The organism is Vibrio superstes (assembly GCF_003569005.1).
In the GTDB taxonomy this organism is placed as follows: domain Bacteria; phylum Pseudomonadota; class Gammaproteobacteria; order Enterobacterales; family Vibrionaceae; genus Vibrio; species Vibrio superstes.
The window spans coordinates 666767-782109 of the sequence record NZ_BCUR01000004.1; the positions used below are offsets into that span (position 1 = coordinate 666767).

The window sequence follows — 115343 nt, forward strand, 5'->3', positions numbered from 1 at the left end:
CATGGCTGGGTAACCTAATGTGGGTGATGTCTGTCGCCTTGCATATTGTGTTCTTGGTGAGCTTTGTTTTTCATCGAAGCCAAAACTTTGAGCTGCACCATATGGTTCCAAGCTGGTTCGTACCACCGGTAGGCATTGTTGTAGCCGCGCTGACTTATTCAGGCAGTTCATCATTGCATTGGATTGGTGAGTACACTTTGTACTTTGGTATGGCGACTTACGCGGTCATGCTTCCAGTAATGATTTACCGCTTTATATTCTCTGAACTGGTTCAAGATGCGGCAAAGCCAACCATCGCTATTTTAGCCGCTCCTGCAAGCCTTTCATTGGCAGGTTACCTCTCTTTTGTTGAGTCACCATCACCTGTTATTGTGGCTTTGCTGTTTGGTATTGCCATTCTAATGACATCGGTTATTTATATGGCTTTCTACCGCTTGTTAAGACTGCCATTTAGCCCAGCGTATGCAGCCTTCACCTTCCCTCTAGTCATCAGCGCAACGGCCTTGTTTAAAGTGGTCGCATGGATGAGCGAAATTGGTGTACCGGCTGAGTATGTTGAACAAGTACATGGCATAGCATTGGTTGAACTAGCAGTAGCGACCCTAGTAGTAGGTTATGTAGCGATACAATATTTAAATAACCTATTGATTCAACCAAGGTTAGAGGTGAGTCTTAAATAACTCACTTTGAGACATCAATTGCACTAGGGTGTGGTAATCTTATTGCAATTGATTCAACGGATTGTGAGCCAGCCTTGTTTACTGTTTATCATTCAAATCAAATCGATCTTCTCAAATCTCTACTGATTGCACTTATTCGTCAGCAACCCCTATCGTCTCCCTTTGAACAAGAACAAATCTTGGTGCAAAGCCCAGGTATGTCTCAGTGGTTAAAGATGGAATTGGCCAAGGATATGGGGATTGCTGCTAATCTCAATTTCCCTCTTCCAGCGACCTTTATTTGGCAGATGTTCATCGAAGTATTGCCTGATGTTCCTAAGCGTAGTGCCTTCAATAAAGAGGCGATGACTTGGAAGTTGATGCAGGTATTACCTAGTAAACTTGAACAGGACGAATTTTCCTCCCTTGCGTCTTACCTTGAGCGCGATGAGGACAACTCAAAGCTGTTTCAATTGGCGGGCAAGATTGCCGATATCTTCGATGGCTATTTAGTGTATCGCCCTGACTACATCACCGCTTGGGAAAACAATGAGCATCCAGCTGAGCTCGAAGAACAAGGCTTGTGGCAGGGTGAGTTATGGCGTGAGTTGTATCGCTTTACTGAGCAACTCGGTCAGTCTAAGTATCACCGTGCAAACCTGTATCAAGACTTCATTGATACACTGGCAAGCTTGTCAGAGATAAACAGTGACAATGTTCCCAAGCGCCTATTTGTGTTTGGCATTAGCTCTTTACCACCCAAATATCTGGAAGCGCTAAAAGCCTTAGGTGAGCATATTGATGTGCATCTGATGTTCCATAACCCATGTCGTTATTACTGGGGAGATATTAAAGACCAGCGCACTCTAGCGAAAATGGCAGCTAAAGTGAGGCCGCGCATTCGTTGGCATGGACAAGAGTTGAGTGAGGAGCAGGGAGTCCCAGTACTTAAAGGTGATATCGAACACAATGCCTTGCCAGAGTTTCACCATGATGCCATCAGCAATAACCTACTGGCCTCCATGGGTAAGCAAGGGCGTGATAACCTGCATCTATTATCTGAGCTTGATAGTAACGAGGTTGAAGCCTTTGTTGATCTTGATGCTACGACGCTGTTGCAGAACATTCAGCAAGATATTTTACAACTCAATCAACATCAAGATGATACTAAGCTAGAGCAAAGCCTGCATAAGCAGGGGGTATTGAAACACGACCGCTCTCTATCCATACATTGTTGCCATAGTGCTACTCGTGAAGTGGAAGTATTGCACGATCAGCTTCTACATTTATTCAATCAAGACTCATCACTAAAGCCGCGCGATATCATTGTGATGGTAGCGGATATCAATGCCTATTCTCCGGCGATCAATGCCATCTTTGGCAACGCGACCGGTGATAGAAGGATTCCGTACTCAATTTCCGACCGAAGTGTGGCGGAAGAGACGCCTATCTTAAATGCGTTTCTTCAGCTATTGGATCTGCCTAACAGTCGCTGCGGTCGCAGTGAGATGATGGAGATCTTGGAAACCCCAGCAATACTGCAACGCTTTGGGTTATCGGCCTCAGATTTTGAACTGATTAATTTGTGGGTAGAAGAAGCGGGTGTGCGCTGGGGGCTTGATGACTCGACCGCCACTGAATTTGAACTGCCTAGTCTAAATCAGAATACCTGGGTGTTTGGCTTACAACGTATTTTACTAGGCTACAGCATGTCGGCCATCTGTCAGCCGTTAGAGCTGAGTAGTGGCAGGTTAGCGCCTTATGAGCAAATAGAGGGAATGCAGGCTGAGCTTGCAGGAAAACTTGCGGCCTTCATTGATAAGGTATTGCATTACCGCAGTGCTCTCAATGAGCCTCAGCATAGCACGCAGTGGCAGACACAGCTGAATGCCTTGGCCAATGATTTCTTTGATCTAGATATTGAAAATGAGATAGCCCTAACCAGTATTCGTGATGCCCTGTCTTTGTTGACGCAGCAAACTACTGAGTCTGGTTTAGATGCGACTTTGAGTCATCAAGTGGTCTCTGAGTACCTGCAAGATAAATTGGATAGCTCCCGTGTCAGTCAGCGATTTTTAGCCGGACAAGTGAACTTTTGTACCCTAATGCCAATGCGCTCCATCCCGTTTGGCGTAGTGTGTCTACTGGGAATGAACGACGGTATTTATCCTCGCACGGTTGCCCAAGAAGGCTTTGATTTGATGACGGTAAAGAGTCGCATCGGTGATAGAAGCCGTCGTGATGATGACCGCTATCTATTCTTGGAGGCGCTACTTTCTGCTCAACAAGGTCTGTATATCAGTTACATAGGGCAGTCCATTCTCGATAATAGTGAATGCTTACCCTCGATCTTGGTGACCGAGCTACTCGAGTACTGTTCACAAAATTACTGTCTTGATGGCGACGAGTCTCTGTCTGTAGATGACTCAGGTAAGCACTTACTTCAACATCTTACCTCGCATCACAGCATGACCCCATTTAGTCGTGAGGCTTTTGAAAATAGTCAAAGCTTTGCTGCTGAGTGGTTGCCTGTGGTGAACGGGGTTTACTCTCAATCTGATAAGTTGAGTACGCCTTTATCCGATTACTTTATGGAGAGAGAGGCGTTATCTGAGATTGAACTAGATCAACTGCTATCGTTTTGGTCACTGCCTGTAAAGTACTTCTTCAATCAAAGGCTTCAGGTATGGTTTAACAGTGAAAAAGAGCTGATTGAAGATGAGGAGCCCTTTTCCTTAGGCGGACTTGAGCGCTATTTGCTACGCGATGAAATTGTCGCGGCCATGTTAAACGGTGGAGGTGCAGAAGTGGAGCAAGTGGCTCATTATTACCGTAGCTCAGGGCAATTACCCATTGGAAACTTTGGCGACTTAGAGGTCGCTGAGAACCAAGATGCCATGAAGGAGTTGGTCGCTGAGATTGAATTCTATACCAGTAATAAACAGCCTTCGTTACCTGTCTCCTTGAAGGTGCAATACCGTGATAAGTGGCTAACCATCACAAGTTGGATAGATAGTCATTATGCCTCTGGCCTTGTTCATTATCGCGTAGGCCGTGTTCGCTCCAAGGATATTTTGCAAGCGTGGATTAAACACCTGTGTGCTTGTGCTTCAGGTGTGGCTGTGACGAGTCATCTTATTGGTATATCAAGTAAAAAAGAGATTGAGTACTTTTCTTTGGCGGCTATTGAACAGCAAGATGCATTGGGTTTTCTGCAAGATCTTGTCACGCTATATTTTGAGGGTATGACTAACCCATTGCCTTATTTTCCTCGTTCGGCCCATGCTGCAACACAAGAGTTTGTTAAGAAATCGAAGAAGGGTGATACCGAAGTTGCCAGAGATGCTGCAATAGGAAAATTTAGCGCGACAGCCCTTGGTGATGATTATAACTCGGGTGAAGCGGATGATATGTACATTCAGCGTGCGTGGCCACAATGGAGCGAAGATTTGCAACAAGGTGGGTATCAATTAGCTGAAAGGGTCTTGTTGCCTGCGCAAGAACGACTGCAAGAAAAATCGAAATAACGGGAACCCGCTAGAAGAGAAAGGGTGGCCACCAGCATTTATTATTTGTAGGGTAATTGCTGGTGGCCAAAGGGTCAGAGAGACCTCTTATTTTTTAGTTTTTTATAGGCTTGGTGCTTAGCACTCATAATTTGAGGGCAAGCTTACGCATAACTGTTTGTTATATCAGTGAGTAGGATCGCAAACTTCACCGGATAATACTCAACAAACAGCAATGAAACTCAGCTTCATAACATTGATCACATATTTACACCTATTACAGTAAGTAAGTGATCAGAAATAGCGCAGGAAAAACGCTGGATAACAAGGCAGTTTTTTTGATAAGTAGTTATTCTACAATCAAAAATTCTAACGCCGTTATAGAGTGTTTTAACCCGCTAGGCTGAGCAATTATTTACTACGATAGGTATTTATAGGGTTCACTATGACAAATGATGCGCAAATCCTTCCTGCGCCGCTTGAGACCATGACATTTCCTTTGCATGGCGCACGCTTAATTGAGGCATCTGCAGGCACGGGAAAAACCTTTACCATTGCAGGACTCTATCTAAGGTTGTTATTGGGTCATGGTGATAACGGCTCAGCGCACCAAACACCGCTTACCGTAGAGCAGATTTTGGTAGTGACCTTTACTGAGGCGGCAACCGCAGAGCTCAAAGATCGAATTCGAGCGCGGATCCACCAAGCACGGGTGGCTTTTAGTCGAGGCAACAGCGATGATCCGGTGATCAAGCCACTATTAGAGCAAACCGATGATCGTGATCGCGCCTGTGAGTTGTTACTGGCAGCCGAGCGTCAGATGGATGAAGCCGCGGTTTATACCATCCACGGTTTTTGCCAACGCATGCTGACACAGAATGCTTTTGAATCAGGCAGTCGCTTTAAAAGCCAATTTATTAAAGATGAAACCCAGCTAAAAGAGCAAGTGGTGGCCGATTATTGGCGTCGTCATTTCTATGGTATGGGCGTTAGCATGGTGTCAGAGATTCGCAGTCACTGGAAAACACCGCAAGCCCTGTACGCGGATCTGAATAACTTTATCAGTGGTAATGAGGTCTATATTCATTCTGAGGTCGAAAAGGGAGATCTAGAAACCCTGTACGCTGAGCGTATTGCCGTTCTTGCCAAGCTCCAGAAGCAGTGGTTAGCAGACAGTGCCGACTTTGAAAAGTTGATTATGGAGTCTGGGATTACCAAGAATCCCTACAACAAGAAGAACGTACCGAACTGGATTGGACAGATTGATAGTTGGGCGGCAAAACCACTTTCCAGCATTGCGGTGCCGGAGTGCCTAGAGCGCTTTAGCATCAGCACGCTACAAGCAAAAACCAAACCCGACAAGCAAGCGCCAGAGCATGCGGTATTCGATCATATAGATGATTACTGCTCATTGCCTGATCTTGAGGTGAGGCAGGCTATCTTGGGCAATGCCATTCCCGAATGTCGAGCTGAGTTACAAAAAGCTAAGGGTCAGCAGCAAAAGCTGTCTTTTGACGACCTGCTGAGCCAGCTCGATTATGCCTTGCAAGCCGACGATGAAGGGCTGTTGTCCGAGCGTATTCGCGGGCTATATCCTGTTGCGATGATTGATGAGTTTCAAGATACCGATCCTCAGCAATACAATATTTTTAGGCATCTCTACCTGCAGCACCCTGAGTGTGGATTGTTCATGATAGGTGACCCTAAGCAGGCAATTTATGCCTTTCGTGGCGCCGATATCTTTACCTATATCCGCGCTCGCAAAGAGGTAACCTCGCACTTCAACCTCACCACCAACTGGCGCTCTACTAAAGATATGGTTGAGGCGAGTAACGCACTGTTTCAAGAGGCTGACTCTGCGTTTATTTATGATGATGACATCCCTTTTACTGCCGTCTCTGCAAGCCCTGGAGCGGATAAAAAGTCGTGGTCGCTCAATGGTGAAACTCAGTCAGCCATGACGGTTTGGCTGAAGGAAAACGAGGGAGAAGCGGTAGCAAAGGGTGATTATAATCAGAGCATGGCGCAGTCCACCGCTACGCAAATACAGCGCCTGTTAAGCGCGTCCGATACTGGCGATGCACTGCTGCATGGCTCTAGAGACAAGCCAATTCAAGCGGGCAATATAGCGGTACTGGTGCGAACAGGGCGTGAGGCAAATTTGGTTCGCCGAGCGCTGTCGGAGAAAGGCGTTGCTAGTGTTTATCTCTCTAATCGAGACAGCGTTTTTGCAAGCCCAGTGGCCAGTGATGTGCTGCTATTTTTACGTGCAGCATTGCACTTTGACAACGATAGAGCACTGCGCACAGCCGCCGCCAGTGCTTTGTTTGACCTTTCTTTATTTGACCTAGAGCGTTTGAATCAAGATGAACAATATTGGGAGTTGCTGAGCCAAGAGTTTAGTGACTATAGGCAGCTGTGGCTGAAGTCCGGGATCATGCCGATGATCCGTAGGCTCATCCAATATAGAGAGCTAGCCCAGAGACTACAAAATGAGCACCAGGGGGAGCGGATACTTACCGACCTCATGCATCTGGCTGAGTTATTGCAACAAGCCTCAGCAGAGCTAGAAAGTGATCATGCGCTACTGCGTTGGTTTGAAGAGTATATCTTTGAAGCGGGTAGTGGTGATGCTGGAGACGAACAAAAGCAACGCTTAGAGTCGGAAAAGAATTTGGTTCAGGTGGTAACCATCCACAAATCCAAAGGCTTGGAATACGACATTATTTTTGTTCCCTTTATCAGTGCTTATAGAAAGAGTGATAAGGCTCTGTACTACGATACTGAGCAGCATCGTACGCGATTTGATCTCGATAATAATAGTGATGGCATTGCGCTTTCGGATAAAGAGAGGCTTGCCGAGGATTTGCGTCTTATCTACGTTGCGGTCACACGTGCGGTCTATGGCTGTTATCTCGGTGTTGCACCGCTAAAAGAAGGTCGTAGTAAAAAAGCCAGCTCACACCTGAGTGCTATTGGCTATTTGCTACAGGGGCCAGAAGCAAAAGAAGCCTCAGCGCTCTCTAGTGCTCTGCATGTGTTAGAAAACAGATATCCATCAATACAGGTTTGTGAACCGCATGCCTGGGATGAGGTTCGTTATCAAGCCCCACACGTTGAGCAGTCCCTATTAGAAGCTAATAAGATGCAACAACAGATAGATTGGCGCTGGAGAATGACCAGTTACTCTGGGCTGGTGAAGCAAGGACATGGCTCAAGCCACAAAGACGAGAGCGTTTGGCTGAATACTAGCTTAGATATTGATGCCTCTGATGATCAAGCGCCGTTGCTTGATTTGAATAAAAAGACCATGTTCAATTTCCCGCGCGGCGCGAGACCCGGTACTTTTTTGCATACCCTGTTTGAAGAAGTCGAATATACAGAGTCAGCCTTTACTGAAGACAATGAACAAATCATCAGGCAGCTTCTGATCAAAGAGCAGCTAGATGAAGAATGGCTGCCGGTACTGCAAGAGATGATCGATAAGGTGCTCAATACCGACCTAGATGGTAATGGGATCAAGCTATCGGAGAAACAGCCGCAGCAAAGGCTGGTGGAGATGGAGTTTCTTCTTCCCATCGAAATCCTGTCCTCACAACGGTTTAATGCCATTACCCATAAGCATGACTCTCTGACCGCGCAAGCCGGAGACCTCGGCTTTGCCCCTGTAGAAGGGATGTTGAAGGGGTTCATTGATTTAGTGTTTGAGCATCAAGGCAAATACTATGTGCTGGATTGGAAGTCCAATCACCTTGGGGATAGTGCAGAGGATTATCATCAGAAGAGTCTTGATCAGGCGATGATCGGTCATCGCTATGATGCGCAGTATCAAGTCTATGCCTTGGCGCTACACCGCTTCTTAAACAGCCGGATACAAGACTACTCATACGAGACTCATTTTGGTGGGTGTTTTTATCTATTCTTGCGCGGCATGGATGGCAGCGGTGACTATGGCGTCTTCCATGCCAAGCCATCGCAACAAATGCTAGAGGAATTGGATGCACATATTCGCGGCGAGGAGGCTATCTAATGGTAATGACTAGCGAAAGCCTATCAGAAACACTCAATCTTACCGATATTGCACCTGAGCAACTCACTAATTATCGGAAGAAAAGTTGGCTAGAATGGTTAGAGGTTATGGCCAGTGTGGGAATGATCAGAGATATTGATTTTCAACTGGCTAAATTCTTTGCAGCGCAAGAGAAAGGCGCGTCAACGCAGCGTATTGCTGTTATGGCTTGCGCGGTGAGTTATGAGCTGAGCAAGGGCAACTCATGCCTACCGATTGCAGATAACTGGAATCCCTTAAAGGTGCTAGGGGTTAACCAGCTTGAGCCTTTATTTGCCCCAGAGCTATTGCAATGTGACTGGGTCCGCGAGCTCAACGCCTCTAGTTTAGTAGCGCAGGATTTCCAAGATGCAATGCGCCTGCCACTGGTGTTTGAGTTTGGAAGCTTGTATTTGCAAAAGTATTGGCATTTTGAGGGAGCGTTAGCGCAAAAAATATTGGAGTATGCAGAGCCCATTGCCATAGAGGCGAGTAAGCTCTCCACATTGAGGCTTCAACTAGATCAGCTGTTCGCTTGGCAGTTGAACTACCTATTCTCTGAAATCCAGACACTGAAGAAAAACAATGCCAGCACAGCGGTAGTTCAAAGAGCTATTTGTGAATCTTTGGATGTGCTTGATGTTGAAGGGATTGCCCTTGATAAAGTCGTGGTTATTGCCACACAGGCACGCAATGTTAGCGACCTTGAGGTACTTAAGGAGTATGTCCCCTTGAGTGCATGCTTGAACCATCAGAAAGTGGCGGCAGCGACAGCCTTAACGAGGCGATTCTGCGTCATCTCTGGGGGCCCAGGTACAGGGAAAACGACGACGGTTTCTAAGCTGCTAGCGGCCTTGGTGTCATCCAGTGACTCTGATATCACGATAAAGCTAGCGGCGCCTACGGGCAAGGCGGCAGCTCGTCTTACCGAGTCCATTGGCCAAGCTATAGACTCACTACCCGTTGCACCTGAAATAAAGGAAAGGATCCCAACCTCAGCCAGTACCTTGCATCGTTTACTTGGCGCTATTCCTAATCGAACTGAGTTCAAGCATAACTCTAACAACCCCTTACATTTAGACCTATTGATCCTCGATGAAGCATCTATGGTCGATTTGCCTATGATGTACAAATTGCTCAGTGCATTGCCTGCTCACGCTAGGTTGATTTTACTCGGTGACAGAGACCAACTGTCGTCGGTTGAGGCTGGCGCTGTATTAGGGGATATTTGCCAGCTTGGAGGCCAAGGTTATGGCTTGGTTCATCGAGAGCTAATCAATAAGCTGACGGGTTACCAGTTACCGTCTTCGAATCAAATAGGAACCGCGATTGGCGATAGCCTATGTGTTTTGCACAAAAGCTTTCGTTTCCATAGTCGTTCTGGTGTAGGCAAACTGGCAAGGGCAATTAATTCAGGTAGCAGCAAAGAGGCCGAACAGGTCTTCTTGGCAGGCTTTGAAGATATAGAGCACTTTGAGGTAACCGCTGATAGTTACCAACAGCTCATCAATACCCTAGTAGCGCGTTATCAGGAGTACCTATCTTTGCGATACGCAAATAATGGCGAAATGACAATGCCTTCATTTGCTCGGAGCGTTTTGCAAAGCTTTGCCAATACGCGACTGCTGTGCGCTGTGCGTGAGGGAGAATTTGGGGTAGAGGGTACCAATGCCAATATAGAGCGAGCACTGGTGCGTAAGGGCCTTATACCCGTAGAGCGGGACACATGGTACATCGGGCGTCCAGTCATGGTGACCAGCAACGATCATAGCCAGCAGTTGTATAATGGAGATATTGGTATTTGCTTGCTTGACGAGAGCTTAGAAGAGCCGCGTTTAAAGGTATATTTCGAGCTTCCCGATGGCAGTGTAAAGGGCGTACTACCTAGCAGGGTTCCGCCACACGAAACGGCCTACTCAATGACAATACATAAATCACAGGGGAGTGAGTTTAGCCACACCTTGCTATTGCTACCTAAGACGCCAACTCCGGTATTGACGCGAGAGCTGTATTATACTGGAGTGACTCGAGCGAAACATCAGCTGAGTGTGTATGCCGATAAAGCTATTATGCAACGGGCTATAAAACAGAAAACAGCGCGAAGCAGTCACCTGTCGCAGCGTTTGGCGACCGATGGCTAACGATTTAACGGCTATTAGGTGACATCCAGCGCTAGGATTTTTGACTTACGCTGGAAGTTATAAAGGTCCTGCTTTTTAATGGGCAGGGCCTCAAGATCGATTTCACTAAAGCCTTGCTCCCTAAACCAATGCAAACTGTGGGTGGTGAGAATAAACAGCTGCTTGATCCCTAGAGAATCAGCTTGGTTCTTCATATGCGCAAGCAGGTGAGCACCTCTATTTCCATCTCGGTACTCAGGGTGAATAGCCACACACGCCATTTCCGCCATTTGGTCTTCAATATAGGGATAGAGTGCAGCGCAGCCAATAATAAGTTGGTCTTTGACTATGATGGTAAAGCGCTCAATCTCTTGCTCTAGTTGCTCACGAGAGCGACGCACTAAGATGCCATTATTCTCCAGTGGCTCTATTAGATCCAAAATACCGCCGATATCATCAATACTCGCGATACGCACTTGCTCCGCACTCGCGGTGACGACTTGTGTACCAATCCCGTCTCTAGAGAAGAGCTCCTGGATTAAGGCTCCATCATCAACATAGCTGACTAAGTGGCTGCGTTGCACCCCTTTACGGCACGCTTTGACTGCTGCTTGCAAGAAACGGTGCGTGTTCGGCGCATTGTTATCCGCCTCTTGTTGCAGAATATGCTCCACCTCATGAGGGAATAACTCTGCTGCAACCTCTCCATTGGGTTTGATATAGCCTTGGTCTGAGCTAAATCCGATCAGCTTGTCAGCGCTTAACTTGATGGCCACCTGAGTGGCAAGTTCTTCTGAAACAAGGTTAAAGCACTCTCCGGTAACTGAACCAGCGACAGGGCCAATCAACACAATGGAGCCTTGCTCTAGCGTGCGACTGATTCCCTCCGCATCGATACGTCTTACTCGGCCACTGTGCTGATAATCGATGCCGTCTTCGATCCCCAGAGGCTGTGCGATAACGAAATTGCCACTGACCACGTTTAATTGAGTTCCCGCCATTGGCGTGTTGTTCAGACTCATAGACAAATGAGCAGTGATGGCGAGTTGCAACTGCCCTGAAGCCTGCATGACATGCGGAAGCATTGAGGATTCTGTTACGCGAATATCTTTATGGTAGGGCGAGCTTAATGATTGCTGACCCAAGCGCTGATCTATCTGCGGACGAGCCCCATGTACTAGAACGAGTTTCACCCCAAGACTATGTAGCAGAGCGATATCACTGACAATATTAGGAAAATTATCATGACTAAGTGCCTCGCCACACAGGTAAATCACCATAGTGCTATCACGGTGTGCGTTTACGTATGGGGTGGACTGACGAAATCCTTTTACCAGCTCAGTACTGCGATACATGGCTAAACTCTTTAAGTGAATTTTTATACAATAATAATGACTATTTATATAATTACAACTATTAACCGCATAATGAAGAATGGCGCACTCCTATGTTAATTGTGTGTGATTTTTCTTACAGGCATTGCGCAAAGCAGGGGAGTTTGTCATTCTGCTTTTCTAAGGTTTATTCAAGGACATAAAACCCAGTCAATGCACAAATTTATTCCCCTTCTTACCCTTGCTACTTTGATGGCAGGGTGTGCTCAGCAGGCTGAACGTGGTCAGCAAGATTTTGACCAAGAGTTTCAGCAACCCCTTACTCAAACAGATACCGTTGAGAGCAACGCCTTTAGGGATCTCAATTCATTTGATGCGCAGGCAAAACAGGTGTTGGATAACTCACCGTCAATGGCGAATAAGTATCAAGACCTTTATCAGCAACTGTCTGAGTGGGCTCAGCAAAGTGGAGACCCGACTGAGCTTGCCAGCTACGGTGTACAAAGTGCCCAGATGAAAGGGGGAGATAGTAAGGGCAATGTAATGTTTACCGGTTACTTCTCTCCTGTGATTGAGTTGCGTCATGAGCCTGATGCCACCTACAAGTACCCTGTTTACGGAAAACCTAGCTGTTCTCAGCAATGTCCAACTCGCGCGCAGATCTATGATGGTGCACTCGAGGGGAAAGGGCTTGAACTCGGTTATGCCGATAACATGATTGATCCTTTCTTAATGGAGGTTCAAGGCAGCGGCTTTGTACACTTTGGTGATGACAACAGCATGCAGTATTTTGCCTATGCGGGTAAAAACAACCGACCTTACGTCAGCATTGGCCGTATTCTGATTGAGCGTGACTTAGTTGATAAAGAAAAGATGTCACTTCAAGCCATCAAGCAATGGGTGACAGAAAATGATGAAGAGACGGTGAAAGAGCTGCTTGAACAAAACCCTTCTTATGTGTTCTTTGTGCCAAAAGATGATCTAGCGGTACGCGGAACCGCAGGTATCCCATTGCTACCAATGGCCTCGGTGGCAGGGGACAGAGAGCTTTTGCCTATGGGTACTCCAATTCTTGCTGAGGTGCCTTTATTAAATGCTGATGGTACTTGGTCTGGCGCTCATGCACTGCGTTTGCTACTAGTGCTAGATACGGGCGGAGCGGTAAAACAAAACCACCTCGACCTTTATCACGGCATGGGCGCTCGAGCAGGCGTGCAGTCAGGGCACTATAAGCACTTTGGCCGAGTGTGGAAACTAGGATTAGAAAACTCAGAAACCGCTAACCCTTGGCAGTTGCCGAGTCAATAAGTTTCAAGCTTCGAGTTGCAAGCCGCTAGTCACAAGCCATGAGCCATATTGCACCTTGTTGACAAGTCGTGCTCTAGGTTATGAGTCATTCCCGAGTGCTTTTATTGGGAATCTGCTTATAGGTGGCACAATTAAAAGGTCCCCCGACTGGTGCGCCAGCCCGGAAAACACCTCGAGGACGACGGTTTGTTGTTTAGCATATGTTTTTCAATATGTACTAATAACGGCTTACAGCTGATCGCTGACAGCGATTAACCCCCTAAGGTATAGACATTGATCACAAGAGTGCGTATAAAACGCACTCTTGTTGTTTTATGTTCAGAGAAAAATCGTCATGCGAGAATTAACGACCCCAGCATCCGAATCCTATGACCAACGCTTTGGTGGAACTCGTCGCCTGTATGGTAATAGTGAGGTAGAGATCTTACGCGCCGCTCATGTGTGCGTGATTGGTATTGGTGGCGTTGGTTCTTGGGCTGTAGAGGCTTTGGCGCGAAGCGGTGTCGGTGAGTTAACCCTGATTGATATGGATGATGTGTGTGTAACCAACATTAACCGTCAAATCCATGCCATGACAGGCACTGTAGGTAAAAGCAAGATTGAAGTGATGGCTGAGCGTGTCGCTTTAATTAACCCTGATTGTAAGGTTAACCTGATTGATGACTTTATCGATCAAGACAACCAAGCAGAGTATCTGAGCAAAGAGTTTGACTATGTGCTGGATGCGATTGATAGCGTTAAAGCAAAGGCATCTTTGCTGGCCTATTGCCGCAGTAACAAGATTAAGGTGATTACTATTGGTGGCGCTGGTGGTCAGGTTGACCCCACACAGATCTGTGTTGCGGACCTGAGCAAAACCGTGCAAGACCCATTGGCGAAGAAGATCAAAGATCAGCTGCGTCGCTTCCACAACTTTAGCAAGAATCCAAAGCGGAAGTTTGCTATCGACTGTGTCTTTTCTACTGAGCAACTGAAATACCCACAAGCGGACGGCAGTGTTTGCGCTGTTAAATCCACAGCGGAAGGGCCTAAGCGTATGGATTGTGCCACTGGCTTTGGCGCGGCGACCGTAGTGACAGCAACCTTTGGTTTCGTGGCGGTCTCGCGTATCATTGAGAAACTGATTCAAAAGCACAGCTCGAACTAAGGCCGAACAACAATGACTTATCCTGAGAACCCGACAGAGAACTCGACTGAGAACTCGATTGAGAACCCTTTTGGCACCTCGATCACAGAGGCGGATATTCTAGCGCAGATACAGCAGTGTCAGGGTTGGGAGCAGCGCTATCGTCAAGTGATACAGTGGGGCAAGAAACTGCCAACAATGCCAGAGTCGCTTAAGGCAGAGCAAGTGCTTGTCGCGGGATGTGAAAGTCAGGTATGGCTAGTTGGCCAGCAGGTCAATGGCGTTTGGCAATTTTGCGCGGATTCTGATGCACGTATTGTGCGTGGCTTGATTGCATTAGTGTTAGCGGTTTTCAATGGTAAAACCAGCGAGCAGATCCAGCAGTTTGATGTGGAAGGTTACTTTGAAAGCCTTGGCTTAATGCAGCATTTAAGCCCATCACGCGGTAATGGGCTTACAGCCATTGTTGAGCAGATACAAACTCTGGCGGTAGAGCAGCAGTAAGCTACAAGCTACAAGTGATCAGCGTTGAGTCTGTCTTTTGAACGCACCTAGTGCTTCATATCCGGCCCTTTTTTCTTGTAATCCCGTATATTGTTGTGAGCTTTTAGCTGATAGCTAACCACTGACAGCTCGCGGCTTCTTTTAAAGCATATCCACGGCTTTAGTGAGGGCGGCAATAAATGCATCCACCTCTTGCTCAGTGTTGTAAACCCCAAACGAGACTCTTACCGTCCCCTTTATTCCCAGTGCATCCATCAATGGGTGCGCGCAGTGATGACCGGCGCGTAGCGCAATACCTTGTTGATCAAGCAGGGTAGCAATGTCCTGATGATGTATGCCTGGCATTATAAAACTGATGACACTCGCCCCAGCTTGATAACCCACTAGCTCTATATCTTCGATATTGCAGATAGCCTGATAGGCTTTTTTCTGCAATGCCTGCACATGTTTTTCGGCGCTCTGATGATCTATGTCTTTGAGCCAATCTATGGCACTGGAAAGGGCGAGTGCTCCAGCCACATTTGGTGTGCCTGCTTCAAACTTTCCTGGAAGATCACTGAACGAGGTGCCCGAAAAGCTCACCTTTTGCACCATCTTACCGCCTCCGTGCCATGGAGGCATAGCTTCTAGAAGTGCTAGCTTCCCATAGAGCACGCCGATACCGGTTGGTGCGTAAAGCTTGTGGCCAGAGAACACGTAGAAGTCACAATCGAGGGCTTGTACATCTATAGGTTCATGCACAATGCCTTGCGCGCCATCGACCACAACTGTGGTGTTAAATTGTCTTGCAAGGGCAATCATTTTCTCGATGGGATGGCGAGTACCTGTGACATTTGATACCTGACCAATAGCCAAAATCTTGGTGTTATCATTAAGCAGTGAGTGATAGGCTTCTAGATCCAGTGTGCAGTTTGGCAACATAGGGATCTTAACGACGGTTGCCCCCGTTTGCTCAGCAACAATCTGCCATGGAACTATGTTTGCGTGGTGCTCCATTTCACTGATGAGTATCTCATCACCTGCTTTTAATGAGTTTCGAGCATAGGTCTGTGCAATAAGGTTGATCGCTTCGGTGGCCCCGCGAGTCCACACGATCTCCTTGTTTGAGGAGGCGTTGATAAAGGTGCGCACCTTATCTCTTGCCCCTTCAAAGGCGGTAGTAGCAGACGCAGTTAGGCTATGGCTTCCTCTGTGCACATTAGCGTTGTGCTGAGAGTAGTACTGACTAATGGTATCGATAACTGTTGCGGGTTTTTGCGTAGTTGCAGCACTATCAAGATAAACCAAAGGTTGATGATTTACTTGTTGTTGTAAGGCTGGAAATTGGGCTCGAATGGCGTGAATATCAAACACCTTTAGCTCCTAGTTCGTGATAGTGAAGGTTAGGTAGTGGCACCATTGGCTCAGCCACGCTCCAAGCGAAGGCTTTACCAGAAAGCAGAATAATAATCTCCATAGCAAACTCAAAGGCGGTCGCTGGACCTTGACTCGTCAGTAGCTTATGGAGTTGATCGTAGGTCACCCGTTTCTCACGCCAGTTTTGCTCTGGGATATGTGACTTGAAGTTTGGGTGACAAGTCATAAGAGCGTCGGGATATAAACCGTGGTGTTGCAGCATGAGTGCAGGGGTGGCACAAATGGCGGCATTTAGCCTGCCATCGTAGTGCTGCTGCTTAACCATTTCGACGAGTAGAATACTTTTTTGAAAAACCTCCGCCCCCCCCACACCGCCAGGCATAGCGATGACGTCAAATTCTTCGTCGGCTACATCTACAAGTTTCACTTCTGCAGTAAGGGGAATCCCTCTTGAACCTTTGAATGTCAGTGCGCCTTCAGGATCGACACTGGCGACGGTGACTTGATAGTTAGCGCGAATGAGTACATCAATAATGGTAATTGCTTCCATTTCTTCCGTGCCTGGTGCAATAGGAACTAAGGCTTTAATGGTCATTTTTGGCCTCTTTCTGTTTTATCTGCTCAAAGAGATTCTCGTTCATTGGCGTATCAATGTCATGCGCTCGTGCTCGTTCGAGTAAGTACCCAGTAATATAGTCGATCTCTGTTGGGCGATTGTTATGAATATCTTGATGCATGGATGAGAAGTTCTCGCTTGTGGCTTCTATCACCTGTTTTGTTCGAGCAAATAGCTCAGTATTGTCACAAGAGAAGCCTTCGGCATTTATCACTGCACTTATCTCAATACATAAAATCTCAATGATCTCTAGGGTATCTCTTGCCGCTAACTGACCATTTCGGCAACCTTTTAAAGCCGTGAGTGGATTAATACAGCAGTTGATCGCAAGTTTATTCCACAATGCTTGATAGATATTCCTATCAGCTTGGGCAGGGGGCAGTGCCAGATTAAAGGTTTGAACTAAATGATCGAGTCCCGCTTCAGCCTTGTTATTAAGAGGCCCAATAATGGTTTGTCCTTGACCGGTATGAAGAACCTGCTGTTTATTTTTTCGCAGTGCACCATGAGTGGTTGTGGCAAAAAAAGCAGGATGCTCAAAAATTTGTCCTAAGACAGCCTCAACAGCGCCCATGCCATTGTGACTAAATACAATAGAGCAATCGGGCTTTAGCAATGAAGTAATGGGTAGAAGCGCGCTTTGTACTTGCCACGCCTTAACGGTCACGATCAGTAAATCGGCACTTGCCAACTGAGTCTCTTGATTACAGGGAAATACAATAGCGGGTTGTTGATCTAGCGACAGTGAGAGTGATGACTCAGAACCGCGAGTCCATAACGAGACAGTGTGACCAGCGTTGTTGAGATAGCAGGCCCAAAGAGAGCCAATGGCACCGGCGCCAAGGATGCAAATATTCAAACCATACTCCAGAGTATTCATGCATGGCTAGGATACTCTCAATAGCATCATTTCGCGAATTAACGGGATCAAAAAAGGCGCTAAAAAGCGCCTTCTTTATAACTTAGAGTTCGACTTAGAACTTGTAAGTTACTGCAACGTAGTGACTTACGCCTGATGATTCGAATGCATCGCTATCTTTGATACCGTATACATCTTTGTATAGCTTAAGGCCGTAACCTACTGCGTAACGATCTGAGTGCCAGTAGATGCCGTTGAACATTGCGCCGCCGTTGCTAGCTGAAGAGTATTCTTCTTCCATGCCGAATTGGTAGTCAATGTAACCTTGGTAAGAAACGAATGAACCGTTCTCGAAGAAGTAGAAAGGTTTGAACCAGTTAGTAGATACTTGGAAACCGTTCCAATCTTTTACGTTTGAGTCATAAGTACCGTAAAGGTTAAGGCCGATTTTGCCTAACCAAGGAACCATCACGTCAGAACCAAGACCAATTTTTTGTTGGTTTACACCAAATGTGCCTTTAGCAGCGTTAGTTGTAACTCCATCCCAAGTGATTTCAGAAGCAATGTAAAGCTCTTGTACTGGACCAAAAGACAGGTCTTTCTTAGTCATCGCGTCGATAGACATACGAGGCGCAAACTTCATGAACATTTTTGCGTCAGCGTCAGCTTTATCAGAGCTAGGGTTGCTTAGTAGGTTGAATACATCAACGTAGCCGTATAGGTCGAAGATACCAGAGCGGCCGCCGAATTCCATTTCTAGGTAGTCGTGGCTAGAGTTGCCAGGCTTTTCATCGAAAGCACCCATTAGGTTGAATTGCAACCATTTGTAATCGTTCTTGTGGATGTCACCGTCTGTGTAGTCAGCAGCCATTACAGGTGCTGAAGTAGCCGCTAGTAGGCCAAGAGTTAAAAGTGATTTACGCATAATAATGGGTACTCTAAAAAATGTTTTTGCGAAAAAATGAACTTGCCATTCCATAGCAACCGTTTCCGTGAAGCGAATAATAGAGATCTGGCACGCAAATGGAAGTGGCAAAATGTAAAAGTTCAATTCAGATCGGTGATCTCAATCACACTTTTGTAAAGAGGGTGCTCAAAGGTCAGTCAAACGGACATTTTCAAGGGAACTTTTTGGGTAACAAAATGTGGCAGGATTTCTGATCTATCTATTTTCGTTTGCGTAACAGTTCTGGAGATTAGAAAAGAAGAGTGGCTTATGTCTGTAATCAAACTGTTTCCCTTAAGTTCGGTCGTTTTACCTGAAGGGAAAATGAACCTAAGAATCTTTGAACCTCGCTATAAGCGTATGATCAGCGACTGTTGTAAAGCGGGAGAGGGTTTTGGTGTTTGTTTAATAAGTGAACCAACTACTTCTTCTCCTAGAAATATCTCTCGTGTCGGCACACTCGCAGAAATCATCGATTTTGAGCAACTTTCAGACGGTTTCCTTGGTGTAACTATTGTGGGAACTCGTCGCTTCAGGGTGAAAAGGGTTTGGAGTGAGTTTGATGGCTTACGGTGCGGGGAGGTAGAGAATCTCTGCAACTGGGATAGCCGAGAACTCTCACGAGACAACCTTTACATCAGTGATAAATTGCAAAGGGTTTATCAGCGATTTCCGGAGATTAAGAATCTTTACTCACATTGCTTCTTTGATGATGCAACCTGGGTAAGCCAGAGATGGTTGGAACTGCTACCGATAGAGCAGCAGCAATTTGAGCACCTCATTTCCCAAGCGGATTGTGATGAAGCGTTGAGGTTCCTCTGCCAAGCCATTGAAGCTCAATGAATGATATCCGGAACCACAACCATGTCTGAGGCATGCTGAACCTGCTGCGCGTATTTTGCTCAGCAACACATCGTTAGCCTCTGCCGCTTCTTTTCAATGGATAAACGATGTCCTTTTTTATACTGTCGTTTAGGGATCACCAGTCTTTCCGGTTGTTCTTGGTTTGGTGGCGTCGATAAAGATGCAGTTCGAACTCATTGACAATGTACCAGACGACAATGGAGAGGTTTAGCCGCCCAGAGTTATACTCTGATGCGTTGCAATTAATAAGTCCCTCTCAACCTGCCCTGACTTGATGAAATGACAGAGAAGGTCAAGAAAAACCACTACATCATATCCGCTCACGCACACATTTCCCCAGCAATCGGTGGAGTAGAGTATCGAAGTATCTGGATAGGTCGACTTGGATATTCATGAAACTTTACGGCACCGCTTACCTAATGCATAAAGAGTCGAGGCATCTTAGGCGTGTTCGGTTATTGCCGTCTATTGGGAACCAAGAACACGTTTAAGAAAAACACTTCAAACACAGCAGGGACAACGATACTTTCTTATGTCCGGCAGGGCAAAACCTTGTTTATAAGACAGCGGCTAAAGGTGGATACAGAGAGTGTCACTCAGACGCCAAACAATGTGCGTTCGCCTAGTTAGACACGACTGTACGACAAGCCAAAATATGAAAAGTAGTAACGAGGCACCTCTACAGTGAAGCTGTTGAGCGATCCAATACGATGCGGCTCTCACCCTATGGTCTGAAAACTTATCTGCGTCGGAGTGAGACTATAGAACAACGTTTCGCAGATGCAGAACAACGCCATTGACATTGTTATGCTCGCTTCCGCAGTTTGGCGAAAGTACAAATGCAATGTTGGATGGCAACAACTGCTCTAAATATCAGGAAGATAGCTCTGGTGGTGAATCATCTACAAAGATTGAGGCTAAAAAGGGTTCAAATAAAGCATTTCCCAACGTTTAGGAACCAAACATCAGCCTTCAGAAGATAAAGTGCGTAATAAGTAAAAAATCGCGATCGTAACCCGAACGGTAGCTTATTAAAAGAGAACTCCGCCGAAAAATGGTGTTCGCCTGCAATCTGAAGCCGACAAATATGTGTCGGCTTTGTTTGATCTAGATGAAAGATTCAGCCGTATCTTAATTGCCTAACAAAGGAAATGGGACAAAATTATGAAACTATTAAAAGCTACCTTACTCGCTACACTGACTTTATTTTTCGTTACTGCTTGTGACGATGATGATGATGATACAAGTTCAACCCTTAGCGCGGCTACGATCGCCGATGCTGCGGTTGCCGATGGCAATTTTACAACCTTAGTAGCAGCCGCTCAGCAAGCCGACCTTGTAGACACTTTATCAGATCCAAATGCCGAGCTTACTGTGTTTGCTCCAACAGATGCTGCTTTCGAGAAGTTTTTGATGGAGAATAATCTAACTGCCGATGAGCTATTAGGCAGTCCAGATCTGGCTGATATTCTAACGTACCATGTAATTGCTGGAGAAGTTGATGCAGCAACTGCTATAGGACTTGCTGGTACTACAGTAGAAAAGGTTAACGGTGATAACTCTGCCTTGTCATTAAGCGGTGAAAACTTATTGGTCAATACCGCCACAGTGACAGCAACTGATATCCTCACCGGAAACGGCATTATTCATGTGATTGATGCAGTATTGGTGCCGCCTGCGGACGTGGGTGAGCCAACTTCGAATATTGTAGAAACTGCAATAAACGATGGTCGCTTTACAGTTTTAGTTCAAGCACTCATTACCGCCAATTTAGATGGCGCACTAGCTGATGAAAACGAAACATATACAGTGTTTGCGCCAACCGACGATGCTTTCACAGCATTACTCGCTGAACTAAACATTGACGCTGCCACTTTGTTAGCCAATCCAGACTTGGCAACTATTTTGCTCAACCACGTTGTTCAAGACGCTGCGGTAGATTCAGTCACAGCGATGAGTTTAAACGGAACTAGTGCAACTACGATGGCAATGAAAGAAATCGCTATCGCCATTGATGAAGAAACTGACACACTAACCGTAGGTGGTTCTACCGTTATCATTAGAGATGTATACACTACCAATGGTGTTATCCATGTTATTGATGCTGTGATTATCGATTAGAAGCCGATCACACCTCACCCTAGATAAGCCAATGCTCGATACATATCGAGCATTGGCTTATCTAGACACAACACAACCAATTACTTGCTTCGCACTAGTTAGTTGATATAGCTATGCCACCAGCACTATAGCGTGTATGCCATTAATGATTTAGCCAACATTTACGCGCTTGTTATCGAAGACAACCGCCGCCCATTGGCAACTAGCGCGACCCTGAGCGTCCTTCATGCCGCATCTTTACTCGCAGTCGCTACAGTTGACGTATACTTAACAGAGTCAATGGACTTAACAAATAGTGATCCAGCCCTACTTGGGTTGCGTATACATATATTGTACAGAACGTTTATGTTGCAGAAAGTACCTATGTAGTGACAGTGACTGGCGTAGGCAGTAAAGAACCTTTTCTTCAACTTGAAAGTGCGGCACTAGAAAACGGTAAGGTGTACAAGGCGATTGCAACCAATGGGTGCATACTCGCTGCAGACATCACCGAATAATCTATCAGGGAGGTTCGTCCCCCCTAGCTCTCAAAAGGTGAATCATGGAAACGTTAGCCAAAGCCTCAAACCCGACTCGGGCAGAGTGGAACGAGTGCATGGTCAAGGTACAGCAGGGGGATAAGGACGCCTTTGCTAAGGTGTTTAAACATTTCTCTCCTCGTTTAAAGCAGTTTGCTTATAAACATGTGGGAAATGAACAAGTAGCAATGGAGTTAGTGCAAGATGCTCTAGCGGCAGTTTGGCAAAAGTCTCATCTGTTTGACGGTAGTAAAAGTGCACTATCCACATGGATATACACTATTGCTCGAAACCTTTGCTTTGACCTTCTTCGCAAACAAAAAGGCCGAGAACTACATGTACACTCAGAAGATATTTGGCCAGACGACTACTGTCCACCAGACTTAGTTGACCAGTATTCACCTGAGAGAAACATGCTAAGAGAGCAGATTGTACGGTATCTAGATACGCTTCCAGTGAAGCAAAAAGAAGTGGTTAAAGCGATATATCTAGACGAGTTACCTCATCAAGAAGTAGCAGACAAATTTGATATTCCTCTCGGAACCGTTAAATCAAGATTGAGACTGGCGGTAGAGAAGTTGAAAGACACAATAAGGGCGGATCAAGTATGAAACATCATCCAAGTAACGAGTTGTTGAAAGCCTATGCGGATGGAACCATAGATGCTTGTAATGGACTGACGCTCGCAGCTCACGTAGAGACCTGTAGTCACTGTCGCAGCAAGATAGAAGAGTTTGAGGCTCAAGCTTCCCAATCTTTAATGGAACAAGACGCAGAGGTCGATTTCGACCAAAACATGATGGAGGCGATGTTTAATGACATCATCTCGCTAGACAAACAGACTGCTATCACAAAGCCAAAATCGGCGGTGAAAATTGAAGTGAATGGTAAACAGTTCTTCCTTCCTAAGTCGCTGCAAAACGTTAGTACACGGCTGAGTGACTGGAAAAGTTATGGCGGTAAAGTGTATACCGCGCACCTTGATATTGGAGAGCAAGAGCGTGTGAGCTTGCTGTACATAACAGGAGGAGTGCAAGTCCCCCAACACACCCACAAAGGTATTGAGACGACACTAGTATTACATGGTAGCTTTAGTGACGAAGAGGGGCAATACAGTGCCGGTGACTTTACCGTTGCCGATGCTTCTATAAAACATGCCCCGCGAACCGAAGAAGGGCAAGACTGTTTATGTCTAACCGTTCTGAGTGATCCAATGGTATTCACTCAAGGGGTTGCACGAATCTTTAATATGTTTGGTCGAGGAATGTACCCATAGAGTTTAACAGACCCAATCCGAGACATTGAAAATGCCACACTCAGTGTGGCATTTTTATTGAAGCTAGGCAGAATCTGATTCTTCTTTTAACGATTGGTTGTGCTGTTTTTCATCTTCCAAACCGCGTAGACGAGCCTTTTCTAGGACGTCGTTAAAATACCCTCGAAGAGAATAAAGCATGATCAAGCTAGGGATGACCATGGCGGCAGTAATAATAAAAAACAGTGACCAGTCATTTAGATAGTCAACTAATTCACCACTGAAGGAAGCGAGGGTCGTTCGACCGAAGTTGCCTAAAGAGGCAAGCAGCGCGTATTGCGTGGCAGAGAAGGCCTGTCCGGTTAAAACCGTTAAGAAGGAAACAAAGGCTACGGTGGAGAATGCCGTTGTAAAGTTATCGACAATAATGGTGGCTAAGAATAAGGTTTCACTTGGGCCCGCTTTCGCTATCCAAGCAAACATCAGGTTACTGGATGCCATAGCTACACCGCCAATCATTAGACCACGTACAATGCCAAATCTGACGTTGAACATACTGCCGACGATGGTGAAGAGTATGGTCGCTCCCCAGCCAAGTAGTTTAGAGTAATGTCCGATCTGTTCGTTGCTAAAGCCTATCTCTTTGTAAAATGGAATCGACATTCGACCAAGGAATGCTTCACCAATCTTAAACAAGAAAACAAACAGTAAAAGAGTGATGGCGACTCGTACGCCATTGCGCCTAAAGAAATCGGCAAAGGGTTCAATTAGGGTAACGCTTAACCAAGCAACGACTCGAGAGCCTACCACTTTGTTATGACGCTGCTCTGCCTCTGCTTGTAGTTTACTTCGAGCTGTATGCGGCTCTTTGGTAAGCAGTGTAAACAGCATGAGTATACCAATAATGGCTGTCATCCCCATGTAAACCCCGTTCCAGCCGATGCTATCAGCATTAACGAAGGCTAAATAACCCGGTAGTGAGTAACCCGTCCACCACCCAACAACGGCCATTGCTGACGCTTGAGGTAACTTAGACGCTTCACTTTTTGGGAAGCTATCAATTCGGTATGCATCGATAGCAACATCTTGAGTAGACGAAGCAATGGCGATGCCTAGCGCTAACATAGAGGTAAACATTAGGCTCTTGGCAGGGTCAACGCCGGAAATAGCCAGGGTACACATCAACATGATCCCTTGGCATAAAAAGATCCACGATCGACGTTGGCCTAATAGACGGTGCAAAAGAGGTAATTTAACGCGGTCAACTAACGGTGCCCACATGAAGTTGATGGCATACACGGCAAATACCGAGCCGAAATAGCCAATGGCTGCGCGAGTTAATCCAGCATCTTTTAGCCAACCAGACATATTTGAGCCAATTAACACCCAAGGGAAACCGCTAGAGCAACCCAACATAAACACCCAAAGTAGGCGCTTATCGAGGTAGCTTTTGAACGTCTCACTCCAAGACATTTTTTCCGTCATTCTATTTCCTTTTGCTCAATACAGTCGCAGGGCCCATGGACCCTGCGTTTACTATAGAGCCTGTTGACCTTTTGCGATTAAGTTTTGCTCTACCAGAAGCCATTTAATCGAGGCGAGGGACTTGCCGCCTAGTCATCTATGCAAAAGGCGCTCAACGAAGAGTATATGGTTTCTGGTAGAGCCCTTCGGGTAGCGTTTGTTGGGCATTTCTACAGCGTTAGTCCCTTTTTATGTGGAACCACCACAACTAAAAGCGACTGCCTTGTATAAATGCCCAACAATTCGCTACAAAAATAATCTCAAAAGGCCAACAGGCTCTAGTACTCTAGATGAGATCTATTTCTGAATTGTCACTTTTGTGACAACGATAGGCGTGGAAGGAACATCTTTCATAAAACCAGAGCTTTTGGTCGGAACACTGGCCATTTTTTGAACCACATCATAGCCTTCAACGACTTGGCCAAAAACCGCATAGCCAGGGTTTGAAGAAGAGTAGTTCAAGAACGCATTGTCTGAATAGTTGATGAAAAACTGACGAGTTGCTGAGTCAGGGTTGTTGGTGCGCGCCATAGCAACACTTGCAACCTTGTTCTTTAAGCCATTGCTTGCTTCATTTTTGATTGGGCCATAGGTTTGAATTTGGTTCATATCTTCATCAAAGCCACCACCTTGTGCCATAAAACCAGGGATAACACGATGAAAGATGGTGCCTGCATAGCTGCCATCTTCCACATAGCGTAAAAAGTTTGTGCTAGTGACAGGCGCTTTTTCTTCATCTAATTGAATAGTGAAGTTACCCAGTGTTGTTTCAAACACCACTTTGGTGCTAGCAAAAACAGATGCGCTAAACAGTGCGCACATTAATAGTAGTAATCGGCTCATTGAAATTTCTCCTCCATGTAATCGATAAGCTCTACGTCATTCGCAATCTCATTTAACACTAGTTTAGATACGTGATTGAGGATGAGTTCAATTTGTTCATTGGATGCACCCATAGAATTGGTGGCCTTGGCACTGCCGGTATAGGTTTTCACAAATTTACCGCTCGGCGTTTCGGCAGTTACCTTTAGAGTCACCTTGGCATCCATATCGTTGCTAAATGCTGATGAGTTAACGCGCACCAAGGCTTCTTGAACCTCTAGTTCAACGTTATTTTCACTGCTTAGCGAAATAACAAAACCTTGCGACTCTAGAAGAGATTTCATCGCGTTGTTAAACGAAATTCTAGCATTTTGTTTGGCGTGAATAGGTAGCGCTTTATCTTCGCCTTTCTTTACTAAAGCGAGGTACTGAGCAGTTCGTACATCAGTTGTGCTCAGCGCCAGAGATTTTTGTTCATTCAAGGTAATCTGGTTACTGTCAGCCGCTGGAGCAAAGTTTAGCTGTTGATCTGTCGGGTTAGCACAGCCGCTCAGGATAAGGACTGAAAAAGCAACAATCAGCAAGTGTTTCATCGATAGTTCCCTTAATGAGATAGTGAAAAATGAAAGAATAATTCTGAGACTATCACAAGCCTCAGAATAATAGCGCTATTTGATTGATTTTCTTGATGCTTTCTCAGCAGAAACAATCGTGAACTTTTTATTGTTTGCCACTACTTTTACCTTGTTTGGCCCAAACAGTCGGCCAAGTTTGGCGGGATAACCTAGATGGCTGTTGCCGATCACGAGTAGCTTACCTCCATCTTCCAGCACTTTATGTGCGTCAGTGAACATCTGCCAAGCAATATGGTCGGTCACGGTATTTTGTTGATGGAAGGGTGGGTTACATACAACCAGGTCGTGGCTACTGGCTTCAAAACCATCAAGGCAGTTGTTGGCGACAAAGGTGAATCTTTGTGGATTGCTGACATTGTCTTCGACATTAATGCGGGCTGACTCTACCGCCATAAAACTTTCATCAACACTGGTAATGGTGGACTCTGGGTTGTTTCTACCCAACTGAATTGACAACACGCCGTTACCGCAACCTAGGTCAATGATCTTCTTGTGTTGAGAGTGGCTAGGTAGATGATTGAGCACAAAGCGAGCGCCCAGGTCTAGGCTCTCTCCAGAATAGACATTGGCAAGATTGCACAGTTGCATGTCATGTTCAGGCACAGTCCAACAGGTTTGTGCTTCTACTTCCTTGATAGGCTGAGCATTACTTTTACTAAACACGAGTCTGTGCTTTTTCCAAGCTAGGGATGTCGATGTTTCGCCAAGGTGCTGTTCGAACAGTTTTAGTGTTGAAGTATGGATAGCATTCGCCTTATTGACCGCGACGACAGGCGTATTTTCACGCAGGGACTGTCTTATTTGATGTAACTGCCAGGTCAAGAATCGATTACTTTTTGGGATCTGTAGGATAACGGCATCAATATCGTTGGGGATAGTGTCGGTAGAACGCAGAAATTCAACCTTATTACACTGATTGCGTTGTAGGTTCTTCAGTGCACCTTTTTGACTAATAAGGGAGTCTGATTGCAGGCACACTTCATAGTCTCGAGAAAACCAGCAGCTAAGCGCCCCGAAGTTATCGTTCAGAATGAGAATCTTAGAACCAGCTACGAGAGGGTTCTCAGTAAAGTGATTGATAACGTACTCATCACCGGCATCCCAAGCTTGAAAGGTCTCGTTTGCCCTTTTAGGAAATCGATGTAACGTAAATTGTTGGTCGTGCAGTGCAAGCTCGGTCTTCATGATTATCAGTGTTAAAAAAGTGATACTAAACTATGTCTATTGTCGCAAATTAGCCCTATTTATGCGAATTAACTTATTGTTCTGATTTAGAATAAAGAAAACGATTAGGTCCAAATGCGCCTGCATTTCGTACTAAAATGTAGCGATTGGCGAAAAATTGAGCTTTTACATTATACTTAAGCGTATCAACTTAGAGAAACAGCATGCTACAGCAATTAATTGAGCAGAAATTGGATCATCACTTCTCTCCGCACCATCTACAAGTCATTAACGAGAGCTACAAACACAATGTACCTGAAGGCTCTGAAAGCCACTTTAAGGTTGTTGTGGTGAGTGACAGATTCGAGAATTTACGACTGATTGCCCGCCATAGATTGGTAAATCAAGTACTCAGTGATGAACTTGCTGGTGGTCTGCATGCACTTTCAATGCACACCCTGACAAAAGATGAATGGAAAGATCAGCAAATTCCAGAATCTCCGGATTGTATGGGTGGGGGACACTAACGAAAACTCGATAATGGTTTGTTTGTTACATTTTTACTGGTTGTTCACAATTTAACCTGGGTCTCATAAAAACGGTGTCCGCGCTGTGCTTTAGATCAAGTTTTATGGTGCTTGATGGCGTAAATTTGTAATTTATTGCTAATCCTTATCGCTCAACATGGAATGTATCGGGCTGATGATGTTAGAATTGCAGGCCCGGAAGGAATCCCTCTAGCGGATTCGTATGGTAATTAACAAGGATATGTTAGAAAAAACTGACCTATCTGTTATGAACAAGCACATTATGGATGTGCTTGTATTTTGAAAGTCTTTTTTCCTTAAAATAGTGCAAGTGCGTATGATTACAATTAAAAAGGGTTTGGACCTTCCTATTTCAGGCGCTCCTACCCAGGTGATTAATGACGGTAATACCGTCTCAAAAGTCGCCTTGCTTGGCGAAGAGTACGTGGGCATGCGTCCAACAATGCATGTTCGCGAAGGGGACGCAGTAAAGAAAGGACAGGTTCTATTTGCTGACAAAAAGAATCCTGGCGTAGTATTTACTGCACCTCAAAGTGGTACGGTGACACAAGTTAACCGTGGTGCGAAGCGTGTGCTGCAATCAGTTGTTATCGAGATAGCTGGTGATGAGCAAATCACTTTCGACAAATATGAGCAAAACGAACTGGCTAAGCTAGATGCGGGTGTGATTCGCAAGCAGCTTATTGATTCGGGCTCATGGACCGCTTTAAGAACTCGTCCGTTCAGCAAGGTACCAGCAGTCGACTCTACGACTAATGCCATTTTCGTTACAGCAATCGATACTAACCCATTGGCGGCAAATCCTGACGTTATTATTAACGATCAGTCTGAAGCATTTGTTGCAGGTTTGGACCTGCTATCAGTGCTGACTAATGGCAAGGTATTCGTGTGTAAAAATGGTGGCTCACTTCCTCGTTCAGAGCAAAGTAATGTTGAAGAGCACGTGTTCTCTGGTCCGCATCCAGCGGGTCTAGTGGGTACTCATATGCACTTCCTTTACCCTGTGAATGAAGAGCATGTGGCGTGGAACCTTAGCTACCAAGATGTTATCGCTTTCGGCAAGCTGTTCCTGACCGGTGAGATCTATTCTGACCGCGTTGTTGCGCTGGCAGGCCCAGTAGTCAACAACCCTCGCTTGGTTCGTACTACTGTTGGTGCTTATCTTCCAGAGTTAGCAGATAAAGAGATGATGCCAGGTGAAGTGCGCATTATTTCAGGTTCTGTACTTTGGGGTACTAACGCGGCAGGTCCTCATGCGTACCTTGGTCGCTACCACCAACAAGTTTCTGCGCTTCGTGAAGGCAGAGATAAAGAATTATTTGGTTGGGCAATGCCAGGTAAGAACAAGTTCTCAATTACTCGTTCATTCCTTGGCCACCTATTTAAAGGCCAATTATACAACCTAACTACATCGCTAAATGGCGGTGAGCGTGCAATGGTTCCAATCGGCAACTACGAGAAAGTAATGCCATTGGATATCGAGCCGACACTGCTTCTGCGCGATTTGTGTGCTGGTGATGTAGACAGTGCACAGCGCTTAGGTGTTCTAGAGCTATCTGAAGAAGATGTTGCTCTTTGTACTTATGTTTGTTCAGGCAAATATGAATACGGTGAGTTACTTCGAGAGTGTCTAGACACTATAGAGAAGGAAGGTTAAGTCATGTTGAAGAAATTTATTGAAGACATCGAACCGCATTTTGAAGCCGACGGTAAGTGGGAGAAGTGGTATCCGCTTTACGAAGCTGCAGCCACTCTATTTTACACTCCGGGTACGGTAACTAAGACCAAAGCACACGTGCGTGATAGCGTTGACCTCAAACGCATCATGATCATGGTGTGGTTTGCTGTCTTCCCTGCCATGTTCTGGGGTATGTACAACACGGGTAACCAAGCGATCAGCGCGCTAACCTTCCTACATTCAGGTTCTGAGTTAGCAAGTATTGTTGCAGGTAATTGGCACTACTGGTTTACAGAAATGCTAGGTGGCACCATAAGTGCTGAGGCCGGGTGGGGCAGTAAGATGCTGCTCGGTGCAACCTACTTCTTACCTATCTATGCCACGGTATTTATCGTAGGTGGTTTCTGGGAAGTTCTATTCTGTATCGTGCGTAAACACGAAGTGAATGAAGGCTTCTTCGTTACCTCTATCCTATTTGCATTGATTGTTCCGCCAACATTGCCTCTATGGCAGGCCGCACTAGGTATTACCTTTGGTGTAGTGGTAGCGAAAGAGATCTTTGGTGGCACAGGACGTAACTTCCTGAACCCTGCTCTTGCAGGCCGTGCATTCCTATTCTTTGCTTACCCAGCTCAAATCTCGGGTGACTTAGTATGGACGGCAGCGGATGGTTTCTCTGGCGCAACGGCTCTTAGCCAATGGGCTCAAGGTGGCGACGCTAACCTAGTTCATAATGTGACTGGCCAAACGATCTCTTGGATGGATGCTTTCATTGGTAACATCCCTGGCTCTATCGGTGAGGTATCGACCTTATTCCTGATGCTAGGTGCACTGATGATCGTGTACATGGGAATTGCATCTTGGCGCATCATCGCCGGCGTTATGATCGGTATGATCGCAACAGCAACGCTATTTAACTTAATTGGTTCTGATACCAATGCGATGTTTAGTATGCCTTGGCATTGGCACCTTGTTCTTGGTGGCTTTGCATTCGGTATGTTCTTCATGGCGACAGACCCTGTTTCAGCCTCTTTTACCAACAGCGGTAAATGGTGGTACGGTATCCTAATTGGTCTAATGTGTGTATTGATTCGTGTTGTTAACCCAGCCTACCCAGAGGGTATGATGCTGGCGATTCTATTCGCGAACCTATTCGCTCCATTATTCGACCACGTTGTTATCGAGAAGAACATTAAGCGGAGACTAGCACGCTATGGCAAATAAGAACGATAGCATTAAGAAAACGCTAGGTGTCGTTGTTGGTTTGAGTTTGGTCTGCTCTGTCGTGGTTTCTACCGCGGCAGTGGGCCTGCGCGATAAACAGCAAGCTAACGCGGTACTGGATAAGCAAACAAAAATCGTAGAAGTCGCACAGATCTCTGAACAAGGTACTATCCAAGAATTGTTTGGTGATTTCATTGAACCTCGTCTGGTTGACTTTGAAACGGGTGAGTTCGTTGAAGGCGACGCTGGCGCATACGACCAACGTAAAGCGGCAAAAGATCCTGCTGAATCAATCCGCTTAGCTGCTGATGATGACGCAGCTAAGATCATTCGTCGTGCTAACGTAGGTACGGTATACCTTGTTAAGGACGGAGATAGCTACTCTAAGGTTATCCTTCCTGTGCACGGCAACGGCCTTTGGTCGATGATGTACGCTTTTGTGGCGGTTGAGATGGACGGCAACACGGTTTCCGGCATTACTTATTACGAGCAAGGTGAGACTCCTGGATTAGGTGGCGAGATAGAAAATCCTAATTGGGTATCTCAGTTCGAAGGTAAGAAACTGTTTGACGACAACTTTAAGCCTGCGTTGAAGATTGTTAAAGGTGGCGCAACAGCCGGTGATATTCACGGTGTTGATGGACTATCTGGTGCAACTCTGACGGGTAACGGCGTACAACATACTTTTGATTTCTGGTTAGGCGACATGGGCTTTGGACCATTCCTTGCTAAGGTACGCGAAGGAGAGCTGAACTAATGGCTATATCTAAAGAAGCGAAGCAAAACCTTTGGGCTCCTGTTTTAGATAACAACCCGATTGCTTTGCAGGTTCTTGGTGTGTGTTCTGCGCTTGCGGTAACCACCAAGCTTGAAACAGCATTTGTTATGACATTAGCGGTAATCTTTGTAACTGCTTTGTCTAACTTCTTCGTGTCTGTTATTCGTAACCACATTCCAAACAGCGTGCGTATCATCGTTCAGATGGCAATTATCGCATCGCTTGTAATCGTGGTAGACCAAATCCTTAAAGCTTACCTATACGATATCTCTAAGCAGTTATCGGTTTTCGTTGGCTTGATCATTACTAACTGTATCGTAATGGGTCGTGCAGAAGCATACGCTATGAAATCTGCACCACTACCATCGCTACTGGATGGTATCGGTAATGGTCTAGGTTATGGTTTCGTACTGATTACCGTTGCATTTTTCCGTGAGCTTATCGGCTCTGGTAAATTGTTTGGTATGGAAGTACTGCCTCTAGTGTCTGACGGTGGTTGGTACCAGCCTAACGGTATGTTCCTACTTGCACCGTCTGCATTCTTCTTGATTGGCTTTATGATTTGGGCAATCCGTATCTTCAAGCCTGAACAAGTAGAAGCGAAGGAGTAATAGCACGATGGAACATTATATTAGCTTGCTGGTGAAATCGATTTTCATCGAAAACCTAGCATTATCCTTCTTCTTGGGCATGTGTACATTCCTTGCTGTATCTAAGAAGGTAAAAACCTCTTTCGGTCTTGGTGTAGCAGTTGTGGTGGTATTGACCATCGCAGTTCCTGTGAACAACCTGCTTTACAACCTAGTGTTGAAAGAAAACGCATTAGTCTCAGGTGTGGATTTAAGCTTCCTTAACTTCATTACCTTCATCGGTGTTATTGCAGCCCTAGTACAGATTTTGGAGATGGTGTTAGATCGCTTCTTCCCGCCTTTGTACAATGCGCTAGGTATCTTCCTACCGCTAATTACGGTGAACTGTGCAATCTTCGGTGGTGTATCTTTCATGGTACAGCGTGACTACAACTTCGTTGAATCAGTAGTATACGGCTTTGGCTCTGGCGTAGGCTGGATGCTAGCAATCGTTGCTCTTGCTGGTCTGCGTGAGAAGATGAAGTATTCAGATGTACCTCCAGGTCTGCGTGGCCTTGGTATCACCTTCATCACTGTAGGCTTGATGGCGTTAGGCTTTATGTCTTTCTCCGGTGTTCAACTGTAAGAGTAAATTATAAGGATTAGTCAATGAATACTATCGTTCTTGGCGTAGTGATGTTTACTCTGATTGTATTGGCTCTAGTGCTAGTGATCTTATTCGCTAAATCTAAGCTGGTACCAACGGGTGACGTCAACATTTTAGTAAATGGTGACCCTGAGAAAGGCTTTACTGTTTCTCCAGGTGACAAACTGCTTGGCGCTCTTGCTGGCAACGGTATTTTCGTATCGTCTGCTTGTGGTGGCGGTGGCTCTTGTGGCCAGTGTCGTGTAAAAGTGAAGTCTGGCGGTGGTGATATTCTACCGACCGAGCTTGACCACATTAGTAAAGGTGAAGCACGTGAAGGCGAGCGTCTAGCGTGTCAGGTAGCAGTGAAAACTGACATGGCTATCGAGCTTCCAGAAGAAATCTTTGGTGTTAAAAAGTGGGAATGTACTGTTCTTTCTAATGACAACGAAGCGACCTTCATCAAAGAGCTTGTACTTCAGATCCCTGATGGCGAGGAAGTGCCTTTTCGCGCAGGTGGTTACATTCAGATTGAAGCTGAACCCCATCATATCAAGTACGCGGATTTTGATATCCCAGAAGAGTATCGCGAAGATTGGGATAAGTTTAACTTATTCCGCTATGAGTCAGTGGTTAAAGAACCATCTATCCGCGCATACTCAATGGCTTCTTACCCTGAAGAAGAAGGTTTGATTAAGCTGAACGTGCGTGTTGCAACGCCGCCGCCTAACAACCCTGACGTACCACCAGGTATCATGTCTTCATACATCTGGTCACTTAAAGCGGGTGACAAGTGTACTATCTCTGGTCCATTTGGTGAGTTCTTCGCTAAAGATACAGACAACGAGATGGTGTTTGTTGGTGGTGGTGCCGGTATGGCGCCAATGCGCTCGCACATCTTCGATCAGCTACTTCGTCTGAAGTCTAAGCGTAAGATGACGTTCTGGTATGGTGCTCGCTCGAAGCGTGAGATGTTCTACATTGAGGACTTCGATAACCTAGCAGCAGAAAATGATAACTTCATTTGGCATTGTGCACTGTCTGATCCTCTTCCAGAGGACAATTGGGACGGTTACACAGGCTTTATCCATAACGTATTGTACGAAAACTATCTGAAAGACCATGAAGCGCCTGAAGATTGTGAATACTACATGTGTGGTCCACCTATGATGAACGCAGCTGTAATCGGCATGCTAAAAGACCTAGGTGTAGAGGATGAAAACATCCTACTCGATGACTTCGGTGGTTAAACCGTAATCGAATAAAACAATGGCTGGCTCTTTGAGTCAGCCATTTTGTTTTGTGTTAGAGAAGTTTGTTAAATACTCAACTATTTATGGAGATCAAGATGAAAGCTGTAAGTCATCTTATTCAAGGTTCGAAGTGGTTAATGACACTGCTGATTTCAGTAGTGGTATTAACGGGCTGTGAGCAAGCACCCAAGCAGGTTGCATTGAGCGGCAAGACGATGGGTACCACCTATCACATAAAGTATATTGCTGATGATAAGGCGCCAGAGCCTGAAGAAATGCAAAAGCGGATTGATGTCTTGCTAGAGCAAGTCAACGATCAGATGTCCACATATCGTCCTGAGTCTGAGCTAAGCCTTTTCAACCAGCATCAGACTTCAGCACCCTTTCCTGTATCAAAAGAGACCGAGATTGTGGTTGGTGAAGCCATTCGCTTAAACGAACTAACGGAAGGCGCTCTAGATGTAACGGTAGGCCCTTTGGTCAATCTATGGGGTTTTGGTCCAGAAGCTCGTCCTGACAAAGTGCCAACTGATGAAGAATTAGCATCACGACGTGAAATGGTAGGAATTCAACACCTGTCTGTTACAGAGCAAGGCTTATCAAAGGATATTCCGAATCTGTATGTTGATCTTTCAACCATAGCTAAGGGTTGGGGTGTTGATGTCATTGCCGATTACCTTGAGTCGCAGGGAGTGCACCGTTTCCTCGTTGAAGTCGGTGGTGAACTGAGATTGAAGGGCAATAACAGCGAAGGTATTCCTTGGCGTATCGCCATAGAAAAGCCGACGGTCGATGCTCGTGAAGTGGAATTGATCGTTCAGCCTGGTGATATGGCGATGGCGACATCGGGTGATTATCGCAATTATTTTGAGCGTGATGGTGTGCGTTATTCGCACATAATTAATCCAAAAACTGGCAAACCGATCGCACACAAGGTAGTCTCTGTGACAGCGATTCATCCATCATGTATGACGGCTGACGGTCTAGCGACGGGTCTGATGGTGATGGGAGAAGAAAGAGGCCTTCAGGTTGCGAACGATAATGATCTCGCGATCTTTATGATCGTAAAAACTGAAGATGGCTTTAAAGAGGTGTACTCAGAAGCCTTTGCCAAGTATTTGAATAAGTAGGATAGAGCAATGACAACGTTCTTAGTCACATTTGGAATTTTCCTCGGCTTCATTACTTTGATGTCTGTAGGCTATATTATCCAGAAGAAGGTCGTGAAGGGCAGTTGTGGCGGCCTAGACGCGATGGGCATTGATAAAGTGTGCAGTTGTCCTGAGCCTTGTGACGCTCGTAAACGCCGAGAAGCGAAAGCTGCGGCAAGAGCTGAGAAAGTCGCATCTTGGGAGAAAGACCGTATTGCTTAATCGTATTTGAGTAATAAAAAATGCCAAGCGTAAGCTTGGCATTTTTGTTTCTACTGACTGGGACTATTTCTGCTCAGGATTCTCTTCCATTTGAGCGCTATCCACTACATGTGACTCACCAAGGTCTCTTGGTAGTACAAGGTTCAGAAGAATCGCAACAATTCCGCAAAGGCTGATGCCTTGAAGACTGAACTCTCCCACACCAAATGCCATACCACCGATACCAAATACCAGCGTTACACCGACAATCACAAGGTTACGTGAGTTATGCAAGTCAACACGGTTTTGGATAAGGGTATTGAGACCCACTGTGGCAATAGAACCAAACAGCAACATCATAATACCGCCCATCACAGGGACAGGTATGGTTTGCAATACACCGCCCAATTTACCCACTAGTGCCAGCACGATAGCGGTTATAGCGGCGTAAGTCATGATTTTAGGGTTGTAGGATTTGGTTAGCATCACTGCGCCTGTCACTTCACTATAGGTCGTGTTAGGTGGTGCACCCATCATGCTTGCTGCCATTGTTGCAACGCCGTCACCGGCCATAGTGCGATGCAAGCCAGGTTTCTTCAGATAGTCTTTACCGGTTACGTTAGAGATCGCCAGCATATCGCCAACGTGCTCTACCGCTGGGGCAATAGCGACTGGAATCATAAACAAGATGGCATTGATGTTGAATTCAGGTGTCACAAAGTTAGGCAGTGCAAACCATGCGGCATTGGTCACTGGGCTAAAATCGACGATGCCAGCAAACAGACTCAAGGTGTAACCTACCGCGATACCGCCAAAGATAGGCAGTAGCTTTAAGAAGCCTTTGGCAAATACACTGATGATGATGGTGGTCAGTAGCGAGGCCAGAGAAATCCACAAAGCGATCTGCCCATCGACTAATTGAATAGCACCGTCTCCAGTTTTACCCAATGCCATATTTACCGCAACAGGGGCAAGACCGAGACCAATCACCATGATCACTGGACCCACTACCACCGGTGGTAGCAGTCTATGGATGATGGCAACACCACGGACACGAATCAAGCCGCCTAATGCTATATACACAACACCAGCAGCCATGAGTCCACCCATGGTGGCAGGAATACCCCAAGTTTGAACGCCATAGAGAATCGGTGCGATAAAGGCAAAAGAGGACGCTAAAAAGATAGGCACCGAGCGTTTAGTGATAAATTGGAACAGAAGGGTACCGACACCAGCACCAAACAGTGCCACGTTCGGATCTAGTCCCGTTAATAAAGGAACAAGAACAAGAGCACCAAACGCAACGAATAGCATCTGCATACCCTGTAAAATAGAAGTCATGATTTTCTTTCTCCATTTTTTGGAAAATCGACAAATACTAGCATCTACCTATTGGATGTGATGTTTATTAGATCAATTTTTAATTGATTGAATAGGTAAGGTAAGCAAATATTTTTTCAACAGGGCAAAGAGTAGGTTAAAATAACTGTATGCCTGAACAGTATTCTAATGACATGCCACAACGAAAGATCATCCATATTGATATGGATTGTTTTTTCGCAGCGGTAGAAATGCGCGACTTTCCCGAATATCGAAATCGTCCACTCGCAGTGGGCGGGAGTGAAACACAGCGGGGCGTGTTGAGTACCTGTAATTATGAGGCTCGCCGCTTTGGTATCCACTCAGCTATGCCTACCGCGCAGGCTAAAAAATTATGTCCTCACTTGTTGGTAGTACCTGGTCGTATGCAGGTGTACAAAGAGGTTTCGGCGCAAATTAGAGCTATCTTTGCTCGCTATACGCAGCTCATAGAGCCATTGTCGTTGGATGAAGCCTATCTTGATGTCACAGATAGCCTATCCTGCAATGGCTCTGCTACCTTGATTGCTCAGTCAATCCGGCGTGACATTGAAACCGAGCTTAATCTAACCGCGTCAGCAGGGATTGCTCCTATCAAGTTTTTGGCTAAGGTGGCATCAGATTTGAACAAGCCCAATGGGCAGTATGTGATACCGCCCAATCAAGTTCAGGCGTTCATTGACAGCATGCCTCTACAAAAGATACCGGGAGTAGGCAAGGTTGCATTGCAAAGACTGCATCGCACGGGCCTCTATCTTGGTGAGGATGTGCGTAAAGCCAACTATCGCGATCTGTTGGTCCGACATGGCCGATTGGGTGCCTCGCTTTGGAAGCGCTGCCATGGTGTCGACAATCGCAGTGTGCAGGTTTCTCGAGAGCGCAAGTCAGTGGGAGTAGAGCGAACCTTTACTAAAAACATCGAGACCCTTGAGCAGTGTTGGGAGGTGATAGAGCAACGACTTTATCCCGAGCTAGAGCGCCGCTTAGATAAGGTGGGAGGAGAGCACGTTCGTCCCATTACCAAGCAGGGTATTAAGGTTAAATTTGCTGACTTTCAACTGACAACCATTGAAACCGGTTCCAATAAGTTGAACTTAGCGGCCTTTTATCCTTTGCTAGAAGAAGTCTTGCTGCGCCAACAAGGTCGTGAGATTCGCTTGCTGGGTTTGAGTGTCATGTTGCAGCCAGAAGCTCAGGCGAAGCAGTTAAGCTTATTGGATAACGAATAATTTGGCTGTAGAGTAGCCAGGTATCATTTAACAAGGAATTCTCAATGATTAAGCGCATTACCTCTAGCATTTTAGTTGGGTCACTATTGATTGCTCCGGCACTTCAAGCGCAGTCGCTAGCGGACTACGAGTCTTGTAATGTCGATTTGAACAACGAGCTACACCTAGATGGAAAAGAGGTAGAGATCATTGACCGTGATGGTCACCGAGCGATATTTGAAGCTAAAGGCCTCGTTATTGATGGTGAGTCTATTCCTTTAAACAAAGAGCAACAGCAACTACTCGACCACTACAGAGTGCAATTGAACAGCGATATCCCTAAAGCTCGTGAAGTGGCACAATCTGGTGTGGATCTGGCGAATGAGGTGCTTGATGACGTATCGGCTAAGTTCAACGACACCGACGCGTTTGATAATGTGCGCCAAGCCATCGATGATTTTTACGCAAAACTAGAACAGCGCTATTATCAAGACGGAGAGTGGGTGTTAAAGCCTAATGCCTTCGGTAATATGTTCGATAATTGGCAGCAAGATTTTGCCGATGCCCGAGAGGTTTTCAATAGTGAGTTTTTTGCCAGTGCCTTTTCGGTGCTACAGGAAAAGCTCGCATCAGAAGACGGAATCAATTTTACAGAGCTTCAGAAACAGCTCAATGACCTCAAGGTTTCAGTAGAGAAAAAACTCCAACAACACTCTTCAGAAATCTCGGAAAAAGCACAAGATTACTGTGATTCAATGGGTAAATTAGCCGAAGAAGAGAAGTCTTTGATTGAAACTATCCCTGAATTGGAAAATTATCAACTGTTCAATATTTGAACTATATTTTAGTGGTTTCAGTGACTTGTAAGTTTTGTTACTTTTAACTAAGCAAATATCTGCAGATAAACTCAGAAAAACGTTTACAAAGCTTTAAACTGCTGTAGCATATGACTCGCTTCGTAAGACAAAGTTGTTAGACAAAATTAAGCAAAAGCAAGTTTCAAATTTTATTGTAAAAAGTAAAGTAGTGTTTTCTGTTTTTCCCTTAACTTAATGGCTAAAGTTTGCGAAGTCGTCACATTGGTGACATACGATTAATCTTAAATACTAAGGGACATAACATGTCAAAGACTACTGGTACAGTAAAATGGTTTAACGAAGAGAAAGGCTTCGGTTTCATTTCTCAAGACAACGGCGGCGCTGACGTATTCGTTCACTTCCGTGCTATCGTTTCTGAAGGCTTCAAAACTCTTTCTGAAGGCCAAAAAGTATCTTTCGAAGTTGAGCAAGGCCAAAAAGGTCCTCAAGCTTCAAACGTTACTACTATCTAATTTTAATTAGATTAAAAGTTTCTGAAAAGCCTGCTGTTTACAGCGGGCTTTTTTTTGTTTTAATTTTCATGTAATTCTCCGCGCTTCAAGCTCTCCCCCTGCTTCTCAATGCCCGCTAGAAACGTCAATAGATACTTGTACCACGTAGTAAATAACAGCTCATCCTAGCTTGTTAAAACACTCGCTAACGGCGTTAGAATTTTTGATTGTAGAATAACTACTTATCGAAAAATTCTGCCTTGCTATCCAGCGTTTTTCCTACGCTATTTCTGATCACTTAATTACTGTGATTGGTATTAAGGCTTTACTATAGATAAAATAAAGGTAGCCAATCTCAGCTACCTTTTTAATCATTTGATGGGGAAGGGTGCTTATCTAAATTGCTTCGCTTCAGGTAGCCACTCGAAGTCGCCCGTTGCTAATTTTTCTATGAGTTGCTGCTTACTGATATCAAAGGTTTTCACTAGCGCATCTAGGTCGCCATTGAAGTCGTCACGCAGCTTCATATTGATGATGCTCATTAGCATCACAACATCCATTGTTTGATAGTTGGCGAGATTCATGAGTTAGTCCTCGAAATCTGAGATCAACAGGTTTGCAGCGGCGAAAGCAGCGCGTTCACGGGTTTCTTTAGGCAGGCTAGTATCTGCAGCCACATCATTCAGTGTTTTTAGTGCACAAGTAATGGCTTGTGGGATGTAGCCTTGATCACCACTGCCAATTTGGGCATAGAGTTCGCGAACTAGGTCACAGCAATCGTAAATTTTCATTATGTTTCTCCAAAAATGAATAAGGCAGCCGAGGCTGCCTTTATTAAAATCTGTTTTTCCCCTTCCTAGAAAGGGGAATCAAAGCGTAAAGGCTTACTTAATCAGACCTTGTAGGTGCGCAACAATATTGTCCATCTCTACAGGGACTTTTTCGCCATCACGACGGCTCTTATACTCAAAGTGACCATTGTCCATGCTACGGTCACCAATAACCACGGTATGAGGAATACCAATAAGCTCGATATCTTTGAACATTACGCCTGGGCGTTCTTTACGGTCGTCAAACAGTACTTCGATGCCTTGAGCTGTTAGGTCTGCGTATAGCTTCTCTGCCGCTTCTTTAACGCGCTCAGATTTGTGCATGTTCATAGGGACGATAGCAACTTGGAAAGGTGCAATTGCGTCTGGCCAGATAATACCGTTGTCATCGTGATTTTGCTCAATCGCTGATGCAACAACACGTGTTACACCGATTCCGTAGCAACCCATTTCTAGAATTGAGTTTTTGCCATTAGAATCAAGCACGCCACAATTCATCTTATCAGTGTAAGTCGTACCTAACTGGAAGATATGGCCCACTTCAATACCACGCTTAAGTTGAAGCACGCCGTTGCCACATGGGCTTAGATCGCCTTCTACTACGTTACGAAGGTCTTCAACTTGACCTAGCTCTACGTCACGGCCCCAGTTGATACCAAAGAAGTGTTTGTCATCGATATTTGCACCTGCGCCAAAGTCACTTATTGCTGCAGCACTGCGGTCAACAATGAATGGAAGTTCTAGGTTCACAGGGCCAAGAGAGCCAGGGCCAGCGCCAATGATTGCGCGGATTTCTTCTTCTGTCGCCATTTCTAGTGGGGAAGCAACTTGAGGAAGGTTCTCTGCCTTTACTTCGTTTAGCTCGTGATCGCCACGGATGATAAGGCCAATAAGTTCTGCATCAACTTCTTCAGAAGCCTTAACAAATAAAGTCTTAACCGTCTTTTCAATTGGCAGCTCAAATTGCTCAACTAGCTCTGCGATAGTTTTCGCGTTTGGCGTGTCAACTTCTGTCATCTCTTGAGTTGGTGCAGCTAGTTCACCCGCTGGTGCCAGTGCCTCAGCTTTCTCGATGTTTGCAGCGTAGTCAGACTCACTAGAGAAGGCGATAAGGTCTTCACCACTTTCAGCAAGTACGTGGAATTCGTGAGAACCACTACCACCAATTGCACCTGTATCAGCAAGCACTGGACGATAATCAAGTCCCATGCGGTCAAATGCTTTACAGTAGGCTTCGTGCATCGCTTGGTAAGACTTCTCAAGACCTGCTTTGTCGACATCAAAGCTGTAAGCATCCATCATGCTGAATTCACGTGAACGCATAACGCCAAAACGAGGGCGTCGTTCATCACGGAATTTAGTTTGGATTTGATATAGATTCAGAGGAAGCTGTTTGTATGAGCTAATTTCGTTACGAACGATGCTAGTAATCACTTCTTCAGCTGTTGGGCTCAGCACAAATGGACGCATATGGCGATCGCTGAAACGTAACAGCTCTGCACCCATTTTCTCACTGCGGCCTGTTTCTTCCCAAAGTTCGAACGGTTGAACAACGGGCATTAAAGTCTCAACAGCACCTGCATTGTCGATTTCTTCACGAACAATGTTTTCCACTTTACGCAATACACGTAAACCTGTGGGTAGCCAAGTGTATAGGCCTGAGGCAAGTTTACGAATCATACCTGCACGAAGCATTAGCTGGTGGCTAATTACTTCTGCGTCGTTTGGCGTTTCTTTTAATGTAGAAACTAGGTATTTACTGGTACGCATTGATGCTTTCCGTTGTATATGTATATAGAGGGAAGGGTTAAGAACCCTAAAAAATAGCTCCCTATAATACCAGTCTATTGCTTTATGCTAAAGGGGCAATATCGACCACTTGAATGCCGTCTTCATTGGCTGAAAAACTGACATTCCATTCAAACAAATGCACAGCATAGACCTTCGAGTCTGGCTTGCCTTTCTTGTACGCAGGTCTTGGATCTTGGGACAAGATTTCCGTTAATGCTTGTAGACGGTATTCACTATCTGAGTGTTGCATGAGTACGCTTTGCGCTGGCTTGCTAAACTGAACGGTTACCGGGACGGGGGGAGCTTCAGCATAACCGCCTTTGGCGTCAGGTATGCTATCGGAATAGGGGATATACGGTTTTATGTCGATGATGGGTGTGCCATCGACTAAATCGACATTACCAAGCTTAACAACGACCTGTCCGTTTTTTACCTCAACATCCAATAGTTCCACCGCCGACATACCTATTGCGTTGGGTCTAAAGGTTGAGCGACTGGCAAATACACCCACTCTTTCATTTCCTCCAAGGCGAGGAGGGCGCACGGTAGGTTTCCAACCGGCTTCTATATTCTGATCAAACAGAAACAGCAGCCATAGATGTGAAAACTGTTGCAGTTCACGAACGGCCGCTTCGGTGTTCGCTTCGCCTTCTAGATGTAATTCCGTCGTGACACTAGGCGCCAAATTTGGCTGCCTAGGGATAGCAAACTTCTCTTTGTAAGGAGTGTGAATAGTGCCTATTGGTGAAATTGTGTGCATTCTTTTGGTGTTCCTAAATGATTTACCCAAGTTAAATGTACGCAGAATGTATGCTCTGCGTCACTTTTTTACAAACAGTGGCAATTGAACAGACTGGAGTTTGTAAGAGAATGTTAATAATCCTTATCCTTTATTCCACATAAGTTTTTCGCTCAATATCTGCTAACTATTGACCTTTTTTAACCTTTTTTTGACACATTTGTTGGGTTTCTAAAGGCATAACTGCCTTTTCAATTGTGTCGTACTAGGGTATGTTTCCGGCTCCTTTTTGCTGCGTTAGGGAAATAACGTGCCACAACCTGCGGGTTGAGGAGCAAAAAGAGAGATAAAAATAATTAAAGGAGAACTCAGATGAGCACATCTGCTTCACAAACACAACAACCGCCTAAAAAGCCGTTATTCACTCGTTTTCTGGATGGCGTCGAATACTTAGGCAACCTATTACCACACCCAATCACTTTATTTGCTATTTTCTGTGTGGCAATTTTAGTCCTGTCTGGCATTGCTGGATATTTTGATGTTTCTGTTATGGATCCTCGTCCAGAGGGTGCAGCAGGTCGTAGCGCCGATGGCGTTATCAAAGTCGTTAGTCTTCTAAATGGTGAAGGTCTGCGTCTTATCGTTACTAATCTTGTAACTAACTTTACCGGTTTTGCACCTCTAGGTACGGTTCTAGTAGCAATGCTTGGTGTTGCTATTGCTGAGCACTCAGGCATGCTTTCTGCAGCAATGCGTGGCCTAGTAATGAACGCTTCTCAGCGTATGGTTACAGTAACGGTCGTATTTGCAGGTATCATCTCTAACACAGCTTCTGAGCTGGGTTACGTGGTTCTGATCCCTCTTGCAGCTATGCTTTTCCACTCATTAGGTCGTCACCCTCTAGCCGGTCTAGCCGCCGCTTTTGCTGGTGTATCGGGTGGTTACTCTGCAAACCTTCTAATCGGTACGGTTGATCCACTGCTTTCAGGCATCACTGAAACAGCAGCACAAATGATCGACCCAACGTACTCTGTTGGTCCTGAATCAAACTGGTACTTCATGTTTGTTTCTACCTTCTTCATTGCAATCACAGGTGCATTTGTAACTGAAAAGATTGTTGAGCCTAAACTTGGCAAATATAACGATGAAGAAGCGGCTGAAGACTTATCTAATGACAGCATGGGTTCTTTGAAGCCTGAAGAAAAACGCGGTCTTAAGATGGCGGGTCTTGCTGTTGTTGCAGTAAGTGCACTGATTGCATTGACAGTTGTTCCTGAGTGGGGCGCACTACGTCACCCTGAGACGGGTCTAGTTTCTGGCTCTCCATTCTTGAAGAGTATCGTAGCCTTTATCTTTGTATTCTTTGCTATCCCTGGTTTTGTTTATGGTCGCGTTGTCGGCACAATGAAAACGGACCGTGATGTTATTGATGCAATGGCTAAGTCAATGTCTTCAATGGGTCTATACATTGTTCTGGTATTCTTTGCCGCTCAGTTCGTTGCTTTCTTCAAGTGGACAAACTTCGGTCAAGTATTCGCGGTAGCAGGTGCAGACTTCCTACAGACTATTGGTCTAACAGGTCCAATGCTGTTCTTCGCATTCATTCTAATGTGTGGCTTCATCAACCTGATGATCGGTTCAGCATCAGCTCAGTGGGCTGTAACAGCGCCAATCTTCGTTCCAATGCTGATGCTTGTTGGCTACGCACCAGAGACGATTCAGGCGGCTTACCGTATTGGTGATTCGACCACTAACATCATTACTCCAATGATGAGTTACTTCGGTCTTATCCTAGCGGTAGCGACTCGCTACATGAAGAATCTAGGTATAGGTACGCTGGTAGCAACCATGCTTCCGTACTCGATCTGCTTCCTATTTGGTTGGTCTATCCTGTTCTACCTATGGGTATTTGTATTTGGTCTACCAGTAGGTCCAGGTGCAGCAACGTTCTACGCGCCTTAGTAGAGACGTTAAAACTTGATGAAAAATATGGTCAGCATATGCTGACCATTTTTTTATCTGGAGTTTCGCAACGAGCAACTACCAACTTTCCGTATTGATTCCCTGTCGCCTCATTGCCAAGCCAGATTAACCTACCTATCGCGCTAGATGCACACTGCAAGATTAGATTGAATAATGGTTATTGTAATGAGTTCATATGGATTTAGTTGTTAGCCACCAGTTGCAAGCTATCAGCCTCAAGCTATCAGCTATCAGCTATTAGTTATTAAGTTGATATGACCCCGTAAAAGTAGACACGGGGTTTTAGTTTATTAGCTCGAAAGCATTGGGACTAACTCCATCGAGTGCCCCATGCTTTCTTACTGAATTATAATAATTTACGATATAAAGTCGACTTTGGGTTGTCATTTGCTGACGTGATATTTCACCAAGATTACTCATCCACTCTTTTTTGTACTGTGCAAAGAAGCTCTCTGCACACGCATTATCCCAACAATTTCCTTTCCTAGACATACTCACGGTAATGTTCCGTTTGTGATGCCAAAGCAATGTATTTTCAGCTGTATATTGGGTTCCCTGATCTGAATGAAATAGTAATTTGTTACCGTCCGGCTTTCTTATCTTCCATGCTCGATTAAGTGTCTTTATGACTAAATCAGCATTGTTTATTTTGCTCGTACCCCAACCAACGACTTTTCTTGAGTATAAATCAAGAACTACACACAAATACTGCCAACCATCCAGACACCTAACCTGAGTAATATCGGATACCCAAACACGATTAGGGTCGTCGACGTTAAACTCTCGATTCAGCAGATTAAAAGCGCTAATAGCATTTGATTTGCTTGCTGCACGACCAAAGCTACGTTTACAAGCTCGAGAGCGATAGCCCATAGCTTGCAGTAAGCGTTGGACCTTCGCTTTACTGCACACAAAGCTGTTTTCTATCGCGAGCTTCCAAAGCTTCCGATAACCAGGAATGCAGTGTTGCTCGTCGCTGGTAGCCTTGAGAAAATCAGATAATGAACGATTCTCTGCAGACCGCTCACTAGGTTCGCTGTTCAGCCATTTATAATACCCTGAACGAGAGACTTCAAAGAGATGGCAAAGCCATTTAATCGGTCGCTTGGCACTATGGTGCTTAGCTATAAACTCAAATTTTATTCTTTTCGACTGTCGAAGTAGGCCTTCGCCTTTTTTAACATATCATTCTCCATTTCAGCCCTTTCAAGCTGCTTTTTAAGACGAGCCATTTCTCGCTCTAGTTCAGCCAAAGAAGATTCCGGGCCCTCGTTCTTAATCGGGTTTGAAGTTTGCTTAGCCGATGTCAATTCGCATCTCCATTTACTCAAAACAGCAGGATGTATTCCTAAAGACTTTGCGATTGAGTTTACTGTATCCGGAGACTCTAGTGACGTTTGAACAGCGTTTCTTTTAAACTCGTTGGAAAATGTTCGTCTTTGTTTTAATTGCATGACACCTAATCCTTAAATTAGGTGTCTACTTTATTGAGGTCATATCAAGTCGGGTTGTGCGGTACTGGGAGCGACGGGTATCAATGGCACGAATAATGAAGTAACCAGCGAATACGCTAAATCATCTGTTATGAAATACTTAAAGTACAAAACGGTGTCATTCTTGAGAATACGGAGTCTTCATCCTGAATCTTTGAGTGCACATAATCTCTCCTGGCGCTACCTAAGGCCCTAGATAACAGCAAAGCTGTTTCAAATTTTATCTGCAGCTACCATACTTTCAATGCCTAGAGGTCAGTTCCCGGCTCTAAAGGCCTTGAAAGCAGAATTTAGTGAAGGTGTAGGCAAGAGGGAAGGCGCTAGCTTATAGCCTGCATAGGCTGTTTGAGGCGATATAAGGGCATAAAAAAACCGCCACTACGAATAGTGACGGTATTTTGAAGGGGAAGTTTAAGGAATGTTGATTACCAACCCTTAACTACACCGCCTTTAAAGATGTCAGAAGCTGCGTTGTACACTTCTTCAGTTTGGTATGCTTTTACAAAGTTTTGTACGTTTTCAGCGTTTAGGTTGTCTTCACGCGATACGATAAGGTTCACGTATGGAGACTCTTTGTCTTCAACAAAGATACCGTCACGTTGTGGTGTTAGGTCGATAGAACTTGCGTAAGTGGTGTTGATGATTGACAGCGCTACGTCATCTAGAGAGCGAGGTAGTTGTGCTGCATCAAGCTCAACAATAGTGATGTTCTTAGGGTTTGCAGTGATATCACGAACCGTTGCCAATAGACCTGCGCCTTCACGTAGCTCGATGATACCTTGTTGCTCAAGAAGAAGCAGTGAACGGCCAAGGTTAGTTGGATCGTTTGGTACTGCAATACGTGCACCTTCTTCTAGCTCGTCAACAGACTTAATTTGCTTAGAGTAACCCGCAATAGGGTAAACAAAGGTGTTACCTGCGATCGCCAGTTTGTAGCTACGATCAGTGATTTGTTGATCAAGGTACGGCTTGTGTTGGAATGCGTTTACGTCAACCGAGCCATCATCTAGGGCTGCGTTTGGTGTCACGTAATCTGTGAAAGTCACTAGCTCAACATCAAGGTCGTACTTCTCTTTAGCTACCTTAGCCGCTACTTCTGCAACCTGTGCTTCAGCACCCGCCATTACGCCAACCTTGATCTTGCTTAGGTCTTGTTCTTTATCGCCACAACCTGTTAGGGCCAAAGCTGATGCTGCAATCGCAACGGTAAAAATGTTCTTTAGGCTAAATTTCATAACTATCTCCGTATAATTTTTTTAATTCTTATCTGTGGTCAACTTTACGAACCAGTGCGTCACCCACAGACTGAATGATTTGCACCAATACAATAAGCATTACAACTGTCACTGCCATGATCACAACATCGTAGCGGTGGAAGCCGTAGCGAATAGCAACATCACCTAAACCGCCACCACCCACAGTGCCCGCCATAGCTGAATAGCTAACTAGGGTAACCAGTGTGATAGTGACTGAGTTGATGATGGTAGGTAGCGCTTCTGGAAGCAGTACCTTATTAATAATTTGCAGCGGTGTTGCCCCCATTGATTGCGCGGCTTCTACTAGGCCACTTGGCACCTCAAGCAGTGCACCTTCGATAAGGCGAGCCACAAATGGGATAGCGCCAATCGTTAGCGGCACGATAGCGGCGGTTGTGCCGATAAAGGTTCCGATCAGAAGCTTGGTAAATGGGATGATAGCCACCATAAGCACAAGGAAGGGCACGCTTCGGCCTACGTTGACAATGGCGCCTAAGATGGAGTTCAAGCGCTGGTTTTCCAGCAAACCGCCACGTTTAGTGGTGTGCAGGACTACGCCTAGAGGAATACCCACAGCGAAACCGACAATGCCAGAAAAGCCCACCATGTATAGGGTTTCCCAAGTTGCCTTTAATAAAAGTCCGCTATTTAGATTGAACCAATCAGCTAGTACATCATAAGACATAGCCAAGCACCTCTACTTTTACATTATTATCTTTTAAGTATTGAATCGCTGCATTGTCAGCTTCTTCGTCACCGAAGAATTCCGCCACCATCATGCCGAATTTAACGCCACCAGCGTAATCCAGATCTGAGCTTAGAATTGAGATATCAATATTAAACTTACGAGTGATTTGACTGATCACTGGCGCATTCACACTAGCGCCGGTAAATTCCAGTCGCACCAACGGGTAGCTTCCTTCTTTACGCTCAGTCAGAAGGCGTGACTCGTAATCTTCTGGAATAGAAAGGTCTAGGGTTGAGCGAATAAACTGGTGCGCAAGCTCTGTCTTTGGGTGAGCAAAAATGTCACCCACCGAGCCCTTCTCAACAAGCTCACCGCCACCAATAATGGCAACTTCGTGACAGATGTTCTTCACTACATCCATCTCGTGGGTGATGATAAGGATTGTAATACCGAGTTGACGGTTGATGGTTTTTAGTAAGCCAAGGATCGATTGAGTGGTTGCTGGATCAAGGGCGCTAGTCGCCTCGTCACAAAGCAATACTTTAGGGTCACTTGAAAGTGCACGTGCAATCGCAACACGCTGTTTTTGTCCGCCACTAAGGTTGGCAGGGTAGGTATCGCGCTTGTCGCTAAGACCCACTAAGCCCAATAGTTCAGTGACTTTATTTTCAATAGCTTGCTTATCTTTACCCGCTAGCTCTAGAGGTAGAGCGATATTTTCGAATACAGTGCGAGAAGAAAGAAGATTAAAGTGCTGGAAGATCATGCCTATGTTGCGGCGCGCTTCAGAAAGCTCTTTCTTAGATAGCTTGGTAAGGTCAACACTATCCACGATGACTTCACCGCTAGTAGGTGCTTCTAGCATGTTAACGCAACGAATTAGGGTGCTTTTGCCCGCACCAGAAGAACCAATCACACCAAAGATGTTGCCTTTGGCGATGGTTAAGTTGATATCTTTCAAGGCGCTGATAGCGGTTTTACCTTGATAGAATACCTTGTTAACTTGCTTAATCTCTATCATCAAATAGCCTGCATGATTAGGTAGAGGAGTTTAAATCTTGCAGAGATGCTAGATATTTCATTGACCCAAGTCAATAGATATTTTTACGTCTAGACGTCTAAACGCCAATTCAAGGGTGCGAGTGGTAACAAAGCATGCGATAATCGTTACCATCTTTATGAAGCAGAGCAGAGTAGTTACCCGTGCCTAAAGCAGCCGTTTTTTTAGACCGTGATGGTGTTATTAATGTTGATCATGGCTACGTACATGATGAGCATGATTTCGAGTATATCCCTGGCGTTTTTGAGGCAACCAAGAAGTTGCAGCAGATGGGGTATCTATTAGTCTTGGTCACCAATCAATCTGGAATAGCGCGCGGCAAATTTAGCGAAGAGCGATTTGAGTCGTTGACGCAATGGATGGACTGGAACTTTGTTGATAATGGTGTCGAGCTGGATGGTATTTACTACTGCCCGCATCACCCAGAGCACGGGATTGGCGACTACAAGCAAGATTGTGATTGTCGCAAGCCAAAACCGGGCATGTTTATTTCGGCACGTGACTTTTTGAAGATCGATATGAGTAAGTCCGTCATGATTGGTGATAAAGCAGAAGATATGATAGCAGCTGAGGCTGCAGGTGTCGCCACCAAGATACTGGTTCGCACAGGTAAACCTGTGACAGAAAAAGGTGAGTCGATTGCTACTGTCGTTCTCGACAGCATTGCTGATGTCCCCAATTATTTGCAAAAATAAACCTCACTACCGTATTCATTAGCGACCTTTATGTTGCAACCATTAAGAGACTCATGAGTAAAAAGCTCACTATCTTAGATATCGCGAAACTGTCTGGCGTTGGAAAGTCGACGGTTTCTCGCGTACTCACCAATGACCCTAAAGTTAAACCTGAGACTCGAGCCTTGGTTGAGCAAGTGATTCAGGAGTCGGGTTATGTGCCGTCCAAATCCGCGCAGTCGATGCGTGGAGGTAAACAGAAGGTCGTTGGCATCATTATTTCTCGCCTAGACTCGCCATCTGAAAATAAAGCCATTAGCGAGATGCTAAATTATTTCTACAGCAATGGCTACGATGTCGTGATCATGGAGAGCCAGTTTGATAAAGACAAGACCAATGAACACCTAGACGTACTGAAACGTCGTAACGTAGACGGGGTCATTGTGTTTGGCTTTACTGGGTGCGATATTGAAAAAATTGAATCTTGGGGTAAACGCGCCGTTGTGATTGCCCTGGACACGGTAAATGTCACCTCCATTAATTACGATAACCAAGGCGTCATTCAATTAGCACTAGAACACATTGAGCGAAGAGGCTTGAATAAGGTTGCCTTTATTGGCGTCGATCCGAGTGATAAGTCTACAGGCCTGCTAAGACTGAACGCATATTTAAACTGGTGTAATGAAAATAAAATCACACCGATCTCTGCTACCGGTGAGCTCAATCATGAGAGTGCTTATCAGCTGGTTGATCAAGTGATCCATGAGGGTACAGAAGCGATTGTTTGTGCCAGCGACACCCTATGTTTGGGGGTGATCAAACGCCTACAAGAGCTTAATCGAGAGGATATTGCAATCACAGGAGTGGGCGGCAATGAACTACTGTCGTTCTTGTTTCCGGATGTTCATAGCATTGATCCCGGTTACCAGCAGGCGGGTCACCTGGCTGCAAACTTGCTCATTTCTCAGATAGCAGAATCAGCCCCCATCTCTCATCATACCCAAAAGCCCATCCTTTAACTCTGTAGCGGAATTTCTAACCACTAGCCAAAGATTGTGACCCTGTTCAATCTTTGGGAATGTTCCCATTTATCGAGTGGGTGTTTTTTGACACTATATGGTCAATCTTTGGGAATGTTCCCATAAAGAGAAGAGATATAATAAATAAAGAGTGAAATGGGGTGGAACAATTATGAGTAAGATAGCGAAGCAAGACGTTGCGCGTCTTATAGAGTTAGTCGGTGGAAGTACCAATATTGCCAGCGTGAGCCATTGCCTTACACGTTTGCGCTTTGTGCTAAATGATACCGACATCGCAAATAAGGCTGAATTAGAAGCGCTGCCATTGGTTAAAGGCTGCTTTACCAATGCAGGTCAGTTTCAAGTCGTTATTGGTACTGAGGTTGATGAGGTTTATAAAATCCTCATTGAACTGACGGGCTCCACAGAAGCATCCAAGGATGATGCAAAAATAGCAGCACGTAAAAATATGAATATCGTTGAGCGCGGTATCTCGCATCTTGCCGAAATTTTTGTCCCTCTTCTACCTGCAATTATCACCGGTGGCTTGATCTTAGGTTTTCGCAATGTGATTGGTGACATTCGCATGTTTGACGGAAAGACCTTGGTTGAAATCAGCCAGTTTTGGGCCACAGTACATTCATTCTTGTGGCTCATTGGCGAAGCAATCTTCTTCTTCTTACCGGTTGGCGTTTGTTGGTCGACCGTTAAAAAGCTAGGCGGAACACCGATCTTGGGCATTACCTTAGGTGTAACCTTAGTCTCTCCGCAGTTAATGAATGCTTACTTGATTGGTAAAGAAGTGCCGGAGGTGTGGGATTTCGGGCTCTTTGTGATTGAGAAGGTAGGCTATCAGGCGCAGGTCATACCGGCTATGTTGGCGGGTGTCGCCTTGGCGTTGATTGAGACAAACCTTAAACGTATTGTCCCATCCTATCTTTACCTAGTTGTCGTTCCATTTGTCTCGATCATTTTATCGGTTATTTTAGCGCACGCCTTGATTGGCCCATTCGGCCGCACCTTGGGTAACGGTGTTGCTTTTGCTGCAAAAGCTGCCATGACGGGTGATTTTGCGATCATCGGCTCGATGATCTTTGGTTTTTTCTACGCACCCTTGGTCATTACAGGTATCCACCATACAACCAATGCGGTTGACCTGCAGTTGATGCAAGAGATGGGTGGCACGCCAATTTGGCCGTTGATTGCTCTTTCTAATATTGCCCAAGCATCGGCAGTGGTCGGTATCATCATTCTTAGTAAGAAAGCGGGAGAGAGGGATATCTCGGTTCCAGCGGCTATCTCTGCTTATCTGGGCGTCACTGAGCCTGCAATGTACGGCATTAACTTGAAGTACAAATTCCCAATGCTAAGCGCAATGATAGGCAGTGCATTAGCTGCCGCTATTTGTGGTAGTGCTGGTGTGATGGCCAATGGCATTGGTGTGGGCGGTTTACCCGGCATCCTATCTATCCAACCTCAGTATTGGACTATCTATCTATTAGCCATGCTGGTTGCGATTGTTGTACCTGCCTTTTTGACATTGTTTTTCTATAAGCGAGCTCAGGCTAAAGGCGATCTGAACTTAGCGAGTGCATAAGCAATTGGAAGTGGTGAATAACCACTTCTCTTTCAAATAATTTAAGGGTATGTGAATAAATGACAGTGTTACAGCAACAGCATGATTGGTGGAAAACCGCATCAATTTATCAGATTTATCCGAAAAGCTTTTGTGATAGTGGTAATAAAGGCACAGGCGATATTCAAGGCATTATTTCCAAGCTGGATTATCTTGAAAACTTGGGTGTAGACGCGATTTGGTTAACCCCTGTTTACGAATCTCCTATGGTTGATAATGGTTACGATATCTCTGATTACTACCAAATTAATCCAGATTTTGGGTCTATGGCGGATTTTGATGAGCTACTAGAAAAGGCTCATCAGCGAGGCATACGCTTGATCATGGATATTGTAGTAAATCATACCTCAACAGAGCACACATGGTTCCAATCGGCACTTGGAGACAAAAATAGCCCATATCGCGACTACTATATTTGGAAAGATCCCGTTGAAAATGCAGAGCCAAATAATTGGCAATCCAAGTTTGGTGGAAACGCGTGGAAACTCGACGAACAAACCAATCAATACTACTTGCACCTTTTTGCTGAACAACAAGCAGACTTAAACTGGGAAAACCCTAAGGTTCGCGCCGAGGTAAAGGAAGTGATTTCGTTCTGGGCAGAGAAGGGGGTAGATGGTTTCCGTCTAGATGTCATCAATCTCATCTCTAAGCAGCAGGATTTCCCCAACGATAGTTCAGGCGATGGCCGTCGCTTTTATACCGACGGTCCCCGTGTGCATGAGTATTTGCAGGAGATCAGCCAAGCGGTATTTCAAAAGTACGGCAGTGTTACCGTTGGAGAAATGTCCTCAACGACACTAGAGCATTGTCAGCAGTACTCTGCTCTGGATAATAAAGAGCTGTCTATGGTGTTTAACTTCCACCATCTGAAAGTGGATTATCCTAATGGTGAAAAGTGGACCCAAGCTCCGTTCGATTTCTTGCAGCTGAAATCAATCTTTGATCACTGGCAAACGGGGTTGAATGGTAAAGGGTGGGGAGCACTTTTCTGGTGTAACCATGATCAGCCAAGAGTGGTGAGCCGGTTGGGCAATGATACTCTTTATAGGAAAGAGTCAGCTAAGATGTTGGCAGCATCGGTGCACATGATGCAAGGTACGCCTTATATCTATCAAGGTGAAGAGATTGGAATGACCAATCCTAGCTATACCTCAATTGATCAGTATCGTGATGTTGAAAGCACGAATATGTATGAGGTGATGCTGAATCAACAAGGTCGCAGTGAGCAAGAAATATTGGGAATATTGTCCCAAAAATCCAGGGATAACTCACGTACGCCCATGCAATGGGATGAGACTCAATATGCCGGGTTCTCAAAAGGACTTCCATGGCTGGAGGTTGCCGGTAATTATAAAGAGATCAACGCGAAACAGGCGATAGAAGATGAAACCTCGGTGTTCTACTTCTTTCACAAGTTGATAGCGCTGAGAAAAAAATTAGCGGTCATCACCGAAGGGGATTATCAAGATCTCTTACCGGATCACCTACAGGTGTTTGCTTATCGCAGGCAAACGCGCACTCAAACACTGCTCTGTATAAACAACTATTATGCAGAACCAGTAGAGTGTGAAATTCCCGGTAGTTATGACTGGAGTAGGGCAAGTTGCCTGTTATCTAATTATCCGCAACAAGATAGCTATTCAGCGGTTCAAGGCTTAAGGCCTTACGAAACTCGCGTTATTGTTATCGAGAACTAACCCCCTGATAGATTAAAGGCTTTGAGTGTTCCCAAAGCCTTTGTTTTATATTTTTAGCGCTCGTAATGAACTGTGTATCGGGTGGGTTTATGGTTCATCCACAAGATTAAGTTAATGAACACAGCAGCCAATATAGACCAAGCAATTAAGGTCAATGGAATGAAATAGAGCGAACATATCAAGATAGAGGTATCAAACAACAGCTGTGTTTTGCCCACCGAGATACCCATCTTATCTTGGATCACTAGGCACAATACATTTGAGCCGCCTAAACTGGCACGGTGACGGAATAGAACCAGTAAGCCTAATCCTATAAACGTGCCGCCAGCAATGGCAGCAAAAGCAGGCGTGAGCAGTTCAAAGCGCATGACATGGTGCAGGTTGTCAGCCATCACCGATACCAATGAAACACATATCACACTGTTTATAGTAAAGCGCTTACCAAGACGAAACCACGCCAAGAAATAAAAGGGAATATTGACTAAGAAATACATGGTACCGAAGCTAAGGTCGATAAACTGCGTAAACAGCAATCCAAGACCTGCCGTACCACCCACAATCATGGATGAAGATTTTAAAAAATAGATCCCAACTGCCACTAATAGAGTACCAGTAAATATAGCAGCGCAATCCTCGAGAAAGCTATGTTTGTTCATTGTACTTAACCTTGCAGATTCAGCCGCGAATAGTATAGGAAAACTGTGCTTTACCGAACTGTTTGCGCAACTTTTTTGTTAACAGCGTGTAATTTTTGATTTACACAGTGTAAAGTTGAAGCCTTCAAAAAAGAGAATCCCAGATAGGCCTTTATTCTGTTGGTTATTTAGGCGAATATACCTACAGAAAACAGGGACAAAAAAAATTTGTGATACGAATTTATTTCGGTAAAATGCCGCCATTACCATGACGAAAACGTTTGCTTTTGGTCATTGTGTGGTTTTTTTAGCTATTTACAGTTTAATCTGAGTCAGGAGATACAGATGCTAAAGCGTGATATGAACATCGCTGATTACGATGCGGACCTATTTGCCGCAATCCAAGAAGAGACAGTGCGCCAAGAAGAGCACATTGAACTTATCGCTTCAGAAAACTACACAAGCCCACGTGTAATGGAAGCTCAGGGCTCTCAGTTAACTAACAAGTACGCTGAAGGTTACCCAGGCAAGCGCTACTACGGCGGTTGTGAGTACGTTGATAAGGTAGAAACTCTAGCTATCGAGCGTGCATGTGAGCTATTTGGTGCACAATACGCGAACGTTCAGCCTCACTCAGGCTCTCAAGCAAACAACGCTGTATACATGGCACTACTGAATGCTGGCGACACAGTATTGGGCATGAGCCTTGCTCACGGCGGTCACCTGACTCACGGTTCTCCAGTTAACTTCTCTGGTAAGCTGTACAACATCATTCCTTATGGCATCGATGAGAAAGGCCAGATTGACTATGAAGAGATGGAAGCTTTGGCTGTTGAGCATAAGCCTAAGATGATCATCGGTGGTTTCTCTGCATACTCTCAAGTATGTGATTGGGCTCGTATGCGTGAAATCGCAGACAAAGTTGGCGCTTACTTCTTTGTTGACATGGCGCATGTGGCAGGTCTTATCGCTGCTGGCGTTTACCCGAACCCAGTACCACACGCGCACGTAGTAACAACAACGACTCACAAAACCCTAGCAGGTCCTCGTGGTGGTTTAATTCTTTCTAACGAAGGTGAAGACCTTTACAAGAAATTAAACTCTGCGGTATTCCCAGGTGGTCAAGGTGGTCCTCTGATGCACGTTATCGCTGGTAAAGCTGTAGCGTTTAAAGAAGCTCTTGAACCAGAATTTAAAGAATACCAAGCGCGCGTTGTTGCTAACGCAAAAGCTATGGTTGCTGAGTTCCTAGCTCGTGGTTACAACATCGTTTCTGGCTCTACAGAAAACCACCTGTTCCTTGTTGACCTAATCGACAAAGACATCACAGGTAAAGAAGCGGATGCCGCTCTTGGCGCAGCTAACATTACAGTGAACAAGAACTCTGTACCAAACGACCCTCGTAGCCCGTTTGTTACTTCAGGTATCCGTATCGGTTCTCCTTCAATTACTCGTCGTGGTTTCACTGAAGAAGACGCGAAAAACCTTGCTGGCTGGATGTGTGACATCCTAGACAACATGGGTGATGAGTCGGTAATTGAAGCGACTAAAGCTAAGGTGCTAGAAATCTGTAACCGTAAACCTGTTTACGCATAAGATTGGTATAAAGTACTCTGAATGACAAAAGCGAGCCTTGGGGCTCGCTTTTTTTGTTTATTGGTTTTCGAGATACATAATGAAGAGCCGAGCATCGAGCTCTAGTTGATGATACTCAGGCTCCATATGACAACAAAGCTGATAAAACGCCTTGTTATGGTCCTTTTCTTTCAGGTGTGCTAATTCGTGAACGATCAGCATTCGTAGTAGTGGCTCTGGTGCATCTTTGAATACGCTAGCGATACGAATTTCGTTCTTTGATTTTACCTTGTTACCTTGAACGCGATTGACGTAAGAGTGCAGTCCTAGCGCATTGTTGATGAGGTGGATCTTGGGGTCGTAAATGACTTTGCTTAGCGGTGCAGACTTTCTCATAAAGCGATTTTTAATCGCCATGGTATATTCAAACAGGGCTTTTTCGCTTTGGATAGCGTGCTTGGTAGGGTAACGTTGCTCAAACCAATTGTTGAGTTTCCCTGACTCTACAAGCTGGGTAATGGGCGTGATTATATGTTCGGGGTAGCCCTGAATGTATCTCAGTGAAGGGTTCATTGTATTCCAAAGGCATGACGAAAGTGCTCAATTCTACCCAATTCCCAGCATTGAAAAAATGGATTTATTGGGCACTTCACGAATTATCCTAGCTGATAGCTGATAGCTGATAGCTGATAGCTGATAGTTTGGCTATTAACCGCCTTTGTTGATACTCAGCTGCGTGCCTGATTTACAACGGAATGTATAGTAGCGACGGCTTTCACTAAATTTAGATAGCCCTTCGCCTGAGCAGTAATCGATATTGATGTCGCGCATAACCTCTAGGGTTTTTTCATTGTCCAGAGCGAACTTAGACCCATCCGCACAAATGATGCGAACCTTGCCATCATCACTCACCGAGTAGAGTGAGACCTCGGTGTTACACAGCTCAAATGATGCTTCTAAGTAGTTGTCTTCTTGAGTATTTTTATCTGCACAGCCCCACAAAAATAGAGCCGACAGCGCACATAATAACAGTCGCATTAAACGACCTCCCTAATTTATGACCAGTCCTAGCTTTAATCATAATGGGCTTAGCGTAGAAAGCAAAAAACCACGGTAATGTTTGGGGGTTTATTTGGGAGTTTTGAGGTTTGTCGCAATTGGGGTTATGGGGGAGTATGATATTGATATTGGCACAAGCTAAGAGAAGAGCCTAGAGAGTTGCAAGCAACCTCTAGGTTCGTGGAATACAAGGTATGGCTGGTGGGGAGATCCCAGATAAAGCTAGCGCTTTTCTGGGATAAAAAATCCTAAGGTAGATCCCAGATAAAGCTGTGCTTTTCTGGGATAAAAAATCCTAGGGGATTTTTTACTTAACTTCCTCACCTTTTGCTTGTAGGTCTGCGTGGTATGAAGAGCGTACGAATGGACCACAGGCTGCGTGGGTGAAGCCTAGCTCTAGTGCAATCTCTTTTAGCTCGTCGAACTCTGCTGGTGGAACGTAGCGTTCTACTGGCAGGTGGTGACGGCTTGGTGCTAGGTATTGGCCTAGAGTTAGCATGCTTACGCCGTGCGCTCTAAGATCCTTAAGCACTTCTACGATTTCTTCTTTCGTTTCGCCTAAGCCCATCATTACGCCAGACTTAGTTGGAACGTCAGGGTGCTGCTCTTTGAATTTCTTCAGAAGCTCTAGAGACCACTTGTAGTTAGCCCCAGGTCGTACACGACGGTACAGGCGTGGCGCTGTTTCTAGGTTGTGGTTAAACACATCCGGTGGATTTAGCTTAAGCTCTTCTAAGGCTTTATCCATACGGCCACGGAAATCTGGAACCAGAGTTTCAATGCGAATGTTTGGGTTAAGCTTGCGGATCTCTTCATTACAGTCAGCAAAGTGTTTAGCACCGCCATCGCGCAGATCATCACGATCTACTGAGGTGATCACTACGTACTTTAACTTCATGTCTTTGATGGTTTGAGCCAGCTTTTGTGGTTCGTTGGTTTCCGGTGCGACCGGACGACCATGGGCTACATCACAGAAAGGACAGCGACGAGTACAGATAGCACCTAAGATCATGAAGGTTGCTGTACCGTGGTTAAAACACTCTGCTAGGTTAGGGCAAGAAGCTTCTTCACATACCGAGTTCAGATTGTTTTTACGCATAGCAGACTTAATGTCTTGAATGCGCTGGCTATCAGCGGGTAGTTTAATCTTCATCCATTCAGGCTTACGAAGAACTTCGCTGCGTTCAACTGGAACTGACTTAGTAGGGATCAGCGCCATCTTATCAGCGTCGCGATATTTGACGCCTTTTTCCATTTGAATTGGTTTACTCATAGCTTTCTGTCATTTCTATTACGTCTGTGTAATCCAGTAAGGTACTTAATTCCTTAACCAGAATACCTTGAATGTTTGCACGCTGATCATCGGTTGTGAAGTCAGCGACCTGAACCATTTCCATACCGGCATAACCACAAGGGTTGATGCGCAGGAAAGGGGAGAGATCCATATCTATATTCAGAGCTAATCCGTGAAAGGAGCAACCTTTGCGGATTCGAAGTCCAAGGGAACAGATCTTTTTACCCTCTACATACACGCCAGGAGCATCTGGACGGGCTGCAGATTCGATACCGAGCTTAGCAAGGGTTTGAACCACGGTGTTCTCTATATGAGTCACCAGTTCACGCACCCCTAAACCGCGTCGACGCAAGTTCAGTAGGAAGTACACCACCATTTGGCCTGGGCCGTGGTAGGTAACCTGACCGCCGCGATCACTTTTAACCACAGGGATATCGCCAGTATTAAGGAGGTGTTCCTCTTTACCCGCTTGGCCTTGTGTAAAAACAGGATTGTGCTCAACAATCCATACCTGATCAACGGTATTTTCGTCGCGCTCATCGGTGAATCGATGCATTCTCTGCCATATTGGTTCGTAATCTTGACGACCAAGATGGTGGATCTCCAATCGATCACTGAGTAGCGATGAGGTGGTGTTTGCTTGTTTCTCTGTATCGTTAGGCAATTCGTTACGTCCCTGAATCATCTATATCGAAGTACGCACATTACTAGCAACGTGAGGTTATTTCTACTAGAAAAAGGCGAATTAATACTATTTGTATTACAAAAAGTGGTGCTCAAAGATGCACCACTTTTAAGATCAACGGCTTACAACTTAACGGTTAAGTCTCGGCGGTTATAACACGACACGAACGATTTCAATATCACTGAGTTCTTTGTACAGTGTTTCAACTTGTTCGATAGAGGTAGCTGTAATGGTTACCGAAACCGCGTTATACGTCCCTTTACCACTTGGAGTGATTTTAGGGCTGTAGCTACCAGGTGCGTGGCGTTGGATCACTTCCAAGATGAGATCTGGTAGTTCAGGCTTTGCGTAACCCATTACTTTGTAAGTAAATTGGCACGGGAACTCCAACAGGTCTTTTAGTTTTGGCTGCTCTTGCATGGTTGCGACTCCAAATGGAAATAGTGTAAATAAGGGCCATTTAAGGCGCGAATGTTACTTTGATTGAACTAAAAACTCAATATGAGGTTCCATTGTCTGTATTTCAAGCTAGCGATAGATAAAAAAGAAGCTGCTATAAAGCAGCTTCTTTTCAAAATAACTCAAGATAAAACGCTTAGAACCAGCTCTTAAATAGCAGTACTAAATAGTCGATGAGTCGGCTGAATAAACCACCTTCATCAACACTTTCTAGAGCGAGCAGCGGGTATTCAGCGATGTCTTCACCATCGACTTGATAGAATACTCGACCTACAACATCGCCTTGTGCGATTGGCGCTTTTAGTTCCTTATCTAGAACAAAGCTCGCTTGTAGGTTCTTCGCTACGCCACGTGGAAGTGTCACATAGGTATCTTCAGCTAGACCCAACTTAACGGTGTCTTGGCTACCCATCCAGATTTTCTCTTCAGCAAACACTTCGCCCTTTTTATGCGGAGCGACTGTTTCGAAGAAACGGAATCCATAGTTCAGAAGCTTTTTGCTTTCTGCTTTACGAGCATTAGCACTCTTAGTGCCCATAACGACCGCAATAAGGCGCATTTGGCCTTCTGTGCCAGAACTTACTAGGCTGTAACCCGCATTACTAGTGTGACCAGTCTTGATGCCATCAACGTTCATGCTTTTATCCCACAATAAACCATTACGGTTGTACTGAGTGATGCCGTTGTAGGTGAATTGCTTCTCTGCGTAGAGTGCATACTCATCAGGTACGTCACGGATAAGGGCTTTACCTAGTAGAGCCATGTCGTATGGAGTTGAATATAGCTCATCGTTATCAAGACCGTGGACGTTGGCAAAGTGTGAGTTATCCATACCTAGCGATTTTGCCCAAGCGTTCATGAGATCAACGAAGGCATCTTCAGAGCCAGCAACGTGCTCAGCCATTGCAACACAGGCATCGTTACCTGATTGAATGATAATGCCGTGGTTAAGCTCGTCAACCGTGACGGTTGTACCTACTTCGATGAACATCTTTGATGAATCTGGGAAGTTTTTCGCCCAAGCATTCTTGCTGATAACAACTTCATCATCTTTAGAAATGTTGCCACGCTTTAGCTCTTGGCCAATAACATAGCTGGTCATCATCTTGGTTAAACTAGCTGGATGAAGCTGAGTATTCATCTCTTTCTCAGCCAATACTTTGCCTGAGTTGTAATCCATCAGTACATAGCCTTTGGCTGCAATCTGTGGAGCATCCGGTAACACGATAGGTGCGGCCTGAGAGGTTGCTGCAAAAGCAACTGAGGCAAACGCACTCGTTACGGCGAGAGATTTAAGTGATTGGGTGATAGTTTTCATCTTTTCCGTGTAATGTCCAAATTGAAGGCAAAACTTTTTGTATAGTAGCAGAATCAAAAGTCTAGACCAGAGAAACTACCATAATGCTTGCCAAAGTGTGAATTTTAATCCGCGCCTGATCTACTCAGGTTTATGCTTTTTAATAAAGGCGCTCGGATGTCCATTTTGTTGTAGTTTTTCTAGGAGCTGCTTAGCTTCGATGGCGTCAGCAATTGGGCCAATAAAGATTCTATTGATGGCATCCTGTTTTTCTACATAACTTGGCTGCTCATACTCTTCAGTGAGTTTATTGGACAGCTTCTTCGAATTGGTTGCATTCCCCAGACTCGCTACTTGAATCACATAGCTTGGGTGAGCATCCGATTTTGTCTTGTTGCCAGCCTTGGGTTTAGTCGTAATAAACTCTATTTCGACATTCGCCACGCCAGTTTTCACTACTCCAAGTTTAGTCGCTGCCGCATAACTCAGGTCGATAATTCGCCCCTCATGAAATGGCCCTCTGTCGTTGACGCGAACAATGGCCGTTTTGTTATTGTCGACATTGGTGACTTTGACATAACTTGGAATAGGAAGATTTTTGTGAGCAGCACTCATGGAATACATGTCATAGGTTTCGCCATTTGAGGTCAAATGCCCATGAAATTTCTTGCCGTACCAAGAGGCCTTTCCCTTCTCTTTAAAACCCTCAGGGTTATTTATCACAGAATAGGATTTACCACGTACAGTGTAATCTTTGTTTCCACCTAGGCTATAAGGTTCGTAGCGTGGAGTTGCATCCTCGATATGATTCAAGGAGATAGGTGAGTCAGGTGGGACATCTTGTGCTATTGCATAGCGATCTTTGTCCGATCCTGAACATCCAGCAATGATTGTCAGAGCTACGCCCAATCCTAGGGTTGTCAATATTCGCATTAGTTTGCCTTCGAAAGCATTTTTCTATGAGTTTGGATCGACATCAATATGCCAAAGCCTGCCATCAAGGTCACCATTGAGGTGCCACCATAACTGATTAATGGCAAAGGAACGCCCACAACGGGCAAAATCCCGCTCACCATACCAATATTTACAAAGATGTAAACGAAGAAACTCAGTACCACACTACCTGCCATCATTCGACCAAAGGCCGACTGGGCCTGACTTGCTAGATACAAACCGCGGCCAATGATGAATAGATAGACTGTGAGCAAGAACATGACGCCAATCAGTCCCCATTCTTCAGCAATAACGGCAAAGATGAAGTCAGTATGGCGCTCTGGTAGGAACTCTAATTGTGATTGAGTACCTTGCAGCCAACCTTTACCGGTTAAACCGCCAGAACCAATCGCAATCTTACTTTGGATAATATGGTAGCCCGCACCTAGGGGATCGGACTCTGGATCAAACAGGGTTCTAACGCGCACCTTTTGGTATTCACGCATCAAGAAAAACCACAGTATCGGCACGAACGCCCCCACCGCTAGAGCGGCCGAGAGGATGATATTCCAGCTAATTCCCGCTAGGAAAATCACGAATATACCTGAAGCCGCGATCAAGATAGAGGTACCCAGATCTGGCTGTTTAGCGATCAATATTGTGGGTAACATAACCAAGATTAAGGATGTTGCGAGAACCCTAAAGCTTGGCGGAAGAGGGCGGTTTCCTATGTATCTCGCGACCATGAGGGGTACAGCCAGTTTCATTAATTCAGAGGGTTGAAAGCGCACAAAGCCAAGGTTTAGCCAACGTTGCGCTCCTTTTGATGCCTCACCAAAGAAGAGCACCCCTAATAACAGGATGAGCCCTCCGGTGAACAGTAATGGAGCGAGTGTTTCATAGGTCCTTGGGGTGATTTGAGCCATGATAACCATGACCCCTAGCGCCAATATCATGCGCATCATTTGGCGTTCCATCATGGCGAGATTTTGGCCACTGGCGCTGTACATGATCACCAGTGAACATCCCATCAGGATTAAAACCCCAAAGATCAAAGGAAGGTCAAGGTGCATACGCTCAAACAGCGAACGGTTTTTGCCTGTTTCAGGATCTAGTTTCATTCTTCAGGCTCGATATAGTCATAAGTTGGGTTTAACAAAATATGGTCGAAAATTTGTCTTGCCACTGGTGCACCATGAGTTGAACCACCCCCTGCATTCTCTAGGACAATAGTCAAAATAACCTGAGGGTTATCATAGGGTGCGAATCCAGTGAACAGAGCGTGATCTCGCAAGTGTTCAGCTATCTCGTCAGCATCGTATTTTTCATCTTCCGCGAGCCCAAATACCTGTGCTGTTCCCGATTTACCAGCGCTCTTATATTTCATGCCTGCAAATGCGCGGCGAGCTGTGCCTCGTTTACCATGGTTAACCAAGTACATACCATGCTTGGCAATGGTCCAAAACTCTTTCTTCACGCCGGTGATTGGTGGATACAGCTCCGGCTGCTTGAACTCTTCCACAGTGCCATTATGCTCAACAGGTTTGATGGTTGAGCGAAGGATCTGCGGTGCCATTACCTTGCCTTCATTGATCAATACCGAAGTCGCCTTGGCTATCTGCATTGGGGTCGCTGTCCAGTAACCTTGACCTATGCCGACAGGAATCGTGTCCCCTTGATACCAAGGTGCGTTGTGTCTGGCACGCTTCCATTCACGTGTAGGCATGTTGGCTTTGCTTTCTTCATAGATATCGATGCCGGTATAGTCACCAAAGCCAAACTCTTGCATCCATTTAGAAATACGGTCGATGCCCAAGTCATAAGCTATTTGATAGAAGAAGGTATCCACCGACTCTTCAATGGCTTTATTGATATCAACTTCGCCATGTCCCCAGCGTAACCAATCTCTAAATGGTCGAGTCTTGGAATTTGGAATACGCCAATATCCGGGGTCGTTACGTGTCGTGGTCGGAGTAATCACTTTTTCTTGTAACGCTGCCACTGCAATGAAGGGTTTTACCGTCGATGCAGGAGGGTAGATACCTAACGTGGCCCGGTTTACCAGCGGGCGATTAATATCACTGAGCAGCGCTCTATAATCTTTGCCTGAAATGCCATGCACAAAGGAGTTAGGGTCATAACTAGGGCTAGATACCATAGCAAGCACTGCATCAGTATGAGGCTCAAGGATAACAGCGCTGCCTCGACGACCATCCAGAAGCTCGAATAAATAGCTTTGTAGCTTAATATCGATGTTAAGAACGATATCTTCACCCGGAGTAGGCGGCTCGTACTTTAGGGTACGAATGACGCGACCACGGCTATTGACTTCAACCTCTTGGTAGCCCGGTTTACCGTGCAAGATATCTTCGTAGTAACGCTCGATGCCTAGCTTACCAATATCATGTGTGGCTTGGTAATCCTGCACCTTATCTTCGCGGGTTAAGCGCTGAATGTCGCGGTCATTGATACGGGAAACATAGCCGAGAACATGGGTCAGGATCTCACCGTAGGGATAAAAACGCTTTAGGGTAGCGTTTACTTCTACGCCTGGAAATTCATGCTGATGAACAGAGAAGATAGCGACTTGTTCTTCTGAAAGTTGTCCAAGTAACGGTACTGATTTAAAACGTCTAGAACGCTTACGATCTCGCTGAAATCGCTCTACTTGCTCTTCCGAAATAGCGGGTAGCAGTTGCTGAAGGCGAGAAATCGTCTCATCAAGGTTGATGACCTTTTCAGGAGTGAGTTCTAGAGAAAATACAGGTCTGTTCTCCGCTAAAACAATGCCATTCCTGTCGTAGATTAGGCCACGATTGGGCGCGATGGGTACGACTTTGATACGGTTATCGTTAGAGCGAGTTTGATAGTCTTGAAACTGATTAACCTGAATATGATACAGGTTAATGATAAGCAGGCCGATGAGAACAAGGATGCCAATGAAGGCAACCAAAGCGCGGTTGCTAAAAAGCCGAGTCTCGAGTTTATGGTCTCTAAAATGAGAGCGCTTACGCATCATGCTCGGTTACTCACGATGGTAGGGGTGGTTCGCGTTAACGCTCCAAGCTCGATAAAGACTCTCTGCCATTACTACACGCACCAAAGGGTGAGGAAGAGTCAAAGGAGAGAGTGACCAGCTTTGTTCTGCTGCCGCTTTACAGGCTGGCGCTAACCCCTCGGGGCCACCAATTAAGATGGATACATCTCGAGCGTCAAGTTTCCAGCGATCCAACTGTTTAGCCAGTTGTGGTGTATCCCAAGGCTTACCTGGAATGTCTAAGGTCACAATACGGTTTCCTTTGGGTACCGCAGCCAACATGGCTTCGCCTTCTTTTTGCAAGATGCGTGCAATATCGGCATTCTTGCCTCGTTTACCAGCAGTAATTTCAATGAGCTCTAGTGGCATATCGTTGGGAAAACGACGCTTATACTCATTAAAGCCTTCTTCTACCCATTTTGGCATTTTAGTACCAACGGCAACGAGTTGGATCTTCACTGATTAACCCCAAAGTTTTTCTAGTTGGTAAAGCTCGCGATGTTCTTCTTGCATGACATGAACCATAGTAGAACCCATATCTACGACAACCCATTCACCTTCAAGTTCACCATCCATTCCTAGAGGCTCAATACCGATCTTTTTTGCTTCAATAGCAATATGATCAGCGATAGAAGATACGTGGCGCTTAGACGTGCCTGTGCAAACCAGCATGTAATCAGTCACGCTTGATTTACCCTGAACATCCAATGTCACGATCTTTTGTGCTTTCATATCGTCAGCTTTATCAGCTAAAAAGTCTTTTAATGCTTCGCCTTGCAATGCCGGCTCCTTAATAAATTTGTTTAGGTTCAAAAAAGTATACCATGCGTGGCTGTTAAGCGTTTCTTGGCATGCTCATATCGAGTGTCAACTGGGTAAGTATTGGCCATACACTGTTGTCGTAGTCGGTTTTTACGGTATGTTCTGCCTGAGCTAACGTACATACCATGCTATAGAGTGTTTTTGGCGTATGGCGGTTAAGGGCTGCTGTATAAAGCGGTCGCTTGTTGTTCCAAACGCGGTATTGGTCAAATACTTGTTGTAGGCTTTTGCTTGTGAGTTCTTGTTTGTAGCTCATCAAGGTATTCAACTCTTTTTGCAGCGTTCGTAGCAAGATCACGGCTTCCACACCTTCACCATGCAATTCACGTAGGATTCGTTGGCTACGTTTGGCCTTGCCTTCGAGCATGGCATCAATCCAGTTAAACGCTGTAAAGTGGTTGTGTCTGCTCAGTGCTGATTCTATACGAACTAGGGTAAGTACTCCGTCAGGGTAGAGTAAACAAAGCTTCTCTAAACTCTGACTCAGCGCCAATAGGTTCCCTTCATGCCATTGAGCCAACATTTGCACCGCCTCAGTATCAGGCTTAAGCCCTAACTGGTGGCAACGTTGGAGTACAAATTGAGGCAGTCGATGAATATCGGGTGTGAGACAACTGACCCAAAGACCATTGGAATTCAACGCCTTAAACCACTTAGCGTTTTCTTGCGCCTTGGTTAGCTTATTTCCAGATACAATCAGAATGACATCAGGGTTGAGTACTTGATGAAGGCTAAGTAGCTCTTTGGTTATGGCTTGATTGGTGCCCGATTCAGGGAGTTCTAACTGTAGAATTTTCTTCTCAGCAAATAGACTCATCGAATTACAGGCATCAAAGACCTCATTCCAGTCGGTTTGAGCTGTAATAGAAAAGCGAAACACCTCACTAAAGCCTTCTGATTTGGCTCTGTGCTCTATTTGGTCTCGAGATTCTTGAATGAGCAGGGGCTCACCACCAAACAGCAAATACACTGGGTGCAGTTGCCTTTGTAGTGTGTTGGCCAACTTGTCGGCAAAGATGCGCATGCTTAGTCTCTACTTAGCAATGTCAGATTCAGAGTCCACTGCAGTGTCTTCTTCTGTGCTACTTGCTTCAGAGTTACTTGCTTCAGGCGTATCTTCTGAATCGGTTTCTACACTTGCTTCTGGATTATCGGCTTCAGAGTTGCTGTCAGCCTCAGAAGCGGATGATGCAGGAGGCGCAGTTTGCAGCTCGACAGGTATGGTTGCCTGATCGTTTTTCTCGTATTCAGCCTGCAGGCTAATCTGGTCGTCTTTTCTTTGAGAAGGGTCTTCAATCATGCCACCTTCATTGACGAAGGTATCAAATGAGCCGTCATCGTTATCAAGGTCGCTGCGTAATCGCGCCAGCTGACGAATAATCTGTCTTGCGGCTTGCTTGCGCATCTCATCTTCAATCATGTCTCTTTCAACAGATTTTGCCAGTGCGGTTAACGGGTTATCGAGATAAACGCGGTTAACCTGGGTGCTGAATGTTCGTGTGCCCACATCAGGAACAACGACGCGGTAGTTTGCTCTTAGAGTCAGTTCTTTTTCCGCTGCACGGCTGTTTTGATATAGGGAGAGGGTACGTTCGCCAATACTCTCGGTGAGCAGGTGAATATTGGTGACATTCGCCGCTGGAGTGACAAGCTGTATGCCATTCTGTCTTAGTTCAGTTTTTACGTCTCGAGTGAATTGAGCATAGTCATCGTAGCTGGTCAAAGACATGGAACTGACTTCTTCTGGCACCAAGTAGCTGCCGCGAAAATGAAAACCACAGCCGCTCAGTAATGAGGCAATAAGTAGAGCGATAGCTAGGCGTAAATGAGAAAGGCGTGCAATTTGCATCAAAAGAATACTCTCTTAAGGAAGTTCGGTTCTTATCGTGCTTCTCTGAAACAAGGTCGTTTGCGACAAAAAAGCAGGATAAAAAACGAAAAGTGAGGGCTACATGATGTAACCCTCAGCTTTAAGCGTAGATTAGTTTGCTACAATATTCAGTAGCTTACCTGGTACGTAGATCACTTTACGTACAGTTTTATCTTCGATGAACTTAACTACGTTCTCATCGTTTAGACCAAGTTCTTCAACTTGCTCTTTCGATGCATCGGCAGCCACGGTTAGTTTTGCACGAAGTTTACCGTTTACTTGAACAACGATGGTTTTTTCGTCTTCAACTAGCGCTTTTTCATCAAACGTTGGCCATGTTGCCGAATCTACATTTGATTCACCTAATGCAATCCACATTTCGTAAGAGATATGCGGAGTCATAGGGTAAAGCATGCGAACAACCGCTTTTAGTGCCTCATCAAGGATTGCTCGGTCTTGAACAGATTCTTGAGGTGCTTTTGCTAGCTTGTTCATTAGTTCCATGATTGCAGCGATTGCAGTGTTGAACGTTTGGCGACGGCCAATATCGTCAGTCACTTTAGCAATGGTCTTGTGAACATCACGGCGTAGAGCTTTTTGGTCACCTGATAGTGCAGCAACATCAACAGATTCGGCAGTACCCTTAGAAGAGTGTGCGTGAACCAGTTTCCAAACACGCTTCAAGAAGCGGTTTGCACCTTCAACACCAGACTCTTGCCATTCAAGGGTCATATCGGCAGGAGAGGCAAACATCATGAATAGGCGTACTGTGTCAGCGCCGTACTTGTCGACCATCTCTTGCGGATCAATACCGTTGTTCTTCGACTTAGACATCTTGATCATGCCTGAGTGTTCAACGTTACGACCTTGAGTGTCTACCGCTTTCTCGATGCGACCTTTACCATCACGCTCAACGGTTACATCCGTTGGTGCGATCCATTCTTTAGTGCCTTTCTCGTTGGTGTGGTAGAAGGCGTCAGCCAGAACCATACCTTGACAAAGAAGCTGTTTGAACGGCTCATCAGAGGTCACGTAGCCTGCATCACGAAGCAATTTATGGAAGAAGCGAGAGTACAGTAGGTGCATACATGCGTGCTCGATACCACCCACGTACTGGTCTACAGGTAGCCAGTAGTTTGCTTTTTCTGGGTCTAGGATATCGTCAGCTTGTGGTGAACAGTAGCGTGCGTAATACCAAGATGATTCCATAAAGGTATCAAAGGTATCTGTTTCACGAAGTGCAGGCTCACCGTTGAATGTGGTTTTCGCCCATTCTTTGTCTGCTTTGATAGGGCTAGTTACGCCATCCATCACTACGTCTTCAGGTAAAATCACAGGTAGCTGGTCAGCAGGTACCGGATGAACTTCACCGTCTTCAGTTGTTACCATAGGGATTGGAGCACCCCAGTAACGCTGACGAGATACACCCCAGTCACGTAGACGGAAGTTTACTGTCTTAGTGCCTTTGCCTTCGGCTTCTAGTTTTGCTGCGATAGCATCAAACGCTGCCTGGAACTCAAGGCCATCAAATTCACCTGAATCAAACAGTACACCCTTCTCAGTGTATGCAACCTCTGAGATATCTAGCTCAGCGCCGTCAACAGGCTTGATTACTGGCACTATGTCTAGGCCGTATTTTGTCGCAAATTCGTAGTCACGTTGATCGTGAGCAGGAACTGCCATAACAGCACCTGTGCCGTAATCCATTAATACGAAGTTAGCAACGAATACAGGTACTTCACGGCCGTTCAATGGATGAATTGCGGTAAGGCCAGTCGCCATACCTTTCTTCTCCATTGTTGCAAGCTCAGCTTCAGCAACCTTGTTGTTTTTGCACTCTTCGATGAACTCAGCAAGCGCAGGGTTATTCTCTGCAGCGACTGCCGCTAGAGGGTGGCCTGCAGCAATACCCACGTAAGTCACACCCATTAGGGTATCTGGACGCGTGGTGTAAACTTCTAGGTCTTGTTGACCCTTAACATCGAACTTAAGCTCAACGCCTTCAGAGCGACCAATCCAGTTGCGCTGCATGGTCTTAACCATTTCAGGCCAGCCATCAAGGTTATCTAGATCATCTAGAAGCTCTTGAGCGTATTCAGTGATCTTAATGAACCACTGTGGGATCTCTTTTTGCTCTACTGGAGTATCACAACGCCAGCAGCAGCCATCTTCAACCTGCTCGTTAGCAAGAACAGTTTGGTCGTTTGGACACCAGTTAACAGAAGAGGTTTTCTTGTAAACCAAGCCTTTTTCGTAAAGCTTAGTAAAGAAGCCTTGCTCCCAACGGTAGTACTCTGGAGTACAAGTCGCAAACTCGCGGTTCCAGTCGTAACCAAAGCCAAGAAGCTTAAGCTGGTTCTTCATGTACTCGATATTTTCGTATGTCCAAGGAGCCGGTGCAGTGTTGTTTTTAACTGCAGCGTTCTCTGCTGGAAGGCCAAAAGCATCCCAACCAATAGGTTGCATCACGTTTTTGCCTTGCAGGCGCTGGAAGCGAGATACTACGTCACCAATGGTGTAGTTACGTACGTGGCCCATGTGTAGACGACCACTAGGGTACGGAAACATAGAAAGACAGTAGAATTTTTCTTTGTTTGGGTCTTCACTTACAACAAAGGTTTCATTGTTGTCCCAGTGCTTTTGAACTTTTTGTTCAATATCTTGCGGGTTGTATTGTTCTTGCATCGACGCTATCCATTTTCTTGGAAACTGTGAGAACGATTAAATCAGTTCGTTTTAGATCAGCATAGAATACCTAAAGGAGCTAAAAGCAACAACCACAAAGCAAGCTTTAAGCAATGTTAATTGCCATTAGGCAAAGGAGGGCATATGCCAAAACGTCAGGCGGGTTATGATGAGCTGTTATCCGATGTAGTAGAAACCTTAAAACACAGCCCAGATGAAATAAATAATGTGATTGCTAATTCAGAGAAGGTGGTAGAGGCTGCCAATGATATGACCAAAGACGAATTAGCCTTAGTTTCGGCGTATGTTAAGTCGGATCTGCAAGAATTTGCTAATAACTTTGAAGAGAGCAAATCGGGGCCTTTTTACCTCATGATTGCAAATACGGTCTGGCAATCTCTATTGGATATTACCGATAAAACAAAAGTCGAATGGGTTGAGTTCTTTCAAGATCTTGAGCATCAAGGGGTGTATAAGTCCGGCGAGATTATTGGCTTAGGTGTATTAATCTGTGAAAAATGTGGCCACCGAACTCAATACAATCACGCCACCGAAATTCAGGTGTGTCCTCAATGTGGGCATGATGAGTTTTCTAGGCAGCCTTTAAAGCCATAAGCTAAAACTGAATCGTATGGTCACTTTGAGCCCAAGCCTTTACTAGCAGACTCTAGTAAAGGCTGGATTCTCACGCTAGTGGCTAGTTTTTTGAGCGATTTCGCACAGATATGAGCAGTGAAATCAAGATAATGCAGAAAACCATGATATCTAGAGGTAACCCACCAAATTGAACGTAAGGGGTTTTGCCATTTGTTGGTACGACCTTCGCTCTTAGTACCGCTTCCTCAAACTGTGGAAGATCAGCGGTTATATGACCTTTATAATCAGTGACTGCGGTGACACCGTTGTTTGTTGCGCGAATCACTGGCATGCCAAATTCTAAGGCTCTCATGCGAGCAATAGCCATGTGTTGAAGCGGGCCTATTGAGTCACCGAACCAAGCATCGTTAGATAGGGTTAAGATGTAGTCGGTTTCGTCGGTGATATTATCTCGAAGCTGTTGGCCAAAAATAATCTCATAACATAGCGCTACCACCATATGCATGCCTTTGGCAACAATATTGTCTTGCACATAATCACCACGATCAAATGAAGACATCGGTAAATTGAAGAACGGTGCTAGAGGTCTTAAAAAGTCCTCGAGAGGCACAAACTCACCAAACGGCAACAGGTGATGCTTTTTGTAGCGAGGCTGAGTGTCGTAGTTGTATTCACCGGATGGTGTCACTCCAACCGTTGTGACGCTGTTGTAATAGGTGTGACGCCCCTCTTGAGTAAGGACCCCAGTTATTACCGCTGAATTGTTCTGGCGAGCTGCCTTATCGAGATTGCTCATGAAAGAGGTGACTTCGTCTTCGAACGCGGGTATTGCTGCCTCAGGCCAGATAATAATATCCGCATCCCAGTTTTGGCGAGTATGGTCCATATACTTCATTAGCGTTGGCCAGCGCTGGCTTGGTAGCCACTTTGTCTCTTGCTGAACATTGCCCTGAATCAGTGCTACTGTTTGTGCTCGACTTTCGTCAGGGGCTACCCAGTTGATAAAATGCGTTAACCCTGCGACGGCAAACAGTGCGACAGGAATCCACAGCTGCTTCCAAGCTCGGCGAGTAATAATCATGGCTAAGCTACTCGATATCGCCATTACCCACATGCTAATCAAGTCTACACCGCCGATAGGGGCCAATCCGGCCAGTGGTGAGTCTATCTGTGTGTAACCGAGTAAAAGCCAAGGGAAGCCTGTTAGTGCCCAGCCACGTAACCAATCACAGATTAGCCATAATGCTGGGGTGACAAGTAAGGCATTAAACCAGTGTTTGTTTCCGTTAAATCGCGTGAATAGGGCGGCAAACAGCGCTGAGTAGATTGAGAGGTAACCAACCAGTAACGCCATTAACAGCACACTGGCGGCTTTTGGCATCCCACCAAAGGTATCTATACTGACGTGCACCCAACTGATGCCTGTGGCAAACAGCCCTATGCCCCACAGATAACCTATTAAGGCAGAAGAGCGAGTTGACTGTCCCTTCAATAAGAGAAGCAACAGCAATGGGCTGAGCAGAGCCAGAGGCCAAATTTGAAATGGGGCGAAGGAAAAAGTTGTACTAGCGCCAACAAAAGCGGCCGCAAGCGGCCGCATTAGGCGATGAGTCATCAATGATTTCATCTTAGTATTGAGTCTGTTTCTCTAGAGGGTTATACCTCGTCCGAGAGTAAGCGTATTATTCGCCACTCTCTTTCTCAGACTCTCTGTCTGGGACGGTAACCTGAAGTTGAATAATACGGCGATTATCTGCTGACGTGACCTTGAAGCTATACGCTCCGATCTCGACGATTTCGCCTCGACTAGGTAGATGACCAAATTGGGTCATGACCAGACCACCTACGGTATCCACTTCTTCATCGCTGAAGTTAGTGTCAAAGGTATCATTAAATTCTTCGATAGTCGTTAGAGCCCTGACAGCAAATGTATGTTTGCTGAGCTGGCGGATCTCTAATTCTTCTTCGTCGTCAAACTCATCTTCAATCTCACCAACGATCTCTTCAAGAATATCCTCGATAGTGATCAGGCCAGATACACCACCAAATTCATCGACCACAATTGCCATATGGTAACGCTCTTCGCGGAACTCCTTAAGTAGACGATCGACTCGCTTACTTTCTGGAACAACCACTGCGGGGCGTATGACTTGCTCGATATCGAAGGGGGCACTTTCCGAGCCTAGATATTTCAACAGGTCTTTAGCCAGCAAAATACCTTCAACGTGGTCCTTGTCCTCGCTGATAACAGGGTAACGGGAGTGTTGTGCGTCAGTGATAAGATTGATGAGCGCATCAAGGTCGTCAGTGCTTTCTACCGTAACCATTTGCGAGCGAGGGATCATGATGTCACGAACTTTCTGCTCAGCAATTTCCATCACACCCTCAAGCATATCTCGAGTGTCATGGTCGATTAGGTCGTTTTCTTCCGAATCACGGATGACATCGACGAGTTCTTGGCGGTCTTTAGGGTCTACTTGGAAAAGTTGACCTAGACGTTCGAAGAAGGATTTCCTACTCGGACCTTCTGATTTTTCCTTTGAGCCCTCTTTAGAGGACGAGTTGTCTTCGCTGTTCATTGCTTCTCAATGGTTAACGCTATCAAATGTGTAATAGCTCACTGTATCTTTATATTGGGATTACTGCTTTTCTGCAAGGTAAGGATCGTCAAAACCTAACCCTTGCATAATTTCAGTTTCTAGAGATTCCATCTCTTCGGCTTCTTCGTCCTGAATATGGTCGTAGCCAAGCAGGTGTAAGCTGCCGTGTACCACCATATGAGCCCAATGTGCAGTCAGAGGTTTTTGCTGCGCAACGGCTTCATCTTCAACCACTTGCTTGCAAATGACAAGATCCCCTAACAAATTTATTTCTACGCCGGGTGGAGCTTCAAATGGGAAAGACAACACGTTGGTTGGTTTGTCTTTGCCACGGTAGTCGTTATTAAGCTGGTGGCTCTCTTCAGAGTCCACTATACGAATAGTGAGTTCTGAGTCAGGTTGAAACTGCGTTAACGTGTATTCAAGCCAAGACTGAAAATCTTGTTCTGAAGGTAACTGGCTGCTGTCTTCAACAGCCAGTTGTAGGTCCAGGTAAATGGCCATTATTTACTCACAAGTTGTGATTGTTGCTGAGTTTGAAGTGCAGCGTCAGCGACAAGTTTAGCTTCACGCTCTTCGCGTTCTTGACGACGACGTTGTTCAATCGCTTTCTTTTCTTTTTGGTCTTGAACTTCCCACTTCTCATAGGCGTTAACGATACGTGCTACCACAGGGTGTCGCACGACATCATCGGCTAAGAAGAAGTTGAAGCTGATATCGTCCACTTCAGAAAGTACTTCGATAGCGTGGCGTAAGCCAGATTTAGCACCACGAGGTAAATCTATTTGGGTAACGTCACCTGTGATAACAGCACGCGAGTTAAAGCCGATACGCGTTAAGAACATCTTCATCTGCTCGATGGTGGTGTTCTGGCTCTCATCCAAAATAATAAATGCGTCGTTCAAAGTACGGCCACGCATATAGGCAAGAGGCGCAACTTCGATTACATTACGTTCAATCAACTTTTCAACACGCTCAAAACCTAACATTTCAAACAGTGCATCATAAAGAGGGCGAAGGTAAGGGTCGACCTTTTGGCTGAGATCGCCAGGCAAGAAACCCAGTTTTTCACCGGCTTCTACCGCAGGGCGAGTCAATAAGATACGTCTGATCTCTTGGCGCTCAAGTGCGTCGACGGCAGCTGCAACGGCTAGGTAGGTTTTACCCGTACCAGCGGGGCCGACACCAAAGGTGATGTCATGAGTGACCATGTTCATCAGGTATTGGGCCTGATTTGGCGTGCGAGGTTTAATCACACCCTTTTTGGTCTTAATAAACACTTCTTTACCGTGAGAGAATTCAGCTTCGGCTGCCTGCTCAAGGACGCCACTTTCTTTCACTTCTAGATGGATTTGTTCTGGCTCGATATCAGGGATATTGCCGCGAACGGGCGCAGTTTGAACGTAAAGTCTTTTGACGATATCGAGAGCCGCAGAGGCGGAATGAGGTTGACCCACGATGGAGAAGTGGTTACCTCGATAGTTGATTTCAACGCCAAGGCGGCGTTCTAGGTGCTTGATGTTGTCATCAAAAGGGCCACAAAGGCTAGAAAGACGGTGATTATTTGCTGGTTCTAGATCGATCTCTAGGGTAACAATTTTATTGCTCAATGGTGCCTCGCATTTGCTGTACTGAAAGAGTCCTCGAAGAGTTCTTGAAGAGTCCTCGTGAACCCTTTCAGTATAGCTGTATGTTACTTTAAGGTGTAAATGTCGCTACACCTAATTCATCTTCCTTGCGTGTCTTAGTCATCATCTCAGTTGGAGAGACAGCGATACGAAGGTCCATTTCTGATTCTGTGCGAACAAGTTCGCCACGTAAAGAGTTAGCGAACACGTCTGTGATTTTCACATCAACGAATTGGCCAATTAGGTCAGCATTACCTTCAAAGTTTACTACGCGGTTGTTTTCTGTACGTGCGCGAAGCTCCATCAGATCTTTCTTCGATGGCCCCTCTACAAGTACGCGTTGCACTGTGCCTAGCATTTGACGAGAGTAACGCATCGCTTGTGCGTTAACCGTTTGCTGTAGCTCGTACAAACGCTCTTTCTTCTCTTGTTCTGTCAGATCACATGGGTAATCTGCTGCTGGCGTACCAGGGCGAGGAGAGAAGACAAAGCTGAAGCTCATATCAAAATCAACGTCACGGATGATCTTCATTGTGTCTTGGAAGTCTTGGTCAGATTCACCAGGGAAGCCAACAATGAAGTCTGAGCTGATCTGGATATCAGGACGAGCTTTACGCAGTTTACGAATAATCGACTTGTATTCGATTGCGGTATGAGGGCGCTTCATCATAGTTAGGATACGGTCTGAACCGCTTTGCACAGGTAGGTGCAAGAAGCTAACTAGCTCTGGAGTGTCTTCGTATACTGCAATGATGTCATCAGTAAACTCAAGCGGGTGGCTTGTTGTAAAGCGAATGCGGTCAATACCATCAATTGATGCTACTAGGCGCAGTAGATTTGCAAACGAACAGATGTCACCATCGTACGTTGGACCACGGTATGCGTTTACGTTTTGGCCAAGAAGGTTGACTTCGCGTACACCTTGCTCAGCAAGTTGTGCGATTTCAAATAGAACATCGTCCATCGGACGGCTAACTTCTTCACCACGAGTGTAGGGTACAACACAGTATGTGCAGTATTTAGAACAGCCTTCCATAATGGAAACGAACGCTGTTGCACCTTCAGCGCGAGGCTCAGGTAAGTTGTCAAACTTCTCGATCTCAGGGAAAGAGATATCCATTACAGGGGCATCATCGCTTTGAGATTGTTTGATCATCTCTGGAAGACGGTGCAGTGTTTGTGGACCAAAGATAACATCAACGTAAGGTGCACGTTGACGAATATGGTCGCCTTCTTGAGTCGCAACACAACCACCAACACCGATGACTACGCCTGGTTTAGTGTCCTTTAAAGTTTTCCAGCGGCCAAGCTGGTGGAACACTTTTTCTTGTGCTTTTTCACGAATAGAGCAGGTGTTTAGTAGTAATACATCCGCTTCTTTAGGATCTTCTGTTAGCTCAAATCCGTTGGCGGCATTAAGCAGGTCAGCCATCTTTGATGAATCGTATTCGTTCATCTGGCAACCCCAGGTTTTGATCAGAAGTTTCTTACTCATTGCATTCACACTCGTGTTAATTAATCACTTTTCAACTGGCTATATTGCTCAGTATTTCACCACGCATAGTCGTGGAGAGCCGCGTATTGTACTGACTAAATGAGGCTATGACTAGCTTTCAAGCTTAAATTTCATCCGTTGTAGGGTAAGGCATTGTTTGTATTGAGCTGCTTTTTTATAGATTTAATCAAAACAGGGGAGGTAACAACAAATAAACTTAAGGGAGAGAGATTAGAGCATGAATAATTTGAGCTGTCGTACAGGCATTGCTGATCGCTTTTAAGTACAATTAATCAATAGGCATAAACAAATGTTATTTAAGGATAAAGGGTGGCACACATGCATTTTGATGTAGCAGTGATAGGTGGAGGCATGGTTGGAGCCGCAACAGCGCTCGGATTGGCAAAGCAAGGTAAACGAGTTGCGATTGTCGAGGGTTACCAACCCAAGTCTTTTGAACCTTCTCAAGACTTGGATATCCGAATCTCTGCCATATCAAAAAGCTCCGTTGATCTTCTAAAGCAGCAGGGTGCTTGGCCCCATATCCAAAGTAAGAGAGTGTTTCCCTACTCAGGCCTAGAAACCTGGGAGCTTGAAAATTGCTATACACGCTTTGATGCGGCTGATCTTGATTTGCCTCTGCTGGGTTATATGGTTGAGAATCGTGTTTTGCAGTTGGGGATTTGGGAGGCTCTGAGCGATGACTCGAACGTAACCTTTTACTGTCCAGACTCTTTAGTGAGTATGACGACAAATGAACAGGGTAAGCACCTAGAGTTGTCGTCTGGGGATGTGTTGAGCGCCAGATTAGTGGTTGGAGCGGATGGTGCAAACTCAAAGGTGAGACAAATCGCTGGAATTGGCGTGACAGCGTGGGATTACCGACAAGATTGTATGCTGATCAATGTGGATACAGATTGCCTTGATGTCGATGTGACTTGGCAGTGGTTTACGCCTAGTGGCCCAAGGTCGTACTTGCCGATGGGCGAGGGCAAAGCTTGTCTAGTTTGGTACGACTCACCGCAGCGCATTAAGCAACTTGCTCAATTAAGTGTTGCAGAGTTACAAGCTGAGATAGAGCGATGCTTCCCTAAGAGAGTTGGCAATGTAACGGTAAAAGATTCTGCTTCATTTCCTTTGAAACGTCGTCATGCCCAGCACTACTGTAAAGAAGGGGTTGTTTTGGTAGGAGACTCCGCCCATACGATCAATCCTTTGGCGGGGCAGGGCGTTAATCTAGGTTTTAAAGATGTTACCGCATTACTGACAACACTGAGTGGTGGTGATTATTCTTTGGATAATCTTGAACAATATCAGCAACTAAGAAAAACAGATAACTTGATAATGCAAACGGCTATGGATGTATTCTATGTGGGCTTTAGCAATAATCTAGGGCCAGTAAAGATGCTAAGAAATGTTGGGCTAAAGCTGGCTGATAGTGCAGGTCCCCTCAAGCATCAAGCATTGAAGTATGCCTTAGGGTTATAGAGTCTCTAATTAACGGAAAGGGCGCAGATAGCATGATATTATCTGCGCCCTTTTTTATGTGGTGTGACTTTTCTACAGGCAATAAAAAACCCGTCTAAAAGACGGGTTCTCTATATGATGGTGCGGAAGGAGAGACTTGAACTCTCACACCTTGCGGCGCCAGAACCTAAATCTGGTGCGTCTACCAATTCCGCCACTTCCGCATCAATTCTGTAGTCTTAGTCGATGATTGGTGAATCAACTAGACGTTGTAATGATTGTTGAAAACAATCACATTTTAATAGTGGCTGGGCTACCTGGATTCGAACCAGGGAATGCTGGCATCAAAAGCCAGTGCCTTACCGCTTGGCGATAGCCCAACAGAGAAAGTTCTACGAACTCAATCTTAAATAATGGTGCGGAAGGAGAGACTTGAACTCTCACACCTTGCGGCGCCAGAACCTAAATCTGGTGCGTCTACCAATTCCGCCACTTCCGCATCGCTTTATTTTATCTCTAAGCAAAGAGTGTAGTCTTAGTCAATGATTGGTGAATCAACTAGACGTTGTAATGATTGTTGAAAACAATCACATTTTAATAGTGGCTGGGCTACCTGGATTCGAACCAGGGAATGCTGGCATCAAAAGCCAGTGCCTTACCGCTTGGCGATAGCCCAACAGAGATAGTTCATAAGAACATATCTTAAATAATGGTGCGGAAGGAGAGACTTGAACTCTCACACCTTGCGGCGCCAGAACCTAAATCTGGTGCGTCTACCAATTCCGCCACTTCCGCAACAATCTTGTGGTCTTAGTCGATGATTGGTAAATCAACTAGACGTTGTAAATGGTGGCTACTGCGGGATTTGAACCTGCGACCCCATCATTATGAGTGATGTGCTCTAACCAGCTGAGCTAAGTAGCCACTCTGTTTTAGAGATAACGTAATCTCTAAACTAAATATGGTGCGGAAGGAGAGACTTGAACTCTCACACCTTGCGGCGCCAGAACCTAAATCTGGTGCGTCTACCAATTCCGCCACTTCCGCATCGCTTTGTTTTATCTCTAAGCAAGAGTTTAGTCTTAGTCGATGATTGGTGAATCAACTAGACGTTGTGTGCTCTTTTATTAAGAGCTACCACTTAAATAGTGGCTGGGCTACCTGGATTCGAACCAGGGAATGCTGGCATCAAAAGCCAGTGCCTTACCGCTTGGCGATAGCCCAACAGAGAAAGTTCTACGAACTCAATCTTTGAATAATGGTGCGGAAGGAGAGACTTGAACTCTCACACCTTGCGGCGCCAGAACCTAAATCTGGTGCGTCTACCAATTCCGCCACTTCCGCATCAATCTTGTGGTCTTAGTCGATGATTGGTGAATCAACTAGACGTTGTGTACTCTTTTATTAAGAGCTACCACTTAAATAGTGGCTGGGCTACTTAGAGCCGAACCAGGGGGAATAACGAGGCATCAAATGCTTTGTCTCACCCTTGTATTAGTGGCTGGGCTACCTGGATTCGAACCAGGGAATGCCGGCATCAAAAGCCGGTGCCTTACCGCTTGGCGATAGCCCAACAGAGAAAGTTCTATGAACTCTATCTTTAAATAATGGTGCGGAAGGAGAGACTTGAACTCTCACACCTTGCGGCGCCAGAACCTAAATCTGGTGCGTCTACCAATTCCGCCACTTCCGCATCGCTTTGTTTTATCTCTAAGCAAGAGTTTAGTCTTGGTCGATGATTGGTAAAATCAACCAGACGTTGTATATGGTGGCTACTGCGGGATTTGAACCTGCGACCCCATCATTATGAGTGATGTGCTCTAACCAGCTGAGCTAAGTAGCCACTTTAATTTTGAGCGAGAGAGAATAAACTAATCTCGCTTTATTTCCAATGATTTTTTAATAAAATCACGAAATAAAATGTGGCTGGGCTACCTGGATTCGAACCAGGGAATGCCGGCATCAAAAGCCGGTGCCTTACCGCTTGGCGATAGCCCAACTAAATATGGTGCGGAAGGAGAGACTTGAACTCTCACACCTTGCGGCGCCAGAACCTAAATCTGGTGCGTCTACCAATTCCGCCACTTCCGCATATTTCCTAATAACTCTCAAAAAGAAAGCATTTAGGAAATGGTGGCTACTGCGGGATTTGAACCTGCGACCCCATCATTATGAGTGATGTGCTCTAACCAGCTGAGCTAAGTAGCCATTACCATATTGTCTTTCTCAATACTGTCAGACAGTGTCGAGAACGGAGCGCATTATGCGTATATCCCCGGAAACCGTCAATAGTTTTTTTGAAGATTTTGTCACTTATAGCGCGTTCGAACTTTTTTTAAACAAAGCGCCCCGTTTTTATTCAAAAATGCATTAAGAATTAAACACAAACAGACAACAGAACTTGAGTGATTTGTGAGGTAGTTGGAGGATGGCTAGCTAAGTGTTTAGAAAGTTTTACTATGAACGCAAGACAAAAAAGACCGCCGAAGCGATCTTTCCAATCAAAGCTTAATCAATGTTTAGCTAAGCTAGAGTGGGTTTAATCAAGGAGGGTTCGCGCAGCATACAGGTGTATGTGAGCAAATCCGACGCAGAGTAAACTCATTCTAGCGACGATAAACTTGATTAAACGTTGAAGCGGAAATGAATAACATCCCCATCTTTAACGATGTAGTCTTTACCTTCTAGACGCCATTTACCTGCATCTTTAGCACCGCTTTCACCCTTAAACTGGATAAAATCATCGTAACCAACCACTTCAGCACGGATGAAGCCTTTCTCAAAGTCAGTGTGGATCTTACCTGCAGATTGAGGAGCCGTTGCGCCAATAGGAATAGTCCAAGCGCGAACCTCTTTAACACCTGCAGTGAAGTAAGTTTGCAGAGTAAGAAGATCATAACCTGAACGAATAACACGGTTTAGACCAGGTTCTTCGATGCCCATATCAGCAAGGAATTCAGCACGGTCTTCTTCATCCAGTTCCGCCATTTCAGATTCGATTGCAGCACAAACAGGAACGACTACGTTGTTCTCTTTTTCAGCAAACTCACGAACAGCATCAAGATACTGGTTATCTTCAAAACCATCTTCCGCAACGTTAGCGATGTACATGGTTGGCTTTAGGGTTAGGAAGTTTAGGTAACCGATAGCCGCGTGTTCTTCTTTGCTTAGCTCAATAGTACGAGCCATGCCGCCTTCAGTAAGGATAGGAAGAAGCTTTTCTAATACAGCAAGCTCAAATTTGGCGTCTTGATCACCACCTTTCGCTTTTTTAGTATTACGGAAAATTGCACGCTCACAGCTATCTAAATCGGCCATCGCTAGCTCAAGGTTGATCACCTCAATGTCTTCGATTGGCGATACTTTACCTGATACGTGAACGATGTTTTCGTCTTCAAAACAGCGAACAACGTGACCAATAGCATCAGTTTCACGGATGTTAGCTAGGAATTTGTTGCCTAGACCTTCACCACGAGATGCACCCGCTACCAGACCTGCAATATCCACAAATTCCATAGTAGTAGGCAGGATCTTTTGTGGATTTACGATTTCAGCAAGAGCGTCTAATCGTAGATCTGGCACAGGAACCACACCTGTGTTTGGTTCGATGGTACAGAACGGGAAGTTAGCCGCCTCGATACCTGCTTTAGTTAGAGCATTGAAAAGAGTTGATTTACCAACGTTTGGAAGACCAACGATGCCACATTTAAAACCCATGATTAAAACCTTATTCTGCTTTGAACGTGTGTAAGCGATTTTGTGCTTTAGTTAAACCGTCTTTTAGCAATATATCTAAACTGCGTACGGACTCGTCGACTACGGCTTCAAGGCATTCTTGCTCTTTAGCTGGAGCTTTGCCTAATACATAGCCAGCTACGCGGTCTTTATGACCAGGGTGGCCGATGCCGATGCGTAGTCGATAAAATTCTTTGTTATTGCCTAGTTTGCTAATGGAGTCTTTTAATCCATTGTGGCCACCGTGACCGCCACCTTTCTTGAACTTGCCGACGCCCGGAGGTAAGTCTAGTTCATCGTGTGCGATCATTATCTCTTCAGGTTTAATCTGATAAAACTTGGCTAATGCCGCAACAGATTTACCAGATAGATTCATAAAGGTGGTCGGGATCAACAAGCGTAGGTCGTGACCATTTGCCAAGATTCTTCCGGTGAAACCAAAAAACTTTGGCTCATTTTTTAGTGTCACATTGTGTACGCGAGCTAATTCTTCGACGACCCAAGCGCCTGCATTGTGACGTGTTTTAGCGTATTCCGGACCCGGATTCGCCAGACCGACAAGTAATTTGATTTCTTGGCTCAAGATTTGACTCTCGTAAATGTAGGTGACAATAAAAAGCGCGATATGATAGCACGCAACGCGGCTAAGAGTAAAAAATCCCGGTGCTTATTAATAAGTACCGGGATTTTCAAAGTTATTTAGGTTCAATGGAACCCGATGTTAGCAACAATTAGTGGCTGAACATCGCTGAGATTGACTCTTCGTTGCTGATGCGACGAATAGCTTCAGCAAGCATGCTAGATAGAGTTAGCTGAGTAACCTTACCTGTTGCTGCCATCTCTTTGCTCAATGTGATTGAGTCAGTGATGATCACTTGGTCAAGCACAGAGTTTTTGATGTTCTTAGCTGCATTGCCAGAGAACACTGCGTGAGTTGCGTAAGCAAATACACGCTTAGCGCCGCGCTCTTTAAGAGCTTCAGCAGCCTTACACAGAGTGCCACCAGTATCAATCATGTCATCAACGATCACGCAGTCGCGACCTTCAACATCACCGATTAGGTTCATTACTTCTGAAACGTTAGCACGTGGACGACGCTTATCTACGATAGCGATGTCGATGTCACCAAGCGCTTTAGCAGTAGCACGAGCACGTACAACACCACCAAGATCTGGAGAAACAACAACAGGATCTTCTAGGCCACGGTTTGCCATGTCTTCGAGTAGTACTGGAGTACCGAAGATGTTGTCTACCGGCACGTCGAAGAAACCTTGAATTTGTTCAGCGTGTAGGTCGATAGTTAGAACGCGGTCAACACCAACGTTAGACAAGAAGTCAGCGACTACTTTAGCCGTGATTGGCACACGAGCAGAACGCACTCGGCGATCTTGGCGAGCATAGCCGAAGTAAGGGATTACAGCTGTAATACGGCCAGCAGAAGCACGACGCATAGCGTCGATCATTACCACCAATTCCATTAGATTGTCATTGGTAGGTGCGCACGTTGATTGGATGATAAATACATCGCTACCACGAACGTTTTCATTAATTTGTACAGCGACTTCGCCGTCAGAAAAACGGTCTACAGTAGCATCACCTAGAGAAATGTATAGGCGATCAGCAATGCGTTGGGCTAGTTCAGGTGTTGCGTTACCAGCAAATAGCTTCATATCAGGCACGGTGGAAACCTCAAGGTTGCGTCCAGTTAATTGGGTAGTGTTTGGGCAGTAAACTGCGCCAATGTCAGGTGCAAAGGAGAAATATTGTTTCCTTGTGCAACAAATGCTGTTGTATTTTCAGGGAGTTGTCTTAATATGGTTTCCGCTTCATGTTGAGTATCAAACTCAGCAAAAACGCAAGATCCTGTCCCCGTCAATCTTGACGGCGCGTATTGTAACAGCCATGAAAGTTGCTTATCAACCTCTGGGTACAGTAAACGCACTATTTTTTCGCAATCGTTTTCGTAAGGACTGCTATCTAGTTCATTCCAGCCACGTTTTTTGGTGTCTCGCGTCAGATCTGGATGGGTAAAAATATCTACAGTGGCGATGCTAACGTCCGGTCTCACCACTAAATACCACTTTTCTGCAGGAGTCACTTGGGTCAAATTCTCCCCGACACCCTCTGCAAAGGCGGCAAAGCCTTGCACAAATACCGGAACATCAGCACCTAAGCTTAATCCAATATCTGCTAATTGTGGCAGAGGAATGTTCAGATCCCATAAATAGTTAAGAGCCACTAAAGTCGTTGCAGCATTTGAAGAACCTCCACCAATGCCGCCCCCCATAGGTAATACTTTCTTTATATGAATATCAGCGCCGAACTTGCATTTTGCGTGCGCTTGTAAGGCTGCAGCCGCTTTCCAGATTAGGTTTTGCTCCAGTGGCACACCCGTAAGCTCAGGGGTCACCGTAATTTTTCCGCTATCGTTAGCCGTAATGCTGAGTTCATCGCCAAAGTTAATGAACTGGAATAAGGTTTGCAGTTCGTGGTAGCCATTGGCACGACGACCCGTAATGTAGAGAAAAAGATTAAGTTTGGCAGGAGAAGGCCAAGTGGTTGGTGTGGTTATCATTGGATCTCCCACTTGCTAACAGCAATGTTCAACTTAATTGGCTCGCGAGAGAGGGTCATTCTATTAGGTAGAATAACATCTTCGCTTTCTTGATAGCCTTTATAGTCCATCAACCAGATTTGCTCACCACGAGTTTGCTGAAGCGAAAGCAATGTACCGTTGTCGGCCACTTGGAAGTTATCAGCCGCGGTAGGCTGTCCTTTAATCCAGTCTTGCATATAAACGATAGGTAGACGCATGCCCGTCAGCTGATAGAAAAGTAGGTCGGCATCTTTGTCAAAGTAACGATTGCCATCAATGTCGGTCACCTTTGCCCCTTCATCATCAATCACAAGGTTCAATACAGTCTTACCTAAAAAGGTAGATAGGCGCAGTTCACTCTTTTCAGGAGATTGTTTCCAGTGGAAATTTAGGCTTTGGCGCTGAGTTGGGTCTATATAGCCAAGCTTTCCTGTGATGCGAAAATGAGTCAGAGCGGACAGTTTTTGCTGATGGTCTTGATATTCGACACTGTGCGTAGGCATGTGCTGTGTGGTTTCACAGCCAAACAGAAGTAAGACCAAAACAATTGGTGTAAACCTAACCAACCATTTAGAAAAAAAGGATATTTGAGTCATTTGCATGGCAAGAATGAGAGTTCTGATTCAAGGTTTGTGCCAATGATACAATAAAGCCTCTTTTATTGCTGTAGTGGTTCAAGTAAAATTGCGGTTTTGTTTTGTCCATGTCTAAGTAGTCCATGTCTCTATTGACCATAGGAATCAATCACAATACCGCCTCGGTGGAACTGAGAGAAAAAGTCGCGTTTTCTCCAGATAAGATGAGCGATGCCTTGCAGCAGTTGCAATCAATGCCTGTGGTCAGTGGCAGTGTGATCTTATCTACGTGTAACCGCACAGAGCTCTATGTTGATGTTGATGCGCAAGCAAGCAACGCTATTGTGGATTGGTTGATTGACTTCCATCAGGTTGATGATGGTGATTTAAAGCCAAGCCTCTATACACATAGCGATGAGCAGGCTATCCAGCATCTGATGCGAGTTTCGTGTGGACTGGACTCTCTCGTTTTGGGCGAGCCTCAAATCTTGGGGCAAGTGAAGCAAGCCTACGCTGATGCGAAAGAACATGAAGCGGTGCAAGGTAACCTTGATAAGCTTTTTCAAAAGGCTTTCTCTGTTGCTAAGCGCGTTCGGACAGAAACTGACATTGGTGGCAATGCTGTATCTGTTGCCTATGCCGCGTGCACTCTAGCAAAGCATATCTTTGAGTCCTTAGATCGCTCGCGTGTGCTGCTCGTAGGCGCCGGTGAAACGATTGAATTAGTTGCCAAGCATCTGTCGGATAATGGTTGCACGCAAATGACGGTAGCCAATCGAACCAAGGAGCGAGCAGCAGGCTTAGCATCGCAGTTCGATGCACAAGTCGTGAGCTTAAGTGAGATTCCTACAGCACTGGCTCAAGCCGATATAGTGATCAGCTCAACCGCCAGTCCTCTGCCCATTATTGGTAAGGGCATGGTAGAAAGTGCCCTTAAGTCTCGTAGGCATAAGCCGATATTGTTTATCGATATTGCTGTCCCTCGTGATATTGAATCTGAGGTATCAGAGTTAAGCGATGCGTATCTATATACTGTCGATGACCTGCAGTCCATCATTGACCAGAATATTGAACAACGCAGAGCAGAAGCGGTTCAGGCAGAAAAAATCATTGGTATTGAGAGCAAAGAGTTTCAAAGCTGGTTGCGCTCTCGAAAAGCAGTAGAAAGTATTAGGGATTACCGCCGTGCATCCCACACGATAAGACAAGATTTGCTCGCTAAGAGCTTGCAAGCTTTGAGCACTGGTGGTGATCCAGAAAAAGTATTACTAGAGTTAAGCAACAAATTAACCAATAAGCTTATCCATGCCCCAACTAAGGCGCTTCAAGAGGCGGCTGAGAAGGGAGAGTTGGATGATTTGGCTGTATTGAGAAAAAGCCTAGGTCTCGAAGACCTTTAACTAATTTAAGAAGAATATGAAAGCATCGATTTTAGTGAAGTTAGAAACGCTGGTTGAGCGTTACGAAGAAGTGCAGCACCTGCTTGGTGATCCCGATGTTATTGGCGATCAAAACAAGTTCCGCGCGCTATCAAAAGAGTATTCTCAGCTAGAGGAAGTCACTAAGTGCTTCCAAGCCTATCAGCAAGCTCAAGAAGACCTTGAAGCGGCGCAAGAGATGGCTAACGAAGATGATCCTGAGATGAAAGAAATGGCTCAGGAAGAAATCAAAGATGCAAAAGCAAACATCGAGTCTTTGACCGATGAGCTACAAATCTTACTTCTACCTAAAGATCCAAACGATGAGCGTAACTGTTTCCTTGAGATCCGCGCGGGTGCTGGTGGTGATGAAGCGGGTATTTTCGCAGGTAACCTTTTCCGCATGTACTCTAAGTTTGCAGAGAAGAAAGGCTGGCGCGTTGAAGTCATGAGTGCTAACGAGTCAGAGCAAGGCGGATATAAAGAAGTGATCGCTAAGATTTCTGGTGACGGCGTTTACGGCACCATGAAGTTTGAATCAGGCGGTCACCGCGTACAACGCGTTCCAGAGACTGAGTCTCAAGGCCGTGTACATACATCAGCATGTACTGTTGCGATCATGCCTGAGATCCCTGAAGCGGATCTGCCAGAGATTAAAGCAAACGATCTTAAGATTGATACCTTCCGTGCATCCGGCGCGGGTGGTCAGCACGTTAACACCACTGACTCTGCGATTCGTATTACTCACTTGCCAACAGGCACGGTAGTAGAATGTCAGGACGAGCGTTCACAGCATAAGAACAAAGCGAAAGCGATGTCTGTGCTAGCGGCTCGTATTATTCAAGCCGAAGAAGCTAAGCGCGCAGCTGAGGTTTCAGATACTCGTCGTAACCTATTGGGTTCAGGTGACCGTAGTGACCGTATTCGTACCTACAACTACCCACAAGGCCGAGTGTCTGATCACCGTATCAACCTAACTCTGTACCGTCTAAATGAGGTACTGGAAGGCGATATGCACGCGCTTATCGATCCTGTGATGACTGAACACCAAGCTGATCAGCTAGCAGCCCTTTCTGAGCACGGCTAATTCGTGTCTTTGCCTAGTATTCAAGAGTCGCTGGTTGCAGCGACTCTCTTGTTAACGGAGTCTGGCGCTGATTCAGCAAAGCTGGATGCTTCAGTACTGCTTTGTCATGTGCTACAAAAGCCGCGCAGCTACCTACTAACTTGGCCAGAAAAAGCCCTCACCGAAGAACAGAATCAAGACTTTAATGCCTTGATAGAACGCCGCGTTGGTGGCGAGCCGGTTGCTTATATCACAGGCGAACGAGAGTTTTGGTCACTGCCTTTAAAGGTTTCTCCGACTACCTTGATCCCACGTCCAGACACCGAACGCTTGGTCGAGCTTGCACTTGAAAAAATAAGCTCAGAGCCAAGTAAAGGATTAGATCTTGGCACTGGCACTGGCGCCATAGCGCTAGCCTTAGCATCTGAATGTCCCCACTTTGAATTTATCGGTGTAGATATTCAGGCGGATGCTCAGGTTCTTGCGACAGACAATGCAAGTCAATTGGGGATCCGTAATGCTCGCTTTTTACAAGGCAGTTGGTTTGAACCTGTTATTAACGAGGGGCCATTCCAGATCATCGTATCCAATCCTCCTTATATTGATGAGCAAGATCCGCATTTAGCGGTGGGAGACGTTCGATTTGAACCTGATTCAGCGCTAGTGGCTAAGGACAATGGTTTAGCGGATCTTAGGCATATTGCATTGCATGCTACAGAATACCTTGCTCAGAATGGCTGGCTGCTGATGGAGCATGGCTATGATCAAGGGGAAGCAACACGACAAATTCTTACAGAGATGGGCTATGACTCAGTCTCTACTGAACAAGACTATGCCGGTCAAGATAGAGTGACCTTAGGCCAATTTAAAGGAAGAAGTTAATGTACGTTGCACTAAAGCACACCCATCTAATGTTGATAGCATTGAGTGCAGGATTATTTCTGACTCAGTATATTTTGATGGTGACTAAATCACCGCTGCAAAACAAGACATTCATTAAAGTTGCACCACATGCCGTCAATGGCTTGCTGATCTTATCTGGCATCATGTTGCTGTTTGTGACGGGCTGGGTTCCATTTGCGCCTGGCTCTGAATGGCTATCTGAAAAGTTCACCGCGTTATTGGCCTACATTGCGCTTGGTGTGTTTGCGTTGCGCATGGGTAAAAACCAATTGCTACGTGGCTTTGCGTTCTTAGGAGCAATGGGTTGGTTATTGATGGCATTCAAGATTGGTATGACGAAAATGCCAATGTTTATGGGGTAAGCAATGTCAGATCTGTGGTTTAACGGTCTTGATGATTTAGAATTGGTCGAAGGCGCATTGCGTCTTTGCTCTCAGGTCGACCCTAGCATTAATGCGACTTGGGTTGAGCTGCAATTAGAAAAGATGCTTGATGAGGCTGAACAGGTTTTATCAAGAGAAACGAATGAGAAGGCACGCTTTGATGCCTTGCTACGCATGTTCTATCAGGAGTGGGGCTTTCAGGGTGACTATGAAAACTACTTTTCTTCGGAGAACGCTTTTGTAGAAAAGGTTCTGCAACGTAAGAAGGGCATTCCAGTGAGTCTTGGTGCACTGCTGTTGTATTTAGGTCGTAAACTCGGTTTCCCAATAGAGGGTGTCAGCTTTCCTACTCAGTTCCTGTTAGTGGTTAAATGGCCAGAGATGAAGCCAGACTACGTGAACCCATTTAATGGCGAGTATGTCGCTAAGCACACATTGCAGTCTTGGCTTAAAGGCGCCGAGGGTAATGCGGCTATGCTTAAACCTGAGCATTTATCGATTGCCGATACCTCTACCATAATCGGTCGCTGGCTAGGTGTGCTAAAGGGCGCTCTTATGCGTGAGGAACGCTATACTCAAGCTTTGGCGTGTAGCAATCTAGCACTCAGCCTAGTGCCTGAAGATCCGTATGAGATTCGCGATAGAGGTTTTATCTATCAGCAGCTAAATTGCTTCCAGGTTGCACGTAAAGATTACGAATTCTTCATTGAGAAGTGTCCCCATGATCCAGCGGCAGACATGCTCAAGTTGCAGTTAAAATCCATTAATGACGAGCCAGTGGTTTTACACTAGCTTCAATAAAAAAGAGAGATACAGATGGAACAAAAAGTAGTTCAGGTTGGTGATATTTCAGTCGCCAATGATAAGCCTTTCACTCTATTTGGTGGGATCAATGTTCTTGAGTCACGCGATCTCGCAATGCGTGCATGTGAACACTACGTTGAAGTGACGGATCGCCTAGGTATTCCTTACGTATTTAAAGCCTCGTTTGATAAAGCAAACCGCAGTTCAGTTCACTCTTACCGTGGTCCAGGCCTTGAAGAAGGAATGAAGATCTTTGAAGAGTTGAAATCTACGTTTGGCGTAAAAATCATTACTGATGTGCACACTGAAGCTCAAGCTCAGCCTGTTTCAGAGGTGGTTGATGTGATTCAGCTTCCTGCTTTCTTGGCTCGTCAAACTGACCTTGTTGAGGCAATGGCAAAAACGGGCGCTGTGATCAATGTGAAGAAACCTCAGTTCATGAGTCCAAATCAGGTAGGTAACATCGTTGATAAGTTTGCTGAGTGTGGAAACGATAAGATTATCTTGTGTGAGCGCGGCGCATGCATGGGCTACGATAACCTAGTTGTGGATATGCTGGGCTTTGGTGTGATGAAAAAGGTGTCAAACGGCAGTCCTATCATCTTTGATGTGACTCACTCACTACAGATGCGCGATCCAAGTGGTGCTGCATCTGGTGGTCGCCGTGAGCAGACAGTAGAATTGGCGAAAGCAGGTCTGGCTACAGGTATCGCAGGCTTGTTTATTGAAGCACATCCAGATCCAGACAAAGCGCGCTGTGATGGCCCTTCAGCTCTGCCTTTGGACAAGCTAGAACCATTCTTGGCACAAATGAAATCACTGGATGATTTGATTAAGAGCTTTGCTCAAATCGATATCAAATAGGGTTTAACACTCTAACTCTGTGATAGTAATAGTAAAAACGGGCATTGCATTCGCATGCCCGTTTTTTTGTTGCTATTTTTTGTGCGAATACATTTCATTGGAAAGATATACATGGAACGGTTAAAAATGAAATCTCTGGTCTTAGCTGTAGCGGTTGGCACCCTTGCGGTAGGCTGTGCATCTGACAATGTTGTTGAAACCAACGACGTCCAAAAATTAACAATCTTACATACCAACGATCATCACGGTCGATTCTGGCCAAATAAATATGGCGAATTAGGTATGGCAGCGAGAAAGACACTCATCGACCAAATCAGAGAAGAAGTTGAATCTGAAGGTGGTGCGGTACTGCTACTCTCCGGTGGTGACATTAATACCGGTGTTCCTGAGTCAGATCTTCTAGATGCAGAGCCTGACTTCAAAGGTATGACGCTACTCGGCTATGACGCAATGGCACTGGGTAACCACGAATTTGATAATCCATTATCGGTTCTAGAAAAGCAGCAAGAGTGGGCTGAGTTCCCTATGTTGTCTGCCAATATCTATGACAAAGAGAGCCAAACACGTAAATTCCAGCCTTATCAGATGTTTGAAAAAGAAGGTCTGAAGATTGCGGTCATTGGCTTAACCACTGAAGACACGGCAAAGATTGGTAACCCAGAATTTATTCAATCTCTCGATTTCAGAGATCCAAAGCCTGAAGCAAAGCAGTTGCTTGCAGAGATTGAACAATCCGAACAGCCCGATATCACTATTGCTGTAACTCACATGGGTCATTACCAAGATGGCAACAACGGTGGCAATGCTCCGGGTGATGTGGCTTTAGCTCGTTATCTTCCAGCAGGCGCTCTAGATATGGTGATTGGTGGTCACTCACAAGAGCCCGTTTGTATGGAAGGGCCCAACCTGGTGAAGAAGCAGTTCAAGCCTGGTGATGAGTGTCAACCTGATCAACAAAATGGCACTTGGATCATGCAGGCCTTTGAGTGGGGCAAATACGTTGGTCGTGCTGACTACGAGTATGAAAATGGTGAGCTAAACCTTGTTCATTACGAGCTTGTACCTATCAACCTGACTAAAAAGGTTGAGGTTGATGGTAAGAAAGAGCGTGTTATCGTAGGTGAAGAAATTGAGCAAGATTCAGATGTCGAAGATTTCTTGGCGCCTTATCAAGAGCAAGGCCAAGAAAAATTGAATGTGAAGATCGCAGAATCTAATGGCAAGCTGGAAGGCGATCGGAATAAGGTTAGATTTGAACAAACCAATCTAGGACGCTTGATTGCTACCGCGCACATGACTCGTGCAAAAGCTGACTTTGGCGTAATGAACTCAGGTGGCGTGCGTGATTCGATTGTACAGGGCAATATCACCTATAAAGATGTGTTAACGGTTCAACCGTTTGGCAATATCGTTACCTATGTGAACATGACAGGCGTTGAGGTATTGGATTACCTGAATGTGGTCGCGCTGAAACCAACGGATTCGGGCGCCTATGCTCAGTTTGCGGGTATTTCTATGACAGTGACGAGTAAAGGTGTTACCGATGTGATGATTGGCGGCAAAGCGATTGATCCAAACGGTATGTATCGCTTTAGTATCCCTAGCTTCAATGCGGCGGGCGGGGATGGTTACCCGGTAATTACGGGTCATTCTGGCTATGTAGATACCGGTTTCGTTGATGCTGAGGTTCTTAAAGAGTATCTTGAAAGCCACAGCCCACTAGACGTAACTCTATACGCGCCAAATGGCGAAGTTCGTTACCAGTAAAATAAGAGTGAACCATGACACCTGCTGTACGTTTATTGAAAAAGAACAAGGTACCCTTTGAACTTCATCAATATAAGCATGACCCAAACCATGAAAGCTTCGGTTTAGAGGCTGTTGAGGCGACGGGCCAGCCTGCGGAGCAGGTGTTTAAAACTCTACTTTTCTCAGTGGACGGCAGTGCTCAAGGTCTAGGAGTTGCTGTTGTCCCTGTTAATAAAAAGCTGAACCTTAAGCTTGCCGCTAAGGCAAATAAGCTCAAGAAGGCCACTATGGCCGATCCTGCATTGGCACAAAAAATCACCGGCTATTTGGTTGGAGGGATAAGCCCTTTAGCTCAAAAAAAACGCCTGCCAACCTTTATTGATCAAAGTGCCGAGCATCAAGCCACTATCTGTATTAGCGGTGGAAAGCGAGGGCTTGAAATTGAGATAAGCCCACAGTTGTTGGTTGAGCAAGTACAGGGCTGCTTTGCTCCTCTAAGTGAGTAAAGCTAAAGCATTGCAACGGCTGATAATAGTAATAGAGAAGCCATCCCTATATTGAAGCTTTTGATTCGAGTGGAGGTAGTGAGCCAGCGCTGCAGCTGCATGCCTGCTAATGTCCACAGTGTGACCGATGGTATATTGGCCAAGGTAAATATTCCTGAAATTACCAGCAGTTCCCACCATGAACCGGTTGCACTAAATAAAGCGATAGCGGTCAACGCCATCGACCACCCCTTTGGATTGACCCATTGAAAGCTCGCCGCCCCTAAAAAGCTCATTGGTGTGAATGAACCTCTCTCCTTCACCTTACCGCTGGTGGCGATCTTAGCGGCCAAGTAGAGCAAATATCCAAGGCTTACATACTTAAGTATGGTGTGACTTTGAGGATAAGCATTAAACACGCCAATCAACCCCACTCCTACCAATATGAGCATTACGGCAAAACCTATCGTAATCCCCAGCATGTGAGGGATGGTTTTCCTAAAGCCTACATTAGCGCCTGAGCTCATCAACATTATGTTGTTTGGTCCCGGCGTCGCTGTGGAGACAAAAGCAAACAGTAGTAACGCGCCTAAATGATGCAGTTCCATGATTAAAGCCTTCTATCGTGAATGGATAGAACAATTTTAATTGCAGCACAGAGCAATTATTTGCTTATATTGATAGTAATAGACCCAATTGAACAATCTGAGTGCGCAATGGATAAGTTTGACGAAAGAATCTTGCAAGAGTTAAAACGAAACGGAAAAATAGCCAATGTTGAATTGGCAGAGAAGGTAGGTTTATCGGCTTCTGCGACATTACGTAGAGTGCAGGATCTCGAGCGGAAAGGCATCATTAAGGGCTATAGGGTACTTCTTGATAGCGCGCAGCTTGGCGTGGGGTTCGTGGCTTACGTGTCGATAGGGCTCTCATCGCACAGTAAGAAGGCACAACATGCCTTTGAAGCACATGTGCGCTTTGTGAGTGAAGTGGTGGAGTGCCACAACATTACTGGCGCTAATGAGTACTTGTTGCGAATCGAGACGCAAGATCTGGCCTCGTATAAGCGTATTCATGCCGATGTGCTAGGGGAGTGTGAGTACGTGAAATCGATTACCACTATGGTGGTGATGGACTCGCCTAAGGATGAAAGGCAGTAGGTCTTACAGCCGCCAGTTTCAAGTTGCCAGCTTTCAGAATGCATTCAATCCTGATAACAACCGTGTCATATATGGACCCACCCAGTTTGCAAGTCATTTTACATTCTTGGTTATTGAGTCATTGTCGTTCATATATTCGGCCTGTTTACTGAGCTCTATCGTGCTCATGGCCTTGATGTAATCTGCACCCAATGCTCTTTATCATTCCCACGGCTTCTGATGAGCCAATGACGGTGTCAGAGTTTCACTGGGGCGGGATGACCGCTAACCATCGATGTAAAATGTATCGCAACTGACGATGAGTGTTGTTTAACTGGTTAATTCCCTACTGTTTAGAGCGTTAGCATTATCAAGTTATGCTTCTTTAAGTTGGTACGGTTTGTTGTGTGTAATCACAGCCCAGACAATGCGTGCCAACTTATTCGCTAACGCTACACAGGCTTTGTTAAAGCTTTTCTCATGCTTCAGCTTAGTTGCCCAGACGCTCACCTTGTCTTCTTTCCTATCTGCATATTGGAGTACACTCCTCGCTCCGTGTATCAGAAGCGCTCTGAGTACGACGTTACCTTTCTTGGTGATGCCATACAGTTGAGATTTCCCTCCAGTTGAGAACTGTCTCGGAACCAGACCACACCAAGCAGAGAAGTGTCGACCACTCTTAAACTGTGTCCCTTTCCCAATGGCTGCATACAACGCTAGCGCGGTGATAGGTCCGATACCCACGACACTTTGCGCTATCTGACAGACATAATTTTCTTTAGCAAAAGCCTTTAGCTTGCTCTCGACCTGTTCAATACGGTCGTTTAAGGACAAGAACTCCAGGTACAGTTCATTGAACAACTCTCTAGCGACCCAGGTCAGTTCGTTACCTGAGTCTTCTAAGAACTCAGGAACGGACCTACGCAAGGCTGAGATACCTCGATTCATACAGAGCCCATACTCAAGCAGTAATCCTCGTATCTGGTTCATTAGTTGAGTGCGTTGCTTAATCAAGCGTTGCCTAATACGCAGGTACATTTGAGCGTCTTGTTGATCAATGGTTTTTATCGGTACAAACGTCATATTGTCACGTTGTGCGGCTTCCGCTATCGCTTCTGCGTCGTTGTAGTCATTCTTATTTTTACGACGATATGAAGTGACATGTTGTGGAGGGACGAGTTTAACCTTATGCCCAAGCTTGATGAGCTCCCGAGCCAAGTGATTAGAGGCACCACAGGCTTCAATGGCAATCACTTGAGGTGTCAATTTGGCAAAGAATGAAAGTGTCGTAGCTCGCTTAAGTTGCTTCTTGCGAGTGATTTTTCCGCGTGATGTGACGAACACTGCATGAAAAACATTCTTGGCAATATCTAATCCGACCGTTACATTTGTCATGTGGACCTACCCTTATTTAGATGCTTGTTTGTTCAACTTCATCTTGGCGCATTGTGACGCCGTGTAAAGGGTGGGTCCATTTCATTATTCCCGCATGTTGTTAGCGGGGATCTTATTGCGTGAGGAAGTAGATCCCCGATAGAAGCGCTCGGGGATGACCAGTTTGAAGAAGAGACTTGTAGCTGACGGCTTCAAGCTGTCCGCTTTCACAACACATTCAATCATGACAACCACAGTGTCATTCCCGCATGTTGTTAGCGGGAACCTGATAGCGTGAGGAAACAGATCCCCGATAGAAGCGCTCGGGGATGACCGGTTTTAAGAAGAGACTTGCAGCTGAAAGCTTGAAGCTGTCGGCTATAAATAAGTCTACTTCTTCAGGGTGAGCTTGCCCTTAACGCGAGGCTTGTTGCCTTCGCTTGGTTTTGAAGTGTTGGCTTTTGGCTTAGCGTAACTCTTATTGCCAGATGGCTTTCCAGCTGATGAATTGCCCTTTGGTCTGTGTCTACTAGGGGTAAACTTGCCATCAAATACCTGCTTTTGCTCATCGCGGTTGCGACGGGCTCTAGAGGCTTGGTTTTCTTCTCGGCTATCATAAAGCTTAGCGTCAGTGGCTTTCCTTATACGTCGGCCTTGAGCGTCCTTTACGGAGGCCTCTTCTGTTCCCACAGAGTCACCGCTAAGTTCAAGCAAGGTTTTTACCTCATCATCACTTAAGTAGCGCCATTTACCGTTGGGAATGCCATCGATGGTGATATTCATAATACGCACTCGGCGAAGTTTGAATACACGGTAATCTAACGCTTCACACATGCGTCGAATCTGACGGTTCAGCCCTTGGGTTAAGACGATGCGAAAGCTGTATTCAGACTCTTTAGTAATTTCACACGGCAAGGTTACCGTGTCCAAAATTGGCACGCCACTGGCCATCTTCTTCAAAAACTCTGGTGTGATAGGTCTATCAACACGAACCACATACTCTTTTTCGTGGTTGTTCCCAGCGCGAAGGATCTTATTGACGATATCACCATCGTTGGTCAAAAAGATTAAGCCATCAGATGGCTTATCCAATCTACCAATCGGGAAAATACGTTCTTTGTGTCCAATAAAGTCGACAATGTTTCCAGGGATATCGCGCTCTGTGGTACAGGTGATACCTGTAGGTTTGTTTAGTGCAATGTAGATAGCTTTGCGCTTTTCCTTTAGCGGCTTACCGTCAACAAGAACCTCGTCCTCTGAAGAGACCTTAGTGCCCATCTCTGGGATTTTACCATTAATGGTCACTCGGCCTTGTTCGATCAGTCTGTCCGCCTCTCTGCGAGAGCAGAAGCCTGTTTCACTGATGAATTTATTTAGTCGCTTTGCGTTATCAGACATAGTTCTCTCGGTTCTGAGTTAACCTTGACGTTTTTGGTGACGTTCTCGGTTCTCTAGTTTCTTCTCTTCGTTCTTCTTCAGCATGACATAGATTGCGCCACTTCCACCGTGAAAGGCTTGAGCTGAATGAACACAAAGTACTTCATTAATTTGTTGTAGCCAAAAAGCTACGTAGCTTTTCATTAACGCTGGTGGGTTTGAGTTATGACCCTTGCCATGCACGATAATGACGGTTCTTGCTTCGAGCCTTAAACATTGTTTAAGGAAGTGTACAACTTCATCTCGCGCTTGAGTTAGGGTTCTGCGATGCAGGTCTAACTTGGCTTGAATGGGGTACTTGCCCAGCCTTAGTTTCCGGTAAACGCCATTTTGTACACCGCTACGTTTAAACTCGATAATATCGTCTGGCTTTAGCATGGGCGCATTATCAAGCGTTAAATATTCAGGTAGTTCTTCTTCAATACTTACCGCCGCCAGTTGTCTCAGTAGATGGTTATCATCGGTGGTATGAGACTTCTTATGCACTGCAGTGTCTTGATGGAGAGGTTTAACATCTCCCATCATCTCATGAAAGGAAAAATCATTTTCAAATTCTTCAGACATAAAAATCAAGAAATAGGTTGGAATAGGGAGATTATAATTGGAAATCGACGAACGTCACTTAAAAAAGAAAAACCGAGACAATTCAGATTGCCTCGGCGCAACAATTCGCTGCTAACTGATCTAGTGAGGAGATTCATCACCCATTACTGAATGATGTAACCATAGTAATTTGTGACTTGAAAGTAGAGATGATCTGGATCAATTGTTGCCCGTATGTAACTTTAAGTTTGCTATTTATGGCTGATAGCTCTCATTTTTGGTGAGGTAGTGTAATTTGTCGCCATATAGATAGCTCAGACGCATTTTTATAGAGATAGGTATTGCGCGGTGAGAAAAAATCCGTAATATACGCGGTCTCAGCAGGAATTACTCCTCGTTGAGAGCTCGGTGAATAGCGCAGCTTGGTAGCGCATCTGGTTTGGGACCAGAGGGTCGGGGGTTCGAATCCCTCTTCACCGACCACACAAAGAAACCCCGCACATTGTGCGGGGTTTCGTCGTTTTAGGGAAAGACAAAGCAGTCGTGTACGGAAGCCCGCCGCGCTGTAGATCCAGTCCGCCGGAAGCCTGGTAGCATCATGTCCCTTTTCACCGACCATATTAGGAAAGCCTGTCAGAAATGACGGGCTTTTTGTGTTTCTACAGTATGTACTCTTGCCCCTTCAATATTTCATCAGATTATATTTTCTTGTTGTTATTTTTTTAGTGAATAAGTTGCGGTATACGCAAAAGTTGTCTAAAAATTAACCACTCTTTACGAGGGAGGATTTTGTGATGTTAGGCAAGCCGATTGTCTGGTGTAGCACCGTCTTATTGTGCATGAGCCAAACCATTCATGCAGAAGAGAACAACGACGTTACACTGACGGTTGGGGATGTCATTGATAAGCGAGGAGTTTTATCACCTAAAGGGACTTGGTCCTTAGAAGGTTCTCTTAGCTTTACACAGAACTCCTCTAATCGCGTCTCTGTTGTTGGTTATACCGTGCTTCCCACTTTAATTATTGGCCGCATAGAGGTCAGTGATGCAGATTTTGTGACGACTACTTTTGGTTTAACTGCGCGATTAGGGCTAACTAACGCGACGGAGTTTGAACTACGTTTGCCTTATGTTTACCGTAATGATCAGATAACAGTGAGACCAATACAAGATGGTTCTCCTGATGTGATTAACCGCTCAAATAGCGGCGGGGCAATGGGGGATTTAGAGATTGGTTTACGCCATCAATTTAATTTTGACAGCACACCCTATTGGATTGGGGGACTGAGACTAAAAACCAGAACGGGTCGCTCTCCTTATGACATTGATATTGATGAAACTACAAATACTCTAGAGGACGTCTCCACAGGCTCAGGGTTTTGGAGTATTGAACCTAGTCTTACTATGCTTTACCCGACGGATCCGGCCGTGCTATTTGCTAACATTGGGTACATATACAATATTGAGGACAACGTGGAGGTGGGTAGTGACAGTCAAAAGATTGATCTAGGGGATACCATATCAATTGGTGGAGGGATGGGGTTTGCTGTCAATCCAGACCTATCGTTCTCAATAGGAGTGACCCACAGAACCATTCTAAAGAGTAAGATCAATGGACAAGAAGCGGATGATGCTAAGCTTTTACATTTAGATTCTTTGACGGTAGGGGTAAATCTAAGAATGAATCCACGCTCATCTTTAAACATCAGCGCTCAAGCCGGGCTGACCGAAGATACACCAGACTTTCAACTATCGGTAAGAGTACCTTATTACTTCTAGTCAGTTTAGTATCTATGCTGAAGTAAAGATTCTTTCAAGCGAAGATCATCTCTGATCTGTTTATTAACACTCTCTACTCGAGCATCCACATCGACAACAGTATTAAGCCCAAGAACACTATCATCCAAGGTGTTTTGGATGATATTGATAATGCTTGGTCCAGATATATCAGGCTTGGGCAATTCTGCTTCCTCCGATTGACGGCTTGTGCTGCCAATGACATTACCTTCTCCAACCTGAACCACATTGACAAGACTAGCGTTATTTGGATTATAACCTTCGCCATTAGACGTTGGTTTGGCGGTCAGAGTGCCATTGTGAAATACGAGATTAGCAATAGTTGTTTGATAGATGTTTTTTCCGTTGACCGCAGCCGTGATGCTTATGCCAATATCAATGACATAGTCGTTGCTAAGCTGAAAGCCGCCCCTCAAGGTCGACAGAGTGGTGTTGTCGGCGATTTCAATACCAGCTACATGGATCTCATCTGCGTGTAAGGTACTGACGGGAAGTAACAACAACCCGAACGCTACTATTAACTTACTCGTCATTATAGCCACTCCTAATAGTCCCCAGTAATGGGTAGCGTGATACTAAACACCCCTAGTGAATCACGTGAAACGCCTGTTTCTAATGGTGAGGCATTGTAGATTGAAAACTCATCATCTGTAATGAAGCCTGCTTTGCCCACTTCTGCTTCATTACGCACTATTAAGGTGAGCCCCTGATAATACTGATCGAAGTGTTCAACAGGCATAACCATAGTTCCGCGAGAGGGATCCCCAATAACAATATTGTTCTCACTTATCCCTCTAATGACAACAAAGTGCATATAGCCATCGAAATTAACTAAGGTTATTCCAGGAACTCCAATGCTACGGAGTTTTTGTAAGCTAATATGAAAGCCATCTGCCTTTAGGCCCAAAGACTCAAGGTAAAACTTCATGTCTAACAGGGAAAAGCCTTGTTGATTGATGAGATTCTTGTCTCCTTGTTCATACATCACATCAAAGATATCCTGCTCTTTGGCAGGGCGTTGATAATGAAACTGCAACAAAGAAGCCAGAGCCGCAGAGCCGCAACTGAAATCATATTGCTGTCGATAAACATCACCAAAAACCAGTTCTTTGTAGCTTTTGACTGGCACTGAATAGTTAGCTCTGTGTGGCAGAAATTCAATAGCAAAGGTTGATGCCGACAGTGTCAGCACCAACCATGCTAGGGGTCTTCTTATCCTTTTCATCTTGCTATTCGATACTCAAATTGACGACGGTTGAATTCTGAATCAGTACGTTGTTACCTGTATTTTGAATAACGCTGGAAATACCAGAGCTATTAGACAACGCTCCCGAAGACAGAATATTGTTACCGCTAACTGTGTTGCTTGCTGTGTTGCCGACGCTTACGCCATCGACGTCAGAAGCTAAACTCGTAAAATCGAGTTCTACAGACTGCTTACCTCTAGACTGCTCCATCACCTCGTTGGCAACAGCTACGTTGGGCAACACGAGTTCTTCAGCGTGCACAGAGAAGGTCAACATCAAACTGATCGTGCACAGTGTCAAACGCATCATTATCTCCTAGCCAACTTGGTTCAGTCGGTTAAAACGTTGGCATTGGTTGTCACGTTTTGTTGGACTAAGGAATTAGCTCCAGCATTTTGAGTCACTGTAGTAATACCAGCTGCACCACCAAATCCACCAAGGTTATTGGTATTACTCATTCCAGCTGCGCCACCGGGTCTTCTTCCAAAGCCACCACCTGAACTTAAGCTATTACCACTTACTGCACCAATTTGAGCTGAGTTTGCGATAACGACGTCAGCATCTAAGGTGATAGTGTTATGACTGTTCTCATAGTTAGCACTGGAATCAGTATTAAAACTATCTTTTGCATCATTTCTGGTAACTGTGCTGTTATCTGATTTGTCGGTCATACTGTTGTCTGACTTTTCATTAAAGCTGTCTTTGGCATGATTGCTAGCGTCATTTTTGACAACACTACTGTTGTCCGATTTGTCTGTAGTGCTGTTGTCTGACTCATCGTTATAGCTATCGGCTACATGAGTACTAGCATCATTTTTGACAACACTACTGTTGTCCGATTTGTCTGTTGTACTGCTGTCTGATTTGTCAACCATACTGTTGTCTGAATTGTCAGTCATACTACTATCAGAGCGATCGTTGTAACTGTCATCAATGTTGGCACTGTCTTCCCATTGGTTATTCCCATTGCCATCATCAACATAGTTATCATCAACTTCTACACTGTTAGATGGGCTGGGTGAACCATGTCTGCCACCATCAGCTAACGCATTGCCGCCTAGAAAAATTGACGCCAATAGCATAGCGATTGCTGTTTTATAAAGACTCATAATAAGTACCCCATTTATCCTTGCTTGTTTAGTTAAGGGTTTTACAAAAATACGTCGTTACTCTCACTTCTCCTCGAGAGCAATGAGATTATAGGCAAGGCAAAACTGAGTGTTAGAGGTGAAGGCTTTCTTCTGAAGTTAAGTAATGTTATTCAGAATAAAACCATTAATAAACAAAGTGTTAAGAAGTTTTTTAGCAAGGTTGCTTAGAGTATGAAAACTCGTGTTAAAAAAGGCTGAGTAAGTTTGAATTTAAGTTTTAGCATCGCCTAAATTAAGGGAAATCTAAATTAAAGTATGAGGCGTAGTATTAGCAGATAAAACAGTTGCTTGAAATTTGAGAGGCTTATAAATAGGCATAGATAGATTCTGAATAGTAGTACTTTTGATGATAGTTGTAATGGGATATTCATCTAACTCTCAGCTTTCCCCCTTTCTGTTGAGAGCTCTTTAAACTATATTTACTGTACGAATTTTAATCAACCTGGTGAGGGTGTGGCGCGTTGTCGGTTGTAGTGTGAGCCACTAAAAAATACTAGTCATGAACACGCGAACTTTGTTGATCCTTGCGGAAAAAAATCTGCAAACTAGCCTTATAGAAAAGCAGCTTTCTGCCAATACAAACCTGAATGTACATACTTGCCTGCCTGAAGAAGCCATTATCAACAGTCAAACTCTCGTAACTGACCTGGTTTTGATAGAGCACAGTTACTTGCGTGATATCGACAACAAACAACTTTTACCCGACTTTGACATGTTAAGTTGGCCTCTTATTGTGCACAACGTTCCTGCCACGCCACTGGATGAAGAACTTCTGCGTTGGAAGTTGCTAAAAGGAGTGCTCCTTAAAAATGCGATAGTTGAGCACATCAATGAAAGCATTGAGTACATCTTCAATGGAGGCCTTTGGCTACCTAGGCCCTATATGGAGCGATTAGTATCGAACTATCGTTGCTCAGATCTCTCTTCGGAGCCACACGATTCGGATTTAACCTCTAGAGAAAAGCAAATTTTAGAGTTATTGGCTTATGGCATTTCGAACCAGCAGATAGCGACGCGATTGTTTCTCTCAGAGAGCACAGTAAAAAGTCACATCTACAAGCTGTACAAAAAGTTAAATGTTCATTCGCGCCATGATGCAATCAAGTATGCACGTATGAATGACTACTCGCTAACGAAATAGCCACAAGTCCCTTCTCATTAAAATAGACAATATCCTTTAATTTCATATTCTTATTATATATAGGCGTATAGTCTTCTGTTGCATTACGTCGGTCACACTTTTCAATCAATCTCTTCAGATTGGCTACATTTACTATCGTGTTTCTCTATTTCATCATAATCAAGGTCTAGTATTGGGTGTATCAGTATCAAGATTACTTTTGAGCTTGTAAGGACATTAGCGAATGATTAAAAACGCTCTCACAATCCCGCTACTAATCGCTGTTTCGTTTCCTTCATTGGCCGAGGATTCTGACAATATTACGTTTTCTCATTTTTACGGTGGAATCAAACTAGGGTCTGCGAACTATGGTGATTTAGGCTCAGGTGTAACAAGTGTCACAGATGTGGATGACTCTCCATTTGCGTGGGGAGCTTTTTTTGGTGTTCAAGTTCTGCCATGGCTAGCTTTTGAGCTGGGATATCATGATCTGGGCGAAGTGGAACTTAAGGATGTACCGGGTAGTTATGATGCTAAAACGCTTGATCTGACAGCGAAGGGCTCTTATGAAATGGTTGAACGTCTTTCTATCTTTGGCAAGATAGGTTTTCAGGCTTACGAGTGGAGCGCCAATGGTGAGAATGTTTTTGAAGACGATCAAGGCTGGACTCCGCACTTAGGTGTTGGGCTTGAATATCAATTTCATAAAAACTGGTCTGGCGCCGTTGAGTACACATGGTATAACGATATTGGTGGTCCAGATATTAACTACTATGGTATTTCAGCCACTTACCACTGGTTCTAACAATGCCCCAAATTGCGGTGTAATTCGAGAAATGGAATGACGAGTGATACTTAAACAACGATTACTTATTTGGTGGGATAAATACCTTTCGAGATACGCGTTGGTGTTAGCTAGAACCAACGCATTGCTTTTGGTATTTGCATACTCAATTTTAGTTTATTTGGGCTATCGAGTGCTTGGAGAGCATGCACTCACTGATCAGCTTGTTGATTTTATTTACTTCCTTGCCGTCACTGGTTCAACCGTTGGATATGGTGACATGTCTCCTTCTACGCCCAATGGCCGCCTATTCACTGCCTTTTTTGTTATACCTCTATCGTTAGGTTTATTTGGTGTCATTATCGGCAAGGTCATCAGTGCGTTTTCGACGTTCTGGTTTCGTCAATTTAAAGGGAAACACAACGTGAATTTTACTAACCATATTGTGATTATTGGCTACAATCGCGACAGAACGCCACATTTAGTGCAAATGCTAAAGCGAGAAGAAAGGCAGCGTAAAATTGTTCTTATCAGTGTCCAAGAACAACAAAACCCACTCGGTGATGATGTTGAATTTATCAATGCACATAGTTTTACTGAAGAAGATGATTTAAAGCGAGCGAACATAGATAAAGCGTCGTGCTTGGTTGTCGATACAGATACTGATGAAATGACATTAACCATTTCTTTGTTTGTGGCTAGATTGAACCCTGATGCCCACCTAGTTGCCCACTTTAAGGATGATGTGAAATGTCAGATCCTGTCAGCACATTATCCAAATGCCGAATGTATATCAAACCTCTCTACTGAATTACTCGCCAAATCGGTGATAGATTTTGGTAGTAGCTTTGTCCACAGCGAGTTGGTATCAGCCCACAAAGGGCAAACTCAATACAGTATAGCGGTGCCTGAGGGGGTACCTGATTTTGAGTTGGAAAAAGTATTTCTAGATTTCAAACAGAATTTCGAAGCAACGATTATTGGCAGTCGTAATTCGACTGGAGAGGTCAATATAAATCAGAAGCTCAATACCGTGATTAAAAGCGGAGAGATTTTATTCTACATTGCTGATGAGAGAGTCGAGTTTTCAAGCTGGCCTAAGTAAAGAATGACCAAGGCCATTACATTGAGGCAACTTGTGCTACTCGTTTGTTATGTTCTCTTTCCAATAGGCGTATAGGCCTTCAATATCAGAGGAGCAAAGTAATTTCATAGCTTCTTTGATATGTAATTCGCTCCATTCCCACCATTTCATCTCGATAAGTTGAGTACGCTGATGTTCGTTAAAGCGATAACGGATATGTTTTGCTGGGTTCGCACCTACAATGGAATAGGGCTCTACATCTTTGGTTACCACGGCGCGACTCGCAATGATGGCACCATCGCCAACTCTGACACCACTCATGATCATCGCTTCAGTACCAATCCAGACATCATTGCCAATGACAGTATCACCTGAGCGCTCAAAGCCATCTTTGGCATCCATAAAGTTGTCATCATCTTGATAGAAAAAGGGAAATGTACTGGCCCACTGATTCTGATGACCTTGATTGCCGGCCATCATAAACACGGCTCCTGAACCGATCGAGCAATAGCTGCCGATGATCAATTTGTCCACGTCATCTCTATCAGGAAGTAAGTAACGAGCGCAGTCATCAAAGCTGTGTTTATGGTAATAGCCAGAGTAATAACTGTGTTTACCGACAATGATATTGGGGTTAGTAACTTGCTCTTTGAGTGTTTTCCCCATGAACGGGCTTTCAAAAAAATGGGTCATCTGGTCGCTCTCTTAAACTGATTGATTAAAAGTACTGTGTAAAATCAGAACTTTCAACACCTTAAAGATGGCATCATAGATAAACCACTGATGATAACGTTTACATTTAATCTGTGCCTTATCTATTACAATGGATTAATCCTTACGGGGAGGTTTTTTTCTTTTTTGTGGAAACGTTTACACTCTTTGAGTTTGATCACGGATCGATCCTGTAATTGATTGCTAAACTGATTGGCAGTTGAGCAATTTAATGTACAGAGAGGTTATTGTGAAAGTACTCGTTACAGGTGGTTTGGGATATATAGGAAGTCATACTTGCGTGCAAATGCTAGAGGCAGGTATGGAACCTATCATCGTAGATAACCTTTGCAATGCAAAAGAAGAGGTTCTGCTACGCATTGAGGCTTTGACTGGGACAAAACCAAAATTTCATCTTGGGGATATCCGAGACGAATCCTTTTTAGGTAGTGTGTTTTCACAACATGACATCGCAGCTGTTATTCATTTTGCTGGCTTAAAGGCGGTGGGTGAATCAGTGGCAAAACCTCTTGAGTATTACGATAACAACGTTAATGGTTCGTTGGTGCTGTGTCGCTGTATGAGGAAAGCAGGGGTGACGAGCTTAGTATTTAGTTCTTCCGCTACTGTATATGGTGACCCTGAGATCGTCCCGATCACCGAAGACTCTCCGACTGGCGCAACGACCAATCCTTACGGCCGCAGTAAATACATGGTAGAGCAGTGTTTATCGGATCTGTTTGATGCAGAGAATGATTGGAGCATTACCCTGTTGCGCTACTTCAATCCTGTCGGTGCTCATCCAACAGGGAGTATGGGGGAAGACCCCCAAGGGATCCCTAATAACCTGATGCCGTTTATTGCCCAAGTTGCAGTTGGACGCCGAGAAAAATTAGCGGTATTTGGTGATGATTACCCAACGCCAGATGGCACAGGTGTTCGCGATTATATTCACGTTATGGATCTTGCTGATGGACATATAGCCGCATTAAAAGCAGTTGGCAAAGAAGCAGGCTTGCATATCTATAACTTAGGTACCGGCAGGGGTTCAAGCGTATTGGAAATGGTTGAAGCATTTGCTAAAGCGTGCGGTAAACCTGTGCCGTATGAAATCTGTCCTCGTCGCCAGGGAGATATTGCTGAGTGTTGGGCAAGCACGCAAAAGGCGCAGCAAGAATTGGGTTGGAAGGCAAGTCGCAGTGTAGAAGCGATGACCGCTGATACCTGGAACTGGCAATCGTGCAATCCTCAAGGTTACGAATAAAGAGAACAATTATGTCAAACATTGAATTTAACCCAGTAGACCACCCTCATCGTCGCTATAACCCATTAACAGGGCAGTGGATATTAGTTTCACCACACCGTGCAAAGCGCCCTTGGAGTGGTCAGGATGAGAAACCATCGACACAAGAGTTGCCTAGCTACGATAAAGAGTGCTTTTTGTGTCCAACCAATACTCGTATTTCAGGGGATGAAAACCCTGATTATGATGGCACTTATGTATTTAGTAATGATTTTGCTGCCTTGATGCCTGACTCCCCTGATGCACCACAATCGGATAACCCCTTGTTTAAGACCCAAGGGGTCAGAGGCCTAAGCCGAGTTATCTGTTTCTCTCCAGATCACAGTAAGACGCTACCCGAATTACCTACGCATAAAATCAGGGGCGTAATTGATACTTGGAATGAGCAGATTGAAGAGCTGGGTAAAGACTATTTATGGGTACAGGCCTTTGAAAACAAGGGTGAAACAATGGGCTGTTCACAGCCACACCCACATGGTCAAATTTGGGCGAACAGCTTCTTACCCAATGAGATTGAGCGTAAGGAAAAACACTTGAAAGAGTATTACCAGCAACAAGGCTCAAACCTGCTGGTGGATTACGTTGAAGCCGAAATAAAAGATGGATCTCGTACTGTTGTTGAGAGTGAACATTGGATTGCTGTAGTGCCTTACTGGGCGGCATGGCCTTTTGAAACTATGCTTTTGCCAAAAACACACATTCGCCGAATGAGCGAACTAACCGACGAGCAGCGTGATGATCTTGCTGTAGCGCTCAAGAAGCTCACAAGCCGTTACGATAACTTGTTTCAGTGTTCATTTCCTTATTCTATGGGCTGGCATTATGCCCCTTTCTTTGAAGAGGGAACGGACATAGAGCATTGGCAGTTACATGCTTTGTTTTATCCGCCGTTACTGCGCAGTGCCACTGTGCGTAAGTTTATGGTGGGTTATGAGATGCTTGCGGAAAGCCAGCGCGATCTCACCGCAGAGCAGGCTGCACAGCGTCTGCGTGACCTCAGTGATGTGCATTACAAAGAACAATAATAACCCTAGAAAAAGCGACTGATTCAAACAGGTTTAGAGCAGTTGCTTGCAACAATAAAAATTAGAGAAAAATCCTATGTCTGAACTTATTCAAAACGTGAAAGCCTCTTTCGAACAGGTACTTAACTACAAACCAACTCATATTATTCAAGCTCCGGGTCGCGTGAACCTGATTGGTGAGCATACTGATTACAATGACGGTTTTGTTCTTCCTTGCGCTATCAACTACCAAACCATGGTTGCTGCAGCTAAACGTGATGACAATATCGTTCGTGTGATATCTGTTGACTATGACAATGCTGTAGATGAATTTGATATCACCCAAGAGATTGTATTCCAACAAGACAAAATGTGGGCTAACTATATCCGAGGCGTGGTGAAGTGTTTATTGGGCCGAGGTTTTAAGTTTAAAGGCGCCGATATTTCGGTAACGGGTAATGTGCCGCAAGGTGCTGGGCTAAGTTCATCGGCAGCACTGGAAGTGGTTATAGGTCAAACCTTTAAGGAGCTTTATCAATTAGAGATCAGCCAGGCTGAGATTGCTCTCAATGGTCAGCAGGCTGAGAATGAATTCGTGGGCTGTAACTGCGGCATTATGGATCAAATGATCTCTGCAGAAGGCCGTGAAAATCACGCTATGTTGTTAGATTGCCGGAGTCTGGAAACGAAAAGTGTATCAATGCCCGAAGACATGTCAGTGGTTATTATCAACTCTAATAAGAAGCGGGGGCTTGTTGATAGTGAGTACAATACTCGCCGTGAACAGTGTGAAGAGGCGGCTCGTATTTTCGCAGTTAAGGCTTTACGTGACGTAACGATCGATCAACTTGAAGGTAAAGCCTCCGAGCTCGACGAAGTAGTATTTAAACGTGCTCGCCACGTTATTACCGAAAACAATCGCACACTAGAGGCCACTGACGCACTTATTGCGGGTGATATGAAGCGCATGGGGGAGCTAATGGCTGAGTCGCATGCGTCTATGCGAGATGATTTTGAAATCACCGTTAACGAAGTCGATACCCTAGTGGAGATTGTTAAAAATGTCGTGGGCAGTGCTGGTGGTGTTCGCATGACAGGTGGTGGCTTTGGCGGTTGCATTGTCGCACTAGTGCCACCTAGCCTAGTAAGAGAAGTAAAGTCTTGCGTTGAGCAACAATATGAAGCGGCAACAGGCCTTAAAGAGTCAATCTACGTCTGCCAAGCCAAGCAAGGTGCATGCTTAGTCGAACTAGCAACCTCTTGATTTTAGCTCTAAACACTCTAGCTGAAAATTTGTTGAAAACATTTGATGGAAAAAAAGGCGGTCGGGTAGAGTGTTTATTTTCATAGTGAAACGTTATCATTTAAATAAAACTTAATAATTTCTAGTAATGCCAACTTCGTCATATACTCTCTCCATCGAGGCAAAACACGAAACAAATGACTAAGAGATTGGAGCAGATTATGAAGATGAATCACGTAGGTATCATGGTTGGTGATATGGACAAAGCAGTTGAGTTTTACACTAAAGCGCTGGGTCTTAATATCGTAATGAACAACACTAAGGTTATTGAAGAGCGCGAAACTGCTATTGGCCGTATGTGTATCGCAGTATTCGGCGAAGGCTTTAAAGGCTTTAACATTGCACACCTTGTCACCTCTGACGGCATTGGTGTAGAGATGTTCGAAATGAAAGAGCGCCAACAGCGTCACGAAGTTGACTTCTCTCGCCTAGGTATCTTCCACTTCTGTCTACAAACTGATGACTTTGAAGGTGCTATCGCTCGCACAGAACAATACGGCGGTAAGGTTCGTATGGACATCATGCGCTACCACCCAGAAGATGACAGCAAGCCACAGAAAATGGTGTACCTAGAAGACCCGTTTGGCAACTTGTTTGAGCTTTACTCGCACACTTACGAAGAAACTTACGCTTCTGATTACTCTTAATCGAGATAGTGAGTGAAATGAAAAAGGATTGGCTATTGCCAATCCTTTTTTGGTTTTGACGAAGATTAAATGACATTAGTTCAGTACCTTCTTCTCTCTGAATAGGTCAACAGACCCTAGTGCTCACTCCGATGTGTAAATAAGCGTACAGCGCAACTATTTTACTGATCCGGAAGTAACGCCTCAACTTGGCGAAGTAGATCTTGTATTTGTTGCTTTTGATAGTGAGTTTTTATTTTTGGTTTGCTGCTCTCACGCTTTATGAGGTCTACAGGAATACGAACTTGTTTCAGTGGGTGCTCAATGAGAGGGTCGTGATTTTTTAATTCGATGGCGAGAATCACGGCTTGTTGTCCAATTTCAGTAAAGTCCTGCTTCACCGTGGTTAGGGGAGGGTTGAAGTAACCACTGTCTGCGATACCATCAAATCCAACGACAGCCACTTGCTGGGGAACCTCGATGTTCATTTCGTTTAGGGCTCGCAGTGCTCCCAAGGCCATCTGGTCATTGGCAACCAATATGGCATCAAAGCTCTTTTGTTTTGCTATCGCTTCTCGAACGGCAAGGTACCCACTTTGAGCCTGCCAGTCTCCTTGATATTGAAAAACCATCGACTTATTTACGTCACTCAGCGTACGGAGCCAACTTTCTTGTCGAATCTTAGAAGCACTGGATTTGCTCGGTCCTGTGATCAACAAGAATTGCTCTCTGTTACCTTCCAATAGATGGTGTACGGACTGTGCCGCACCGTCAGCATGCTCGCCATGGACAAAGTGTACGGGTGTCCCGTCTGGTACATCGATGAAAATCAGGTGCAGGCTTTGAAATTGTTCAACAAGTTGGACGGCATCGTCTGAGGTTAAGGGGACATTTAGAATCACACACTCCACCTGTTGGGAGATTAACTCTCTAATGGATTGTTGAATGTTTTCTAGTGTTGGGTTGGAAACCACTGAGAAAGCCGTACCGAAATGCAACTCATGAGCTTTCATACGCACCCCGTTGGCAATAAGCGCCGCACCGTGCAAAGCCATATCAAGAGTGATCAAGCCAATGCTGGTGGATTTGGCGCGGCTGAGCATTTGTGCTCCCTTGTTGGGAACGTAGCCGAGTTGCTTGATTGCCAGATTTACCTTTTGGCGAGTACTTTCTGCGACATTTTCTGATCCATTAGTGACTCTAGATACGGTTTGTGTCGAAACACCCGCAAGTTTTGCTACATCTTTAAAGGTGACACTCACTCTGCGTTTCCTCAGCTGATTTTCTGTTTAGGTCTTTATCTTACAAAAATCAGATAAGGAGAACTCTGCTTCGCTTCAAAATGTCGTAAAAAACATCAATTAATGTTCTCGAAAACAGTTGATCTGTGTTTGATTTTGCTCTCTTTATAGCCTTTCTGGATCACATTTACCTTAGTGATTAATATCAATGTTACGATTTTTCATCAATATTAAATGTAATTAATGTTTACGAAAACAATGTTGGTTTGCTATGAACGAATTTATTCATCTACAAAGTAAAAATCACAGCTTGATCATTAAGACAGATCGAGTCCCTGAAGTGCTGCATTGGGGTACAAAGATCGCTCAGATCGATGAGGATCTATTGTTGTCTACTGAGCGTCCAATTTCTCAAGCGCGCTTGGATGTCGATGTTCCACTATCACTGTGTCCTGAGTTGGGCAGTGGCCATTTCAATGCTCCTGGTATTGAGGGGCATCGGGATGGATTGGACTGGGCACCAGTATTTAATTTGGTTGCGACCAACCAAAGTAGAAATGCTGTTGAGTTCACGCTTCGTGATGATGTGGCAAAGCTGGAGCTTACCATTGACCTTGAGCTGGATTTTGACTCTGATGTACTTAAAAAACGCACCTCGCTGAAGAACTTGGGAGACAGCCGTTACTACTTGGGTAAGCTTTCATCAACGCTTCCATTGCCAAACCATGCCAACGAACTAATGACCTTTCATGGTCGCTGGTGTCATGAATTCCAAACTCAGCGTCAACGTTTTGAGCATGGTGGATTTATGCAAGAGAACCGTCGTGGCCGTACTTCACATGAGAATTTTCCTGGGCTGTTTGTGGGTAGCAATGGTTTTAGCGAACAGAACGGTCAGGTGTGGGGTTTCCATTTAGGTTGGAGTGGTAACCATCAGATGCGTGCAGACGTTCGTAGTGATGGTCGTCGATTTGTTCAGGCTGGAGAGTTACTTCTAGCGGGTGAATCTATCTTGGATACGGACGAATGCTATCAAAGCCCTTGGCTTTATGGCTGTTACAGCAATTCTGGTCTCAATGGTATTTCGCAGCGTTTTCAGAAGTTTGTGCGCCAGAACATCGTTAAGTTCCCGGTAGATAAGCCTCGTCCTGTGCACCTTAATACCTGGGAAGGCATTTACTTTGACCACAAGCCTGAATACATCATGCAGATGGCAAGTGAAGCCGCAGAGATGGGAGTGGAGCGCTTTATCATTGATGATGGTTGGTTTATTGGCCGCGATGGTGAGCGCGCCGCTCTTGGTGATTGGTACCTAGATGAAGTGAAATATCCAAATGGTCTAGAGCCAGTAATTGCGCATGTAAATGAAAAGGGTATGGAATTTGGTCTTTGGGTTGAGCCTGAAATGGTGAGCCAAGACTCTAACCTGTATCGTAATCATCCAGAATGGGTGTTAGGTCTGCAAGGGTATCATCAGCCATCAGGTCGTTGGCAGTACGTTCTGGATCTGCAAAATGAAGGTTGCTTTAACTACTTATTTGAGCGCCTTAATGATCTACTGACCCGTTATAACATCACTTACCTTAAGTGGGATATGAACCGCGAACTTGTTCAACCTGGACATCAAGGTCGCCCTGCGGTTCACGGCCAAACAATGGCACTGTATCACTTAGTTGATGAGTTAAACAAAGCGCATCCTGATGTTGAAATAGAGTCTTGTTCGTCGGGTGGTGGTCGAATTGATTTTGAGATTCTAAAGCGTACGCAACGATTTTGGGCTTCTGACTGTAACGATGCATTAGAGCGCCAAGCGATCCAAAAGGGTATGAGCTACTTTTTCCCTCCTGAAGTAATGGGGGCTCATATCGGTCCTGATGAGTGCCACTCAACCAATCGACGTCATCATATTAATATGCGCGGCGTAACCGCTCTCGGTGGTCATATGGGGGTTGAGCTTGACCCTGTAAAAGAGCCTCAAGAAGAAATAGAAGCCTTCTCTCGCTACATTGCTCTGCATAAGAAATATCGCCACTTGCTGCACAGTGGTCGCAGTTTCCGTATCGACCCTGCGGACAAAAATCAGAACATCTACGGTGTTGAAAGCGATGATGAAATGTTGATAACAGTTTGTCAGTTAGCCATGCCAGATCATGCGCTTCCATCACCTCTTCGCATTAGCTGCACTGATACTGACGCCAAATACCAAGTGAAATTGGTAGAGATGCCACAGATCAGTTTTCAGTTGATGAAGCAACGTCCTAAATGGCTGGACAAAACACTGACTCTCAGCGGCGATAATCTGAAAGAAATAGGGATAACACTGCCTATTCTCGATCCAGAATCCGCTCTGATTGTGCACCTACAAAAAATCTAATAACGAAAAAACCTCTGTAAAACACTACCGGCAGCGAGGTATTGCTGCCGAATAAAAAATAACAAATAAAGGAAAACAAAATGTCTATAACGGTATTACTATCGTTCTTTCTGTTTACTGGGTTTGTGGTGGCTTACACCTATAACAAAGTAAAGAATGACAAGAACACCTCACAAGACGGTTTCTTTCTTGGCGGAAGAAGCCTAACCGGTGGCTTGATTGCGAGTTCACTTATTTTGACTAACCTCAGTGCAACAAGTTTTGTTGGTATGAGCGCACAAGCTTACACCCACAACATGAGTGTTATGGGGTGGGAAGTGGCCTCTGGTGTGACACTCGTTATCATCGCTTTGATGCTCGTGCCACGCTACTTGAAGCAAGGTATTACCACCATTCCTGATTTTTTGGAAAGTCGCTACGACCTTTCTGTGAAGAAGTTTGTTACGCTACTTTTCCTTTGTCAGTACGTGATCAACATTTTGCCGACAACTCTTTATGCAGGTGCTGTGGTACTGGGTGAAATCTTTGACGTTCAGGCTCTATTGGGCATCTCTGAATTCAGTTCTATCGCTCTGATTGCGGCGACCATAGGACTACTGGGTTTCTTCTATGCGATCTATGGTGGTTTAAAGGCGGTCGTTATCGCTGATACTATCAATGGTGTTGGCCTGATTATTGGCGGCCTAATGATCCCGGTATTTGGACTTATGGTATTAGGTGGCGGTAGCTTCGGTGCAGGATTGGATACTTTGCTAACAGCCGCTCCTGAGAAGCTGCAGTCTGTGGGTACTTCAACGGATCCACTGCCGTTCTCGACGCTATTTACGGGTTTGTTGCTGGTGAACCTTTACTACTGGGGTACTGATCAGTCTATTATTCAACGTGCTCTTGGTGCAAAGAATCTAAAAGAAGGTCAGAAGGGCGTTATACTTGCGGGCGCGATTAAGGTTATTTCACCTCTATTTCTTATCATCCCTGGAATTATCGCATTCCATATCTTTGGAGCAGATGCGGGTAACCCAGATACCATGTACACACGTTTGGTTAATGAGGTTCTGCCTAAACCACTGGTCGGCTTTTTTGTTGCGGTGATGTTTGGTGCCATCCTAAGTACCTTCAATGGTGTATTGAACAGCTCAACCACCTTATTTGCTCTTAATGTGTATAAGCCTTTATTTGGTAAAGGAAAGACTGATGAAGAGTTGGTGAGTAAGGGCCGTATCTTTGGTGTGATTATTGCGATAATTTCTGTATGTATTGCACCTTTCATCATGTATGCACCAGAAGGCTTGTTTCAATACCTACAAATGGTTGCGGGCTTCTTTAGTGTGCCTATCTTTACCATTGTGTTTGTGGGATACATCTCTAAGCGTGTACCTGCTATTGCAGCCAAGATTGCTTTGACAGTATTCGTATTGTCTTACGCGGCAATGCAGCTAGTGTTTGATACACCGATTCACTTCCTACACCAATTGGCTATCTTGTTTGTCGTGTGTACGGCTCTGATGTTCATCATTGGTCACTTTATGCCTCGTGAGACCGAGTATGTGATGCCAATCAATGAGAATATTGATGTTACACCATGGGCATTTCGCTTTGAGGCGTCAGCCATTATCTTATACATGGTTCTAGGTGCTTATGTGATGTTCTCTGATGTCGGCTTTGTTTCTAATGACCCAACAGTAATGCAAGTCTATGGATTCTGTGGATTGGTTATGCTTGCAGGAATCGCCTTCCGCTTACTAAGACGTAAGGCAAAAAACAAAGCAGTGGCATGTGCCTAGCGGCGTAAAATAAAGCCACATAGATAAGTTTTAAAAGCCCTTGCTTTAGCCTTCATTACACAATGTATGGATAAAGCAGGGGCTTTTTGCTGGACGCTTTAAATGCTTTAAATATCAAGTATGTTATTTTTAGTTGGAAAATTAGTTGGTGATCACATTGCTGTCTTCTTGAGTAAGGTGTATGCCATTTTTATGGCTGAATAATACAGCGATAAGGGCAGCTATCAGCGTAATATTTATAAAGTGAGTTCTTGTTCCTTTCTACTAATCACATCTAGAACCCCTTCTATGCTTAGTCTCTAGCTTGACCTACCTCAATCTAAGCTTGTCTGTTACTGGTTGTTTCGCGCGCTGAGCAGAAAAACAACAATCGTCGTTAAGATCTAAAAAAACACCATTTTGACGTTTTTGACGAGCAGTGGTGATAATCACACTTTCAATATAAAAATACCTCAACACAGCCTAGTTTTTGAGTGATCATTAAAGTGCTAATGAATATTTAATCATTATAAAACAATGACTTAATAT

The 115343-nt window shown here is 45.1% G+C and carries 103 protein-coding genes, 16 tRNA genes and 2 pseudogenes (1 of these 121 cut by a window edge); 53 read left to right on the forward strand and 68 right to left on the reverse strand.

All coding sequences use genetic code 11. The features are described from left to right. The 4 genes from D5I41_RS11045 to recD form a co-directional block, all read left to right on the forward strand. Nucleotides 1–680 carry the 3' portion of a TDT family transporter gene (locus tag D5I41_RS11045; RefSeq protein ID WP_119009836.1) on the forward strand. Its footprint begins 286 nt before the window's first position, so the window shows 680 of its 966 coding nt (coding positions 287–966); its start codon lies off the left edge, out of view; it ends in the stop codon at nt 678–680. A gap of 74 nt (nt 681–754) precedes the next feature. After that, nucleotides 755–4186 carry an exodeoxyribonuclease V subunit gamma gene (gene recC / locus D5I41_RS11050; protein ID WP_119009837.1) on the forward strand — a complete coding sequence of 1144 codons (3432 nt, stop codon included), beginning with the start codon at nt 755–757 and terminating at the stop codon, nt 4184–4186. Nucleotides 4187–4610: 424 nt separating this feature from the next. Continuing rightward, complete coding sequence (gene recB, locus D5I41_RS11055; protein WP_119009838.1) at nt 4611–8195, forward strand: exodeoxyribonuclease V subunit beta; 3585 nt, start codon at nt 4611–4613, stop codon at nt 8193–8195. Further along, complete coding sequence (gene recD, locus D5I41_RS11060) at nt 8195–10354, forward strand: exodeoxyribonuclease V subunit alpha (protein ID WP_119009839.1); 2160 nt, start codon at nt 8195–8197, stop codon at nt 10352–10354. Before recB ends, recD begins: the two co-directional genes overlap by 1 nt. Nucleotides 10355–10368: 14 nt before the next feature. Here the strand turns inward: recD and argA are convergent, their stop codons facing one another. Beyond that, nucleotides 10369–11688, reverse strand: a complete 1320-nt coding sequence (gene argA, locus D5I41_RS11065; protein ID WP_119009840.1) for an amino-acid N-acetyltransferase — start codon at nt 11686–11688, stop codon at nt 10369–10371. A gap of 192 nt (nt 11689–11880) precedes the next feature. Between argA and mltA the strand changes: the two genes are divergently transcribed. From mltA to csdE, 3 genes are all read left to right on the forward strand, one after another. After that, nucleotides 11881–12975, forward strand: a complete 1095-nt coding sequence (gene mltA, locus D5I41_RS11070) for a murein transglycosylase A (RefSeq protein ID WP_119009841.1) — start codon at nt 11881–11883, stop codon at nt 12973–12975. Nucleotides 12976–13309: 334 nt separating this feature from the next. Beyond that, nucleotides 13310–14122, forward strand: coding sequence for a tRNA cyclic N6-threonylcarbamoyladenosine(37) synthase TcdA (tcdA, locus tag D5I41_RS11075; protein WP_017031185.1), 813 nt, complete (start codon nt 13310–13312; stop codon nt 14120–14122). A 12-nt stretch (nt 14123–14134) separates the two neighbouring features. Next, a complete protein-coding gene (gene csdE / locus D5I41_RS11080; RefSeq protein WP_119009842.1) occupies nt 14135–14605 on the forward strand; it encodes a cysteine desulfurase sulfur acceptor subunit CsdE in 471 nt (156 codons plus the stop codon). 141 nt (nt 14606–14746) lie between these two features. On the opposite strand, the gene csdA is transcribed toward csdE, so the two are convergent. The 4 genes from csdA to D5I41_RS11100 all read right to left on the reverse strand — a co-directional run bounded on the left by csdA (nt 14747) and on the right by D5I41_RS11100 (nt 18361). Next, nucleotides 14747–15958, reverse strand: a complete 1212-nt coding sequence (gene csdA, locus D5I41_RS11085; protein WP_119009843.1) for a cysteine desulfurase CsdA — start codon at nt 15956–15958, stop codon at nt 14747–14749. After that, nucleotides 15951–16556, reverse strand: a complete 606-nt coding sequence (locus tag D5I41_RS11090; protein WP_119009844.1) for a DJ-1 family glyoxalase III — start codon at nt 16554–16556, stop codon at nt 15951–15953. Before D5I41_RS11090 ends, csdA begins: the two co-directional genes overlap by 8 nt. Further along, complete coding sequence (gene panE, locus D5I41_RS11095; RefSeq protein ID WP_235868902.1) at nt 16546–17436, reverse strand: 2-dehydropantoate 2-reductase; 891 nt, start codon at nt 17434–17436, stop codon at nt 16546–16548. The genes D5I41_RS11090 and panE overlap by 11 nt, the downstream gene beginning before the upstream one ends. A 115-nt stretch (nt 17437–17551) precedes the next feature. Continuing rightward, nucleotides 17552–18361 (reverse strand): nucleoside-specific channel-forming Tsx family protein, encoded by an 810-nt coding sequence (locus D5I41_RS11100; protein ID WP_119011495.1) that lies wholly within the window; start codon nt 18359–18361, stop codon nt 17552–17554. A 291-nt stretch (nt 18362–18652) separates the two neighbouring features. Between D5I41_RS11100 and D5I41_RS11105 the strand changes: the two genes are divergently transcribed. The 6 genes and pseudogenes from D5I41_RS11105 to D5I41_RS11125 all read left to right on the forward strand — a co-directional run bounded on the left by D5I41_RS11105 (nt 18653) and on the right by D5I41_RS11125 (nt 23161). Continuing rightward, a complete protein-coding gene (locus D5I41_RS11105) occupies nt 18653–19225 on the forward strand; it encodes an LON peptidase substrate-binding domain-containing protein (RefSeq protein WP_119009846.1) in 573 nt (190 codons plus the stop codon). Nucleotides 19226–19669: 444 nt separating this feature from the next. Continuing rightward, a pseudogene (locus D5I41_RS21635) lies at nt 19670–20229 on the forward strand (transposase); the annotation flags it as partial. Between the two features lie 181 nt (nt 20230–20410). After that, nucleotides 20411–21367, forward strand: coding sequence for a fasciclin domain-containing protein (locus D5I41_RS11110; protein WP_119009847.1), 957 nt, complete (start codon nt 20411–20413; stop codon nt 21365–21367). A gap of 368 nt (nt 21368–21735) precedes the next feature. After that, nucleotides 21736–21864: a hypothetical protein gene (locus D5I41_RS21515; RefSeq protein ID WP_268978219.1), complete on the forward strand. Its 129-nt coding sequence runs from the start codon at nt 21736–21738 to the stop codon at nt 21862–21864. A 44-nt stretch (nt 21865–21908) separates the two neighbouring features. After that, nucleotides 21909–22496 carry a sigma-70 family RNA polymerase sigma factor gene (locus D5I41_RS11120; protein WP_119009848.1) on the forward strand — a complete coding sequence of 196 codons (588 nt, stop codon included), beginning with the start codon at nt 21909–21911 and terminating at the stop codon, nt 22494–22496. Next, the gene (locus D5I41_RS11125; protein ID WP_119009849.1) at nt 22493–23161 is read left to right on the forward strand and encodes a ChrR family anti-sigma-E factor; all 669 of its coding nucleotides are present in this window, start codon (nt 22493–22495) and stop codon (nt 23159–23161) included. Before D5I41_RS11120 ends, D5I41_RS11125 begins: the two co-directional genes overlap by 4 nt. 63 nt (nt 23162–23224) lie before the next feature. Here D5I41_RS11125 and D5I41_RS11130 read toward each other — a convergent pair whose 3' ends face one another. The 4 genes from D5I41_RS11130 to D5I41_RS11150 all read right to left on the reverse strand — a co-directional run bounded on the left by D5I41_RS11130 (nt 23225) and on the right by D5I41_RS11150 (nt 27306). Then, on the reverse strand, nt 23225–24625 hold the full coding sequence (locus D5I41_RS11130; protein WP_119009850.1) for an AmpG family muropeptide MFS transporter: 1401 nt from the start codon (nt 24623–24625) through the stop codon (nt 23225–23227). A 336-nt stretch (nt 24626–24961) separates the two neighbouring features. Further along, entirely contained in the window at nt 24962–25507 is a 546-nt protein-coding gene (locus D5I41_RS11140; RefSeq protein ID WP_119009851.1) for a peptidylprolyl isomerase, read from the reverse strand. After that, entirely contained in the window at nt 25504–26079 is a 576-nt protein-coding gene (locus D5I41_RS11145) for a YajG family lipoprotein (RefSeq protein ID WP_119009852.1), read from the reverse strand. The genes D5I41_RS11140 and D5I41_RS11145 overlap by 4 nt, the downstream gene beginning before the upstream one ends. A gap of 75 nt (nt 26080–26154) precedes the next feature. Then, complete coding sequence (locus D5I41_RS11150) at nt 26155–27306, reverse strand: methyltransferase (RefSeq protein WP_119009853.1); 1152 nt, start codon at nt 27304–27306, stop codon at nt 26155–26157. A gap of 203 nt (nt 27307–27509) precedes the next feature. On the opposite strand from D5I41_RS11150, the gene D5I41_RS11155 reads away from it, so the two are divergent. The 9 genes from D5I41_RS11155 (at nt 27510) to nqrM (ending at nt 35354) form a co-directional block, all read left to right on the forward strand. Continuing rightward, entirely contained in the window at nt 27510–27812 is a 303-nt protein-coding gene (locus D5I41_RS11155) for a BolA/IbaG family iron-sulfur metabolism protein (RefSeq protein WP_119009854.1), read from the forward strand. A 337-nt stretch (nt 27813–28149) separates the two neighbouring features. Further along, a complete protein-coding gene (locus tag D5I41_RS11160; protein ID WP_119009855.1) occupies nt 28150–29490 on the forward strand; it encodes a Na(+)-translocating NADH-quinone reductase subunit A in 1341 nt (446 codons plus the stop codon). Between the two features lie 3 nt (nt 29491–29493). Continuing rightward, nucleotides 29494–30735, forward strand: coding sequence for an NADH:ubiquinone reductase (Na(+)-transporting) subunit B (locus D5I41_RS11165; protein WP_119009856.1), 1242 nt, complete (start codon nt 29494–29496; stop codon nt 30733–30735). Further along, nucleotides 30725–31492, forward strand: a complete 768-nt coding sequence (locus D5I41_RS11170; RefSeq protein ID WP_119009857.1) for a Na(+)-translocating NADH-quinone reductase subunit C — start codon at nt 30725–30727, stop codon at nt 31490–31492. The genes D5I41_RS11165 and D5I41_RS11170 overlap by 11 nt, the downstream gene beginning before the upstream one ends. Then, nucleotides 31492–32124 carry an NADH:ubiquinone reductase (Na(+)-transporting) subunit D gene (locus tag D5I41_RS11175; protein WP_017029135.1) on the forward strand — a complete coding sequence of 211 codons (633 nt, stop codon included), beginning with the start codon at nt 31492–31494 and terminating at the stop codon, nt 32122–32124. Before D5I41_RS11170 ends, D5I41_RS11175 begins: the two co-directional genes overlap by 1 nt. 7 nt (nt 32125–32131) lie before the next feature. Beyond that, complete coding sequence (gene nqrE, locus D5I41_RS11180; protein WP_017031174.1) at nt 32132–32728, forward strand: NADH:ubiquinone reductase (Na(+)-transporting) subunit E; 597 nt, start codon at nt 32132–32134, stop codon at nt 32726–32728. 23 nt (nt 32729–32751) lie between these two features. Further along, entirely contained in the window at nt 32752–33978 is a 1227-nt protein-coding gene (gene nqrF / locus D5I41_RS11185) for an NADH:ubiquinone reductase (Na(+)-transporting) subunit F (RefSeq protein WP_119009858.1), read from the forward strand. A 98-nt stretch (nt 33979–34076) separates the two neighbouring features. Continuing rightward, nucleotides 34077–35111: an FAD:protein FMN transferase gene (locus D5I41_RS11190; protein WP_119009859.1), complete on the forward strand. Its 1035-nt coding sequence runs from the start codon at nt 34077–34079 to the stop codon at nt 35109–35111. A 9-nt stretch (nt 35112–35120) separates the two neighbouring features. After that, entirely contained in the window at nt 35121–35354 is a 234-nt protein-coding gene (gene nqrM / locus D5I41_RS11195) for a (Na+)-NQR maturation NqrM (RefSeq protein ID WP_017029139.1), read from the forward strand. A gap of 63 nt (nt 35355–35417) precedes the next feature. Here the strand turns inward: nqrM and D5I41_RS11200 are convergent, their stop codons facing one another. Next, entirely contained in the window at nt 35418–36674 is a 1257-nt protein-coding gene (locus tag D5I41_RS11200) for a uracil-xanthine permease family protein (RefSeq protein WP_119009860.1), read from the reverse strand. A gap of 149 nt (nt 36675–36823) precedes the next feature. Between D5I41_RS11200 and dinB the strand changes: the two genes are divergently transcribed. The 3 genes from dinB (at nt 36824) to cspE (ending at nt 39230) form a co-directional block, all read left to right on the forward strand. Further along, a complete protein-coding gene (dinB, locus tag D5I41_RS11205) occupies nt 36824–37921 on the forward strand; it encodes a DNA polymerase IV (protein WP_119009861.1) in 1098 nt (365 codons plus the stop codon). 44 nt (nt 37922–37965) lie between these two features. Next, nucleotides 37966–38736: a DUF2884 family protein gene (locus D5I41_RS11210; protein WP_119009862.1), complete on the forward strand. Its 771-nt coding sequence runs from the start codon at nt 37966–37968 to the stop codon at nt 38734–38736. A 284-nt stretch (nt 38737–39020) separates the two neighbouring features. Continuing rightward, complete coding sequence (gene cspE / locus D5I41_RS11215; protein WP_017029143.1) at nt 39021–39230, forward strand: transcription antiterminator/RNA stability regulator CspE; 210 nt, start codon at nt 39021–39023, stop codon at nt 39228–39230. 371 nt (nt 39231–39601) lie between these two features. On the opposite strand, the gene D5I41_RS11220 is transcribed toward cspE, so the two are convergent. The 4 genes from D5I41_RS11220 to tsaA form a co-directional block, all read right to left on the reverse strand. Further along, nucleotides 39602–39793: a DUF4250 domain-containing protein gene (locus D5I41_RS11220; protein ID WP_119009863.1), complete on the reverse strand. Its 192-nt coding sequence runs from the start codon at nt 39791–39793 to the stop codon at nt 39602–39604. A 3-nt stretch (nt 39794–39796) separates the two neighbouring features. Continuing rightward, nucleotides 39797–40000, reverse strand: coding sequence for a YaeP family protein (locus D5I41_RS11225; RefSeq protein ID WP_119009864.1), 204 nt, complete (start codon nt 39998–40000; stop codon nt 39797–39799). 93 nt (nt 40001–40093) lie between these two features. Then, nucleotides 40094–41809: a proline--tRNA ligase gene (locus D5I41_RS11230; RefSeq protein ID WP_119009865.1), complete on the reverse strand. Its 1716-nt coding sequence runs from the start codon at nt 41807–41809 to the stop codon at nt 40094–40096. An 82-nt stretch (nt 41810–41891) separates the two neighbouring features. Continuing rightward, a complete protein-coding gene (gene tsaA, locus D5I41_RS11235) occupies nt 41892–42590 on the reverse strand; it encodes a tRNA (N6-threonylcarbamoyladenosine(37)-N6)-methyltransferase TrmO (RefSeq protein ID WP_119009866.1) in 699 nt (232 codons plus the stop codon). 351 nt (nt 42591–42941) lie between these two features. Here tsaA and D5I41_RS11240 point away from each other — a divergent pair, with 351 nt between their 5' ends. Further along, nucleotides 42942–44531: an AbgT family transporter gene (locus D5I41_RS11240; protein ID WP_119009867.1), complete on the forward strand. Its 1590-nt coding sequence runs from the start codon at nt 42942–42944 to the stop codon at nt 44529–44531. Between the two features lie 303 nt (nt 44532–44834). On the opposite strand, the gene D5I41_RS11245 is transcribed toward D5I41_RS11240, so the two are convergent. The 4 genes from D5I41_RS11245 to metN form a co-directional block, all read right to left on the reverse strand. Next, nucleotides 44835–46006, reverse strand: a protein-coding gene (locus D5I41_RS11245) for an IS3 family transposase (protein WP_119009868.1) whose coding sequence is annotated in 2 segments (ribosomal slippage) — nt 44835–45736 and nt 45736–46006 — 1173 coding nt in all. Because the reading frame shifts where the segments join, the coding sequence is not laid out codon by codon here. A 464-nt stretch (nt 46007–46470) separates the two neighbouring features. Continuing rightward, the gene (locus D5I41_RS11250) at nt 46471–47280 is read right to left on the reverse strand and encodes a MetQ/NlpA family lipoprotein (RefSeq protein WP_119009869.1); all 810 of its coding nucleotides are present in this window, start codon (nt 47278–47280) and stop codon (nt 46471–46473) included. Nucleotides 47281–47308: 28 nt separating this feature from the next. Beyond that, nucleotides 47309–47986 carry a methionine ABC transporter permease gene (locus D5I41_RS11255; RefSeq protein WP_017029150.1) on the reverse strand — a complete coding sequence of 226 codons (678 nt, stop codon included), beginning with the start codon at nt 47984–47986 and terminating at the stop codon, nt 47309–47311. After that, nucleotides 47976–49010: a methionine ABC transporter ATP-binding protein MetN gene (metN, locus tag D5I41_RS11260; protein ID WP_119009870.1), complete on the reverse strand. Its 1035-nt coding sequence runs from the start codon at nt 49008–49010 to the stop codon at nt 47976–47978. Before metN ends, D5I41_RS11255 begins: the two co-directional genes overlap by 11 nt. A gap of 182 nt (nt 49011–49192) precedes the next feature. Here metN and gmhB point away from each other — a divergent pair, with 182 nt between their 5' ends. The 4 genes from gmhB (at nt 49193) to treC (ending at nt 54078) form a co-directional block, all read left to right on the forward strand. Continuing rightward, a complete protein-coding gene (gmhB, locus tag D5I41_RS11265; protein ID WP_119009871.1) occupies nt 49193–49744 on the forward strand; it encodes a D-glycero-beta-D-manno-heptose 1,7-bisphosphate 7-phosphatase in 552 nt (183 codons plus the stop codon). A 53-nt stretch (nt 49745–49797) separates the two neighbouring features. After that, complete coding sequence (gene treR / locus D5I41_RS11270) at nt 49798–50742, forward strand: trehalose operon repressor TreR (protein WP_119009872.1); 945 nt, start codon at nt 49798–49800, stop codon at nt 50740–50742. A gap of 172 nt (nt 50743–50914) precedes the next feature. Beyond that, entirely contained in the window at nt 50915–52339 is a 1425-nt protein-coding gene (treB, locus tag D5I41_RS11275; protein ID WP_119009873.1) for a PTS trehalose transporter subunit IIBC, read from the forward strand. Between the two features lie 59 nt (nt 52340–52398). Beyond that, on the forward strand, nt 52399–54078 hold the full coding sequence (treC, locus tag D5I41_RS11280; RefSeq protein WP_119009874.1) for an alpha,alpha-phosphotrehalase: 1680 nt from the start codon (nt 52399–52401) through the stop codon (nt 54076–54078). Between the two features lie 53 nt (nt 54079–54131). Here treC and D5I41_RS11285 read toward each other — a convergent pair whose 3' ends face one another. After that, complete coding sequence (locus D5I41_RS11285) at nt 54132–54734, reverse strand: YitT family protein (protein ID WP_119009875.1); 603 nt, start codon at nt 54732–54734, stop codon at nt 54132–54134. 324 nt (nt 54735–55058) lie between these two features. Here D5I41_RS11285 and glyA point away from each other — a divergent pair, with 324 nt between their 5' ends. After that, the gene (glyA, locus tag D5I41_RS11290) at nt 55059–56309 is read left to right on the forward strand and encodes a serine hydroxymethyltransferase (protein WP_017029154.1); all 1251 of its coding nucleotides are present in this window, start codon (nt 55059–55061) and stop codon (nt 56307–56309) included. Between the two features lie 57 nt (nt 56310–56366). On the opposite strand, the gene D5I41_RS11295 is transcribed toward glyA, so the two are convergent. The 14 genes and pseudogenes from D5I41_RS11295 to leuS form a co-directional block, all read right to left on the reverse strand. Then, nucleotides 56367–56861, reverse strand: coding sequence for a M48 metallopeptidase family protein (locus tag D5I41_RS11295; protein WP_119009876.1), 495 nt, complete (start codon nt 56859–56861; stop codon nt 56367–56369). 135 nt (nt 56862–56996) lie between these two features. After that, entirely contained in the window at nt 56997–57326 is a 330-nt protein-coding gene (locus D5I41_RS11300; RefSeq protein WP_119009877.1) for a hypothetical protein, read from the reverse strand. A gap of 328 nt (nt 57327–57654) precedes the next feature. After that, nucleotides 57655–58620 carry a lipoyl synthase gene (lipA, locus tag D5I41_RS11305; RefSeq protein WP_017029157.1) on the reverse strand — a complete coding sequence of 322 codons (966 nt, stop codon included), beginning with the start codon at nt 58618–58620 and terminating at the stop codon, nt 57655–57657. Next, nucleotides 58613–59326 (reverse strand): lipoyl(octanoyl) transferase LipB, encoded by a 714-nt coding sequence (gene lipB / locus D5I41_RS11310; RefSeq protein ID WP_119009878.1) that lies wholly within the window; start codon nt 59324–59326, stop codon nt 58613–58615. The genes lipA and lipB overlap by 8 nt, the downstream gene beginning before the upstream one ends. A 150-nt stretch (nt 59327–59476) precedes the next feature. Further along, nucleotides 59477–59746, reverse strand: coding sequence for a DUF493 family protein YbeD (ybeD, locus tag D5I41_RS11315; protein WP_017029159.1), 270 nt, complete (start codon nt 59744–59746; stop codon nt 59477–59479). Between the two features lie 175 nt (nt 59747–59921). Beyond that, complete coding sequence (locus tag D5I41_RS11320) at nt 59922–61103, reverse strand: serine hydrolase (protein ID WP_119009879.1); 1182 nt, start codon at nt 61101–61103, stop codon at nt 59922–59924. Between the two features lie 120 nt (nt 61104–61223). Beyond that, the gene (locus D5I41_RS11325) at nt 61224–62015 is read right to left on the reverse strand and encodes a septal ring lytic transglycosylase RlpA family protein (RefSeq protein WP_119009880.1); all 792 of its coding nucleotides are present in this window, start codon (nt 62013–62015) and stop codon (nt 61224–61226) included. Beyond that, a complete protein-coding gene (rodA, locus tag D5I41_RS11330; RefSeq protein ID WP_017029162.1) occupies nt 62015–63136 on the reverse strand; it encodes a rod shape-determining protein RodA in 1122 nt (373 codons plus the stop codon). Before rodA ends, D5I41_RS11325 begins: the two co-directional genes overlap by 1 nt. Then, on the reverse strand, nt 63133–65034 hold the full coding sequence (gene mrdA / locus D5I41_RS11335) for a penicillin-binding protein 2 (protein ID WP_162892825.1): 1902 nt from the start codon (nt 65032–65034) through the stop codon (nt 63133–63135). The genes rodA and mrdA overlap by 4 nt, the downstream gene beginning before the upstream one ends. A 6-nt stretch (nt 65035–65040) precedes the next feature. Further along, entirely contained in the window at nt 65041–65511 is a 471-nt protein-coding gene (rlmH, locus tag D5I41_RS11340) for a 23S rRNA (pseudouridine(1915)-N(3))-methyltransferase RlmH (protein ID WP_017029164.1), read from the reverse strand. 3 nt (nt 65512–65514) lie between these two features. Continuing rightward, complete coding sequence (rsfS, locus tag D5I41_RS11345; protein ID WP_017029165.1) at nt 65515–65832, reverse strand: ribosome silencing factor; 318 nt, start codon at nt 65830–65832, stop codon at nt 65515–65517. A gap of 55 nt (nt 65833–65887) precedes the next feature. Continuing rightward, nucleotides 65888–66898: a DNA polymerase III subunit delta gene (holA, locus tag D5I41_RS11350; RefSeq protein WP_119009881.1), complete on the reverse strand. Its 1011-nt coding sequence runs from the start codon at nt 66896–66898 to the stop codon at nt 65888–65890. Nucleotides 66899–67060: 162 nt separating this feature from the next. Further along, nucleotides 67061–67723 (reverse strand): annotated as a pseudogene (locus D5I41_RS21425) (LPS-assembly lipoprotein LptE); the annotation flags it as partial. A 132-nt stretch (nt 67724–67855) separates the two neighbouring features. Further along, nucleotides 67856–70429: a leucine--tRNA ligase gene (gene leuS / locus D5I41_RS11360; protein ID WP_119009883.1), complete on the reverse strand. Its 2574-nt coding sequence runs from the start codon at nt 70427–70429 to the stop codon at nt 67856–67858. A 144-nt stretch (nt 70430–70573) separates the two neighbouring features. Here leuS and D5I41_RS11365 point away from each other — a divergent pair, with 144 nt between their 5' ends. Beyond that, nucleotides 70574–71044 (forward strand): zinc ribbon-containing protein, encoded by a 471-nt coding sequence (locus D5I41_RS11365; RefSeq protein WP_119009884.1) that lies wholly within the window; start codon nt 70574–70576, stop codon nt 71042–71044. An 82-nt stretch (nt 71045–71126) separates the two neighbouring features. Here the strand turns inward: D5I41_RS11365 and lnt are convergent, their stop codons facing one another. The 5 genes from lnt to miaB all read right to left on the reverse strand — a co-directional run bounded on the left by lnt (nt 71127) and on the right by miaB (nt 76749). Beyond that, nucleotides 71127–72653, reverse strand: a complete 1527-nt coding sequence (lnt, locus tag D5I41_RS11370) for an apolipoprotein N-acyltransferase (RefSeq protein ID WP_162892826.1) — start codon at nt 72651–72653, stop codon at nt 71127–71129. A gap of 55 nt (nt 72654–72708) precedes the next feature. Further along, nucleotides 72709–73605 (reverse strand): CNNM family magnesium/cobalt transport protein CorC, encoded by an 897-nt coding sequence (corC, locus tag D5I41_RS11375; RefSeq protein ID WP_119009886.1) that lies wholly within the window; start codon nt 73603–73605, stop codon nt 72709–72711. A 60-nt stretch (nt 73606–73665) separates the two neighbouring features. Continuing rightward, a complete protein-coding gene (gene ybeY / locus D5I41_RS11380; RefSeq protein WP_119009887.1) occupies nt 73666–74130 on the reverse strand; it encodes an rRNA maturation RNase YbeY in 465 nt (154 codons plus the stop codon). Then, on the reverse strand, nt 74130–75236 hold the full coding sequence (locus D5I41_RS11385; RefSeq protein WP_119009888.1) for a PhoH family protein: 1107 nt from the start codon (nt 75234–75236) through the stop codon (nt 74130–74132). The genes ybeY and D5I41_RS11385 overlap by 1 nt, the downstream gene beginning before the upstream one ends. 88 nt (nt 75237–75324) lie before the next feature. Beyond that, entirely contained in the window at nt 75325–76749 is a 1425-nt protein-coding gene (miaB, locus tag D5I41_RS11390; protein ID WP_017243014.1) for a tRNA (N6-isopentenyl adenosine(37)-C2)-methylthiotransferase MiaB, read from the reverse strand. A gap of 330 nt (nt 76750–77079) precedes the next feature. On the opposite strand from miaB, the gene D5I41_RS11395 reads away from it, so the two are divergent. Then, complete coding sequence (locus tag D5I41_RS11395) at nt 77080–78237, forward strand: FAD-dependent oxidoreductase (RefSeq protein WP_119009889.1); 1158 nt, start codon at nt 77080–77082, stop codon at nt 78235–78237. Nucleotides 78238–78355: 118 nt separating this feature from the next. On the opposite strand, the gene D5I41_RS11400 is transcribed toward D5I41_RS11395, so the two are convergent. From D5I41_RS11400 to lolB, 20 genes are all read right to left on the reverse strand, one after another. Continuing rightward, nucleotides 78356–78440, reverse strand: a tRNA-Leu gene (locus D5I41_RS11400). A gap of 81 nt (nt 78441–78521) precedes the next feature. Beyond that, a tRNA-Gln gene (locus D5I41_RS11405) sits at nt 78522–78596 on the reverse strand. Nucleotides 78597–78630: 34 nt separating this feature from the next. Continuing rightward, a tRNA-Leu gene (locus tag D5I41_RS11410) sits at nt 78631–78715 on the reverse strand. 102 nt (nt 78716–78817) lie between these two features. Next, nucleotides 78818–78892: transfer RNA gene (locus tag D5I41_RS11415), tRNA-Gln, on the reverse strand. 34 nt (nt 78893–78926) lie between these two features. Further along, nucleotides 78927–79011: transfer RNA gene (locus D5I41_RS11420), tRNA-Leu, on the reverse strand. Nucleotides 79012–79063: 52 nt separating this feature from the next. Then, nucleotides 79064–79140, reverse strand: a tRNA-Met gene (locus tag D5I41_RS11425). A 38-nt stretch (nt 79141–79178) separates the two neighbouring features. Further along, a tRNA-Leu gene (locus tag D5I41_RS11430) sits at nt 79179–79263 on the reverse strand. A 102-nt stretch (nt 79264–79365) separates the two neighbouring features. Then, nucleotides 79366–79440 (reverse strand) — tRNA-Gln (locus tag D5I41_RS11435). A 35-nt stretch (nt 79441–79475) separates the two neighbouring features. Continuing rightward, a tRNA-Leu gene (locus D5I41_RS11440) sits at nt 79476–79560 on the reverse strand. Between the two features lie 154 nt (nt 79561–79714). After that, a tRNA-Gln gene (locus D5I41_RS11445) sits at nt 79715–79789 on the reverse strand. Nucleotides 79790–79824: 35 nt separating this feature from the next. Continuing rightward, nucleotides 79825–79909, reverse strand: a tRNA-Leu gene (locus tag D5I41_RS11450). A gap of 73 nt (nt 79910–79982) precedes the next feature. After that, nucleotides 79983–80059 (reverse strand) — tRNA-Met (locus D5I41_RS11455). A gap of 80 nt (nt 80060–80139) precedes the next feature. Continuing rightward, nucleotides 80140–80214, reverse strand: a tRNA-Gln gene (locus D5I41_RS11460). Between the two features lie 8 nt (nt 80215–80222). Beyond that, nucleotides 80223–80307 (reverse strand) — tRNA-Leu (locus D5I41_RS11465). Nucleotides 80308–80347: 40 nt separating this feature from the next. After that, nucleotides 80348–80424: transfer RNA gene (locus D5I41_RS11470), tRNA-Met, on the reverse strand. 417 nt (nt 80425–80841) lie between these two features. Then, on the reverse strand, nt 80842–81933 hold the full coding sequence (ychF, locus tag D5I41_RS11475) for a redox-regulated ATPase YchF (RefSeq protein WP_119009890.1): 1092 nt from the start codon (nt 81931–81933) through the stop codon (nt 80842–80844). Between the two features lie 10 nt (nt 81934–81943). Continuing rightward, the gene (gene pth / locus D5I41_RS11480; protein ID WP_119009891.1) at nt 81944–82534 is read right to left on the reverse strand and encodes an aminoacyl-tRNA hydrolase; all 591 of its coding nucleotides are present in this window, start codon (nt 82532–82534) and stop codon (nt 81944–81946) included. Nucleotides 82535–82682: 148 nt separating this feature from the next. Next, nucleotides 82683–83630, reverse strand: coding sequence for a ribose-phosphate pyrophosphokinase (locus D5I41_RS11485; protein ID WP_017027129.1), 948 nt, complete (start codon nt 83628–83630; stop codon nt 82683–82685). A gap of 26 nt (nt 83631–83656) precedes the next feature. Next, nucleotides 83657–84526 carry a 4-(cytidine 5'-diphospho)-2-C-methyl-D-erythritol kinase gene (gene ispE, locus D5I41_RS11490; protein WP_119009892.1) on the reverse strand — a complete coding sequence of 290 codons (870 nt, stop codon included), beginning with the start codon at nt 84524–84526 and terminating at the stop codon, nt 83657–83659. Beyond that, nucleotides 84523–85143, reverse strand: a complete 621-nt coding sequence (gene lolB / locus D5I41_RS11495) for a lipoprotein insertase outer membrane protein LolB (protein WP_235868903.1) — start codon at nt 85141–85143, stop codon at nt 84523–84525. The genes ispE and lolB overlap by 4 nt, the downstream gene beginning before the upstream one ends. Before the next feature lie 122 nt (nt 85144–85265). Here lolB and hemA point away from each other — a divergent pair, with 122 nt between their 5' ends. The 8 genes from hemA (at nt 85266) to ybaK (ending at nt 92815) form a co-directional block, all read left to right on the forward strand. Next, nucleotides 85266–86522 carry a glutamyl-tRNA reductase gene (hemA, locus tag D5I41_RS11500; protein WP_119009894.1) on the forward strand — a complete coding sequence of 419 codons (1257 nt, stop codon included), beginning with the start codon at nt 85266–85268 and terminating at the stop codon, nt 86520–86522. Between the two features lie 16 nt (nt 86523–86538). After that, nucleotides 86539–87627, forward strand: coding sequence for a peptide chain release factor 1 (gene prfA / locus D5I41_RS11505; RefSeq protein WP_119009895.1), 1089 nt, complete (start codon nt 86539–86541; stop codon nt 87625–87627). Between the two features lie 3 nt (nt 87628–87630). Then, the gene (prmC, locus tag D5I41_RS11510) at nt 87631–88488 is read left to right on the forward strand and encodes a peptide chain release factor N(5)-glutamine methyltransferase (RefSeq protein WP_119009896.1); all 858 of its coding nucleotides are present in this window, start codon (nt 87631–87633) and stop codon (nt 88486–88488) included. Beyond that, nucleotides 88488–88871: a SirB2 family protein gene (locus D5I41_RS11515; RefSeq protein ID WP_017027123.1), complete on the forward strand. Its 384-nt coding sequence runs from the start codon at nt 88488–88490 to the stop codon at nt 88869–88871. The genes prmC and D5I41_RS11515 overlap by 1 nt, the downstream gene beginning before the upstream one ends. 3 nt (nt 88872–88874) lie before the next feature. Beyond that, entirely contained in the window at nt 88875–89684 is an 810-nt protein-coding gene (locus D5I41_RS11520; RefSeq protein ID WP_119009897.1) for a SirB1 family protein, read from the forward strand. Between the two features lie 24 nt (nt 89685–89708). Continuing rightward, nucleotides 89709–90560, forward strand: a complete 852-nt coding sequence (kdsA, locus tag D5I41_RS11525) for a 3-deoxy-8-phosphooctulonate synthase (protein ID WP_102380573.1) — start codon at nt 89709–89711, stop codon at nt 90558–90560. 126 nt (nt 90561–90686) lie between these two features. Next, complete coding sequence (ushA, locus tag D5I41_RS11530; RefSeq protein WP_119009898.1) at nt 90687–92327, forward strand: bifunctional UDP-sugar hydrolase/5'-nucleotidase UshA; 1641 nt, start codon at nt 90687–90689, stop codon at nt 92325–92327. Nucleotides 92328–92341: 14 nt separating this feature from the next. Next, nucleotides 92342–92815: a Cys-tRNA(Pro) deacylase gene (gene ybaK, locus D5I41_RS11535; RefSeq protein WP_119009899.1), complete on the forward strand. Its 474-nt coding sequence runs from the start codon at nt 92342–92344 to the stop codon at nt 92813–92815. A 2-nt stretch (nt 92816–92817) separates the two neighbouring features. On the opposite strand, the gene D5I41_RS11540 is transcribed toward ybaK, so the two are convergent. Next, nucleotides 92818–93402, reverse strand: coding sequence for a LysE family translocator (locus D5I41_RS11540; protein WP_119009900.1), 585 nt, complete (start codon nt 93400–93402; stop codon nt 92818–92820). A 108-nt stretch (nt 93403–93510) separates the two neighbouring features. Here D5I41_RS11540 and D5I41_RS11545 point away from each other — a divergent pair, with 108 nt between their 5' ends. Then, complete coding sequence (locus tag D5I41_RS11545) at nt 93511–93954, forward strand: Lrp/AsnC family transcriptional regulator (RefSeq protein WP_119011497.1); 444 nt, start codon at nt 93511–93513, stop codon at nt 93952–93954. Between the two features lie 354 nt (nt 93955–94308). Here the strand turns inward: D5I41_RS11545 and D5I41_RS11550 are convergent, their stop codons facing one another. From D5I41_RS11550 to smrA, 3 genes are all read right to left on the reverse strand, one after another. Continuing rightward, nucleotides 94309–95328, reverse strand: a complete 1020-nt coding sequence (locus D5I41_RS11550; protein WP_119009901.1) for an IS110 family RNA-guided transposase — start codon at nt 95326–95328, stop codon at nt 94309–94311. Nucleotides 95329–95697: 369 nt separating this feature from the next. After that, on the reverse strand, nt 95698–96705 hold the full coding sequence (gene rluF, locus D5I41_RS11555) for a 23S rRNA pseudouridine(2604) synthase RluF (RefSeq protein WP_119009902.1): 1008 nt from the start codon (nt 96703–96705) through the stop codon (nt 95698–95700). An 18-nt stretch (nt 96706–96723) separates the two neighbouring features. Then, nucleotides 96724–97308 (reverse strand): DNA endonuclease SmrA, encoded by a 585-nt coding sequence (gene smrA, locus D5I41_RS11560; RefSeq protein ID WP_119009903.1) that lies wholly within the window; start codon nt 97306–97308, stop codon nt 96724–96726. A 385-nt stretch (nt 97309–97693) separates the two neighbouring features. Between smrA and D5I41_RS11565 the strand changes: the two genes are divergently transcribed. Both D5I41_RS11565 and D5I41_RS11570 read left to right on the forward strand, forming a co-directional pair. Further along, nucleotides 97694–97770: transfer RNA gene (locus tag D5I41_RS11565), tRNA-Pro, on the forward strand. Nucleotides 97771–98081: 311 nt separating this feature from the next. Beyond that, a complete protein-coding gene (locus tag D5I41_RS11570; protein WP_119009904.1) occupies nt 98082–99065 on the forward strand; it encodes a transporter in 984 nt (327 codons plus the stop codon). 5 nt (nt 99066–99070) lie between these two features. Here D5I41_RS11570 and D5I41_RS11575 read toward each other — a convergent pair whose 3' ends face one another. The 4 genes from D5I41_RS11575 to D5I41_RS11590 are packed head-to-tail and all read right to left on the reverse strand — an operon-like array spanning nt 99071 to nt 101439. Beyond that, the gene (locus tag D5I41_RS11575; protein ID WP_235868904.1) at nt 99071–99616 is read right to left on the reverse strand and encodes a hypothetical protein; all 546 of its coding nucleotides are present in this window, start codon (nt 99614–99616) and stop codon (nt 99071–99073) included. Between the two features lie 11 nt (nt 99617–99627). Continuing rightward, on the reverse strand, nt 99628–100308 hold the full coding sequence (locus D5I41_RS11580) for a C39 family peptidase (protein ID WP_162892827.1): 681 nt from the start codon (nt 100306–100308) through the stop codon (nt 99628–99630). A 4-nt stretch (nt 100309–100312) separates the two neighbouring features. After that, on the reverse strand, nt 100313–100636 hold the full coding sequence (locus D5I41_RS11585) for a carbon storage regulator (protein WP_119009905.1): 324 nt from the start codon (nt 100634–100636) through the stop codon (nt 100313–100315). 23 nt (nt 100637–100659) lie between these two features. Further along, a complete protein-coding gene (locus D5I41_RS11590; protein ID WP_119009906.1) occupies nt 100660–101439 on the reverse strand; it encodes a hypothetical protein in 780 nt (259 codons plus the stop codon). A 541-nt stretch (nt 101440–101980) separates the two neighbouring features. Here D5I41_RS11590 and D5I41_RS11595 point away from each other — a divergent pair. The 3 genes from D5I41_RS11595 (at nt 101981) to D5I41_RS11605 (ending at nt 104490) form a co-directional block, all read left to right on the forward strand. Next, complete coding sequence (locus D5I41_RS11595) at nt 101981–102622, forward strand: helix-turn-helix transcriptional regulator (RefSeq protein ID WP_119009907.1); 642 nt, start codon at nt 101981–101983, stop codon at nt 102620–102622. Nucleotides 102623–102845: 223 nt separating this feature from the next. Further along, nucleotides 102846–103406 (forward strand): outer membrane beta-barrel protein, encoded by a 561-nt coding sequence (locus tag D5I41_RS11600; protein ID WP_119009908.1) that lies wholly within the window; start codon nt 102846–102848, stop codon nt 103404–103406. Between the two features lie 43 nt (nt 103407–103449). Beyond that, nucleotides 103450–104490 (forward strand): potassium channel family protein, encoded by a 1041-nt coding sequence (locus D5I41_RS11605; RefSeq protein WP_119009909.1) that lies wholly within the window; start codon nt 103450–103452, stop codon nt 104488–104490. A gap of 36 nt (nt 104491–104526) precedes the next feature. On the opposite strand, the gene catB is transcribed toward D5I41_RS11605, so the two are convergent. Next, the gene (catB, locus tag D5I41_RS11610) at nt 104527–105162 is read right to left on the reverse strand and encodes a type B chloramphenicol O-acetyltransferase (protein WP_119009910.1); all 636 of its coding nucleotides are present in this window, start codon (nt 105160–105162) and stop codon (nt 104527–104529) included. Between the two features lie 268 nt (nt 105163–105430). Here catB and galE point away from each other — a divergent pair, with 268 nt between their 5' ends. From galE to D5I41_RS11630, 4 genes are all read left to right on the forward strand, one after another. Then, the gene (gene galE / locus D5I41_RS11615; protein ID WP_119011500.1) at nt 105431–106444 is read left to right on the forward strand and encodes a UDP-glucose 4-epimerase GalE; all 1014 of its coding nucleotides are present in this window, start codon (nt 105431–105433) and stop codon (nt 106442–106444) included. A gap of 11 nt (nt 106445–106455) precedes the next feature. Further along, nucleotides 106456–107508, forward strand: a complete 1053-nt coding sequence (locus tag D5I41_RS11620) for a UDP-glucose--hexose-1-phosphate uridylyltransferase (RefSeq protein WP_119009911.1) — start codon at nt 106456–106458, stop codon at nt 107506–107508. A gap of 76 nt (nt 107509–107584) precedes the next feature. Then, the gene (gene galK, locus D5I41_RS11625) at nt 107585–108751 is read left to right on the forward strand and encodes a galactokinase (RefSeq protein WP_119009912.1); all 1167 of its coding nucleotides are present in this window, start codon (nt 107585–107587) and stop codon (nt 108749–108751) included. Nucleotides 108752–108951: 200 nt separating this feature from the next. After that, nucleotides 108952–109437, forward strand: a complete 486-nt coding sequence (locus D5I41_RS11630; protein WP_119009913.1) for a VOC family protein — start codon at nt 108952–108954, stop codon at nt 109435–109437. Between the two features lie 161 nt (nt 109438–109598). On the opposite strand, the gene D5I41_RS11635 is transcribed toward D5I41_RS11630, so the two are convergent. After that, nucleotides 109599–110678, reverse strand: a complete 1080-nt coding sequence (locus D5I41_RS11635) for a LacI family DNA-binding transcriptional regulator (RefSeq protein WP_119009914.1) — start codon at nt 110676–110678, stop codon at nt 109599–109601. Between the two features lie 250 nt (nt 110679–110928). On the opposite strand from D5I41_RS11635, the gene D5I41_RS11640 reads away from it, so the two are divergent. Together D5I41_RS11640 and D5I41_RS11645 are read left to right on the forward strand one after the other, a co-directional pair. Next, complete coding sequence (locus D5I41_RS11640; protein WP_119009915.1) at nt 110929–113031, forward strand: alpha-galactosidase; 2103 nt, start codon at nt 110929–110931, stop codon at nt 113029–113031. Nucleotides 113032–113111: 80 nt separating this feature from the next. Then, on the forward strand, nt 113112–114815 hold the full coding sequence (locus D5I41_RS11645) for a solute:sodium symporter family transporter (protein WP_119009916.1): 1704 nt from the start codon (nt 113112–113114) through the stop codon (nt 114813–114815). The last annotated feature ends 528 nt before the right edge of the window (nt 114816–115343 follow it).

Coding starts and splice junctions, on each gene's coding strand:
- D5I41_RS11365 (WP_119009884.1), top strand. CDS start 70,574: ATGCCAAAACGTCAGGCGGGTTATGATGAGCTGTTATCCGATGTAGTA.
- D5I41_RS11590 (WP_119009906.1), bottom strand. CDS start 101,439: ATGAGTCTTTATAAAACAGCAATCGCTATGCTATTGGCGTCAATTTTT.
- recB (WP_119009838.1), top strand. CDS start 4,611: ATGACAAATGATGCGCAAATCCTTCCTGCGCCGCTTGAGACCATGACA.
- treR (WP_119009872.1), top strand. CDS start 49,798: ATGAGTAAAAAGCTCACTATCTTAGATATCGCGAAACTGTCTGGCGTT.
- mrdA (WP_162892825.1), bottom strand. CDS start 65,034: ATGATGCGTAAGCGCTCTCATTTTAGAGACCATAAACTCGAGACTCGG.
- D5I41_RS11175 (WP_017029135.1), top strand. CDS start 31,492: ATGGCTATATCTAAAGAAGCGAAGCAAAACCTTTGGGCTCCTGTTTTA.
- D5I41_RS11140 (WP_119009851.1), bottom strand. CDS start 25,507: ATGAGCCGATTACTACTATTAATGTGCGCACTGTTTAGCGCATCTGTT.
- nqrM (WP_017029139.1), top strand. CDS start 35,121: ATGACAACGTTCTTAGTCACATTTGGAATTTTCCTCGGCTTCATTACT.
- treC (WP_119009874.1), top strand. CDS start 52,399: ATGACAGTGTTACAGCAACAGCATGATTGGTGGAAAACCGCATCAATT.
- D5I41_RS11520 (WP_119009897.1), top strand. CDS start 88,875: ATGTCAGATCTGTGGTTTAACGGTCTTGATGATTTAGAATTGGTCGAA.
- D5I41_RS11230 (WP_119009865.1), bottom strand. CDS start 41,809: ATGCGTACCAGTAAATACCTAGTTTCTACATTAAAAGAAACGCCAAAC.
- galK (WP_119009912.1), top strand. CDS start 107,585: ATGTCTGAACTTATTCAAAACGTGAAAGCCTCTTTCGAACAGGTACTT.
- D5I41_RS11600 (WP_119009908.1), top strand. CDS start 102,846: ATGATTAAAAACGCTCTCACAATCCCGCTACTAATCGCTGTTTCGTTT.
- holA (WP_119009881.1), bottom strand. CDS start 66,898: ATGCGCATCTTTGCCGACAAGTTGGCCAACACACTACAAAGGCAACTG.
- D5I41_RS11250 (WP_119009869.1), bottom strand. CDS start 47,280: ATGAAATTTAGCCTAAAGAACATTTTTACCGTTGCGATTGCAGCATCA.
- leuS (WP_119009883.1), bottom strand. CDS start 70,429: ATGCAAGAACAATACAACCCGCAAGATATTGAACAAAAAGTTCAAAAG.
- mltA (WP_119009841.1), top strand. CDS start 11,881: ATGCACAAATTTATTCCCCTTCTTACCCTTGCTACTTTGATGGCAGGG.
- D5I41_RS11155 (WP_119009854.1), top strand. CDS start 27,510: ATGCTACAGCAATTAATTGAGCAGAAATTGGATCATCACTTCTCTCCG.
- D5I41_RS11150 (WP_119009853.1), bottom strand. CDS start 27,306: ATGAAGACCGAGCTTGCACTGCACGACCAACAATTTACGTTACATCGA.
- D5I41_RS11295 (WP_119009876.1), bottom strand. CDS start 56,861: ATGAACCCTTCACTGAGATACATTCAGGGCTACCCCGAACATATAATC.
- dinB (WP_119009861.1), top strand. CDS start 36,824: ATGCCTGAACAGTATTCTAATGACATGCCACAACGAAAGATCATCCAT.
- lipA (WP_017029157.1), bottom strand. CDS start 58,620: ATGAGTAAACCAATTCAAATGGAAAAAGGCGTCAAATATCGCGACGCT.
- hemA (WP_119009894.1), top strand. CDS start 85,266: ATGTCTCTATTGACCATAGGAATCAATCACAATACCGCCTCGGTGGAA.
- D5I41_RS11325 (WP_119009880.1), bottom strand. CDS start 62,015: ATGCGAATATTGACAACCCTAGGATTGGGCGTAGCTCTGACAATCATT.
- ybeD (WP_017029159.1), bottom strand. CDS start 59,746: ATGCAAGAGCAGCCAAAACTAAAAGACCTGTTGGAGTTCCCGTGCCAA.
- D5I41_RS11570 (WP_119009904.1), top strand. CDS start 98,082: ATGTTAGGCAAGCCGATTGTCTGGTGTAGCACCGTCTTATTGTGCATG.
- D5I41_RS11160 (WP_119009855.1), top strand. CDS start 28,150: ATGATTACAATTAAAAAGGGTTTGGACCTTCCTATTTCAGGCGCTCCT.
- glyA (WP_017029154.1), top strand. CDS start 55,059: ATGCTAAAGCGTGATATGAACATCGCTGATTACGATGCGGACCTATTT.
- lipB (WP_119009878.1), bottom strand. CDS start 59,326: ATGATTCAGGGACGTAACGAATTGCCTAACGATACAGAGAAACAAGCA.
- D5I41_RS11580 (WP_162892827.1), bottom strand. CDS start 100,308: ATGAAAAGGATAAGAAGACCCCTAGCATGGTTGGTGCTGACACTGTCG.
- D5I41_RS11575 (WP_235868904.1), bottom strand. CDS start 99,616: ATGACGAGTAAGTTAATAGTAGCGTTCGGGTTGTTGTTACTTCCCGTC.
- nqrF (WP_119009858.1), top strand. CDS start 32,752: ATGAATACTATCGTTCTTGGCGTAGTGATGTTTACTCTGATTGTATTG.
- D5I41_RS11200 (WP_119009860.1), bottom strand. CDS start 36,674: ATGACTTCTATTTTACAGGGTATGCAGATGCTATTCGTTGCGTTTGGT.
- D5I41_RS11300 (WP_119009877.1), bottom strand. CDS start 57,326: ATGCGACTGTTATTATGTGCGCTGTCGGCTCTATTTTTGTGGGGCTGT.
- corC (WP_119009886.1), bottom strand. CDS start 73,605: ATGAACAGCGAAGACAACTCGTCCTCTAAAGAGGGCTCAAAGGAAAAA.
- lnt (WP_162892826.1), bottom strand. CDS start 72,653: ATGAAATCATTGATGACTCATCGCCTAATGCGGCCGCTTGCGGCCGCT.
- D5I41_RS11220 (WP_119009863.1), bottom strand. CDS start 39,793: ATGAATCTCGCCAACTATCAAACAATGGATGTTGTGATGCTAATGAGC.
- D5I41_RS11255 (WP_017029150.1), bottom strand. CDS start 47,986: ATGTCTTATGATGTACTAGCTGATTGGTTCAATCTAAATAGCGGACTT.
- ybaK (WP_119009899.1), top strand. CDS start 92,342: ATGACACCTGCTGTACGTTTATTGAAAAAGAACAAGGTACCCTTTGAA.
- argA (WP_119009840.1), bottom strand. CDS start 11,688: ATGTATCGCAGTACTGAGCTGGTAAAAGGATTTCGTCAGTCCACCCCA.
- D5I41_RS11545 (WP_119011497.1), top strand. CDS start 93,511: ATGGATAAGTTTGACGAAAGAATCTTGCAAGAGTTAAAACGAAACGGA.
- csdE (WP_119009842.1), top strand. CDS start 14,135: ATGACTTATCCTGAGAACCCGACAGAGAACTCGACTGAGAACTCGATT.
- D5I41_RS11170 (WP_119009857.1), top strand. CDS start 30,725: ATGGCAAATAAGAACGATAGCATTAAGAAAACGCTAGGTGTCGTTGTT.
- metN (WP_119009870.1), bottom strand. CDS start 49,010: ATGATAGAGATTAAGCAAGTTAACAAGGTATTCTATCAAGGTAAAACC.
- D5I41_RS11285 (WP_119009875.1), bottom strand. CDS start 54,734: ATGAACAAACATAGCTTTCTCGAGGATTGCGCTGCTATATTTACTGGT.
- rodA (WP_017029162.1), bottom strand. CDS start 63,136: ATGAAACTAGATCCTGAAACAGGCAAAAACCGTTCGCTGTTTGAGCGT.
- prfA (WP_119009895.1), top strand. CDS start 86,539: ATGAAAGCATCGATTTTAGTGAAGTTAGAAACGCTGGTTGAGCGTTAC.
- ybeY (WP_119009887.1), bottom strand. CDS start 74,130: ATGGCCATTTACCTGGACCTACAACTGGCTGTTGAAGACAGCAGCCAG.
- tcdA (WP_017031185.1), top strand. CDS start 13,310: ATGCGAGAATTAACGACCCCAGCATCCGAATCCTATGACCAACGCTTT.
- kdsA (WP_102380573.1), top strand. CDS start 89,709: ATGGAACAAAAAGTAGTTCAGGTTGGTGATATTTCAGTCGCCAATGAT.
- D5I41_RS11240 (WP_119009867.1), top strand. CDS start 42,942: ATGAGCACATCTGCTTCACAAACACAACAACCGCCTAAAAAGCCGTTA.
- D5I41_RS11210 (WP_119009862.1), top strand. CDS start 37,966: ATGATTAAGCGCATTACCTCTAGCATTTTAGTTGGGTCACTATTGATT.
- D5I41_RS11515 (WP_017027123.1), top strand. CDS start 88,488: ATGTACGTTGCACTAAAGCACACCCATCTAATGTTGATAGCATTGAGT.
- D5I41_RS11645 (WP_119009916.1), top strand. CDS start 113,112: ATGTCTATAACGGTATTACTATCGTTCTTTCTGTTTACTGGGTTTGTG.
- D5I41_RS11630 (WP_119009913.1), top strand. CDS start 108,952: ATGAAGATGAATCACGTAGGTATCATGGTTGGTGATATGGACAAAGCA.
- rluF (WP_119009902.1), bottom strand. CDS start 96,705: ATGTCTGATAACGCAAAGCGACTAAATAAATTCATCAGTGAAACAGGC.
- D5I41_RS11640 (WP_119009915.1), top strand. CDS start 110,929: ATGAACGAATTTATTCATCTACAAAGTAAAAATCACAGCTTGATCATT.
- D5I41_RS11585 (WP_119009905.1), bottom strand. CDS start 100,636: ATGCGTTTGACACTGTGCACGATCAGTTTGATGTTGACCTTCTCTGTG.
- D5I41_RS11100 (WP_119011495.1), bottom strand. CDS start 18,361: ATGCGTAAATCACTTTTAACTCTTGGCCTACTAGCGGCTACTTCAGCA.
- ispE (WP_119009892.1), bottom strand. CDS start 84,526: ATGATAACCACACCAACCACTTGGCCTTCTCCTGCCAAACTTAATCTT.
- D5I41_RS11145 (WP_119009852.1), bottom strand. CDS start 26,079: ATGAAACACTTGCTGATTGTTGCTTTTTCAGTCCTTATCCTGAGCGGC.
- D5I41_RS11540 (WP_119009900.1), bottom strand. CDS start 93,402: ATGGAACTGCATCATTTAGGCGCGTTACTACTGTTTGCTTTTGTCTCC.
- lolB (WP_235868903.1), bottom strand. CDS start 85,143: ATGACTCAAATATCCTTTTTTTCTAAATGGTTGGTTAGGTTTACACCA.
- D5I41_RS11620 (WP_119009911.1), top strand. CDS start 106,456: ATGTCAAACATTGAATTTAACCCAGTAGACCACCCTCATCGTCGCTAT.
- treB (WP_119009873.1), top strand. CDS start 50,915: ATGAGTAAGATAGCGAAGCAAGACGTTGCGCGTCTTATAGAGTTAGTC.
- recD (WP_119009839.1), top strand. CDS start 8,195: ATGGTAATGACTAGCGAAAGCCTATCAGAAACACTCAATCTTACCGAT.
- D5I41_RS11120 (WP_119009848.1), top strand. CDS start 21,909: ATGGAAACGTTAGCCAAAGCCTCAAACCCGACTCGGGCAGAGTGGAAC.
- catB (WP_119009910.1), bottom strand. CDS start 105,162: ATGACCCATTTTTTTGAAAGCCCGTTCATGGGGAAAACACTCAAAGAG.
- D5I41_RS11225 (WP_119009864.1), bottom strand. CDS start 40,000: ATGAAAATTTACGATTGCTGTGACCTAGTTCGCGAACTCTATGCCCAA.
- ushA (WP_119009898.1), top strand. CDS start 90,687: ATGAAATCTCTGGTCTTAGCTGTAGCGGTTGGCACCCTTGCGGTAGGC.
- nqrE (WP_017031174.1), top strand. CDS start 32,132: ATGGAACATTATATTAGCTTGCTGGTGAAATCGATTTTCATCGAAAAC.
- D5I41_RS11130 (WP_119009850.1), bottom strand. CDS start 24,625: ATGACGGAAAAAATGTCTTGGAGTGAGACGTTCAAAAGCTACCTCGAT.
- ychF (WP_119009890.1), bottom strand. CDS start 81,933: ATGGGTTTTAAATGTGGCATCGTTGGTCTTCCAAACGTTGGTAAATCA.
- smrA (WP_119009903.1), bottom strand. CDS start 97,308: ATGTCTGAAGAATTTGAAAATGATTTTTCCTTTCATGAGATGATGGGA.
- D5I41_RS11110 (WP_119009847.1), top strand. CDS start 20,411: ATGAAACTATTAAAAGCTACCTTACTCGCTACACTGACTTTATTTTTC.
- D5I41_RS11190 (WP_119009859.1), top strand. CDS start 34,077: ATGAAAGCTGTAAGTCATCTTATTCAAGGTTCGAAGTGGTTAATGACA.
- tsaA (WP_119009866.1), bottom strand. CDS start 42,590: ATGCACACAATTTCACCAATAGGCACTATTCACACTCCTTACAAAGAG.
- D5I41_RS11105 (WP_119009846.1), top strand. CDS start 18,653: ATGTCTGTAATCAAACTGTTTCCCTTAAGTTCGGTCGTTTTACCTGAA.
- D5I41_RS11320 (WP_119009879.1), bottom strand. CDS start 61,103: ATGAAAACTATCACCCAATCACTTAAATCTCTCGCCGTAACGAGTGCG.
- cspE (WP_017029143.1), top strand. CDS start 39,021: ATGTCAAAGACTACTGGTACAGTAAAATGGTTTAACGAAGAGAAAGGC.
- miaB (WP_017243014.1), bottom strand. CDS start 76,749: ATGAGTAAGAAACTTCTGATCAAAACCTGGGGTTGCCAGATGAACGAA.
- D5I41_RS11125 (WP_119009849.1), top strand. CDS start 22,493: ATGAAACATCATCCAAGTAACGAGTTGTTGAAAGCCTATGCGGATGGA.
- D5I41_RS11090 (WP_119009844.1), bottom strand. CDS start 16,556: ATGACCATTAAAGCCTTAGTTCCTATTGCACCAGGCACGGAAGAAATG.
- D5I41_RS11165 (WP_119009856.1), top strand. CDS start 29,494: ATGTTGAAGAAATTTATTGAAGACATCGAACCGCATTTTGAAGCCGAC.
- D5I41_RS11550 (WP_119009901.1), bottom strand. CDS start 95,328: ATGACAAATGTAACGGTCGGATTAGATATTGCCAAGAATGTTTTTCAT.
- D5I41_RS11595 (WP_119009907.1), top strand. CDS start 101,981: ATGAACACGCGAACTTTGTTGATCCTTGCGGAAAAAAATCTGCAAACT.